At 64.7% G+C, this 112,680-nt stretch carries 104 protein-coding genes, 1 tRNA gene and 2 riboswitches (1 of these 107 only partly in view); of the genes, 54 read left to right on the top strand and 51 right to left on the bottom strand.

The features are described from left to right. A protein-coding gene (locus AC5RVN_RS09460; RefSeq protein ID WP_494137756.1) for a carbohydrate ABC transporter permease crosses the window boundary here: on the bottom strand, positions 1–33 show its start. The gene continues 936 nt to the left of window position 1, outside the view; only the first 33 of its 969 coding nucleotides appear in the window; it begins with the start codon at positions 31–33; its stop codon lies off the left edge, out of view. 20 nt (positions 34–53) lie between these two features. Beyond that, positions 54–1,406, bottom strand: a complete 1,353-nt coding sequence (locus AC5RVN_RS09455) for an ABC transporter substrate-binding protein (protein WP_494137755.1) — start codon at positions 1,404–1,406, stop codon at positions 54–56. A 274-nt stretch (positions 1,407–1,680) separates the two neighbouring features. Between AC5RVN_RS09455 and AC5RVN_RS09450 the strand changes: the two genes are divergently transcribed. Beyond that, positions 1,681–2,610: an AraC family transcriptional regulator gene (locus tag AC5RVN_RS09450; RefSeq protein WP_494104963.1), complete on the top strand. Its 930-nt coding sequence runs from the start codon at positions 1,681–1,683 to the stop codon at positions 2,608–2,610. Positions 2,611–2,667: 57 nt separating this feature from the next. Here the strand turns inward: AC5RVN_RS09450 and AC5RVN_RS09445 are convergent, their stop codons facing one another. After that, positions 2,668–3,546, bottom strand: coding sequence for a LysR family transcriptional regulator (locus AC5RVN_RS09445; RefSeq protein WP_494137754.1), 879 nt, complete (start codon positions 3,544–3,546; stop codon positions 2,668–2,670). Between the two features lie 348 nt (positions 3,547–3,894). Here AC5RVN_RS09445 and AC5RVN_RS09440 point away from each other — a divergent pair, with 348 nt between their 5' ends. Then, the gene (locus AC5RVN_RS09440) at positions 3,895–4,575 is read left to right on the top strand and encodes an EamA family transporter (RefSeq protein WP_494104961.1); all 681 of its coding nucleotides are present in this window, start codon (positions 3,895–3,897) and stop codon (positions 4,573–4,575) included. 103 nt (positions 4,576–4,678) lie between these two features. On the opposite strand, the gene AC5RVN_RS09435 is transcribed toward AC5RVN_RS09440, so the two are convergent. After that, positions 4,679–5,122, bottom strand: coding sequence for an Lrp/AsnC family transcriptional regulator (locus tag AC5RVN_RS09435; protein ID WP_494042205.1), 444 nt, complete (start codon positions 5,120–5,122; stop codon positions 4,679–4,681). 71 nt (positions 5,123–5,193) lie between these two features. Between AC5RVN_RS09435 and AC5RVN_RS09430 the strand changes: the two genes are divergently transcribed. Further along, positions 5,194–5,922 carry an AzlC family ABC transporter permease gene (locus AC5RVN_RS09430; protein WP_494137753.1) on the top strand — a complete coding sequence of 243 codons (729 nt, stop codon included), beginning with the start codon at positions 5,194–5,196 and terminating at the stop codon, positions 5,920–5,922. Next, positions 5,915–6,250, top strand: coding sequence for a branched-chain amino acid transporter permease (locus tag AC5RVN_RS09425; RefSeq protein WP_494137752.1), 336 nt, complete (start codon positions 5,915–5,917; stop codon positions 6,248–6,250). The genes AC5RVN_RS09430 and AC5RVN_RS09425 overlap by 8 nt, the downstream gene beginning before the upstream one ends. 611 nt (positions 6,251–6,861) lie before the next feature. On the opposite strand, the gene AC5RVN_RS09420 is transcribed toward AC5RVN_RS09425, so the two are convergent. The 6 genes from AC5RVN_RS09420 to AC5RVN_RS09395 form a co-directional block, all read right to left on the bottom strand. Next, entirely contained in the window at positions 6,862–7,863 is a 1,002-nt protein-coding gene (locus AC5RVN_RS09420; RefSeq protein ID WP_493974045.1) for a shikimate dehydrogenase family protein, read from the bottom strand. Between the two features lie 328 nt (positions 7,864–8,191). Beyond that, the gene (locus tag AC5RVN_RS09415; protein ID WP_494104957.1) at positions 8,192–9,187 is read right to left on the bottom strand and encodes a Gfo/Idh/MocA family protein; all 996 of its coding nucleotides are present in this window, start codon (positions 9,185–9,187) and stop codon (positions 8,192–8,194) included. Beyond that, the gene (locus AC5RVN_RS09410; RefSeq protein WP_494042493.1) at positions 9,184–10,086 is read right to left on the bottom strand and encodes a sugar phosphate isomerase/epimerase family protein; all 903 of its coding nucleotides are present in this window, start codon (positions 10,084–10,086) and stop codon (positions 9,184–9,186) included. The genes AC5RVN_RS09415 and AC5RVN_RS09410 overlap by 4 nt, the downstream gene beginning before the upstream one ends. Then, positions 10,086–10,670, bottom strand: a complete 585-nt coding sequence (locus tag AC5RVN_RS09405) for a VOC family protein (protein WP_494042492.1) — start codon at positions 10,668–10,670, stop codon at positions 10,086–10,088. Before AC5RVN_RS09405 ends, AC5RVN_RS09410 begins: the two co-directional genes overlap by 1 nt. Next, positions 10,667–11,662, bottom strand: a complete 996-nt coding sequence (locus AC5RVN_RS09400; RefSeq protein ID WP_494042491.1) for a LacI family DNA-binding transcriptional regulator — start codon at positions 11,660–11,662, stop codon at positions 10,667–10,669. Before AC5RVN_RS09400 ends, AC5RVN_RS09405 begins: the two co-directional genes overlap by 4 nt. Next, on the bottom strand, positions 11,655–12,635 hold the full coding sequence (locus AC5RVN_RS09395) for a Gfo/Idh/MocA family protein (RefSeq protein ID WP_494042490.1): 981 nt from the start codon (positions 12,633–12,635) through the stop codon (positions 11,655–11,657). The genes AC5RVN_RS09400 and AC5RVN_RS09395 overlap by 8 nt, the downstream gene beginning before the upstream one ends. 148 nt (positions 12,636–12,783) lie before the next feature. Between AC5RVN_RS09395 and AC5RVN_RS09390 the strand changes: the two genes are divergently transcribed. From AC5RVN_RS09390 to AC5RVN_RS09350, 9 genes are all read left to right on the top strand, one after another. Further along, positions 12,784–13,431 (top strand): bifunctional 4-hydroxy-2-oxoglutarate aldolase/2-dehydro-3-deoxy-phosphogluconate aldolase, encoded by a 648-nt coding sequence (locus AC5RVN_RS09390; RefSeq protein WP_493947874.1) that lies wholly within the window; start codon positions 12,784–12,786, stop codon positions 13,429–13,431. Beyond that, positions 13,428–13,976: a P-loop nucleotide/nucleoside kinase family protein gene (locus AC5RVN_RS09385; protein ID WP_494042488.1), complete on the top strand. Its 549-nt coding sequence runs from the start codon at positions 13,428–13,430 to the stop codon at positions 13,974–13,976. Before AC5RVN_RS09390 ends, AC5RVN_RS09385 begins: the two co-directional genes overlap by 4 nt. A gap of 347 nt (positions 13,977–14,323) precedes the next feature. Next, complete coding sequence (locus AC5RVN_RS09380; RefSeq protein ID WP_494042487.1) at positions 14,324–15,745, top strand: MFS transporter; 1,422 nt, start codon at positions 14,324–14,326, stop codon at positions 15,743–15,745. 673 nt (positions 15,746–16,418) lie between these two features. Beyond that, positions 16,419–16,820, top strand: coding sequence for a MerR family transcriptional regulator (locus AC5RVN_RS09375; protein ID WP_104137551.1), 402 nt, complete (start codon positions 16,419–16,421; stop codon positions 16,818–16,820). A 54-nt stretch (positions 16,821–16,874) separates the two neighbouring features. After that, positions 16,875–18,218: an NtaA/DmoA family FMN-dependent monooxygenase gene (locus tag AC5RVN_RS09370; RefSeq protein WP_494137751.1), complete on the top strand. Its 1,344-nt coding sequence runs from the start codon at positions 16,875–16,877 to the stop codon at positions 18,216–18,218. Continuing rightward, on the top strand, positions 18,215–18,748 hold the full coding sequence (locus tag AC5RVN_RS09365) for a flavin reductase family protein (protein ID WP_494042485.1): 534 nt from the start codon (positions 18,215–18,217) through the stop codon (positions 18,746–18,748). The genes AC5RVN_RS09370 and AC5RVN_RS09365 overlap by 4 nt, the downstream gene beginning before the upstream one ends. A 113-nt stretch (positions 18,749–18,861) precedes the next feature. After that, positions 18,862–19,623: an NADPH-dependent F420 reductase gene (locus AC5RVN_RS09360; RefSeq protein ID WP_494105142.1), complete on the top strand. Its 762-nt coding sequence runs from the start codon at positions 18,862–18,864 to the stop codon at positions 19,621–19,623. An 82-nt stretch (positions 19,624–19,705) separates the two neighbouring features. Then, positions 19,706–20,929, top strand: coding sequence for an MFS transporter (locus AC5RVN_RS09355; protein WP_494104951.1), 1,224 nt, complete (start codon positions 19,706–19,708; stop codon positions 20,927–20,929). Positions 20,930–21,183: 254 nt separating this feature from the next. Beyond that, positions 21,184–22,686: a DHA2 family efflux MFS transporter permease subunit gene (locus AC5RVN_RS09350; RefSeq protein ID WP_494104950.1), complete on the top strand. Its 1,503-nt coding sequence runs from the start codon at positions 21,184–21,186 to the stop codon at positions 22,684–22,686. 983 nt (positions 22,687–23,669) lie between these two features. On the opposite strand, the gene urtE is transcribed toward AC5RVN_RS09350, so the two are convergent. The 11 genes from urtE to AC5RVN_RS09295 all read right to left on the bottom strand — a co-directional run bounded on the left by urtE (position 23,670) and on the right by AC5RVN_RS09295 (position 35,799). Further along, positions 23,670–24,362: an urea ABC transporter ATP-binding subunit UrtE gene (gene urtE, locus AC5RVN_RS09345; protein ID WP_494137750.1), complete on the bottom strand. Its 693-nt coding sequence runs from the start codon at positions 24,360–24,362 to the stop codon at positions 23,670–23,672. After that, a complete protein-coding gene (gene urtD, locus AC5RVN_RS09340) occupies positions 24,355–25,164 on the bottom strand; it encodes an urea ABC transporter ATP-binding protein UrtD (RefSeq protein WP_494137749.1) in 810 nt (269 codons plus the stop codon). The genes urtE and urtD overlap by 8 nt, the downstream gene beginning before the upstream one ends. Then, positions 25,161–26,312: an urea ABC transporter permease subunit UrtC gene (urtC, locus tag AC5RVN_RS09335; RefSeq protein ID WP_494137748.1), complete on the bottom strand. Its 1,152-nt coding sequence runs from the start codon at positions 26,310–26,312 to the stop codon at positions 25,161–25,163. Before urtC ends, urtD begins: the two co-directional genes overlap by 4 nt. Next, complete coding sequence (urtB, locus tag AC5RVN_RS09330; protein WP_494137747.1) at positions 26,309–27,193, bottom strand: urea ABC transporter permease subunit UrtB; 885 nt, start codon at positions 27,191–27,193, stop codon at positions 26,309–26,311. The genes urtC and urtB overlap by 4 nt, the downstream gene beginning before the upstream one ends. A 34-nt stretch (positions 27,194–27,227) precedes the next feature. Further along, positions 27,228–28,493, bottom strand: a complete 1,266-nt coding sequence (gene urtA, locus AC5RVN_RS09325) for an urea ABC transporter substrate-binding protein (protein WP_494137746.1) — start codon at positions 28,491–28,493, stop codon at positions 27,228–27,230. 353 nt (positions 28,494–28,846) lie between these two features. Further along, entirely contained in the window at positions 28,847–29,272 is a 426-nt protein-coding gene (locus AC5RVN_RS09320; protein WP_494042475.1) for a heat shock protein transcriptional repressor HspR, read from the bottom strand. 13 nt (positions 29,273–29,285) lie between these two features. Then, positions 29,286–30,257, bottom strand: a complete 972-nt coding sequence (locus AC5RVN_RS09315) for a DnaJ C-terminal domain-containing protein (protein WP_494137745.1) — start codon at positions 30,255–30,257, stop codon at positions 29,286–29,288. A gap of 83 nt (positions 30,258–30,340) precedes the next feature. Next, entirely contained in the window at positions 30,341–31,060 is a 720-nt protein-coding gene (locus tag AC5RVN_RS09310; RefSeq protein ID WP_494104944.1) for a nucleotide exchange factor GrpE, read from the bottom strand. 2 nt (positions 31,061–31,062) lie between these two features. After that, positions 31,063–32,931 (bottom strand): molecular chaperone DnaK, encoded by a 1,869-nt coding sequence (gene dnaK / locus AC5RVN_RS09305; RefSeq protein WP_494104943.1) that lies wholly within the window; start codon positions 32,929–32,931, stop codon positions 31,063–31,065. Between the two features lie 241 nt (positions 32,932–33,172). Beyond that, positions 33,173–33,469, bottom strand: coding sequence for a hypothetical protein (locus tag AC5RVN_RS09300; protein WP_494042471.1), 297 nt, complete (start codon positions 33,467–33,469; stop codon positions 33,173–33,175). A gap of 122 nt (positions 33,470–33,591) precedes the next feature. Next, positions 33,592–35,799, bottom strand: a complete 2,208-nt coding sequence (locus AC5RVN_RS09295) for an MMPL family transporter (protein WP_494137744.1) — start codon at positions 35,797–35,799, stop codon at positions 33,592–33,594. A 205-nt stretch (positions 35,800–36,004) separates the two neighbouring features. Between AC5RVN_RS09295 and AC5RVN_RS09290 the strand changes: the two genes are divergently transcribed. The 5 genes from AC5RVN_RS09290 to AC5RVN_RS09270 all read left to right on the top strand — a co-directional run bounded on the left by AC5RVN_RS09290 (position 36,005) and on the right by AC5RVN_RS09270 (position 40,897). Then, positions 36,005–36,529, top strand: coding sequence for a MarR family winged helix-turn-helix transcriptional regulator (locus tag AC5RVN_RS09290; protein ID WP_494042469.1), 525 nt, complete (start codon positions 36,005–36,007; stop codon positions 36,527–36,529). A gap of 69 nt (positions 36,530–36,598) precedes the next feature. After that, positions 36,599–37,417 (top strand): methyltransferase domain-containing protein, encoded by an 819-nt coding sequence (locus AC5RVN_RS09285; protein ID WP_494042468.1) that lies wholly within the window; start codon positions 36,599–36,601, stop codon positions 37,415–37,417. A 76-nt stretch (positions 37,418–37,493) separates the two neighbouring features. Continuing rightward, on the top strand, positions 37,494–38,117 hold the full coding sequence (locus AC5RVN_RS09280; RefSeq protein WP_494042467.1) for a LysE family transporter: 624 nt from the start codon (positions 37,494–37,496) through the stop codon (positions 38,115–38,117). A gap of 125 nt (positions 38,118–38,242) precedes the next feature. Next, entirely contained in the window at positions 38,243–38,776 is a 534-nt protein-coding gene (locus tag AC5RVN_RS09275) for a low molecular weight protein-tyrosine-phosphatase (protein WP_494137743.1), read from the top strand. 33 nt (positions 38,777–38,809) lie between these two features. Continuing rightward, a complete protein-coding gene (locus AC5RVN_RS09270) occupies positions 38,810–40,897 on the top strand; it encodes a chorismate-binding protein (RefSeq protein ID WP_494137742.1) in 2,088 nt (695 codons plus the stop codon). A gap of 14 nt (positions 40,898–40,911) precedes the next feature. Here the strand turns inward: AC5RVN_RS09270 and cls are convergent, their stop codons facing one another. Then, on the bottom strand, positions 40,912–42,387 hold the full coding sequence (gene cls / locus AC5RVN_RS09265) for a cardiolipin synthase (protein ID WP_494042464.1): 1,476 nt from the start codon (positions 42,385–42,387) through the stop codon (positions 40,912–40,914). Positions 42,388–42,483: 96 nt separating this feature from the next. On the opposite strand from cls, the gene AC5RVN_RS09260 reads away from it, so the two are divergent. From AC5RVN_RS09260 to AC5RVN_RS09250, 3 genes are all read left to right on the top strand, one after another. Beyond that, positions 42,484–43,413, top strand: a complete 930-nt coding sequence (locus tag AC5RVN_RS09260; RefSeq protein ID WP_494042463.1) for an aminodeoxychorismate lyase — start codon at positions 42,484–42,486, stop codon at positions 43,411–43,413. 50 nt (positions 43,414–43,463) lie between these two features. After that, complete coding sequence (locus AC5RVN_RS09255) at positions 43,464–43,625, top strand: hypothetical protein (RefSeq protein WP_494042462.1); 162 nt, start codon at positions 43,464–43,466, stop codon at positions 43,623–43,625. 243 nt (positions 43,626–43,868) lie between these two features. Beyond that, positions 43,869–44,123 (top strand): hypothetical protein, encoded by a 255-nt coding sequence (locus AC5RVN_RS09250; RefSeq protein WP_494042461.1) that lies wholly within the window; start codon positions 43,869–43,871, stop codon positions 44,121–44,123. Between the two features lie 98 nt (positions 44,124–44,221). On the opposite strand, the gene opgC is transcribed toward AC5RVN_RS09250, so the two are convergent. Continuing rightward, a complete protein-coding gene (gene opgC, locus AC5RVN_RS09245) occupies positions 44,222–46,612 on the bottom strand; it encodes an OpgC domain-containing protein (protein WP_494137741.1) in 2,391 nt (796 codons plus the stop codon). A gap of 345 nt (positions 46,613–46,957) precedes the next feature. Further along, a riboswitch (SAM riboswitch) is annotated at positions 46,958–47,072 on the top strand. 13 nt (positions 47,073–47,085) lie between these two features. On the opposite strand from opgC, the gene AC5RVN_RS09240 reads away from it, so the two are divergent. The 3 genes from AC5RVN_RS09240 to AC5RVN_RS09230 are packed head-to-tail and all read left to right on the top strand — an operon-like array spanning position 47,086 to position 48,980. Next, entirely contained in the window at positions 47,086–47,364 is a 279-nt protein-coding gene (locus tag AC5RVN_RS09240) for a DUF1737 domain-containing protein (protein WP_494137740.1), read from the top strand. Further along, positions 47,361–47,771, top strand: coding sequence for a rhodanese-like domain-containing protein (locus AC5RVN_RS09235; protein WP_494137739.1), 411 nt, complete (start codon positions 47,361–47,363; stop codon positions 47,769–47,771). The genes AC5RVN_RS09240 and AC5RVN_RS09235 overlap by 4 nt, the downstream gene beginning before the upstream one ends. Continuing rightward, positions 47,772–48,980, top strand: a complete 1,209-nt coding sequence (locus AC5RVN_RS09230; RefSeq protein ID WP_494042457.1) for an O-succinylhomoserine sulfhydrylase — start codon at positions 47,772–47,774, stop codon at positions 48,978–48,980. Between the two features lies 1 nt (position 48,981). On the opposite strand, the gene AC5RVN_RS09225 is transcribed toward AC5RVN_RS09230, so the two are convergent. From AC5RVN_RS09225 to AC5RVN_RS09215, 3 genes are all read right to left on the bottom strand, one after another. Further along, the gene (locus AC5RVN_RS09225) at positions 48,982–49,275 is read right to left on the bottom strand and encodes a DUF1905 domain-containing protein (RefSeq protein WP_494042456.1); all 294 of its coding nucleotides are present in this window, start codon (positions 49,273–49,275) and stop codon (positions 48,982–48,984) included. 89 nt (positions 49,276–49,364) lie between these two features. Continuing rightward, positions 49,365–50,594 carry a glutamate--cysteine ligase 2 gene (locus AC5RVN_RS09220; protein WP_494042455.1) on the bottom strand — a complete coding sequence of 410 codons (1,230 nt, stop codon included), beginning with the start codon at positions 50,592–50,594 and terminating at the stop codon, positions 49,365–49,367. 67 nt (positions 50,595–50,661) lie between these two features. Beyond that, complete coding sequence (locus AC5RVN_RS09215) at positions 50,662–52,185, bottom strand: UDP-N-acetylglucosamine 1-carboxyvinyltransferase (RefSeq protein WP_494137738.1); 1,524 nt, start codon at positions 52,183–52,185, stop codon at positions 50,662–50,664. A 178-nt stretch (positions 52,186–52,363) separates the two neighbouring features. Between AC5RVN_RS09215 and AC5RVN_RS09210 the strand changes: the two genes are divergently transcribed. Continuing rightward, positions 52,364–53,191, top strand: coding sequence for a glycoside hydrolase family 25 domain-containing protein (locus tag AC5RVN_RS09210; RefSeq protein WP_494137916.1), 828 nt, complete (start codon positions 52,364–52,366; stop codon positions 53,189–53,191). 71 nt (positions 53,192–53,262) lie between these two features. On the opposite strand, the gene AC5RVN_RS09205 is transcribed toward AC5RVN_RS09210, so the two are convergent. Genes AC5RVN_RS09205 through AC5RVN_RS09195 form a run of 3 tightly spaced genes read right to left on the bottom strand, consistent with a single transcriptional unit; the run spans position 53,263 to position 56,233 of the window. Beyond that, positions 53,263–54,063 (bottom strand): energy-coupling factor transporter transmembrane component T family protein, encoded by an 801-nt coding sequence (locus tag AC5RVN_RS09205; RefSeq protein ID WP_494104934.1) that lies wholly within the window; start codon positions 54,061–54,063, stop codon positions 53,263–53,265. After that, complete coding sequence (locus AC5RVN_RS09200) at positions 54,060–55,610, bottom strand: ABC transporter ATP-binding protein (RefSeq protein ID WP_494137737.1); 1,551 nt, start codon at positions 55,608–55,610, stop codon at positions 54,060–54,062. Before AC5RVN_RS09200 ends, AC5RVN_RS09205 begins: the two co-directional genes overlap by 4 nt. Beyond that, the gene (locus tag AC5RVN_RS09195) at positions 55,610–56,233 is read right to left on the bottom strand and encodes an ECF transporter S component (RefSeq protein WP_494137736.1); all 624 of its coding nucleotides are present in this window, start codon (positions 56,231–56,233) and stop codon (positions 55,610–55,612) included. The genes AC5RVN_RS09200 and AC5RVN_RS09195 overlap by 1 nt, the downstream gene beginning before the upstream one ends. A gap of 54 nt (positions 56,234–56,287) precedes the next feature. Continuing rightward, positions 56,288–56,428, bottom strand: a riboswitch (TPP riboswitch). A 72-nt stretch (positions 56,429–56,500) separates the two neighbouring features. On the opposite strand from AC5RVN_RS09195, the gene AC5RVN_RS09190 reads away from it, so the two are divergent. The 7 genes from AC5RVN_RS09190 to AC5RVN_RS09160 all read left to right on the top strand — a co-directional run bounded on the left by AC5RVN_RS09190 (position 56,501) and on the right by AC5RVN_RS09160 (position 60,702). Beyond that, entirely contained in the window at positions 56,501–57,043 is a 543-nt protein-coding gene (locus AC5RVN_RS09190) for a heme-degrading domain-containing protein (protein WP_494042450.1), read from the top strand. A gap of 91 nt (positions 57,044–57,134) precedes the next feature. Further along, complete coding sequence (locus AC5RVN_RS09185) at positions 57,135–57,344, top strand: hypothetical protein (protein ID WP_494137735.1); 210 nt, start codon at positions 57,135–57,137, stop codon at positions 57,342–57,344. A 122-nt stretch (positions 57,345–57,466) separates the two neighbouring features. Continuing rightward, a complete protein-coding gene (locus tag AC5RVN_RS09180) occupies positions 57,467–57,928 on the top strand; it encodes a DUF4383 domain-containing protein (RefSeq protein WP_494137734.1) in 462 nt (153 codons plus the stop codon). A gap of 76 nt (positions 57,929–58,004) precedes the next feature. After that, complete coding sequence (locus tag AC5RVN_RS09175; RefSeq protein WP_494042447.1) at positions 58,005–59,066, top strand: iron-containing redox enzyme family protein; 1,062 nt, start codon at positions 58,005–58,007, stop codon at positions 59,064–59,066. Continuing rightward, complete coding sequence (locus AC5RVN_RS09170; RefSeq protein WP_494137733.1) at positions 59,063–60,109, top strand: glycosyltransferase family 2 protein; 1,047 nt, start codon at positions 59,063–59,065, stop codon at positions 60,107–60,109. The genes AC5RVN_RS09175 and AC5RVN_RS09170 overlap by 4 nt, the downstream gene beginning before the upstream one ends. Further along, positions 60,106–60,321: a CDGSH iron-sulfur domain-containing protein gene (locus tag AC5RVN_RS09165; protein ID WP_494042445.1), complete on the top strand. Its 216-nt coding sequence runs from the start codon at positions 60,106–60,108 to the stop codon at positions 60,319–60,321. The genes AC5RVN_RS09170 and AC5RVN_RS09165 overlap by 4 nt, the downstream gene beginning before the upstream one ends. Positions 60,322–60,438: 117 nt before the next feature. Next, entirely contained in the window at positions 60,439–60,702 is a 264-nt protein-coding gene (locus AC5RVN_RS09160) for a DUF4235 domain-containing protein (protein WP_494042444.1), read from the top strand. A 21-nt stretch (positions 60,703–60,723) separates the two neighbouring features. On the opposite strand, the gene mnhG is transcribed toward AC5RVN_RS09160, so the two are convergent. Genes mnhG through AC5RVN_RS09130 form a run of 6 tightly spaced genes read right to left on the bottom strand, consistent with a single transcriptional unit; the run spans position 60,724 to position 67,152 of the window. After that, on the bottom strand, positions 60,724–61,134 hold the full coding sequence (gene mnhG, locus AC5RVN_RS09155; protein ID WP_494137732.1) for a monovalent cation/H(+) antiporter subunit G: 411 nt from the start codon (positions 61,132–61,134) through the stop codon (positions 60,724–60,726). Beyond that, on the bottom strand, positions 61,124–61,402 hold the full coding sequence (locus AC5RVN_RS09150; protein ID WP_494104927.1) for an MrpF/PhaF family protein: 279 nt from the start codon (positions 61,400–61,402) through the stop codon (positions 61,124–61,126). Before AC5RVN_RS09150 ends, mnhG begins: the two co-directional genes overlap by 11 nt. Then, positions 61,399–61,944: a Na+/H+ antiporter subunit E gene (locus AC5RVN_RS09145; RefSeq protein ID WP_494137731.1), complete on the bottom strand. Its 546-nt coding sequence runs from the start codon at positions 61,942–61,944 to the stop codon at positions 61,399–61,401. Before AC5RVN_RS09145 ends, AC5RVN_RS09150 begins: the two co-directional genes overlap by 4 nt. Next, entirely contained in the window at positions 61,941–63,545 is a 1,605-nt protein-coding gene (locus AC5RVN_RS09140) for a Na+/H+ antiporter subunit D (RefSeq protein WP_494137730.1), read from the bottom strand. The genes AC5RVN_RS09145 and AC5RVN_RS09140 overlap by 4 nt, the downstream gene beginning before the upstream one ends. Then, positions 63,542–64,063 carry a Na(+)/H(+) antiporter subunit C gene (locus AC5RVN_RS09135; RefSeq protein WP_494104926.1) on the bottom strand — a complete coding sequence of 174 codons (522 nt, stop codon included), beginning with the start codon at positions 64,061–64,063 and terminating at the stop codon, positions 63,542–63,544. Before AC5RVN_RS09135 ends, AC5RVN_RS09140 begins: the two co-directional genes overlap by 4 nt. Further along, entirely contained in the window at positions 64,060–67,152 is a 3,093-nt protein-coding gene (locus tag AC5RVN_RS09130) for a Na+/H+ antiporter subunit A (protein ID WP_494137729.1), read from the bottom strand. Before AC5RVN_RS09130 ends, AC5RVN_RS09135 begins: the two co-directional genes overlap by 4 nt. Positions 67,153–67,347: 195 nt before the next feature. Between AC5RVN_RS09130 and AC5RVN_RS09125 the strand changes: the two genes are divergently transcribed. The 7 genes from AC5RVN_RS09125 to AC5RVN_RS09095 all read left to right on the top strand — a co-directional run bounded on the left by AC5RVN_RS09125 (position 67,348) and on the right by AC5RVN_RS09095 (position 74,382). After that, positions 67,348–68,751: an MFS transporter gene (locus AC5RVN_RS09125; protein WP_494137728.1), complete on the top strand. Its 1,404-nt coding sequence runs from the start codon at positions 67,348–67,350 to the stop codon at positions 68,749–68,751. 102 nt (positions 68,752–68,853) lie between these two features. Beyond that, complete coding sequence (locus AC5RVN_RS09120; RefSeq protein ID WP_494137727.1) at positions 68,854–69,972, top strand: Gfo/Idh/MocA family protein; 1,119 nt, start codon at positions 68,854–68,856, stop codon at positions 69,970–69,972. Beyond that, complete coding sequence (locus tag AC5RVN_RS09115) at positions 69,969–70,919, top strand: DUF6807 domain-containing protein (RefSeq protein WP_494137726.1); 951 nt, start codon at positions 69,969–69,971, stop codon at positions 70,917–70,919. The genes AC5RVN_RS09120 and AC5RVN_RS09115 overlap by 4 nt, the downstream gene beginning before the upstream one ends. Positions 70,920–70,972: 53 nt before the next feature. Then, entirely contained in the window at positions 70,973–71,662 is a 690-nt protein-coding gene (locus tag AC5RVN_RS09110; RefSeq protein WP_494137725.1) for a cupin domain-containing protein, read from the top strand. Continuing rightward, positions 71,659–72,726 carry a LacI family DNA-binding transcriptional regulator gene (locus AC5RVN_RS09105; protein ID WP_494137724.1) on the top strand — a complete coding sequence of 356 codons (1,068 nt, stop codon included), beginning with the start codon at positions 71,659–71,661 and terminating at the stop codon, positions 72,724–72,726. The genes AC5RVN_RS09110 and AC5RVN_RS09105 overlap by 4 nt, the downstream gene beginning before the upstream one ends. Beyond that, complete coding sequence (locus AC5RVN_RS09100; protein WP_494042432.1) at positions 72,713–73,195, top strand: cation:proton antiporter regulatory subunit; 483 nt, start codon at positions 72,713–72,715, stop codon at positions 73,193–73,195. The genes AC5RVN_RS09105 and AC5RVN_RS09100 overlap by 14 nt, the downstream gene beginning before the upstream one ends. Before the next feature lie 5 nt (positions 73,196–73,200). Then, positions 73,201–74,382, top strand: coding sequence for a cation:proton antiporter (locus AC5RVN_RS09095; RefSeq protein WP_494104918.1), 1,182 nt, complete (start codon positions 73,201–73,203; stop codon positions 74,380–74,382). Between the two features lie 19 nt (positions 74,383–74,401). Here AC5RVN_RS09095 and dcd read toward each other — a convergent pair whose 3' ends face one another. Continuing rightward, on the bottom strand, positions 74,402–74,977 hold the full coding sequence (dcd, locus tag AC5RVN_RS09090) for a dCTP deaminase (RefSeq protein ID WP_387547836.1): 576 nt from the start codon (positions 74,975–74,977) through the stop codon (positions 74,402–74,404). Positions 74,978–75,105: 128 nt separating this feature from the next. Between dcd and AC5RVN_RS09085 the strand changes: the two genes are divergently transcribed. Then, a complete protein-coding gene (locus AC5RVN_RS09085; RefSeq protein WP_494137723.1) occupies positions 75,106–76,842 on the top strand; it encodes a CAP domain-containing protein in 1,737 nt (578 codons plus the stop codon). Between the two features lie 4 nt (positions 76,843–76,846). On the opposite strand, the gene AC5RVN_RS09080 is transcribed toward AC5RVN_RS09085, so the two are convergent. After that, positions 76,847–77,308 (bottom strand): SRPBCC family protein, encoded by a 462-nt coding sequence (locus AC5RVN_RS09080; RefSeq protein WP_494042429.1) that lies wholly within the window; start codon positions 77,306–77,308, stop codon positions 76,847–76,849. 233 nt (positions 77,309–77,541) lie between these two features. On the opposite strand from AC5RVN_RS09080, the gene AC5RVN_RS09075 reads away from it, so the two are divergent. Further along, positions 77,542–77,615, top strand: a tRNA-Gly gene (locus AC5RVN_RS09075). A 1-nt stretch (position 77,616) separates the two neighbouring features. Here the strand turns inward: AC5RVN_RS09075 and AC5RVN_RS09070 are convergent. After that, the gene (locus AC5RVN_RS09070; RefSeq protein ID WP_494042428.1) at positions 77,617–79,002 is read right to left on the bottom strand and encodes an MFS transporter; all 1,386 of its coding nucleotides are present in this window, start codon (positions 79,000–79,002) and stop codon (positions 77,617–77,619) included. A 144-nt stretch (positions 79,003–79,146) separates the two neighbouring features. Between AC5RVN_RS09070 and AC5RVN_RS09065 the strand changes: the two genes are divergently transcribed. Continuing rightward, positions 79,147–80,001, top strand: a complete 855-nt coding sequence (locus tag AC5RVN_RS09065) for a LysR family transcriptional regulator (RefSeq protein ID WP_494042427.1) — start codon at positions 79,147–79,149, stop codon at positions 79,999–80,001. A 167-nt stretch (positions 80,002–80,168) separates the two neighbouring features. Continuing rightward, positions 80,169–80,486 (top strand): hypothetical protein, encoded by a 318-nt coding sequence (locus tag AC5RVN_RS09060; protein ID WP_494042426.1) that lies wholly within the window; start codon positions 80,169–80,171, stop codon positions 80,484–80,486. Positions 80,487–80,579: 93 nt separating this feature from the next. On the opposite strand, the gene AC5RVN_RS09055 is transcribed toward AC5RVN_RS09060, so the two are convergent. Then, on the bottom strand, positions 80,580–84,083 hold the full coding sequence (locus AC5RVN_RS09055; RefSeq protein ID WP_494137722.1) for a proline dehydrogenase family protein: 3,504 nt from the start codon (positions 84,081–84,083) through the stop codon (positions 80,580–80,582). Between the two features lie 269 nt (positions 84,084–84,352). After that, on the bottom strand, positions 84,353–85,816 hold the full coding sequence (locus tag AC5RVN_RS09050) for an amino acid permease (RefSeq protein ID WP_494042424.1): 1,464 nt from the start codon (positions 85,814–85,816) through the stop codon (positions 84,353–84,355). Positions 85,817–85,968: 152 nt separating this feature from the next. On the opposite strand from AC5RVN_RS09050, the gene AC5RVN_RS09045 reads away from it, so the two are divergent. The 4 genes from AC5RVN_RS09045 to AC5RVN_RS09030 all read left to right on the top strand — a co-directional run bounded on the left by AC5RVN_RS09045 (position 85,969) and on the right by AC5RVN_RS09030 (position 89,542). Continuing rightward, a complete protein-coding gene (locus tag AC5RVN_RS09045) occupies positions 85,969–86,883 on the top strand; it encodes a LysR family transcriptional regulator (protein ID WP_494042423.1) in 915 nt (304 codons plus the stop codon). A 95-nt stretch (positions 86,884–86,978) separates the two neighbouring features. Beyond that, entirely contained in the window at positions 86,979–87,404 is a 426-nt protein-coding gene (gene panD / locus AC5RVN_RS09040; RefSeq protein WP_494042422.1) for an aspartate 1-decarboxylase, read from the top strand. A gap of 67 nt (positions 87,405–87,471) precedes the next feature. Next, on the top strand, positions 87,472–88,398 hold the full coding sequence (locus tag AC5RVN_RS09035; RefSeq protein WP_494042421.1) for an AEC family transporter: 927 nt from the start codon (positions 87,472–87,474) through the stop codon (positions 88,396–88,398). 10 nt (positions 88,399–88,408) lie between these two features. Beyond that, positions 88,409–89,542, top strand: coding sequence for an FAD-dependent oxidoreductase (locus AC5RVN_RS09030; protein ID WP_494137721.1), 1,134 nt, complete (start codon positions 88,409–88,411; stop codon positions 89,540–89,542). 14 nt (positions 89,543–89,556) lie between these two features. Here the strand turns inward: AC5RVN_RS09030 and AC5RVN_RS09025 are convergent, their stop codons facing one another. Beyond that, complete coding sequence (locus AC5RVN_RS09025) at positions 89,557–91,023, bottom strand: MFS transporter (protein WP_494137720.1); 1,467 nt, start codon at positions 91,021–91,023, stop codon at positions 89,557–89,559. Position 91,024: 1 nt separating this feature from the next. Beyond that, positions 91,025–92,014, bottom strand: a complete 990-nt coding sequence (locus AC5RVN_RS09020; RefSeq protein ID WP_494137719.1) for an LLM class flavin-dependent oxidoreductase — start codon at positions 92,012–92,014, stop codon at positions 91,025–91,027. Between the two features lie 172 nt (positions 92,015–92,186). On the opposite strand from AC5RVN_RS09020, the gene AC5RVN_RS09015 reads away from it, so the two are divergent. The 3 genes from AC5RVN_RS09015 (at position 92,187) to AC5RVN_RS09005 (ending at position 95,355) form a co-directional block, all read left to right on the top strand. Beyond that, positions 92,187–92,885 (top strand): type 1 glutamine amidotransferase domain-containing protein, encoded by a 699-nt coding sequence (locus tag AC5RVN_RS09015; RefSeq protein WP_494137718.1) that lies wholly within the window; start codon positions 92,187–92,189, stop codon positions 92,883–92,885. A 254-nt stretch (positions 92,886–93,139) separates the two neighbouring features. Beyond that, positions 93,140–94,120 (top strand): ABC transporter substrate-binding protein, encoded by a 981-nt coding sequence (locus AC5RVN_RS09010; RefSeq protein ID WP_494137717.1) that lies wholly within the window; start codon positions 93,140–93,142, stop codon positions 94,118–94,120. 143 nt (positions 94,121–94,263) lie between these two features. Further along, positions 94,264–95,355 (top strand): LLM class flavin-dependent oxidoreductase, encoded by a 1,092-nt coding sequence (locus AC5RVN_RS09005; protein ID WP_494042415.1) that lies wholly within the window; start codon positions 94,264–94,266, stop codon positions 95,353–95,355. Positions 95,356–95,559: 204 nt separating this feature from the next. On the opposite strand, the gene AC5RVN_RS09000 is transcribed toward AC5RVN_RS09005, so the two are convergent. The 6 genes from AC5RVN_RS09000 to AC5RVN_RS08975 are packed head-to-tail and all read right to left on the bottom strand — an operon-like array spanning position 95,560 to position 101,772. Further along, a complete protein-coding gene (locus tag AC5RVN_RS09000; RefSeq protein ID WP_494137716.1) occupies positions 95,560–96,933 on the bottom strand; it encodes an NtaA/DmoA family FMN-dependent monooxygenase in 1,374 nt (457 codons plus the stop codon). 10 nt (positions 96,934–96,943) lie between these two features. After that, the gene (locus tag AC5RVN_RS08995; protein ID WP_494042413.1) at positions 96,944–98,035 is read right to left on the bottom strand and encodes an LLM class flavin-dependent oxidoreductase; all 1,092 of its coding nucleotides are present in this window, start codon (positions 98,033–98,035) and stop codon (positions 96,944–96,946) included. Continuing rightward, complete coding sequence (locus AC5RVN_RS08990; protein ID WP_494042412.1) at positions 98,032–98,853, bottom strand: DUF1684 domain-containing protein; 822 nt, start codon at positions 98,851–98,853, stop codon at positions 98,032–98,034. Before AC5RVN_RS08990 ends, AC5RVN_RS08995 begins: the two co-directional genes overlap by 4 nt. Continuing rightward, complete coding sequence (locus AC5RVN_RS08985) at positions 98,850–99,884, bottom strand: transporter substrate-binding domain-containing protein (RefSeq protein WP_494042411.1); 1,035 nt, start codon at positions 99,882–99,884, stop codon at positions 98,850–98,852. The genes AC5RVN_RS08990 and AC5RVN_RS08985 overlap by 4 nt, the downstream gene beginning before the upstream one ends. An 11-nt stretch (positions 99,885–99,895) precedes the next feature. Next, positions 99,896–100,702 carry an amino acid ABC transporter ATP-binding protein gene (locus tag AC5RVN_RS08980; RefSeq protein WP_494042410.1) on the bottom strand — a complete coding sequence of 269 codons (807 nt, stop codon included), beginning with the start codon at positions 100,700–100,702 and terminating at the stop codon, positions 99,896–99,898. Beyond that, the gene (locus AC5RVN_RS08975) at positions 100,702–101,772 is read right to left on the bottom strand and encodes an amino acid ABC transporter permease (protein WP_494137715.1); all 1,071 of its coding nucleotides are present in this window, start codon (positions 101,770–101,772) and stop codon (positions 100,702–100,704) included. Before AC5RVN_RS08975 ends, AC5RVN_RS08980 begins: the two co-directional genes overlap by 1 nt. A gap of 260 nt (positions 101,773–102,032) precedes the next feature. Between AC5RVN_RS08975 and AC5RVN_RS08970 the strand changes: the two genes are divergently transcribed. From AC5RVN_RS08970 to AC5RVN_RS08955, 4 genes are all read left to right on the top strand, one after another. Next, a complete protein-coding gene (locus AC5RVN_RS08970; protein WP_494137714.1) occupies positions 102,033–104,015 on the top strand; it encodes an FAD/NAD(P)-binding protein in 1,983 nt (660 codons plus the stop codon). Between the two features lie 135 nt (positions 104,016–104,150). Continuing rightward, positions 104,151–104,621: a GNAT family N-acetyltransferase gene (locus AC5RVN_RS08965; protein ID WP_494042477.1), complete on the top strand. Its 471-nt coding sequence runs from the start codon at positions 104,151–104,153 to the stop codon at positions 104,619–104,621. Positions 104,622–104,668: 47 nt separating this feature from the next. Then, entirely contained in the window at positions 104,669–106,390 is a 1,722-nt protein-coding gene (locus tag AC5RVN_RS08960) for a helicase HerA-like domain-containing protein (RefSeq protein ID WP_494137713.1), read from the top strand. Between the two features lie 70 nt (positions 106,391–106,460). Continuing rightward, positions 106,461–107,453 carry a hypothetical protein gene (locus AC5RVN_RS08955; RefSeq protein WP_494106589.1) on the top strand — a complete coding sequence of 331 codons (993 nt, stop codon included), beginning with the start codon at positions 106,461–106,463 and terminating at the stop codon, positions 107,451–107,453. A 109-nt stretch (positions 107,454–107,562) separates the two neighbouring features. Here AC5RVN_RS08955 and AC5RVN_RS08950 read toward each other — a convergent pair whose 3' ends face one another. The 3 genes from AC5RVN_RS08950 to AC5RVN_RS08940 all read right to left on the bottom strand — a co-directional run bounded on the left by AC5RVN_RS08950 (position 107,563) and on the right by AC5RVN_RS08940 (position 112,130). Beyond that, positions 107,563–109,572, bottom strand: coding sequence for an NHL domain-containing thioredoxin family protein (locus tag AC5RVN_RS08950; RefSeq protein WP_494106588.1), 2,010 nt, complete (start codon positions 109,570–109,572; stop codon positions 107,563–107,565). Beyond that, positions 109,569–111,725, bottom strand: coding sequence for a bifunctional copper resistance protein CopD/cytochrome c oxidase assembly protein (locus AC5RVN_RS08945; RefSeq protein WP_494137712.1), 2,157 nt, complete (start codon positions 111,723–111,725; stop codon positions 109,569–109,571). The genes AC5RVN_RS08950 and AC5RVN_RS08945 overlap by 4 nt, the downstream gene beginning before the upstream one ends. 117 nt (positions 111,726–111,842) lie before the next feature. After that, on the bottom strand, positions 111,843–112,130 hold the full coding sequence (locus tag AC5RVN_RS08940; protein ID WP_104045996.1) for an HU family DNA-binding protein: 288 nt from the start codon (positions 112,128–112,130) through the stop codon (positions 111,843–111,845). Positions 112,131–112,680 lie beyond the last annotated feature (550 nt).

Raw genomic sequence — 112,680 nt, 5'->3', positions numbered from 1 at the left:
CGGGCGGGAGATGCGCGCCGTTGCGGTTGTCATGATGTTCTCCTGCGGTTCGGTTAGGGCTGCTTGTACTTGTTGCCGACCTTTTGGGCGGCTTCCTGGCCCTTGGCCAGCGCGTCAGCCACGCTGCCTTGGCCGGCGATGGCAGAGCTGACGCCCTGGGAGACGTTGGTGCCCAGGGCGGCGAATTCGGGGATGCCGACAAACTGGATGCCAACGGCGGGACGTTCCTGCGCGCCGGGGTTCTTCGGATCGGCGTTCTCGATGGCGAAGCGTTCCGCCTCGAAAAACGGTGCGGCCTTCTGGAACTCAGCGTTTTCGTAGGTGGAGATGCGCTTGCCGGACGGGACCTTCGCCCAGCCAAGCTCGGAAGCGACGAGTTCCTCATAGTCCTTCGAGCTGGCCCAGGCGATGAACTTCTCGGCAGCGTCCTGCTTCTTGGAAGCGGCCTGCATGGCCCAGGACCAGGTCCACAACCAGCCGGAAGACTTGGTTTCCTTCACGGGCGCCTGGGCATAACCGATCTTGCCCTTCACCGGAGAGTCCTCAGCTTCTAAGGCCCCAGCAGCGGAAGTTGCGTCGTACCACATGGCCACGTTGCCCTGGCTCATGTTGTTCAGGCACTCGGTAAAGCCGGCCTGCGCGGCCCCTGCTTCACCGTGCTCGCGGACCAGCCTCGTGTAAAACTCCACAGCTTCGGTGAACTCGGGGCTGTTGACCTGGGCGTTCCAGTCCTTGTCGAACCAGGTCCCGCCGAAGGTGTTCACCACCGTGGTCAGGGGTGCGAAGACCTGGCCCCAGCCCGGCTGGCCGCGCAGGCAGATGCCTTTCATACCAGGTTCCGCGCCGTCGACTTTCGCCGCTATCTCGGCGACCTCGTCCCAGGTGGGTTTCGCCGGCATGGTCAGGCCCTTGGCCTCCAGGATGTCCTTGCGGTACATCAGGAATGAGGACTCGCCGTAGAACGGTTCGCCGTAAAGCTTGCCGTCCTCGCCCGTCAGGGACGCGGTGTAGGCGGGCAGGATGTCGTCCTGGTCAAACTCCGGATCCTTGGCCACATCATCCAGCGGGGCGAGCCAGCCGTTCGCGGAATAGAACGGGATTTCGTAGTTGGAGAGGGACGCGACGTCGTACTGGCCGGCCTGGCTGGAGAACTCCTGGCTGATCTTGGCCCGGACGTCGTTCTCGGGCAGGATCGTGTAATTGACCCTGATCCCGGTTTCCTTGGTGAAGTTCTCTGCTGTGAGCCGTTGCAGGTCCTCCATCTGGGGGTTGTTCACCATCAGGACACTGATGCTGTTCGGGTCTCCGGCGGAATTGCCGCCGCCGGCACCTGCGCAGGCCGAGGCACTGAGGGCAATGCAGAGGGCTCCGGCGGACACGACGGCAGCGCGCGTTTTCGGGCGCATAAAGGACTCCTTTGTTCTTCAAGGGTGCACAGTCACCGCATAACGACTGCTGTGTCGATGCCGGACCGGGTGAGGCGACTACGACCGGGAAATCCGGGGCGCCGCTCTCTTGTTCCTCAACATTAGGGCTGTGGGGTAAGGCACAACTAGCGTCCTGGTTGCCTATTTCTGATACTATTTTTCCCGCCCTTCACTCCGAGGCAGCCATTACTCTAGGGGAAGGCGGTCAGTGTGCTGTCCACATTTCATAAACAACGCAACATGGAGAACCATCATGAGTGTTGGGGAGCCCAAGGACGGAGCGACTGCCCGGCTGGCTGAACGCCTGCTGGGAATGCGCGCTAACCGCGAAGTCATTCCGCCGGACCCCAACCACTCCGTCAGGTGGCACGAACACGACTACCCGAGCCCTGTTGCGCGGTGGAATTATCACCCTGAGTACGAGATCCACCTCATCCGTAAGGGCACTGGAAAGTACATCGTCGGTGACCACATCGGAACGTTTGAGGCCGGACACGTCTCGCTTGTCGGGTCAGGCCTGCCCCACGACTGGGTCAGTGACCTGGAACCGGGAGAAGTCCTGGAGAACCGGGACGTGGTCATCCAGTTCGACGGAAAGTGGGTGGAGCACACCGCTGCCCTCGTCCCCGAAATGGCCGAAGTCAAACTCCTGCTCGATCAGTCCGCCCGCGGTATTGAATTCCTGGGGCAGGCGGCGCGGAGCGCGGCCCTTTCCATGGAAGCCATGGGCGCTTCCACAGGACTTGCGCGGCTTCAGCACCTCATGGAGCTCTTCTCTACTCTGAGCCGTGCGCCACAGGAAGAACGGCGCTACCTCGCCGACGAATGGTTCAGGCCCCAGCTGGACGGCCAGGCCGCTGCCGTGGTCGACATCGTCCTCGAATACGTCTTCAGCAACCACGCCGGAACCCTCAAAATGTCCGACGCGGCCGCCCTGGTCGGAATGACAGAACCAACATTTTCGAAGTACTTCAAGCGCTCTACGGGCCAAAACTTCAGTGACTTGACCCGTAAACTGCGCCTCGCACACGCCCGTCGGCTCTTGGAGCGAAGCGACAAAGCCATCTCAGACATCTGCTACGAAGTCGGCTTCTCAAACCTCTCAAACTTCAACCGGCATTTCCTCAATGACGCCGGAGAAACACCAAGAAATTACCGCCAGCGCGTCCGGAATGAGCTGTAAAAGGACGGCCGAATCCTCGTGGGGTCATGAGCGGGACTTGCTGCTGCGCTTCGGGACTTAGTGGGATGTCTTTGCCGTTTCGTCGGGACTGAATGTCTCCCGCGCCAGCCGTGTGAAATCTGCTACCAGGGCTGAAGGATCGTCACGGCGGGAGGCGAGGAACACTGAGATAGGTGGGGCATCCCGGACCACCCGGTACACGACGCCGGGCCGGGGATTTTGCGCTGCGGTCGCCTCCGAGGACATGCCTATGGCTTGTCCGGTGGAGATGAGCATCAGCCATTCATCGACGCCCTGCACCTGTCGGAAGGACGCCGGACGTGCCGATCCGGTCCAAAGGTCTTCGGTAGTCGTTCCGGTGCGGTGGTCCACAGCCAGCGTATGACCGGCGAAGTCAGCCATGCGCAGGAAGCGTTTGCGGGCCAGTGGGTCTTCCGTGGCCACTGCCGCGTAGCGGCCTTCCTTGCCAATGAGCGTCGATGTGAAGCGGTCATCACTGATCGGGCGCCTGAAGACCGCGACATCGGCAGAGCCGTCCGCCAACCCTCCGGATGCGGCGTAGGTCTGGACCCACACCAGGTCTACGTCTGGGTGTGCCTGTGTCCATTTGCGTTGCAGGGCCGCGGTCCGGGCGCCCAGCGCCGACCATGCGTAACCTATTTTCAGTTCGCTATTGTGCTCGCGTGCCGCCCGTTCAAGGAGCGCCACCTCTGCCAGGACGCGCCGCGCCTGCGCGATGACCCTTTCCCCCGCGGGAGTAGGTGTGATGCTGCGCGTTGTCCTTTGCAGAATGCGCAACCCTAGGACGCGTTCCAGTGCCGCAACGGACCGTGAAACCGCGGCTTGGGATGTTCCGAGGTCAATGGCGGCGTCGGTAAAGGTCTGGGCGTCCACCACGGCAATCAGCGCCCGAAGGTATCGCACTTCAACATCCATACGCTCATCGTATAGAACGCCCACAGAGCACATTTCTCAACCACAGCTCGACCCCCGAAGCTTTCGATATGGAAGCTCAGCTAGAACAGGGAACGGCCCATTCCCGCGGCGCCCGCGCCCACATCGCTAGTTCGTGGAGTTCTGACGATGACGGGAAGCGGACTCAGTAACCAGATTGGTGCCGGAATCGGGGCTCACGCCTTTCCGATGGTCGGACCGGCCGGTGTCGTGGCCGTTCGGCAGTTTGTAGCTGCCGCGGTTCTCCTTCCTGTTGCGCGGCCACCCTTCCATCGATTCACCTGGCGGCAGTGGTGGCCGGTCCTTCTGCTGGGGGCAGCGACAGCCCTCATGAATATTTGTCTTTACGTGGCCATCGACCGGATCGGGCTGGCGCTTGCCGTCACCCTGGAATTTCTTGGACCATTGGGCGTTGCGCTGCTGTCCTCGAGGAGCCGGTGGGATCTGGTGTGTGGGCTCAGCGCCGGCTTGGGAGTGTATGTTCTCGTCATGCCGGGCCCCAGCAGTGACTTCATTGGTGTTGCCGTCGCCCTGGCTGCAGCCGCCTGCTGGGCGGCGTACATCCTTTTAAACAGGGTTGCCGGTCAACGCCTGCCCGGCCTACAGGCTCCCGCCGCCGGAACACTGGTTTCCCTGGTTTTTTACCTGCCCGTAGCTGCGTATCTCCTCGTTCAGGGAGTGTTTACCGCGCCGGCGCTTCTGTACGCCGTCACCGCCGGGGTCCTTTGCTCGGTGGTCCCTTATGCCGCTGACCTGATCGCGCTTCGCCACGTGCCGGCCGGATTCTTCAGCGTCTTCATGAGCATCAACCCCATCCTGGCCGCGCTCTCCGGAACAGTAGTACTGGGACAGGTCCTCGTCCTCCACGAATGGCTCGGCATGGGGATGATCGTTGCCACGAACACAGTGGCGATCTGGCTGGCAGGGCGCAGGAGGAGGACTGCTGCTAGGCAGCAAAGCAACAGCCCTGCTCCTGCCCCCTCTGCGCATGGGGCTTCAGCGGAAAACTAACAGGAGAGCCTGTGCCGCGAGGAACTTCAGGACCGCGGAACGCCCGGTCCATAAGAGCAACCAGCGATGGCCTGCCTGGCCGGTACTAAGTAATGGGAGTCGGTCAGTTCTTGAGCAGCTTCATGGTCTGGTGCGAGTCGACGCGGAAGACTGCGGGGAGTGCTGTGAGCTTTTGCATCTGGAACTGCTCGTATTCCTCGATGCCGCTCACGAGGATGCGTAAGAAGTAGTCCGGGTTGCCGAATACCTTCCGCGCTTCAACCACCTCGTCGAAAGCCACGACCGCCCGCTCGAACTCTGCGATCGTCTGCGTATCGGTGCTCCTGACCTCGACTGTGGCGGTTACTTCGAGGCGACGGCCCAGCTTTTGGGCGTCGATGACTGCACGGTAGCCGGCGATCACTCCGTCAGCCTCAAGGCGGCGCACCCGGCGCAGACACGGCGCCGGAGTCAGCCCGACACGTTGGGCCAATTCGAGGTTGCTGATACGACCATCCAATTGCAACTGCTCAATAATTGCTAAGTCCAGCGCATCGGGTTCTCTCATGTTGCCCACTATGCCTTCTAGCGGCTCAAAGCAACAACCATAGTTCGCACAATTGTTTCTACGATTGCTTTATGAGCGAAGCAGTGGTGAACAATGAGGAGACGGGCGTCCCAGGCAGCCCCAGGGAAGTCCTATCTGGCATCCGGACCGCGCTCCCCGCCGGGATAGCAATGTTCCCGCTGGGGATGGCACTAGGGGTGCTCATCTCGCAGTCCAGCCTGCCGTGGTGGACAGCACCGCTGTTTACGGGCGTGATTTTCGCTGGTTCCCTTGAGTTCCTGCTCGTTGGCATGGTGATCGCGGCCGCGCCGCTCACGTCAGTAGCGCTGACGGCACTGTTGGTGAACTTCAGGCACGTCTTCTACGCGCTCTCTTTTCCCCTCGGACAGATCCGCTCGCGCAGTCTCCGGGTGCTGAGCACGTACATCCTGTGCGATGAGGCCTGGGCACTGACGGCGCATCCCGAAGCGCGCCAATGGTCCGGTGCGCGCGTCCTTGGGATCCAATCGGTGTTTTACGTGAACTGGGTGGTCAGCGCCACGATCGGTGTACTCGCCGGTTCCCTCGTCCCGCCCGGCATAGTGGGGCTGGACTTCGCGATCACTGCGTTTTTTCTCGTGCTGGGCATCGACGCCTACCGTGTGCGCCGCTCAGTACCGATACCGCTGATAGCGCTTGCCTGTGCCCTGTTCTTCGTAATTTTTGCCGGGGACGCGATGATCCTGCCCGCCATGGGAACATTCGTTGGCTTGCTCCTTTCCTCCTACGGGTTCAAGCGCTGGAGGTCGCGTCATGGATGACACCCAATACCTCCTCGCCGTCACGCTCGTGGCCGCCGCAGTGACCTGGGCGTTACGCGCACTCCCCTTCGCGATCCTCGCACCCTTACGCAGCAGCAAACTCCTGCCCTACATCGCCGAACTCATCCCGATCGGCGTGATGGTGATTCTCACCGTCTACACCCTCCGGCACGTCAGCATCATCGACCCGGCAAGCGCAGTTCCCGCAATGTTCGGGGTGGTGGTGACATCAGCGCTGCACCTATGGAAAGCGAACATGCTGCTGAGCATCGCAGGCGGCACCACCAGTTATGTACTGCTGATTTCTACCATCTTCGGCCCAACCTGACGCGGCGCTCGGTTACTGATACAGGTGCATATTCGATTTCGAACTACTCTCGCCCTGGATGCTGGACCCGGGGCCTGCTCAAGTCTTAGCCATCCCCGGGCCCCTTTGCATACCGGGGCCATCAGGTCTGGATGAAAAGGCTCAAAGCGGTTGATTGACCGGTTGGGCCACACCCAAACCTGACGTCGGAGCGGCCTGACGTGGGAGGACTCGGCCTGTGGGGTGGAGCTCTGGGTTGTTCTCCGACGTCCGACCAGTTACATCAGGTGACATGGCCGCCCACTGCCCGAAATGGACTTCATAAGATGTGCAACTCCATGGGCTTTCCGTGTTTTCGAACTTCCGGCGACTGTCAGGGTGGATTCTGAGAACATCATGGAGCCACTGTCAGGGAAGCGGAATTTCGCTCTATTCTGATACCAGCGCGTGAGAGCGGCGCGTGCCCTCTCCGAGCAATGCAAATCAGGACGACCGCCCGAACCGAGTAAGCCACCACTATCGGGGTGGCCACCCGAGGCCGGCTTCGAGCGGTCTTGCCGCAAAGGATCTTTATCGGTTGAGGGATGCCTTGGGTCGACTCACAACCACCTCATCGTCACGGAGGCCTTTCTTCATAAGGGCAGTTGCGCTGTTGTGCGCAGTTCTTCGGCTGTCGCAGTGCCGAATCCGAAGAACTCGAGGTAAGCGGGGATCATCTCGAACAGCATGTCGCTGCCCACCTGAACTGTGCATCCCTTCTGCTTGGCGGCCTGCAGGAATGGGGTCATTCCGGCCTTCAGCACGACGTCCCCGACATACGAGCCGGGCGTGATCCGGTCGATGTCGACAGGCATGGGGTCACCGTCCCTCATGCCGAGCGGGGTGGCGTTGACGATCAGGTCGTAGCCCTCCGGATCTTTTGACCCCATGGCGATCTGCACGTCAGGGTAGTGCGCGCTGATGCGCTGGGCGAGCGCGTCGGAGGCACCTGTATCGGGGTCGAACAAGCCGATGCCGGCAAGTCCGAGGCCGGCCAGTGAGGCGGCGATCGGCGAGCCCACGCCGCCGTTGCCGACGACCAGGGCCCGCTTGCCGTGAGGGTCGAATCCTTTGCGCAGGGCGCCGCGGACGAAGCCTGCTCCGTCGAACTGCTCGGCCAGCAGTGATCCGTCATCTCGCCTGAGGACGGCATTGGTGGCACCGGCGATCTGGGCAGTTGGGCTGACCTCGTCAACGAGGTTCATGGTGACCACCTTGTGCGGCATGGTGACAAGCGCACCTCGGATGTTGGTTAGCGTGAAGACGGAGCGGAAGAAGTCGGGGTAGTCCTCCGGTTTGATCCCCATGGGGACGACGACTGCATCGATCGCGTGCGTTTCAAACCATGGGTTGCAGATCAGAGACGACTTGAACGTGTGGGTGGGATATCCCAGGTGCGCGATGAGCGTCGTCGTTCCGCTGATCATCGGGTTCGCCCGTTTGCGCGGTGCACCCAGCTCCGTCACTGGAACATCTGTCCAGGAGCAGAGTTGGTCGCCGTGCTCAGCCCAGTACTCGTCCCACTGTGCGAGCTTGACAGGGTCGCGCTCGAGGCCTCGCTTGCGCAGCCTGTCCTGCAAGATATCGGGAGCCACGCGGACCTGGACGACTTCGATGACAAGAAGCCGGCCAGTTCCTGGCCCTCCTTCGGGCCACGGTCGGCACCTATGACGAGGGCCCCTTCGGCTGTGGGTGCGCTGACGACGGCATCGCCGATTCCGCCGCTTGATCCGGTCACCAGAACGACTCGGTCTGCTCGTTTCATCTTTCTAGGTCCTTACTTGAGGTGTTTCCCAAAGGGTGTGCCATGGCTCCGGGCGCGGCTGCTTCAGTGGTGTCGCTCCGTGTCCTGACCTGCTGCTGCACTGGTGAAGCCCGGGTTCTCTGCCATCCCCGGTCCAGAGTGGCGCGTGCCCGTGCTGATTAGCTGTTGCCGCTGGTGGCGTGGCTTGCCCATTGCCGGCCTTCTTGTTCTTCTGTCGGCAGTCCGGAGGCGGCGAGGATCCGGTCAAGCAGCCGCTGGGTGTGAACGGCGTCGCGGCCGGAGGTCACTGGCTGGGCCCTGTCGGCGACCCGGTCCAGGAAGTGGTGGACTGCTGCTGAGAAGCCGAGCGTATCGGTCGCTGTGGCCCAGCCGTAGGCCTCGGCGCTGAGCTCCCGTGAGGTGGTGACTCCCTGGACAGTGGTCGAGACCGTTTCCGGTGCCCTGACTTCCACGGTCTTGCCGGCGCCGTAGGCGTCGAGTTTTTCACTCCAGGCACCTGCTGTCCGGGCTGCCATGAGCACTCCGGTGTTGCCTGTGCTGAAGCGGATCATGGCTGCGACGCCGTCTTCTTCCCAGGGGTCATCACCGGCTGCGTGTGCGGCCACGTCCACGGGCTCGCCGCCGCAGTACCAGCGGAGCAGGTCGACCATATGGATGGCGTTCTCGAACGTTGCGCGGTATTCCGATCCCGGGCGGTTCTTTTGCGCGACGCAGAAGGTAGCGCCTTTGTCGCCAAACAGCTCACGGCCGGCGGTGTAGACGGGGGCATAGCGGCGATTGAAGTCGACCATCAGGATGCGGCCGCGTTCATCGGCCAAGTCCGCGAGGCGTTCTGCCTCCTCAGTGGCCGGGGCCAGGGGCTTTTCGCAGAAGACGTCGACGTCGCGGCTCAGGCACAGTTGGACCGCGTGGGCATGCTCGGAGCGGGGTGTGAGGACGAAGACTGCGTCCAGGTCCTGCGCACCCAGCATGTCCTCGACCGACTTGTAGGCGGAGCCGAAGCCCCAGCGTCGGACCAGGCTGCCCGGATCCTCACGGCGGGACACCAGGGCGGCCAGCTCAACGTCATCGCGCTGTACGAGTGTGGGCAATTGGGCAATGGTAGCGATGTTTCCTGCGCCGATGACGCCGACGCGGAGGCGGTTGGTGTTCATCGAGCATTCCTTACCTGAGCGGGATCAGAGAGCATGGCGCGCAGGACGTCGGCTGATTCCCTAAATCCGTCCTCGGGCTTGGGAAGGTCTTGCCGGTGCCAGCGGTATTCAAGTTCGATGCTGAGCACGTCGTCGTAGCCGTGCTGCACCAGCCCGGCGAGAATTTGGGGCCAGGGAACGACGCCGCTTCCCACGACGCGGGACCGTACGGCCCGCTCGGAAGCGTTAACCCGGGCCGTTTCGGTTGCGCGGAACGCTGCGTTGGGATCGGTGAAGACAAGGTCCTTCACGTGCACGTGGCCGATCAGGTCGCCTTGGACAGCGAGGGCCTGTTCAAACTTTTCGTCGTGGGTGAAAGTCAGGTTCGCCTGATCGTACAGAACGCGGATGGCCGGGTGGGCGACTTCGCGGACCAGGGCTGCAGTTTCGGCCGCGGACTGGGTCATTGTGCCGAAGTGGTTCTCAACGCACAGCCGTACGCCTGCCTGTTCAGCTTCGGGTGCAAGGGTTTGCAGCGCGTCCACGAGCTTTGCCCACCGCCGGGCATGGTCGGAGTCTCCGGCATGCCAGGATCCGGCGTAGACGCGGACCCGGTCGGCCCCGACCACGTGCGCGGTTTCAATGGCGCCGCGGAATTCATCGACCGCGCCGCGCCACTCTGCGTCATCGAGTGCGTTGATGGCTGTGGTGTAGGGCGTAAGGCCTACGATCGGGATGCCTTCGCTGTCGGCAGCCTTTAGTGCCTCCATCGCGGCGTGCCGGTCTCCCAGAGGCAACCCTGACAGGTAGTCGTCCTGGTAGATGACTTCAGCGGCGTCGAGGCCGGCAGCTTTGAAGAGCGCTAGTGCCTGGGGAACCGTGTGGTCCGGGGTTCCGAGTGTGTGACCTGCAAGCCGCATTATTGGTCGTCCTTTCTGGAAGTGTTTGGAGCCGCTGTCCAGTCCGCAGGACCGACCAGCCGGGGTGGGGAGGGGACGCGGGACCGGTCGACGATCTCCATCAGCAGGCCCCAGGGGGTAAGGAAGTAGGTCCAGCGGTTGCCGGCTACGCGCGGGCTGTCGCCTGCGACTTCTTTGCGCTCACCGAGCACCCGCACCCCAGGTGTTTCCTGGAGCACGGCGACCGCTTCGTCGACGTCGTCCACGACGAAGCACAGGTGGTGTCCGCCGGCATCGCAATGCCGTGGCGGGGTTTCGCGCCGCTCAGCGCTGCTCCACTCGAAGAGTTCAATATTGAGGTTCGGGGGCAGGCGCAGCATGGCCAGCGTGAGTTTCGCATCTGCCGGGACTTCGAAGTTTGTGGGCATGAATTCTTCGTCGGGACCCCGCTCTGAGCGGTACAGTTCCTCGGCCCCGAGCACGTCGACGAAGAACCGGATACCCTCCTCGAGGTGGGGGACGGTGAGGCCGACGTGGTCCGTGTGCTGGAGCCCCGGCAGCCGCCGCAGTGTTCCTGCCGGGGCGCCGTTAGTCTCCGCGGTCATTTGCGTGGTCCCGAGGTGGAGGCACGGACCAGAAGTTCAGGTTCGAGGACGATGTGGTCCACGGAGCCGTCGATGTTCTGCTTCTCGGCCAGTTCTATGGCGATGTGTCCCATGTCGGCGATGGGTTGCCGGATGGTCGTGAGGGGAGGGTTGAACCGGGCCCCCAAAGCCAGACCGTCGAAACCGATGACCGACACGTCCTCCGGTACGCGCACGCCGCTTCGGCCGAGGGCCGAGATTACCGCAAATGCCACCATGTCATTTGCCGCGATGATGGCGGTCGGCGGATTCTCCATCTCGAGGAAATGTTCGGCCCCGCGCGTGCCGGCATCCAGATCTGACCCGCTGTCCAGCACCACAGGTGCGCTGCCGCTCTCAGCGGACAGCTCCAGATACGCGTCCATCCGGTCCTGGGCGGTGTGCGTTCCGGCGATGCCGGAAACGTAGCCGATCGACGTGTGCCCCAGAGAATGCAGGTGGTCCAGCGCGAGCATGATTCCGCGGCGGCTGTCGACGGTGACAGTTGGGACCGCATCGTCGCCTTCAACCCGGTCGATCACCACCACCTTGTGGCCAAAAGCGAAGCGTTTCAGCGCCTCGGTATCGACCTTCGTGGAGGGGGCGACGATACCGAAGGGGGCATACATGGCCTGCATGGCGGTGAAGTACCCGTCGGTCTTGGCAGGGTCACCATTGGTGACGCAGAGCAGCAGCTGGTAGCCGCGCTCGTCCGCCGCCTGCGTCATCGTCTTGGCAAGTTCTGCAAAGAACGGGTTGGTGATGTCAGGGACGATCAGCGGGATGAAGGTGCTGGTCTTTCGGCGAAGCGCCTGGGCGAGTGGACTCATTGTGTAGCCCAGCCCCTCAGCGACCCGGAGGATGTGCTCGCGGGTTTCAATTTTCACCGCTTCCGGGCGGGAGAATGCCCGGGAGACCGTGGACCGGTGGACACCGGCGGCCTTCGCAACGACGTCGATACTCAGATCAGGCATGTTCTCTTCCTCCGTGCTGGTCGTCATAGGCCTGCCAAATGGGGCGCATGACGTCTTCGATCTGGGCCAGTGTAGGCAAGCCCTGGAATCCATCTTCCAGCGTCTGGGCGACCCGCCGCACGAACGGATCGTAGAGAGGGTCGCTGTCCACGTCGATCCTGGCGCTCTCCGTGGTCCCATCGGCTGCGGTGAAAGTAGCAGAACCATCAGAGTTAACCGAGGCGTATCCTGCCTCACCAACAGACGTATAACTGCAGTAACGCTTCAACGGCGAACCCGGGAATGCGTAGCCAACCTCCACGATGGCTTCCCGTCCCTCGGGCGTAGTGAGGATGAGACTGGCGTGGTCCTCCACATCTCCCCCGTGCAACGTTGACGAAAGCCGGGCCTGCACACGAACCGAGGTCTCGTCACAGCCCTGCAGGAACAGGTCCACGAAGTGTGGACCCAGGTTCGCCAGGCACCCTCCGCCCGCCTTGGCCGGATCCAGCATCCACGCATTGCCGTTATCGACATAGCGGGAGGGCGGTCCGGCAATAAAAGAGATTCGCTGATACGTTGGCCTGCCAGCCTTGGCGAGCCACCGATCGGCGGGACCGCCCCGCTGGATCAGCGGGACGGTAGCGGGCACACCGGCTGCATCGGCGGCTTTGCGCACCGCAGTAAGTTCGGCAAGGGACGTTCCCAGCGGCTTTTCCACCACAAACGGAATCCCACGCTCGATCAGGGCATGACACTTCTCGGCCATCCCATAATGGGGGCCAAAAACGTAGGCCAGCCCAATATCGGGAAGGTCAACCAGCTTCCGCCAGTCAGCTTCCACCGGAGCTCCCCAGCCATCGGCAAGCCCCCGGACGAGGGACACGTCCTCGTCACTGACACCGACAACCTGATGCACTTCGGCAATCGCTTGGACGTACAGCGGAACGTGCCAATGGGAAGCACCAAGAATGATCGTGCGTGGACCACTCATCTGCCAGCCCCTTTGCTAAGTATGAGATCGATTGCTGAGATCGGTTGCAATAACAGTATGGATGGTGGGAGAGTTTGTCAACGACACTTCAACAGTGGCCCAGGTAACAAGGAGCATCGTCCCGCCTGGGCCCCGAGAAAGGCCAGCCATGTACAAGAAACTTCGCACCCTGCAGACCATCGACGCATCAGGCGCCGTCCTCATCGTCCGCCTCGAGAACGCTGAGGTCGCAGAACGTGTTGCCGAAGCTGCCATCGCCGGAGGCTTCCGTGCCCTTGAAATCACGCTCTCGATCCCTGGAGCCGTCGATGTAATCCGCCGGCTTTCGGTTAGGCATAGCTCGAATGGCGTAGCGATCGGAGCTGGAACGGTGCTGGACGAGCACTCGGCCTACGAGTGCATCCGCGCCGGGGCTGAGTTCCTCGTCAGTCCCCAGCTGAACCCGGCAATGATCCGGACAGCAAACCGGTACCAGATACCCACCATCAGCGGGGCCTACACGCCGACTGAGCTTGTTAACTCCGCCGAGGCGGGCGCTGACATCCTCAAGCTCTTCCCCACCGAGGCTGGCGGCATCCCCTATGCCAAGTCCGTGCTCGCCCCGCTTGCCCATCTGCCTATCATGCCGGCAGGCGGGGTAACCGTAGAGAACGTAGGCGAATGGTTCGCGGCGGGCGTGGCAGGTGTCGGCGTCGGCAGCTACGTGACCAAAGCATGGCAGCCCGATGGCGACTTTACCCGCGTCACCAAAGCCGCCGAGGAGTTCCTGTCAGCAGTGGCAGAGGCCCGCCGATGACAGTCCCCAGCGTCTATATTGTTATTGGCCCGGCCGGCTCAGGGAAAACGACGGTCGCGCAAAAAACAGCAAAAGAACATAACGCGGCATACCTGGACAAGGACCGGGTATGCGGACGCTTCGTCGAGTTCGCGCTGAAGGCGACCGGACACGACCCCACCGACCGGGAGTCCAACGACTACTATCGCGACAACCTCCTGCCCCTCGAGTACGAAACACTCATGGACGTGGCCGGGGCCAACCTGCGCCTGGACCGGTCCGTCGTGCTCGATGCCCCTTTCGGAGCCTACTTCGACGAACCGGACTTCCTGACGCGTGCGGCAGAAAAGTTCAACTGGCCACCGTCTGTGACCACGGTAGTGCGGGTGAGGGTCCCCCAGGACCTTCTGCGGGACCGGATTGCCCGCCGCGGCCTGGAACGGGACCAGTGGAAACTTTCCCACTGGGAGGAATACTGGTCCGTCTACGGGAGCTTGGAATGCGCGTGGTCGGGAGCCCGGTTCGTGGACTACAACAACGAGACACCCCTTCCGGCGGAGGGGTGATGGCTGAACCAGCAGACCGGCCCGGTTCGGCCAGTTCTACGCCAGCCGCTCTTGCAGCCCGCAGCATGAACGGGCCACACCACTCCTAATCCGGCCGAGGCCGCGCGTCTGCCTCCCGAGGACAAAGCGTGTGCCCTCCCTTAGAGACGGCAAAGCCAGAAGCTGCGACGTGGCTCACAAAAAACGTTGACAAGCCTTGTTTGTCGCCCGTAGTGTTTGTTGCAACCGATCTCTGCAACCGATCTCAGCAATCGATCTTATTGGCTCCGGTGAAAAGCCGGAGGACTGATTGCCTCTGGTTCAATCCCTAACCCCTCCTCAGCAAACGTGAAAGTATGGAGAGTTCAATGAAGACCTCAAAAGATGCGCTCGACAGCTCGGGCCCTTCTGAATTTCCGGAAGTGCCGGAGCCGCCCCGGCGCTCCGTCAACATGGTGGCAGGCACGATCGGCCACTTTGTGGAGTGGTACGACTGGTACATCTACGGGTTGCTGGCAGCGGTGTTCGCGGGACAGATATTCCCAAGCGAGAACCCGTTCGCGTCCCTTGTCGCAGCGCTGCTCACCTACGCGGTCGGTTTCGTTGTACGCCCGCTCAGCGGAATTATCATTTCGCCGCTGGCCGACCGCTACGGCCGCCGGCTCATCCTGACGCTGTCCATCTCCGGGATGGCGCTCGGCTCTCTGATCATCGGCCTCACCCCTTCATTCGCGACGATCGGCTACGCAGCACCTGTTCTCTTTCTGGTTGCACGCATCCTCCAGGGAATCTCGGCCGGCACCGAGCAGCAGAGCGCCATCGCGTTCATGGTCGAACACGCTCCCGCGAACCGGAGAGGCCTGTTCGGCTCGTTCTCCAACATGGCAAGCGGCCTCGCGACCCTCGCCGCGACCGGTTCGGCCGCAATCGTGACATCATCCTTTGCTCCCGCCGAACTCGCAGCCTGGGGGTGGCGCATCCCCTTCGTTGTGGGCGGCGTCCTCGGCGTCGCCGGTCTCATCCTGCGGGCCCGCTCGGATGAGACCCCTGAGTTTGAGGCAGCTGCCCTCGTCGATCAAAAGTCCGCCTGGGCGCGCCTGAAGGACCTGCTCCGCGAACACCCGAAGGCCCTGCTCCAGGCAGCGGCACTCTCTGCCCCGGCCGTGGCCTACTACACCTGGGCCACGTTCCTCCCCACCTACGCCAAGCTGACCACGGGCCGGGACCTGTCCTCCACCCTGGCCGGGAGCGTTATCGGGCTGGCCTTGCTCGTGGTCATCGTGCCGGTCTGTGGATACCTTTCGGACCGCCTCGGCCGCCGCAAGATCTTCCCCATCATCGGCGCCATCGGCATGATCGTACTCTTCTACCCACTGCTCCTGCTGCTGAACCAGCCAGGCTTCTGGGTATACGTTCTGGTTTCGGCATCCGGGTGGGTAGTTCTCGGTATTTGGCAGGCCGTTTACCCGACAATCCAGGCAGAGCTCTTTCCGGCCTCAGTCCGGGTAGCAGGCATCGGTTTCGCGCACCAGATCGTCATCGCCGTCTTCGGTGGCACCGCACCACTTATCGCCGCTGCATTCGTCGGCGCCGGACAGCCCATGTTCGTTGCGTACTACATGATCGCCATTGTCACCCTCTCCCTCATCGTCTACTTCACGCTCCCCGAGACCGGCAGCAAGGGCCCGCGTGCCACCGTCGCACCGGCAGACCCCGAAGTGCTGGAAGGAGAGCACCTGCTCTTCGATGCTCCACGCGGCGGGACCCAGACGAAGAATTCCAAGCCGTAGACCTACATCTCCTCCGCAACACTGCACATGAGGAAAGCCCTCGACCCGCTCCGGTCGAGGGCTTTCCCCTTCCCGGCCGTGGCCGACTCCAAGATGAAGCACACCCCAACCTCGCACAAGAGCATAGGCTCGGGCCCCAGAAATAGGAACGTAAAGTGGTCCACTGCGAGGCTTTAAGGTCCGACGCCGCCCACAGTCAGGGACGATTCTGATGGGTTATCCACCGCTACTGCTGCTCTGGGAGCTAATCCAGGGGCTCCCAATATCCAGCTGTGGATAACCCGAATTGCCCCCAACTGTGGACGGAACAGGGTCGCCGAGCGCAGCTTGTCCGAGCCTCGCCGGGTTGACGGAAACGCTTTTGAGGGCGAGGTGAGCCCGAGGAAGCACGCCTCGTGACCGAATTCGCTGGGATAGCAGTCCGCGCCGCCTTCGACGGATAGATGGGCCGAACTTACCGACGCCGGTCACCAGACGACGTTCGGCGAAATCTACCAGCGGGTCCGCGGACAACTCGGTACCACCGCTGGAATCACTCGAATACGCGGTTAGCTGTAAAGGCTCATCGCTGGACGCAGATACTGCTTCCGACTCCGATCCGGGTAGCTCACCCTGTTAGCCTTCCACTAGTGTGAAGGTTGGTGCAGATCCGGTCACGATCGAAGGAGCGGGCATGCGTATAGGTGAATTGGAACAAAGGTCCGGAGTGCCGGCTCGGATGCTCCGTTACTACGAGGAGCAGGGCCTGGTGACACCGCGCCGCCTCGACAACGGTTACCGGGAGTATGACGAATACCTTGTTGACCGCGTGGCGAAAATCCGCGGGCTCATCGACTCGGGTATCCCGACCAGGATCATCGGCAACATCCTGCCGTGCCTGAACCAGCCGCAGACCGTCGTCGTCGACGACGCTGACCCGGAACTCCTGGAAATTCTGCGGCAGGAGCGGGACCGGATGACGCACAAGATCGACGTCCTTTCGCAGAACCGGGATGCCATCACCCGCTACGTCCAGGCCCTGGAGGCCGCCGCCGGCAGCAAGAGCAGCATCGTCACCGAACGCCAGCCGGCGTAGCAGCGGGCGCACGATTTGACCTTCCCACTAGTGAGAAGGTTGCACGATGGGTAGATGACCTCCTCCTCCTCTTCAAAACTAATCCTCGGCCTGCAGCTCGGTAATGGGTACGGCGCCCACGGGTCGGCCTGGCGCGCCGCGGGCGTGGACCCGGCCAATTACGCCGACTTCGACGCGCAGGTGCGCTACGCCCAGGCCGCCGAACGGGGCAAGTTCGCGTTCCTGTTCCTGCCTGACTTCCTGGCCTATAAAGCAGATGGCGTGCAGGAGGCGCCGATGCTCACCCTGGAACCCATGCTGACCCTGGCAGCCATAGCCCGCGCGACCGAGCGCATCGGTCTGGTAGCGACCGGCTCGACGACCTTCAACGAGCCCTACAACCTCGCTCGCCAGTTCAAGGCCCTGGATGTGATGAGTCATGGCCGGGCCGGGTGGAACGCTGTGACGACCAGCGACCCTGCGTCCGCCGCGAACTTCGGGCAGGAGATCGCGCCCCGGCCGCAGCGTTACCAGCGGGCGCACGAGACCATCCAGATCACACAAGCTCTCTGGGGTAGCTGGCAGCAGGATGCCTGGATCAGGGACACGACGAACGCCCGGTTCATCGATCCGGAGAAGATCGAGGCCATCAACCTGCAGGGCAAATATGTCGCGTCTCGCGGTCCGCTGCCCATACCGCCGTCGGAGCAGGGCCAACCTGTGGTCTTCTCAGCCGGCGGAGGCGCGAACGGCCTCGAGATCGCCGGTCGGTACGCCAGCGCCGTCATCGGCGCAGTATTCACCATCGAGGACGCGCGCGCCCAGCGCGAAGCCGTCCGGGATGCAGCGCGCAGGGCCGGACGCAACCCTGACGAGGTGAAATTCATCGCCGGAGTGATGCCAGCCATCGCCGCCACCAAACGCGCGGCACTGGACCGCCGCGTAGCCCTCGGCGACCAAGCCGCCCCCGCCCTCGTCCCCTATCTCGGCTCCATGCTGGGACTGACTCTCGATGCGAGCCAGATCGACGAGCCACTCAGGCCCGCCCAGCTGGCAGCAGCCCGACCCAGCCCTTTCGATCCCCGCTCCCCACGGGCACTGGAGGTCGCCCGCGAAGGATGGACCCTCCGCGATATCCTCGCCCACGGGGTCATCGACTACCACCCCACCCCCGTCGGTCCGGCATCCGTCACCGCGGACCACATGCAGGAATGGTTCGAGGCAGGCGCCTGCGACGGCTTCTGGGTGTCCATCGACGTCTACGAGGACGGTATCGACACCTTCGTCGACCAGGTTGTTCCCCTGCTGCAGGAGCGCGGTCTCTTCCACGACGACTACGAAGGCACCACCCTCCGTGATCACCTCGGCGCCCCCGCCCAGTACGGCCTGGACACTCGACTCGCGGATAACGCCGAATGACGACAACCACCGACAACCCCAGCCACAATCAGAGCCACATCATTGACCAGGGTCTCTTCCGTGGCACCGTGGGACGTTACGCGTCGGGCATCACGATCATCACCGGTCACGATGACCAGGGGCCGATCGGGTTCACCTGCCAGTCGTTCTACAGTGTCTCCGTCGACCCGCCGGTCGTGTCCTTCAGCGTCATGAAAACCTCCACCACCTACCCGAGGATCCGCGACGCCGGAACCTTCACGGTCAACATCCTCTCGCGCGACCAGGAAGCAGTATCCAACCAGTTCGCCCGACGAGGCACGGACAAATGGGCCAACATCCGATGGAGCCCCACAACACAGGGCAACCCGGTCCTGGATGAAAGCCTGGCCTGGCTCGACTGCACAATCTGGGCCGAGCACGACGCCGGCGACCATCTCATCGTGCTCGGACGCGTTATCGAACTAGGAACATCTCCTAAAGAACACCCTGATCCCCTGGTGTACTTCCAAGGCCAATACCGGGCCCTCCGCGAGCTCGACCCTGCCTGATGCGTGTGTAGGTCGTTGTATCGGTGGGTCGCTTACCTTCGTCCTCGTCCGGTATATGACACCTCCGATTTGACCTTCACACTAGTGGCAATGTTGATGATGAGAGGACAGACATTGCACTAGGGAGACACATGAAGATCGGTATCATCGGCGCGGGCTCGATCGGCTCGACCATCGCCCGGCGCCTCAGCCGCCATGGGCACGACGTAATGGTCGCGAATTCCCGCGGGCCCGAGACCATCTCGGCCTCGGCCCTGAGGACTGGCGCGCGAGCCGTCACAGCTTCCGAAGCGGCCACTGACGTCGACGTCCTCATCGTCTCGGTCCCGATGAACCGCAACGAGGACATCGCCGCCCACGTCCGGCGCGCACCCGAGGCCGCCGCCGTCATCGACACGTCCAACTACTACCCGGCCCGCGACGGCATCGTCCCCGCCTTCGTTGAGGGGCAACCCGAAAGCATCTGGTTGTCCGAGCTGTTCGGCCGCCCCGTGACCAAAGCCTGGAATGCCATCACATCCCAGTCGTTCGACGCGAAGGCCGTTGAGGCCGGCACGGCAGGCCGGGTGGCAATCCCGGTGGCAGCCGACCGTGACGACCACCGGAAGCTCGCGATGTCACTGGTCGAACAGACCGGCTTCGATGCTGTCGACGCCGGAGTCCTCGCCGAGTCCTGGCGCCAGCAGCCCGGCGCCCCCGTCTACTGCACGGATCGTAGACGCGAGGAGATGCCAGCCTTCCTGGCAGCCGCCCAGAAGGAGCGCGTCCCCCAGCGCCGGGATCTGGCCATGGACGCCATCGGCGGGTACATCAATGCCGGCGGTAAACCGGACGGCAAGTTCCTCGTCGCCATCAACCGTGCCTGCTACAGCTGACGCTACGTCCCCACAACTCCCCCCCACGTACCAACGCGCACCTACTGATGCGCGCTCACACGCAAGCCAGGATGAATCCCGAATGACTTCTCACGAAGCAACAGCAACACAAGAGACCGGCGGTAACGGATCACGGTCCGACAGTGCAGGCCCGACGCAGAAACCCTCGTGGGCGGGGGTGGCCTCGCTGAGCGTGGGTGTATTCGCCCTCGTGATGGCCGAATTCCTGCCGGCAAGTCTTCTTTCCAGGGTTGCCGCGGATCTGGGAGTGACAGAGGGCGTGGCCGGTCAGTCCGTCGCCATCACAGCCATCGTCGCAGCCATTTCCGGCATCACCATCCCTGTCGTGCTCTCGCGTATGGACCGCCGGCACCTGATGATCATTCTTTCGGCGCTTGCAGTCGTATCCGATGTGCTGGTGGCGATCGCGCCGACCTACCCGATCCTTCTGGCCGCCCGCGTCCTGCTCGGCATCGCGATCGGCGGGTTTTGGGCGCTGGCGATCTCCATCACAGCGCGCCTGGTGCCTGCATCAAAGCTCGGTCTGGGTTTGACGATCGTGAACGTGGGCGTGACCCTGGCTACCGTCGCCGCCGTCCCGCTCGGCACGCTGCTCGGTGAGATCTGGGGTTGGCGTGCAGTGTTCGCTCTGGCCGCGGGCGTCGGCATCATCGCCATGGTCATCCAATTCTTCGCCCTGCCTTCGATGGTGACCGGTCCCTCAAGCGGATTCCGGCCCCTGGTACAGACACTGCGCTCCCGCATGGTCCTGCTCTGCCTGTTCACCATGGCCCTGATGGGCGCCGGTCACTTCGCCGGCTTCACCTACATCCGTCCTGCAGCGACCGAGGTCGGCGGACTCGATCCCGAGCAGCTCGCTGTCCTGCTCCTGGTGTACGGCCTGGGCATTGTGGGCGGCAATCTGATCGCCGGACCTCTCGCCGACCGCACGCTGCGCATCGCGACTCTGATCTTCCCGCTCGTCCTTGGTCTCGCGATGATCGCCTTCGTGTACATGGGCAGCAGCACCGTGCTGCTCTTCGTCGCAGCCGCGCTCTGGGGGGCCGGTTTCGGTGCTCTGCCCACGGTTATCTCGACCTGGCTTGCGCGAGCCGAACCGAGCCGCCTGGAAAGTATCGGCGGACTCCAAACCGGTGTGTTCCAGGTCGCGATTGCCCTCGGCGCGTTCATCGGTGGGCTCCTCGTCGACGGTGCCGGCGTACAGACCGCCCTGGTCCTCGGCGGCCTCGCCTCCGTGCTCGGCGGCCTGATCCTGGTGGCAGTCAAACCCCAAACGCTCGCCTAAAACAGGATGACTGGCCGACCGAACTTCTCTCCGCTGGTTACGCCCCGCCGCACACCAGGCACCGGAGATTTCCCGCCAAGACGACGACCCAACGAAAGGTTGGCGCTGAGCCGATTTGACCTTCACATTAGTGTGAATGTGGAGACTGAAATACCGACAAGCTCTCCGATGGAGCGGTGCTTTGTCCAGTCGGTAATCCTGTGGATTCCGACCCGAACCGATGAATCCTACGAGCACCTTGGAGTCAACAGCTTATGAGTAGTGACACGCATCTCGCCCCTGCAACAGGGCCGGCCGGCATCATCGCCGATCCCCAGGGAGCGGTTACCGGCCCGAACACGACCAACTCGGCACCAACGAAACGATTGTCTCCGGGAGAGGTCCTGACGATCTCCGTCCTGGTCTTCTCGGCGTTCGTGGCGTTCCTGTCCGAGATGGTGGTCGGGGTGGCGCTGCCACAGATCATGGACGACCTGAACATCACGGCTACGACCGGGCAGTGGCTCACCACCGGCTACGCCCTCACCCTCGCGGTGATCATCCCGACCACCGGGTACATCATGCAGCGGTTCCAGCTCCGGACAATCTTCATTGTCAGCGTCGGTCTGTTCACCCTCGGCACCCTAATCGCGGCAGTTGCCCCCGGCTTCGCGCTGCTGCTCACCGGCCGGATTGTGCAGGCCCTCGGTACGGCGGTGTTGGTCCCGCTGCTGATGACGACGTCGATGGGTCTCGTTGCGCCGTCTCGTCGTGGACAGATGATGGCGTTAGTCACGGCGGTGTCTGCCGTCGCACCCGCCCTCGGTCCCGCCTTCTCCGGCCTCGTGATGTCGCAGCTGACCTGGCGGTGGCTGTTCATCATCATCTTGCCTCTGTCGGTCCTCGGCCTCCTCATCGGGGCAATCAAGATGCCGAACCTCACTACGCCGCGGCGAATCGGATTCGACACGTTGTCGCTGGTGCTCTCCGCGATCGGATTCGGCGCGTTGGTGTACGGACTAGCGAGTGCCGGCGAATCCAGCGGCGGTCACTTCTCAACAGCGTTCTGGATCGCGATCCCGCTGGGCGTGGCGGGAATCGCAGCATTCGTGTTGCGTCAGCTCCGATTGCAGCGCCGTGACGCGGCCGTTCTGGACATGCGGATCTTCATGCATGCCGGGTTCGCACGACCCGTTATCGTCTTTTCGTTCCTGGTGATGGGCGCCTTCAGTCTCGCCACCCTGCTCCCCCTCATCCTGCAGGAATCCCTCGGACTCGGTTCATTGGAGACCGGGCTGCTCATGGTGCCCGGCGGCGCGACGATTGGGATCGTGTCCCTCCTCGTCGGCCGCTACTACGACCGCATCGGAGCCCGGGGGCTTGCTATCCCGGGAGCCATCGTTGTCAGTGCCGGCTGGTGGTTCATGACGGCCTTCACCGAGAACACCTCGATGTGGGTGGTCCTGGCAACCTACATGTTCGTCTGCGCCGGCCAAGCGTTCGCCTGGGTCGCTCTCTTCACCATGTCGCTGGGATCGCTTCCTAGTGCTCTCGCTCCGCACGGCAGCGCCGCGCTCAACACTATCCAGCAGCTCGGCGGCGCGGCCGGTTTGGCAGTACTCATCGCGGTTCTCAGCTCGAACGCCGACGGCACCGACGCTACCTCCATCGCAAATGGTGCACGCGCTGCATTCACAGTCGGCACTGTTATCGCAGTCGTCGCCCTCGTGACCGCGGCATTCCTTCCGCGACACACGCGCAACGCGGACGAAGACTGAACGGCCAGCAGGACCTGACCTGTCGGCTATCGGTCGCGTCTGGCAGTGGCGAGATTGACTGGCAATGGATGCATAGAAGGAAACCGGCAACCTGCCACCATCATCAGAACACCCCCATCCGGTCATCCGCAGGACGACAACCGGGTCCGTAAGGCACGCAAGCGCCCAAAGCGAACCCCCTCTGGAGGGCCGCTGAGTTAGCAAAACGGGCTAAGTGGTCGCTACAGCTCAACGACAAATTCATGCTCCCTTTGAAAGCTTGTGACCTACGACCTCATAAAGGACTAGCACATGGGCCAGGAGCTTGTTCAGGTTCGGCCACACCCCAACCTGACGTCAGGTGGCAGCCGACAAGTTGTCAGACTGAAGCGTAATTGCCGCTTTTCTGACACGCACTCAAGAAACTCATATAGTCCAACCTGACACTTCGGATGGGGTGGGCCAGAGTACCTCCCGGACCAACAGGATGTTTAAGAGCATCCCGTCTACAATGCAACCCGTTCGTCTCATGCCGGGCGTCCTGCAGGCAGCGAAAGAGCACGGGCAGGATGTCAGCCGCGCTGGGCGCAAGCCGCCATGCCGCCCCGCCGGCGTCCTGGCCTCTTTTGAATGGAGCACCAGAACCGGTTCCGCACCGTCTGCATCCAAAGGGACGGCGCCGTGCGTGCATGCATCTCCTTCGGCTGCGCCAAATATTCTGGTTTACGGGTTCAAGTTCGGCGGTCGAAGGCCTCTGGCATTTTCGGTATCCCAAGTGCTCCGCTGGAAGCCCTCGGAAACGCGAGCCCCGCATGCCCTCCGGCGGTGAGGCTCCCGGGTCGCGGCCGCCGTTACCCCACCCCAGGGGTGGCGGCGGACAGACCGGCATACTGACGCCGGTCCCAGCGGGCAAGCTTCTTGCCCTTGTCACTCCACCGGTTGTTGTCATCGTTGGCGTGGTGCAGGCGGAAGATGAGGACATCAGCACCGGCATCCTCCGCGGCTCAGATGAGCATGGCCTCCCGAACCGTACCGGCCGAACCGGCACCGCCGGGACCTGAAGAGGAGACCTTTCCCGCCGACAAGACGTAGTAGCTGTCCGCGGCCTGCAGGGCAAAGCCGATGTGTTGCTCCACAAGGAGGATGCTCATGCCTTTCCGCTGGGACAACTCGACGATGGTCGCTTCTATTTCGGTGACGATGTTTGGCTGGATTCCCTCGGTGGGTTCGTCAAGGATCAGTAGGCGGGGGTCTGTGATGAGCGCCCGGGCGATGGCGAGCTGCTGCCGCTGGCCGCCCGAAAGCAGCCCTGCCCGGCGTTCCAGTAATGTCTGGAGCGCCGGGAACATGTGCAAGGCTTCCGCCACCCGTTCGGGGCCGTTCCTCCGCCCGTCCGCTACGAGCTGCAGGTTCTCCATGACGGACAGCTGCCCGAATGACTGCTGGCCCTGCGGCACGTAGGCCATTCCCCGGTCTACCCTGCGGTGCGGGCGTAGAGCCGAGATGTCTTCCCCGTCAAGGGTGATGCGTCCCGCGGTCGGCTTGAGAAGCCCGACGACGGCGCGCAGCAGCGTTGTCTTGCCAGCGCCGTTGTGCCCCAGGACAGAGACAACGGCTCCGTCCGGGACGCTCAGGCTGACGTTGGAGATGACTTGGGTACGTCCATAACCGGTCTCCAGATTTTCAACTTCAAGCATCAGTGGCCTCCACTCGCGAGGATCCAAGGTAGACATCCTGCACTTTTTGATCTGCCTGCACCTGGGCAACACTTCCCTCGCTGAGGACCTTGCCCGCTGCAAGCACGGTGACGGACGTTGCGAACTCCCGCACGAAATCCATGTCGTGTTCGACCACCACCGTGATACGGCGGGCCGCTATTCGACGCAACAACTCCCCGGTTTCGAACCGCTCGTCCTGGCTCATCCCGGCAATCGGCTCGTCCAGCAGGAGGACGTCCGCGTTCTGCACCAGAAGCATGCCGATCTCCAGCCATTGCTTCTGTCCGTGGGCGAGAATGCCCGCCTGTTTTCCGGCCGATCCCTCCAGCCCGATGATTTCAAGCGCCTCTTCCACCGCCGCATCCACGGTCCTGCGCCGACGGAGCATCCGAAGCGCACCGCGGCCGGCGCCGGCCGCGATGTCCAGGTTCTGGAGTACGGAAAGATTTTCAAACACGCTCGCCGTCTGGAATGTACGCCCCACCCCCAGCCGTGCGGTTTGGTGCACTTTCCGTCCGAGGATCTCTACCCCGGTGTGGTTCACTGATCCCGTGGCAGGTACCAGGCCGGTGATCGCGTCGATCACCGTTGTCTTCCCCGCGCCGTTGGGGCCGATCAGGAACCGCAGGTCGCCCTGGATGACATCGAGGCTGACGTTGTCCACGGCCAGGAATCCGTCAAAGGAGACGGACAGGTCGCGGACTTCCAGGTATTTGGGCCGGCCATGGCGGAGCCCTCCGGCCCGGGGCTCACCGTCCGGGAGCAGGGTGGGCGTGGTCATCTGCGGGCCTCCTCAGGGATGGCTGTTTCTTCAGCTTCCGGCGATAGTGCCGCAAACGCTGGCGTTGTTGGTGCCGCGGGCACCGATACAGCCGGACGAATTCTGCGCCGCCTGCCCACGAGCGCCGGCACTGAAGCCAGCCCGCCGGGCATGAACCCGACCACCAGGACAAACAACAGGCCTTGGAAATACACCCAAAAGGAGGGAAAAGTGGAGGACAGGCCGGACTGGGCGGCGGCGACACCGACAGCACCGAGGACCGGCCCCAGCAACGTGGCACGGCCGCCGATGGCAACACCAATGAGGAAGGCGATGGAAGGGATCACTCCTACGTCTGCCGGAGAGATGATTCCGACGAGCGGGACGAACAGTGCGCCTGCAATGCCTGCCAGGACAGCGGCAAGCACGTAGATGACGGTTTTAATGGTTGCCGGATCGTAACCAAGGAAGCGGACCCGTTCCTCCTGGTCCCGGACCGCAACCAGCAGCTCGCCGAGCCTGCTGTACATCAGCTGCCGGGCGAGCGCTATGGACAGCAGGAGCACTGCCGCCGCAATCATGTACAACATCACCTTGTTGCTCGGGTCCTGCAGGTCATAACCGAGGAATGACCTGAAGCCGCTCAGCCCGTTCGAGCCGCCAGTGGTGGCCTGTTGACCAATAAGGAACACAGCGAATGCAGCGGCCAGCGCTTGGCTGAGGATTGCGAAGTAGGCACCCTTCACCCGGCGCTTGAAGACCGCCAGACCCAGGACAAGTGCCACCAGCGCCGGGATCAGCACCACCGCAAGCAGAGTTACAGCCGGGCTTCGGAACGGCTCCCACCAGCCGGGCACCTCGCCGTTGCCATACAGGGACATGAAGTCCGGCACGCCGGAGCCGCCAAAGAGTGACGCGTCGGCAAGCTTCATGTGCATCGCCATGATGTAGGCGCCCAGCCCGAAGAACACCCCCTGGCCAAGGGTCAGCATGCCGCCGCGCCCCCACGCCAGGCCAATGCCCACCGCCACGATAGCGAAGCAAAGGAACTTTCCCAGCAGTCCCAGGCTGAACGCTGGAAGAATCACCGGTGCGACACCCAGGAGCAGGACCGCACCGGCGGCGAACGCCGCCGCAGTACCCAACCGTCCGCGCAGAAGGCTTCTCATGCCAGGCTCCTCGTCTTGAGGCTGAAGATGCCCTGCGGCCGGAGCTGAAGGAACACCACGATCACTATCAGGATCAGGACCTTGCCGATGCTCGCCGTCGTTGAGTACTCGAAGACGGACTGCAGCACGCCAAGGGAAAAAGCGGCGATGACTGCCCCCTTGATTTGGCCAATGCCGCCGGCCACGACCACCAGGAAGGCATCCACGATGTAGTTGGTGCCGAGGTAGGGGCTGGTTGAACCAATGAGGGTGACAGCGACACCGGCTACACCGGCCAGGCCGGACCCGATGAAGAACGTTAGTTGGTCGCTGCGCCGGGTTGAGACACCGCTGGTTTCTGCCAGGTCCCGGTTCAGCACAACAGCCCGGATGCGGCGCCCTAGTGGCGTAGCCCTAAGCAGGAGGACCAAACCTGCGAGGCACAACAGCGAGAGAGCCAGGATAAAGAGCCGGGTCAGCGGGATCGGCGCACCCAGCAACTCGATGTTTCCCCGGAGCCACGTTGGCGCGCGGACATCCACGCTGGGTGCGCCGAAGAGGTCCCGTGCGGCTTGCTGCAGGATGAGCGCTACCCCGAAAGTAACCAGAAGCGTGTCCAGGGGCCGGTGGTACATGCGGCGTAGCAGCACCGCCTCGAGCACCAGCCCCAGGACGCCGCCCACGACGAAACCCACCGGAAAGGAAACCAGCAGTGAAACCCCGGCATCCGAGATGGCCTGCTGAACCACAAAGGCTGTATAGGCTCCGGCCATCATAAATTCACCGTGGGCCATGTTGATAACCCCCATTTGACCGAAAGTCAACGACAACCCGAGTGCCGCCAGGAGCAGCACGGAACCGAGGCTGAGCCCGGCGAACATCTGCCCTATCAGGAGTTCCATTCCAGCAGGCCTTTCTTCGAAGTGTGGGCAGCTGTTACTTGGCCAAATCCTTGGCCCAGTCATACGTGGCCAGGAACGGATCCGGTTCAACGGCTTCCGGTGAGGACCAGACGGTGTCAATGAGGCCCTCCGCGTTGATCTTGCCAATCCGGGGAGTCTTGGTGATGTGGTTGTTCTCCCCGTCCACTGTCACCAGGCCTTCGGGCGCCTCGAAGGCGACCCCGTCCGCTGCGGCCTGAACCTTGTCCACGTCAAACGACCCGGCCTTTTCCACCATGGCCTTCCAGAGATACAGGGAGGTGTAGGCAGCCTCCATGGGGTCGCTCGTCACCCTCTCGGCACCGAACTTCGCCTTGAACGCTGCGACGAACTTCTTGTTGGCTGGGGTACCAAGGGTCTGGTAGTAGTCCCAAGCCGTCAACTGTCCTTCAACGTTGTCCAGGCCGACGCCGGGAACTTCCTCTTCGGCAATGGAAACCGAGACAACGGGCATGCTGTCAGCCGCCAGGCCGACGCTCTTGTACTGACGGAAGAAGGCCACATTGCTGTCGCCGTTTAAAGTGTTGAAGACCGCGTCGGCTTTGGAGTCCCGCACTTTATTTACGATGGTGGAAAACTCGGTCGAGCCGAGCGGCGTGTACTCTTCGCCTAGAATTTCCATGCCCTTGGCAGCGGCGTAGGCCCGAATGATCTTGTTGGCCGTCCGCGGGAAGACATAGTCGCTGCCCACCAGGAAAAGCGACTTTGTTCCCTGCTCAGCCAGGTAATCCAGAGCGGGAATGATTTGCTGGTTCGTAGTGGCGCCGGTATAGAAAATGTTTTTCGACGACTCCAGGCCTTCGTACTGCACCGGATAAAACAGAAGGGCATCGTTGGCTTCGAACACCGGGAGCATGGCTTTGCGGCTTGACGAGGTCCAGCCGCCGAAGACTGCAGCTGTGCAGTCCTGTTGAATGAGTTTTCCGGCACGCTCGGCAAACTTGGTCGGTTCGCTGGCGCCGTCCTCACTGACCACCTGTAGCTGCTTGCCCAAAACACCGCCGGAAGCATTGATTTCCTCCGCGGCCAGGGTCAGGGAGTCGAAGACGGTGCTCTCGCTGATGGCCATGGTGCCGGACAGGGAGTTTATGAAACCCACTTTGATGCTGTTGCCTGACGTGTCCACACAGGAACTGCCGCTGCTGGCGGTGGAGCCTCCGGACGCCGGGTCCGCAATCTGGCTGCCACAACCTGCCAGCACCGTGGCCACAGCGGCCGCAGTAAGGGGAAGGAAAGCGCGTTTGTTAACCGAAACCCTCATGTGTACCTGCTTCTCATTCAGCCGCTGCCAAGGCAGCGGCTCGCCTCCAAGGCCTTGGGAAGTGACCTCTTGCGATGAATGTAGGAGCCGATTGTTTCGGTGCCTGGAGGATTGGTTTCGGGACAGTTTCCAAACTGTTGCCTGGGCTGGCCCAAAGCCACGGCGCAGGAAGTAACGCGCGGAAGAACCGCGGGAAAGCGGGACGCTGAGATTTAACCTGCGGGAAACGTGCTGATTCGTAACTTAGGCCTGCGGGCCGGACACAATCCACGAAGGCAATGGCACCGCTCACCTGCGGTTATAGGAAAATAGGCGGCCAGCGGCCGGCTCGCGCCAGGCGGAAGTAGCGGCGCCTACCGCCCGATGGCGCGCGGCCGCCAGAGCACCACGGCCTGCGACCGCGGCCGGGGCCGTTGGCCCCGGGCCAGGCTCACCACGTCGCCGGCAGCACCGGCTGCGAAAATGCGCGAATCGAATGGCTGCGGCCGGCGGCTCAGTTCGTCCGCCAGCTCGGAAACCCGGCGCTGCAAAGCGGCCACCTGGTTTTCGAGCTCGAGGATCCGTTTGATGCCTTCGAGCGAGACGCCTTCCTGGGAGAGCCGCTGCACCTCGCGCAACATGTTGATGTCGCGCTGCGAGTAGCGGCGGGACTTTCCGGGCGCGCGGCTGGGCGAGACGATGCCCATCCGGTCGTACTGCCGAAGGGTCTGGGGGTGCATGTCCGCCAGTTCAGCCGCCACCGAAATTACAAAGATCGGCTGGTCTGAGTTGATGTCCACGGCTCACCCGCTGCTAAAGCCGGGCCTTGGCGGCCAGGCCCTCTCGGACGTCAGCGCCGGCTGTGGCATCGGCAAACGCCTTCACCGCAGCTTCAGCTTCCTTGTTCAGGTTCTTGGGCACGGCGACGTCGATGGTCACCAGCAGGTCCCCGGTCCCCTTGGACGTTTTCACGCCTTTGCCCTTGACCCGCAGCGTACGGCCCGACGGCGTACCGGCCGGCACGCGGACCCGCACCTTTTCGCCGTCAATGGTGGGCACTTCGATATCGGCACCCAGCGCAGCTTCGGGAAAGGTGACCGGGACGTGCACGCGGAGGTTGTCGCCGTCGCGGGTGTAAAACTCGTGCGGCTTGACCGCCACGGAGACCACGAGGTCGCCGTTGCCGGCCGGACCCGGCTGGCCCTTGCCTCGCACCCGGACCTTCTGGCCGTCCTTGATGCCGGCAGGCACGCGGACGTCGATGACTTCACCGCTGGGTTCCCGCAGCCCGATGGTGGTGCCGCGGATGGAACCCGAGAAGGAGATGCTGGTGGAGGCAGACCGGTCGGCGCCTTTCTGCGGAGCGCGCTGGAAACCCGTCTGGCCGAAACCGCCGCCAAACAGGTCCGCGAACTCGGGCGGGATGCCGCCCGAAGAAGGATTGAAGCCCCCGGCGTGGCGTCCGGTGTTGCCCGTGAAAAGGCCGCCGAACATGTCCTCAAACCCGCCGTTGCCTCCTCCGGCACCGCCGGGAGCAAAGCGGGCCCCGCCTCCCATGGCGCGGATGGCGTCATACTGCTGGCGCTCTTCGGGATCGGAGAGAACAGAGTAAGCCTCGGAGATGTCCTTGAACTTCTTCTCGGAAGCAGAGTTCCCCGAGTTGGTATCAGGGTGGTGCTCGCGTGCCAGCTTCCGGTAAGCCTTCTTGATATCGGCGTCGGAAGCGTCCTTGGCGACACCAAGGATCTTGTAAAAGTCCTTGTCCACCCAATCCTGGCTAGCCAATGGCGTTTCCTTTCGAAAGTTATGAATCGGTGGTTGAGCTTATCGAAACCCAAGTTTCGACAAGCTCAACCACCGGAGTATAGCTACGCAGGTACTGCGACGATGACCTGGGCGGCCCGGAGGACGCGTTCGCCTGACTTGTAGCCGGAGCGGAGCACCTGGCTGACGGTGTCAACTTCGATGTCCCCGCCGGGCTGCTGGATGAGGGCCTCGTGGATCGTGGGATCGAACTCCACGCCGGTCTCGTCGATCCGAACCAAACCGTAGGTCTTCAGCGCGTTCTCCAGCTTTGCGGCGATCGCGGCGAAGGGGCCGTCGGCGAGGTCACCATGCTGCCGGGCGGCGTCGACGTCGTCCAATACCGGAAGCAGGGAGTTCAGGACGCCGATGACGGCCATCTCCCCTGCCACGGCACGGTCGCGTTCAACGCGCTTGCGGTAGTTGACGTACTCGGCCTGCAGGCGGAGGAGGTCGTTCTTCAGCTCTGCCGCCTCAGCTGAGGAGCCACCTGCCGAAACGCCCTGCGCCACGGATTCCTCTGCCGGCACCTGGATGCCGTTGAGGATCTCTTCGGCCTGGGCAAGCGCGTCGCCGTCGGAATCCACTGCTTCAGAAGGGTCGCCGGGAACAGTGTTGCCGCCTTCAGCGTGCCCGCCCTCGGGGTGGCGGGCAGCCCCGGTCACCGGGTCAACCTTGCGGTTGTCCCGGATGACCGGTTCCTGGCGGCCGTTGCCCTGCTGCTCCTGGAGGTGCTCTTCACGGGGTGACGTGTTGTGCTCTTCCTCGTTACCGTGGTGCGGCATGGTTACTTCTTCGCTTCGTCTTCGTCGATGATCTCGGCGTCGACGATGTCTTCGTCGCCCTTGTCACCGGCCGGAGCGCCGCCTTCAGCACCTGCGGCACCGGTTGCGCCGTTGGGGGAACCGGCCTGGGAGTAGATGGCCTCGCCCAGCTTGCCCTGGGAAGCCTGGAGCTTCTCAAAGGCGGCCTTCACTGCGGCGTCGTCCGTGCCTTCAAGGGCCTTCTTGAGGTCGTCAACGTCGGTCTGGACCTCGGTCTTGACCTCTTCAGGCAGCTTGTCGGCGTTGTCGGCGATGAGCTTGTCCACGGAGTAGGCAAGCTGCTCGGCGGTGTTGCGGGTGTCGGTGGCCTCACGGCGGGCCTTGTCCTCGGCTGCGTGCTCCTCGGCATCCTTGACCATGCGGTCGATGTCTTCCTTGGAGAGGCTGGAACCGCCCGTGATGGTCATGGACTGTTCCTTGCCGGTGCCCTTGTCCTTGGCGGAGACGTGGACAATGCCGTTGGCGTCGATGTCGAAGGTGACCTCAACCTGCGGGACGCCGCGCGGAGCCGGCGCGATGCCGGTCAGCTCGAACGTTCCCAGCGGCTTGTTGTCGCGGGTGAACTCGCGCTCGCCCTGGAAGACCTGGATAGCCACAGACGGCTGGTTGTCATCAGCCGTGGTGAAGGTCTCGGACCGCTTAGTGGGGATGGCGGTGTTGCGCTCGATCAGGTGCGTCATCACGCCACCCTTGGTTTCGATGCCGAGGGACAGCGGGGTGACGTCGATCAGGAGTACGTCCTTGCGCTCACCCTTCAGCACACCGGCCTGGAGGGCTGCGCCAACAGCGACGACCTCATCCGGGTTCACGCCCTTGTTGGGCTCCTTGCCGCCGGCCAGTTCCTTGACCAGGTCGTAAACCGCAGGCATACGGGTGGAGCCGCCGACGAGGACGATGTGGTTGATGTCGGAGAGCTTAATGCCGGCTTCCTTGATCACATCGTGGAAGGGCTTCTTGGTGCGCTCCAGCAGGTCCTTGGTGAGGTCCTGGAACTTGGCGCGGGTCAGCTGCTCGTCCAGGTGGACCGGGCCGTCGGGGGTGACGGACAGGTACTGGAGGGAGACGTTGGTGCTGGTGGAGGAGGAAAGTTCCTTCTTGGCCTGCTCTGCTGCTTCGCGGAGGCGCTGGAGGGCGATCTTGTCCTTGGACAGGTCGATGCCCTTAACCTTGAGCTGGTTGAGCAGGTAGTCAACCACGCGCTGGTCCCAGTCGTCGCCGCCGAGGCGGTTGTCACCGGCGGTGGCGCGGACCTGAATGGTGGAGAAGTTGTCTTCGTCCTTGCCGACCTCCAGCAGGGAGACGTCGAAGGTGCCGCCGCCGAGGTCGAAGACCAAGATGAGTTCGTCTTCCTTGCCCTTGTCCAGGCCGTAGGCCAGTGCCGCGGCGGTGGGCTCGTTGACGATGCGCAGGACGTTCAGGCCTGCGATCTCGCCGGCTTCCTTGGTGGCCTGGCGCTCGGCGTCGTTGAAGTAGGCCGGGACGGTGATGACGGCGTCGGTGACCTTTTCACCCAGGTAGGACTCGGCGTCGTTCTTCAGCTTCATGAGGATACGCGCGGAGATTTCCTGCGGGGTGTACTTCTTCTCATCGATGCCGACGGTCCAGCCGGTGCCCATGTGGCGCTTGACGGAAGCGATGGTGCGGTCGATGTTGTTGACGGCCTGGCGCTTGGCGATCTCGCCGACCAGGACCTCGCCGGACTTGGAGAATGCAACGACGGACGGCGTGGTGCGGCCACCCTCGGCGTTGGCAATAACGGTGGGCTCGCCACCTTCGAGAACGGAGACGACGGAGTTGGTGGTTCCGAGGTCGATACCTACTGCACGTGACATGTGTTGCTTCCTTCTTTCCTTGGAAACTGCGGGCGCCCAGACAATTGAGCGTTCTGCACTCAACTCTACTCAGGGCGTCAGCGATGTCAATCCAAAGTTGAGTGACCTACGCTCAAGTCTGGGTTTAGGCAGTGCGGGGCGGGCTTGGATTTCCGCGAAAAGCCGGTGTTAAAAGCGAACGACGACGGCTCTCCGTTTCGCTGCTGGAGAACGCCGCCGCCGTACTGCCTGCCTGGTTGTGCTACCTGTCTCCGTCCCGGTGACCGTGAAGGGGCCCCCGCTCCTCCGCGGTGGTGTTGACCTGCCCGTCCGTGAGCCTTTCGCGGATACTGTCCGTTTCGTGGGCCGTTCCGGCGGTGCCGGCAGAGCCGTAGTCGCCGTCCTCGTATTCACCGTCTTCAAGGTTTCGGGCAGCGTCACCGGCGGTGCCGGCATCGCCGTAGTCGCCGCTCACGTATTGCCCGCCTTCGCCCTCAAGGCCGGGGGCAGTGCTTCCTTCGCGGGGCTCCTCGCCGAAAGTTTCCTGGTTCTCAGTCATGGTGCATCTCTCCTTTGAGTTCCGCGTCCATGCGGGCGCATTTGCAGTCTATCCAGCAGGACTTTCCGTCAACAGGGCCGGAAGGGGCGCCTGCCAGGCAGGGCACCCCCATCAGGTCCTGCTTACCGGCGGCCGGCTCCTTCCAGGTCGGTTTCGTGGCTCCGGCCGGCCTCGCCCCATACGGCGGCGTCCTGTTCGGGGCGGCCCGGCTTGCCCGGCCACCAGATCCGGGGGCCGATGTCATAGGCCAGGGCGGGCACCAGCAGCGAGCGCACCAGGACGGTGTCAAGCAGCACTCCGAACGCGACGATGAACGCCAGCTGCACCAGGAACATGATGGGAATGACGCCCAGCGCGGCGAAGGTCGCTGCCAGCACCACGCCTGCGGATGTGATGACGCCGCCGGTGACGCTGAGTCCCCGGAGAATGCCGGGGCGGGTGCCGTGCTTGAGGGATTCCTCGCGGACCCGGCTCATCAGGAAGATGTTGTAGTCCACGCCGAGGGCGACAAGGAATACAAAACCGAACAACGGTACGGTGGCGTCCGCGCCCGGGAAGCCCAGGATGTTGTTGAACACCAGCGCCGAGACGCCCATGGCGGCCGCGTAGGAGAGCACCACGGAGAGCACCAGCAGGACCGGCGCCAGGACTGAGCGCAGCAGCAGCATAAGGATGAAGAGGATGACCACCAGGACAACCGGGATGATGATCACCAGGTCCCGCTGCGCGGTGGTGTTGGTGTCCAGGGCTGTCGCCGTCACGCCTCCCACCAGCGCGCCCGGGTCCACCGCCTTGATGTCGTCGCGAAGGGCCTTCACAGCCTCCTCGGCCTCGATGGAATCAGCTGCGGAGTTCAGCGTGGCATTGATCAGCACCTTTCCTTCGCGGACGTCCGGCGAGCTGGGAGCGCCGGGGGCTCCGGTAATGGGCACCGAGCCCTGGGCCAGCAGGTAGGCCTCGCCCACGCCGTCGGCCGCCTTCACAGTGTCCAGCACCTCCTGTGCCTTCCCTTGATCCGCGACCACGACGGCGGGGCTGCCGCTGCCGGCGTCGAAATGGCGTGCCAAGGCGTCCTGGCCGTCCACCGCATTGGAAGCACTGAGGATGACGTCCGTCTGCGGGACGCCGTTGGCCTTGAGCTGCAGGAGACCGGCGGAACCGGCAAGCAGAACGAGTACCGAGGCAACCCAGATGATGCGGGGGCGCCGGGAAACCAGCGAGCCGGTGGCCCGCCACAGTCCCTTCTGGCCTTCCAGCCCGGTCACGATCTCCGGCCCACGCGCGCCTGCCGGCGCAAGCTTCGGGCGGAAGGGCCAGAACGCTGCGCGGCCCAAAAGGGCCATCAGTGCGGGTAGCAGGGTCAGGGCTGCGAACAGCGAGCAGAGGATGCCTGCTGCAGCCACCGGCCCCAAGGCTTTGTTGGAGTTGAGGTCCGAGAAGAGCAGGCACAGCAGCGCGATGATCACGGTGGCGCCTGAAGCCAGGATGGGCTCGAAGGAGGCTTTCCAGGCAGTCAACACGGCGGCCGTGCGGTTGCTCGTATGGGTGAGGGCTTCACGGAACCTTGCCACATACAGCAGCGCGTAGTCCGTGGCGGCGCCGATCACCAGGATGGACAGGATGCCCTGGCTCTGGCCGTTGAGCTGGATCCAGCCCGCCTTGGCCATGCCAAAGACCAGCAGGATCGCCGCGCACAGTGCGAAGACCGAGGTCAGGAGCACCACGATGGGAAGCAGCAGTGAGCGGTAGACAACCAGCAGGATCACGAACACGGCGGCCAGCGCCACGAGCAGGAGGATTCCATCGATGCCGGCAAAGGCTGCGGTGAGATCGGCAGCAAGCCCGGCAGGACCGGTAACGAACGTGCGCAGGCCTTCCGGTGCCGCCCCGGCCACGGTGTCCCGCAGTTCCTGGACGGCCTCCTTGATCTCGGCGGAAGAATCAATCGGGGCAATGAACTGGACCGCTTTGCCGTCCTCCGAGGGGATGGGCCCAATGACGGCGCTGCCGAGCTCGAGGCCCTCAAGGTCTGTCCGGAGGCTAGCAATGTCGCCCAGCTGTTCCGGACTCAAAGCTTCCTCGCCCTCCAGGACGATGACCCCGGGAACTTCATCGGAGTCCCGGAACTTTGCTTGCCAGTCACGCGCGGCGGTTGCCTCGGCGCTGGCGGGCAGGAAAGACGCCTGATCGTTGGAGGAGACCTCCTCGAGGCGACCGAAGGTGGGACCGCCCACCCCCGCAAGGGCCAGCCACGTCAAGACCAGGATCACAGGGAGCAGCCAGCGCAGCCAGAACGGGACGCGTTCCTTGGCATGGGAGTGGGAGTTCATGGGGCCTTCCTAGTGCTGGGCAGGAGTAGAATTGGTTCCATATTAGAGTATCTCTGCGATGGAGATAAGTGTTTACCTAGCTTTTTCTCTCCGGCACCGATGAGGGCGGGCGGGCGCTCCTGAAGTAATATCCGTCAATACGGCCCGGCAGCACGGCTGCCGTCCACAGCGGAGAGTTCCCGCTTAAGGCACACATTGGAGGGGCATGACCGGCGAGGAAACTGCCGCCATCACCGGCCCTCCCACGGGTGAGGGCCCGCATCCGCTGGTTCGGCTCCTTCAGGAGTTCACGCTGGAGGCCAACCGCTACGTGGACTCAGCGGGCGGGCGCAAGGACATGCACAGGACGGACCTGAATGCACTGGCAGTGATCATGCGCCACACTGCCGCCGGCGGCACGGTCACGCCGGGGCTCCTCCGCAAGGAACTGAACCTCAGCTCGCCTGCCACCACCGCGCTGATCGACAGGCTGGACAACTCCGGGCATGTGGTGCGCGAGCGCGACAGTTCGGACCGCCGGCAGGTCCACCTGCGGATGACACCCAAGGCATTCCAGGACGGCGGAGCCATTTTCGCTCCCCTCTCGCGGCGGATGGGGAGCGCCATGGCGGATTTCAGCCCGGAGGAGCTGGAGACGGTGACCCGGTTCATGACGGCCATGGTGGAAGCCACGGTGGCCGCACGGGAAGAATCGGCCAACACGCCCGGTTCTCCCACGGCGCGCAAGTAGGTCGCGCCAGCGTCGTCTTACGGCCCGAAACGACAGTGGGAGTTACCCGGTTGGGGGTAGCGTTTGATTATGAGTGCGCAGCAGCCTGAAGACGACGTTTACACGCACGGCCACCACGAGTCGGTGGTCCGGGCCCATGCCGCCAGGACGGCCGAGAATTCCGCGGCGTTTGTCCTGCCGCACCTGAGGCCGGGGGTTGAAGTGCTCGACGTCGGCTGCGGGCCGGGCAGCATCACCTGTGATTTCGCCGCCCTGGTCACCCCCGGAAAGGTCACCGGGCTGGACCGCTCCCCGGACATTATCGCCCAGGCAAAGGCCCTCGCCGCCGAGCGGGAGGTCGCCAACGTCGAGTTCGTGGCCGGCAACATCTACGACCTCGACTTCGAGGACGAAACGTTCGACGTCGTCCACGCCCACCAGGTCCTGCAGCACCTGACCGACCCGGTGGAGGCGCTGCGGGAGATGCGCCGGGTCGCAAAGCCCGGCGGGATTGTTGCAGTACGCGACGCCGACTTCCATGGCATGAGCTGGTACCCCGCCATCCCCGAGCTGGACGAGTGGATGGAGTTGTACCAGCGCATCGCGCGGCGCAACGGAGCAGAGCCCGACGCCGGGCGGCGGCTTGTCAGCTGGGCCCAGTCCGCGGGCTTCACCGACGTCGCGCCCAGCAGCAGCAACTGGCTTTATGCCACAGGACAGCAGCGGCGCTGGCAGGCCCGGGTCTGGGGTGAGCGCGTCCTGCACTCAGCGTTTGCTGAGCAGGCGCTGGAATACGGGTTCGCCAACCCTGCGGACCTTGCCCGGATTTCCGCCGGCTGGCACCGCTGGGGCTCCACCGACGACGGCTGGTTCCTGATCCCCAACGGCGAGGTCATAGCGCGGGCATAGATCCGCGGCGGTGTGCAGGCAACGTCAAACCGCCGCTGGTACTGATCGTGTCCATAGCTGCCACTAAGCTTTACTGGTGCAATTCTCACTTTGGCTTGCCCTGGCCGGCGCCGGCGCCCTGATCAGTTTCACCCCCGGCGCCGGAGCCATCAACACCATGAGCAACTCCCTGAACGCCGGCTTCCGCCGCTCCATTTGGGGCATCCTCGGGCAGCAGGCAGCGCTGGTCATCCATGTGGTGATCGTGGCTCTTGGCGTGGGGGTGCTGGTGGCCAGTTCCCCTGTGGCCTTCAACGTCATCCGCTATGCTGGCGCCGCGTACCTGGTTTACCTGGGCATCCGGCAGTTCCTCAGCAAGCCGGACCTTGGGCAGGAAAAGATTGCGGGCCTTCGGAACGAGCCTGCCTGGTCCATTTTTCGGCGCGGGCTCTGGGTGAATCTGCTGAACCCGAAGGCAATTGTTTTCTTCCTGGCTTTTATGCCCCAGTTCATCCGTCCCGAGCAGCCGCTCCTGGCCCAGTACGCAGTTCTTACGGCGACGGTTGTGGCCATCGACATCCTGGTGATGTGGTTCTTCTTTGCCGCCGCAGCACGGTCCTTCGAACGGTTCACGCACAGCGCCCGGGGGCAGCTGATCCTCAACCGCGCGTTCGGCATCCTCTTTGTCGCCGTGGGCATCCTGCTGGCTTTCCTCCACTGACCTTCATCGCACTGCACCGGGCGTATCAAGGAGTATGACGGGGCTGCAAAATTTCTTTACAAAAAAGTCAACCTTTGTGAAACTGCCGCTAGCCAACATGGGCCATTAGCACGCATGCTTACTACATGAACTCAGTGTCGAGCCCATACCGCGTCATCGCCGTCTGCACCGGAAATATCTGCCGCTCCCCCATGGCAGAGTTCATGCTCGCTGCGGCGCTGCAACGCGAGGGGCTGGACACCGTGGTCACCGTCGACTCCGCAGGCACCACCGGCTACGAAGCAGGCCGGCCCATCGACCCGCGGGCCGCACGCCGGTTGTCGGCAACGAAGCTTCCCTCCGATAAACACCGCGCCCGGGAATGGCATCCGGCGTGGTTCCGCGAACGGGACCTCATCCTGGCCCTGGACATTGACCATTACGCCTGGCTCACCGAAGCGGCTCCGGACCAGGAGTCCAGGGATAAGGTCCGCATGCTGCGCAGTTTTGATCCCCTGCTGGCGGAAAAGGACCTGCTGGACCAGGGCATCGAGGATCCCTGGTACGGCGGCCAGTCCGATTTCGACGCCGTCTGGCGCCAGATCCACGACGCGCTGCCCGGGCTCGTGAACCACATCAGGGGTGCCGTCATCAAAGATGCCCAGCTACTGCACAGATGAAAGCCCGGCGGGGAAAAAGGTACGCTCTAACCCATGAGCCCAGCCCCCGTCATCATCGCCATTGACGGGCGCTCCGGCGCAGGGAAGACAACGCTCGCGGTCGAACTGGCGGCACGGCTGCGCGCCCATCACAAGGTCGCGCTGTTCCACCTCGAGGACATCTACCCCGGCTGGAATGGGCTGATGGCCGGCATCGACCGCTACGTCGCCACCGTCCTCGAACCCTTGAGCCGGGGTGATGCGGCTACCTGGACCAGCTGGGACTGGGAAAAACATTACGACGGCGACGTCCGCGTCACGCTGCCCGCCGAGATTGTGATTGTAGAGGGGGTAGGGTCCGCTGCCGGCGCCGCGCGCCCCCTTCTCAGCGCCGTCATTTGGGCGGACTCTCCGGAGGACGTGCGCCGCACCCGCGCCCTGGACCGGGACGGCGGGACCTACGAACCCTACTGGGACCAATGGGCGGCCCAGGAAGAGGAGTGGCTGAACGGCGACGACGTCCCGCGCCACGCCGACGTGCGCGTCCTTAACCGGGCCGACGGCAGCGCCCCCTCCGATGTCCTGCAGCTCCTGCCGTACCTCCCCGGCCTGGCCACTGCCCTTTCCCCCGAACTGTCCGCCCGCCGCGGCCTAAGCCTTCACGCCGAGCGCCTGGACCTGCGCCCGGATGCGGCTACGCTGTTCCATTCGCTCTACGGCGGCTCACCCAATGCCGTTTGGCTGGACTCTTCCAACGCGGACGGCCCGGCCGGAACCAGAACTTTCCCGCCCGCGTCCGCCGCTGCCGAGCGCAGCCGCTTCAGCATCATGGCGGACGACGCCGGCCAGTCCGGCCAGTCGGTGACGCACCGCTCCGGCGAGAGCGTGATCCGCGCAGGCTGCGCCACAGCCACTGTGGAAGGCTCCTTCTTCCGCTGGCTCGATACGGTGTGGGGCGGAGACGGGGTCAGCATCCCGGACGGTTATCCCGGAGATTTTACGCTCGGCTGGCTGGGATGCCTGGGGTACGAACTCAAGCGGGAAACCGGGGGCGCCGATCTCTCTTCACCCACCCCCGATGCCGCCCTGATCTTCGCCGGCAGGGGCGTAGTACTGGACCACGCCGCCGGCAGTGCCTGGCTCCTGGCCCTGGCTGTTCCTGACGCAGACCAGTGGCTTGGCCAGGCGCGGGCAGCCGTGGAAGCTGCTTCCCGCTCCGCCGCACCGGCCGCCCTGACCGCCCAAGCGGGCGGCAGCAGCGGCGTCGTACTTCCGGCGGTGCCCGTGTTCCGGAGCCGCGATACCAGCGGCGCCTACAAGGCGAAAATCGCCGCGGCGCAGCACGAAATCGCTGAAGGTAACACCTACGAGGTGTGCCTGACCACTACGCTTATTGCCAATGTTCCGGCCGCTGAGCTGGACCCGTGGCAAACCTACCTGGACCTCCGCCGCAAAAACCCGGCCCCCTTCGCCAGCTACTTGAGATTCGGCGGCCTCACGGTGGCCAGCACCTCCCCCGAGCGCTTCCTGAAGTTGGGGTCCGACGGCGGCATGCGCGCCGAACCCATCAAGGGAACCCGCCGCCGGGCCGCTGATCCGGCGGAAGATGAGCAGCTGCGGTGGGACCTCGAAACGTCCTTGAAGGACCGCGCCGAGAACATCATGATCGTTGACCTTCTGCGCAACGACCTCAGCCATTTCGCGGTCCCCGGTTCCGTAACGGTGAGCAGGCTCTGTGCCATCGAAAGCTACGCCACCGTTCACCAAATGGTGAGTACCATCGACGCGCAGCTGCGGCGCGGATCATCCCGTGCCGAAGCTGTGGCAGCCTGCTTCCCTGCCGGTTCCATGACCGGTGCACCCAAGATCAGCACCATGGCCATCTTGGACCGGCTGGAAGGCGAAGGGCGCGGACTGTACTCCGGCGCCGTCGGATACTTCTCCCTGAACGGCGCAACGGACCTCGCCGTCGCCATCCGGACTTTGGTGATCCGCGGGGAAGGTGACGGGACGGTGGAACTGACGCTCGGCGTCGGCGGCGCCATTACCGCCGACTCGGACCCTGATGACGAATATGAGGAGATCCGGACCAAGGCCTTCGGCGTCCTCTCGACCCTTGGCGCGGAGTTTCCTGACGTTTAGACGAGGCCCGCCTGTTACTGGACGGTGGCTGTCAGCCTCGCCACATTGTCCACATAGCGTGCTGCGAGTGGCCGGTTAAGCCAGTCCGCCAGCTTAAGCTCATGCGAAATATCCCGGTAAGTGTCTTCCACGGCACGCATCTTGGTGACAATGTCGGCGCCAAGCAGCATTACCGACACCTCCAGGTTCAGTGAGAAGGAGCGCATGTCCATGTTGCTGGATCCGAGGACGGCCACTTCGTCGTCGATGGTGAAGTGCTTGGCGTGGAGCACAAACGGGGCTTTGTACAGGTAAATCCGGACGCCGGCTTCCAGAAGGGCCTCATAGTAGGAGCGCTGGGCATGGTGGACCAGGAACTGGTCGCCCTTCTCGGAGACGAACAGCTCCACGTCAACCCCGCGCTGGGCAGCGGTGGTGATGGCGTAGAGCAGCGAATCGTCCGGGACGAAGTACGGGCTGCAGATGGAGATCCGGCGCTGGGCGGAGTAGATGAGGGTATTGAAGAGCCTCAGGTTGTTTTCCGTGATGAATCCCGGGCCGCTGGGCACCACCTGCGCCGTGACGTTGCCGGGACGCGCATCCGCCGGGAGCTGCAGTTGGTGTTCCAGGGATTCGTCGGTCTCACTGAGCCAGTCGGTGGCAAAAACGACGTTGAGGGTGGTGACGATCGGCCCATGCAGGCGGGCCATCAGCTCCACCCACTCCCGGCCCGCCTTGCGGTGCCTCGGGTTGTTGTAGGACGGCTCAATCAGGTTCTGCGAGCCGGTGAAGGCGGTCTCGCCGTCGATCACCATGATTTTGCGGTGGTTCCGCAGGTCGGGGCGGCGCCACTGGCCGTGGATGGGCAGGAGCGGAAGCATGCGCTTCCACTGGATCTTGCTGGCCTTGAGCCGTTTCAGGAGCCGGTTGTAGCCCTTGACCCGGAGGGTGCCGATATGGTCGAACAGCACCCGGACTTCCACGCCCCGTTCGGCCGCTTCCTCAAGCGCCGTCAGGAGCTCGTCGGTGATGTGGTCCGTGCTCATGATGTAGAACTCGGCATTTACGAACTTTTTCGCCTTCCGCACCGCCTGCGTCATGTGCAGGATCGAGTCCGGGTAGCCGGGGATAAGCTCCACGGAATTGCCGTCCACCATGGGCAGTGAGCCCAGCCGCCGGTTCAACTCCGCCGCGGACCTCACCCATTCGGGGCCCGGGTAGTCGCTCTCCACGTCCGCCAGCGAGGAGATCCCGGCGCGCACCCGCTCGTTGACCTGCTGCTGCTGCTCCCGCCGTCGTTTGGACAGCTGGAAGTTGCCGAACAGCAGGAAGAGGATGATGCCCAGAAACGGGACAAAAAAGATGCCCAGCAGCCACGCCATCGCTGTGGTGGGCCGCCGGTTGCCGGGGATGATGCCCAGGGCCAGCACCCGGATCACCAGGTCGGCGACGGCCAGCAGCACCACGATCCATGTCGGCGCGGAACCGGCAAGCGAAAATGGCCACAACACGTGTATTCCCCCCGGAGGATGGGCTCCCGGCGGACGGATTCCGGCCAGGGCACTCTGCCCAGCTTATCCGCAGGGACGCCGCACTAAGCTGGAGCCATGACCTCTCCAGCTTCTGTGGTTCTTGTATTCCTCGACCCCGCGTTCCCGGACGGCCGGCTGGCCGATGCGTCCAAACCCCAGTTGTTGGTCACGGACCAGGGTGCGACCCGCGGCGACGGCATCTTCGAGACCATGCTTGCCGTGGACGGCAGCGTCCGGAAAATCCAGGCGCACCTGGACCGTCTGGCGGGATCCGCAGCAGCACTGGACCTGACCATTCCCCGCGAGGAGGAATGGCGCCGCGCCATCGCCACAGCCCTGTCCGAACACCGGACCCAGCACCCGCCCGTGGCCGGGTCCGACGACGAACTGGTGGTCAAGCTGGTAGTGACCCGGGGAGTTGAGGGTGCCCCGGCCCCCACGTCGTGGGTGCAGGTTTCTCCTGTCGGGTCGGCCGGACGCCGCCAGCGCGAGGCAGGCATCGACGTCATCCTCCTTGACCGGGGCTACGACAGTGAGGTTGCCGAACGTGCACCCTGGCTGCTGCTTGGCGCGAAGACGCTCTCCTACGCCGTCAACATGGCTGCCTTGCGGCACGCCCACAAACAGGGCGCCGATGACGTCATCTTCATCTCCTCGGACGGCCGCGTGCTGGAGGGACCAACGTCAACTGTTCTGATGGCGCACCTGGAAGCGTCCGACGACGGCGCTCCCGTCAAGCGGCTCATCACTCCACAGCTGGACAGCGGCATCCTGGCGGGTACCTCCCAGGGTGCTTTGTTTGCGGCCGCGAAAACGGCCGGGTGGGAACTGGGGTACGGTCCGCTGGAGCCCCAGGACCTGCTGGACGCGGACGCCGTCTGGCTGATTTCCAGCGTGCGCATGCTGGCCCCGGTGAACCGCATTGACGGCAAAGAGGTGGGCACCCCGTCGGTGCAAAAAGAGCTCACCGCGGAGCTGAACGAGCTGTTCGCGGCAATCGAATAGGTTTTGCCTTTGGGGCCATGTTCCTGGCGCCCCATCAGCCGTAGGGTGTGGTGCGGGGCGACACCGCACTGCTGGAGGACCAGCAGGACAGGGATGCGGTGGACCGCCTGGGCCTGGAACCATGGCAACCCGGCGAGAAAGCCCACTACATCAGGTTCTCAGCCACAGTGATGACCGCCGCCGCTTCAAAGTCAATGCACCGGATATTTTGAACACCCGTCTCACTGACCGCCGGCGGGCTTCCTTCGAGTAGCCGGAGACTGAGGGTAATTCCAAACGCTTGCTGAATGTGTAGCCTACTAGTAAGGTCTACATTGTAGATAAGGCACTAGCACCGCCCCAGCTATCCGCTCCAAAGGAGCTGATCATTACTCCATGGCCCCGTGCAGGGCATTGAGTCTCTCGCTGCTGTAGCCGAACGGCGGTACACACGCACTTAGCGAAGGGACGCCGTCATGGCACATTCGCAGTTCGATATTTTTCTCCAAGAAGCCACTTACCTGGACCAGTCCTCTGGCCACAACCTCAATGACGACCGCCTCTACGGGCTTTACACCAGTTGGTGCTACATCAACCAGCAGGTCCCCGGGAGGGAAGCCTCTTTTTGGGCAGCCATGAAACACCGGATCACCCCCGGCTGCAACGGCCTCCGCATGAAGGGCCCGGCCGCCACTGACTACATCCTGGCGAGTTCCCCGGGGCTCGTATAGGCATCGAAGAACCAGAAAGGCGTGAAGCGCTGCCCAGCCGGCAGCGCTTCACGCCTTTTGTTTTAGTTATTTGCCTCCGGCGGCCTTCAAAGGTTTCCTTAGGTGGGGATGAACCGGAAGAGGAATCGGGTGCGGACCATTACCCACAGCAGTCCCAGCACCAGTGCGTAGGCTGCGGTGTTCAGCAACACGTCACCCTGCCGAAGAGCCGGAATGTTGGCGATTACGGCGATGAGCGCTACGTGGAGGATGAAGACGTACAAGGTTGCCCGGCCCAGGGGAATCAGGAACCAGCCCAGGGCCCGTTCCACCGGCTTCCAGTAAGCCGTCAGGAAGGCGTAGGCGGCCACCACCAGGACCATGACGTTGAGGAGCCGGCCCGGAGCCAGATACGTGCGGCCAAAAAAGAGGTCGTACATGGTCCTGTACGCCGCATCCGGCACAAGGCCGAGCCGCACATCGAAGCCGTTGGCCAGATACGGGTTGCCCCAGGACAGGAAGGCGAAGACGAGCGCTGCCGCCGTGCACGCCAGCACGATCCCCGTGTGTCCGGCGAGCCAGGCAACCACCCTGTGCCGGTGGAACCCAGCCACCAGGCCGATGACAAACAGCACCTGCCACACCAGCAGCGGGAACGAATCCTCGAACTGGGAAGGCAGGATGCGGAACCGCGTCACCGCTCCCATTGCATACACGGCCAGGGTGGCCGCCAGTACCCACAGGGTTTTGCCGCGGTTAAGGGCCGCCAGGATCAGTGGGCTGGCAAGGAGCAGCACTACGTACAGGCCCATGATGTTGAACTGCCACGGGCCGACCTGCAGCAGCAGGATGGCCGGCAGGACCTGGGGCGGCACAGGAAACTGGAACAGTGACTCCATGCCGGCGTACAGGTCGTAGGTGCGGCCGGCGGCGTCGGACCCGGCCCCGCCGGTGCCTTGGTCCACGAACGTGGTTAGGGTGTCGGTTTGGAAGAAGGGCAACAGCGAGGCCAGGAACACCCCCAGAAGGACCACCAGCGCCGTGAGGTACAGCTTTCCCGCCCGCCGCGAGGTCAGGTCCACCACCGTCCCGAAGTCTTCCTTGACCCTTGGTCCGTACACCATGCCCACCACCAGGCCGGAGAAGAGGACAAAGAGCTCCGCCCCGGACACGAAGCCCACGGCCTCCTGGGTGAGCAACTGAAACAGCGACGTCATCCCCAGGTGGTTGACCACCACAAAGACGATGGCCAGTCCCCGCAGCAGGTCCACCCGGGAATCCCTGGAGGAGGAGTCGGCGTAAGCCCACGCTGTTGCCGCGTTCACGCGCCGGGGAACCTGCCATAGCGCCACGAGCAGAATGACCAGCGCCGCGGCAACAGTCCAGGAAGCAGGGCCTGAAAGGGTGTTGGCCCGCACGTGCCCGCTGCCTGCCACAACCTCCGTGACCGGCCCGGTGACCAGCGGGGAAGCCTGCAGCCTCTGCCGGGCTGCGTCTGCGATGGCAGGGTTCCCGGTGAGCAGCCAGTTGATGCCAGCCACACCCGTGTCTCTGGTGTTTGTGCGTTCATCCCACACCACCGCGGCGGTCCTGGTGAATTCGGTTGATCCTGCGGCGCCGAGGACCTGGTCCCACCAGGAGGCTTTGATCTCCATTTCGGTGGCGCCGCCGGACGCCGGGCTGTAGAAGGCGGACGTCTGCAGCAGGAACGGCTTATCTTTACCCTCCGAATACGTTGCGTAAAAGTTTTCGCTACCCGATGCAGTAAGCATTTCCTGAAGTTCGCCCTGCCGGGGAACGGTATTGACGGGCGCCCCGCCGGCCGTGTCGTCGTGGAATGCTGTCAGCCCCACCCAGTCCACCGCCTCGTCCCCCGGATAGTAAGGGCTATAGGCCGCGTCCGAGCCGTCCCACGCGCCGTCGCGGTTGGTATCGAGCAGGGCGAAACCTTCGCTTCCCGGCACCGGCACATTCCGGTGCCGGTTGAAGGGGTAGTCCTTGCCCAGGTAGGGCTCCCACACCATGGCGGTACGGCCGCCGTCGAGATTGTTGAAGGCTGCGGCGACGGCCTGGAAGGCGGACCGGTAGGCGCTGGGCTGCTGGCCCCATTCCACCCAGCTGGCATTCATGTCGGGGGCAAAACGGATCAGCACGTGGCCTTTGAAGTTGCCTGTCAGATCGGCCACTTCGCCGGCGAATGCTGAAGCGGTGTCTGCAGTGATCTGGTCCAGCGGAACCGTGGGCTGCACCGTGAGCATTGCATGTGCGCCTTGTTCACCTGACTGTTCCAGGAAGCCCCGGATGTCATTTTTCTCCGAGGCGCGGAACGGGATGGCTATGTCGTGCCCGAGCAGGGCCGGTGAGGCACCCAGGCGGCCGGCGAAACCGGCAGCGGTGTCCTCGCCCCATTCCAGCACAGCGCCCAGCAGCGGCTTGCCGTCGCCCGGAAAGGTCTCTGCCGCACGGGCTGGTCCCGCCGGCAGCACTATCAGCAGGACTGCCATCAGCATCAAAACAAGGAAGGCGGCCGTGGCGCGGGTCAGGACCAGCAAGCCGTTGCGGGAAGTCCGGGCAGGCAGCGGGCTGTTGTGCCCGCGCTTGGGCGCGGCGGCTGATGACGTGCTGATGGGACCCCCCGAAGCTGATACTCCAATGACGGGGCGGCCTGCCCCAAAAGAACTTTATCCGGCGTCAATATGTGCGGCACGCCAGGTGCCTTGACGCCGGAGCGAGTCCCGCCGTCGTGGGTTACCGAAAGTGACGTGCCGGCCGCTCAGCGGGCAGGGCCGGTTCAGTTACGGAACATGACGACGACGGCGGTGCGGGCATGCCCGCCAAGTGTTACGTTTTTTGGGAGTAATGAGTACCGGTGCCAAGCCCTGACTAACCGGTCGGCAACCCTCCTTCCGCGGCGGGGTGCCTCAGGTGAATACTCGGCATATCGACCGAATCGTGTTGCAAGCGTGAGAGAAGGAGATCCGTCGTGTCTGACGCACCTGCCCCTGAAGAGAGACTTTCGTACCGGCTCGTCACCGGCCCGGACGACCGGACATTCTGCGAACGGATTTCGGCCGCCCTGGCCGAGGGCTACGTGCTTCACGGCAGCCCGGCCGCCACCACCAACGGCGGCCAGGTGATAGTGGCGCAGGCCCTGGTCCTTCCGGCAGCCATCGCCTCCGCTGATGCCGCCGTTGCCACCGCGGTGGATAACCTAGAGGCCGCCGGCGAGGACCTCGAGTTCGACGGCGAGGGCCACGCATGAGCTACGCGGGAGACCTGACGCCCCAGGAGGCGTGGGACAAACTGGAGCACGGAGCCATCCTCGTGGATGTGCGGACCGAGGGCGAATGGGCCCACATCGGCATTCCTGACACCAAGGCCACCGACAATGATCCGCTGTTCATCCAGTGGACGTTTCCGGGCGGCATTCCCAACCCCGACTTCATCAGTTCCCTCACCCAGCAGGCGCCGGAAGACTCATCGACGGAGCTGATCTTCCTGTGCCGCTCGGGGCAGCGGTCCATCGCGGCTGCGATTGCTGCCACCCAGGCCGGTTTTACGTCCTACAACGTGCTGGAGGGCTTCGAGGGCGAGCCGGACCGCTACGGCGAACGCACCGTCAACGGCTGGAAGAACCGCGGCCTGCCCACCAACCTCGGAAAGAACTAAGTGACCTTCAACGAAGACGCCGCCGGCTGGAGCAGCAACACCCAGGCCGTGCGCGGCGGGCTGGACCGCACCAATTTCCAGGAAACCAGCGAGGCCGTGTTCCTGAATTCCGGGTTCGTGTACGAATCCGCAGCCGCTGCTGAACGGGCCTTCACCGGTGAGGACGAGCGCTTTGTGTACTCCCGCTACGGCAACCCGTCCGTTGCCACCTTCCAGGAGCGGCTCCGCCTCCTCGAGGGAACCGAGGCATGCTTTGCGACGGCGTCGGGCATGTCCGCGGTCTTTACCGCTTTGGGTGCCCTGCTGGCTGCAGGTGACCGCGTCGTGGCCGCCCGGTCCCTGTTCGGTTCCTGCTTCGTCATCCTGAACGAGATCCTGCCGCGCTGGGGTGTCGAAACGGTTTTTGTGGACGGGCCTGACCTGGAGCAGTGGCGCTCTGCGTTGTCCGAGCCCACCACCGCTGTGTTTTTTGAATCCCCCTCCAACCCCATGCAGGAAATCGTGGACATCGCCGCGGTCAGTGAGCTGGCACATGCCGCAGGTGCCACTGTGGTGGTGGACAACGTTTTCGCCACTCCCCTGCTGCAGCGCTGCGGCCAGCTCGGCGCCGACGTGATTGTCTACTCCGGCACCAAGCACATCGACGGCCAGGGCCGGGTGCTGGGCGGCGCCATCCTGGGCACCAAGGAATTCATTGACGGCCCGGTCAAGCAGCTGATGCGCCACACCGGTCCATCGCTGTCCGCCTTCAACGCCTGGGTGCTTACCAAGGGCCTGGAAACAATGGCCCTCCGCGTCAACCACTCCTCGGCGTCAGCCCTGCAGCTGGCCGAATGGCTGGAACAGCAGCCTGCCGTGAGCTGGGTGAAGTACCCGCTCCTGAAGTCGCACCCGCAGTACGAGCTGGCGGCCCGGCAGATGAGTGCCGGCGGGACGGTCCTGACCCTGGAACTGGCGACGACGGGTGCCCGCTCGGGCAAGGAGGCTGCCTTTGCGCTGCTGGACGGCCTCCGCATCATCGATATCTCCAATAACCTGGGCGACTCAAAGTCCCTCATTACCCACCCCGCCACCACTACTCACCGCGCAATGGGTCCGGAGGGCCGCGCAGCCATCGGCCTGAGCGACGGCGTGGTGCGGCTATCCGTGGGGCTGGAGGACGTGGACGACCTGATCGGCGACCTCGAACAGGCGCTGAAGCAGATTTAGCCTAGACGGAGAGCTGGACGGCAATGCCGTCACCTGCACCGACCTGCGCTTTGTCCCTGATCTCCTTCTTCACCGGCAAAAGGTAGGAATCGCTCTTGGTGTCCCGGAACAGCGAGGTCTGCCAGGAGTGCTCTCCGACCTTCGCGGTGACCTTGATCGAGCCGAATGCCGTCCCGGCACCTGCAGCGCGGACCCGGATGTCATCAGCGATGTCCGGAGGCAGGGTCACAAAATGCCATCCTGCCTCACCGGGGTACAGCCAAAGTTCTGCTTCAAAGGAATACGAGGCCGTCACCCGCCGAGTATGGCACGAACCCGTTACTTGTGACCCGCGCTTCACAGCTGAGCTGGTCCTCGAGGACGCCCTGCTGCCCTTCCCGCCTACTAGGGCTGACGAACCCGCAGCAGATCGGGCGTTTCTTCGACCTTCGACAGATCCAGGGTGCCACGCATCGTCACCTCTACCGCATGCCTCACCACTGCGCCGAAGCCCAAATCCTCAGGTGCTGCAGCGGCCAAAGCTCTGTCGCGGATGCGGCGCTGTTCAGCTGCCCCAGTTCCACGGGCAATGACGTCCTCCACCCCTTGCCGGGCAAGGGAAAGCTCGCCCTGCTCCTGCAATACCGGCGCGAGATAGTCCACCAGTGAACGCACTACGTCTGCGGCGCGCGCCGGCCGGAAGGAGCCGAAGTCCAACAGCTCTCCGCTGAGTCCTCCGCTGCTGGCCTGCCAGGAGGCCATCCGCAAGAGTACGGTGGGCACCGGCGCCGGATCGATGCCCTGGCGCCACTCACGGCCCGCCGTCTCCACGAGCGCACGGACGAGAACGGCAAGAAGGGCTGCATCCTCGGCCCGGAGGCAAACGTCTGCCACACGGACCTCCACAGTGGGGTGGTTCCGTGACAGTCGGGCATCGAAGTAGAGCATCCCTTCGTCCAGCATGACTCCGCTGTCCAGCAGCCGGGTGACCACGCGTCGATAGGCAGAATAGGTCCCATAGATCCCGGCTGGACCGGCAGTGGGCCAGCGGTTCCACGCCTGGGTACGGTAGCTCTCGAAACCGGTCTGAAGTCCGTTCCAAAAAGGCGAGTTGGCACTGACAGCGGTCAGGACCGCAAGCTTGTCCCGGATCCGGTCCAGCACGGCCACGCCCTCGTCAGGGGACTCAACGTAGGTGTGGACGTGGAAGCCGCAGGTCAGCTGCTCCTGTGCGGTCAAGCCAAATCGTTCCAGCATCCTGGCATAGCGGGGATCGGGAGTGGTATGGCTCGATAACCCGAGGGGCGAGGTGGCCAATGCCGCCACCCGGGCATTGTTCTGCCTGGCAGCGTTGTCAGCGAGCGTCCGCCCTGCCCGGATTTGTTCCAGCAGCACACCGTACTCCAGGCAGGGCCGCGTCTGCGTCTCAATCTGCTCCAGCTTAAGTTCGGCACTCAAGCCCATCCCGTCGTCGTCGTAAACGGTTTTGTCTTCCGTTTCGAGGTCCCGAAAGTCATCCGGGGCGTCGTCGGCAGCCACCCTGCGGCCGGAAAGCAGGGCATCAGCGAGGGCGAGCGGCTCCCCGCTCTCCGGGTCAACGATCAGGAGCTCTTCCTCAACGCCGAATGTACGCATACACACATTCTGCGGCAGGTAAAGGTTTTTGGACGGTCCTCAGGACTTCATGACGAAGCGTGAATGCTTAGTCCTGGAAGTACTCCACCTTTGCCCCGATGGCATTCAGCCGCTCGGCCAGGTCCTCATAGCCGCGCTCGATGACGTAGATGTTCCGCAGCTCGGACACGCCCCTGGCCGCGAGCATGGCCAGCAGCAGGCAGGCTGCGGGGCGCAGTGCCGGCGGACAGCCAACCTCCGCCGCGCGCCACTTGGTGGGCCCGTTGACGTAGATCCGGTGGGGGTCCAGCAGCTGAACCTGGGCACCCAGCCGGTTCAGCTCGGTCAAGTAGATGGCCCGGTTTTCGTAGACCCAGTCGTGGATCATGGTCTGGCCGCTGGCGTTGGCGGCTATGACTGCGAAGAAGGGCAGGTTGTCGATGTTAAGCCCGGGGAAAGGCATCGGATGGATCTTGTCCTCCGGCGCGTGCAGCTCGGACGGCTTGGTGGTCACGTCCACTAGACGGGTCCGTCCGTTGCGCGCCATGTACTCGCCGGAAATCTCCAGCTGCTGGCCCATCTGCTCCAGCGTAGCCAGCTCAATTTCCATGAACTCGATGGGGACCCTGCGGATGGTCACTTCAGAGTTGGTCACGATGCCGGCGGTGATGAGGCTCATGGCTTCAATTGGGTCTTCCGACGGGAAATACTCAATCTCCGCATCGATCATGGGACGTCCCGTGATCTTCAAAGTTGTGGTGCCGACGCCGTGGATGGTCACGCCCAGCATCTGGAGGTAGAAGCAGAGGTCCTGCACCATATAGTTGGGGCTGGCGTTGCGGATCACGGTTGTTCCCTCGCGGTGCGCCGCTGCCATGATGGCGTTCTCGGTGACAGTATCGCCGCGCTCCGTCAGCACAAAGGAACGGTCCCGGCTGTCGGCTTCGGGGGCCTGCACGGAATAGAACCCTGCGGTAGCTTCCACTGTCAGCCCGAACTGGCGCAGTGCCTGCATGTGCGGTTCAACTGTGCGCGTGCCAAGGTCGCAGCCGCCCGCATAGGGGAGCCGGTACTGCGAGGATTCATCCAGCAGCGGCCCCAGGAGCATGATGACGCTGCGGGTGCGGCGGGCGGCCTCAACGTCCATGGCCTCCAGGTCAAGGACGGCAGGCCTGCGGAGCTGGAGATCGGAGTCGTTGAGCCAGGTGCACTCGACTCCGATGCTGCTGAGCACCTCAACGATGCGGTTCACTTCCTCAATGCGCGCGAGGCGGCGAAGAACAGTGGTCCCCCTGTTAATGAGGCTTGCGCACAGCAGGGCGACGCCGGCATTCTTGCTGCTGTTGACGTCCACGGCGCCGGACAGCGTCTGGCCGCCTTCGACCCGAAGGTGCGTCATCTGCGGTTTTCCCACGTTGACGATGCTCCGGCCGAAGATTGCCTCCAGCCGCTGGATCATTTTCAGGCTCAGGTTTTGCTTGCCCTGTTCCATCCGTGCGATGGCACTTTGGCTTGTTCCAAGCTCGGCTGCCAGCTGGCCCTGCGTCCAGCCTTTCTCGCCCCGGGCATCCCGGAGCATGGCGGCAACGTGTTCAGTAGTTTCCTGCGTCATGCCGAAAAATATATCATGAATGAGTTACCGAGGGCCTATTTAGTAGCCAGCCGCGGCCTCTGGGAGAGCGTTTACCCACTACATGCGATAGAAGTCCGCTCCAACGGTTGTTGACCTTGCCCGCCTAACCGGAGGAAACTGGAGAAGTCCTCTTCCTTCGAAGGCGGCGAAGGTGACAATGAACCGGACCCAGGGAACTGAAGCGGCACTAGGGCTGGCGGCTCTGCTGTTCGCTGTCCTGCTGTTGCTTCCGGCCTGGCCCGCCTCCGCGGCTCCCTCCCCCGGGGAAAGCACGCAGTCGACGCTGGGCAACGATATCTCCTGGCCACAATGCGGCAAGCCTTTCCCGGTTGGCCAGGCTTTTGCCATCGTTGGCGTGAACAACGGTCTGGCGAACAACACAAACCCATGCCTTGAAGAGCAACTGGAGTGGGCGGCAGCCTCATCCGGCATCACGCCCCAGCCAAAGGTGTCCCTTTACGTCAACACCGCCAACCCTGGAAGCAGCGGCTCGTGGTGGCCAACCAGCAACGAGTACCCCATCGGATCCGCCGTCCATAACCCCTATGGCTCCTGCGAAGACAAGGACTACGGGAAGGCGTGCGCGTACATGTACGGCTACGCGAAGGCGTTCGACGACGCCTACATCCGCGGCATTACCAACCCCTCCGACTACTTCTGGTGGCTTGACGTGGAAACCGAAAACAGCTGGTCCGCCACGGACAAGGATGCGAACCGCGCTGTGCTGGAGGGCATGGCGGATTTCTTCCACAGCATCAACGTCAAGGGAGTCGGAATCTATTCCACCGGCCTCCAATGGGGCCGGATTGCGGGGACCGTCAGCAGCTCGAGCAGCCTTTACTACCTGCCCGGCTGGCTGGCCGGTGCGCGGACGCTGACCGGCGCCAAAGCCAATTGCTCAGATCCGCCGTTGACCGCCGGCGGCCACGTGGTCATAACCCAGTTCGTGTCGCGTAAATTCGACTACAACCACTCCTGCGTCTGACCTTGCGCCCTGCAGTCAGCCTCCTGCGGGCGGCCCGAACGTTTGATGTGTAGGACAGCAGGGCAGACCACTCAGCTCCCCAGCCACACCATGTTCCACGTGCCCGCCCAGACGGCCGCAGCAAAGGCCGCGCCGGCCATCAGCACGCCTCCACCGAGCACGCACAGGTCCAGCCCGCTGTAGGTGGATTCCCGCGCCCACGTCCGCCGCCCGCCGCCGAAACCACGCGCCTCCATGGTCACGGCCAGCCTTGAGGCACGGCGGATGGCCTGAACCAGGAGACCGAAGCTCTGCCCCATCGTGGCCTTTACCCGCTGCAGGGCACTGCCGCGGGAACCTACGCCCCGGGCCCGCCGGGCCATGCCGATGGTCTGCCATTCCTCCGCCATCAGCCCCACCAGGCGCATGGCGGCCAAAGTCCCCAGCACGAACCGGTGCGGGAGGCGTGCTTTTTGCGCCAGCGCATCGGCCAGGTCCGTGGGGTCAGTGCAGCTCATCAACAGCACCGCCGGGAGCGCGATTGCCAGGCCACGCAGCATAAACCCGACCCCCAGCTCCAGCGACCCCTCGCTCATGGTCCAGATGCCGACGTCGATCAGCGTTTTTCCGCTGTCCACCGCCAGGATGGAGGTACTCCAGCCGCCTACGGCTGCGGCAAGGATCAGCGGCCACCCCCGCTGCCACAGCAGCGTCAGGGTGAGGCCCGCCAATGGGAACAGCAGGAACTCGAACGCCAGCGCCACGGAAGCGGAAACCCAGTCAATGGACAGTGCAAGGACGGCGGTGATCAGGAAGACGGCCGCGAACTTGCTCAGCGGGTTGGCCCGGGTCAGCAGCGCACTGTTGCCGCGCAGGTTCAGCTCCTGTCTCATCGCACTACCGGCTCTGCTGCCAGGCGCAGTTCCGTTCCACCCAGCGCCGCCGTGAACTCAGCATCGTGGGTCACGGATACCACGGCTGTGCCGGCGTCCAGGAGTTCAGAGAGGAACGATGCCAGCTCAGCCCACGTGTTGGCGTCCTGCCCGAAGGTGGGTTCGTCCAGGATCAGGACCTGCGGATGCGCGGCCAGGACCGTTGCTACGGAAAGCCGACGCTTCTCGCCGCCCGAAAGTGTGTAGGGGTTCGCATCAACCAGTTCGGTGAGCCGAAGCCGCTCCAGCAGCTCATCCACCCGCTCTTCCCCGTGCCCGAGGTGGCGCGGACCAAAGCGCAGTTCGTCCAGCACGTTCCCGGTCACGAACTGGTGCTCAGGTTCCTGGAAAACGGTGCCCATGCGTTCAATCAGCTGCTCCGCCTTCCACTTGTACGGGTCGATTCCCGCCCCACGGCTAAGCGCCAGGGTGGCCGAAACTTTCCCGGCAACGGGCTCCAGCAGCCCGGCGAGGGTCAGCGCAAGGGTGGACTTTCCTGCGCCGTTGGGTCCGGTGATGGCCAGCGCCCGCCCTGCCCGGACCTGCGCCGAGATGCCTTGCCGGACCGGTACTGGCGGCAGTTTGCGCAAGCCCTTGCGGCGGGCACGTTCACGGGATACGGCCAGGTTTTCGGCGGCAAGCAGCAGGTCCCCGGAGCCGGGAGCCGGATCCGCCGTGCGTGGGCGGGTGGCCGGAACATACCCGGGCACCCAGACCCCGGCCGCAATGAGCATGCTCCGGGCTTCGCCGAGAACCTGGTCCGGAGGCCCGTCCAGGAGCACCCCCGGGTCGGTCGAAGAACCGGGCTGCAGCACCACAATGCGGTCCACCAGGTCCTTCCAGACGGAGACGCGGTGCTCCACCACCACCAGGGTTGCTCCGGTTTTGTCGAGACAGCGCCCGACGGCGTCGCGCACCTCCACCACCCCGGCGGGATCCAGGTTGGCTGTCGGCTCGTCGAGGAGAAGCAGCCCCGGCCGCATCGCAAGGATGCCGGCCAGGGCCAGCCGCTGTTTCTGGCCGCCTGACAGTGCAGACGTTGGATGGTCCAGCGGCAGGTGGGACAGCCCGACGTCGTCCAAAGCCTCGTGCACCCGGGTCCAGATACGGTCCCGGGGCACAGCAAGGTTCTCGGCACCGAAGGCCACGTCGTCCCCCACCCGTGACAGGACCACCTGTGTCTCCGGGTCCTGCTGCATCAACCCGGCACGGCCGCGCTGATCGCGGGGGGAGGCGCCGTCGACCAGCAGCGAACCCGACTCGTCGGAGTCGCCGGCCTCGCCGTCGTCGTTCGCATCCCCCAGCACCCCCGCCAACGCATGGAGGAGCGTGGACTTGCCGGCTCCGGACGGGCCAAGCAGGAGCACGCGCTCCCCTGGCCGGATGTCCAGGTCAAGGGCACGGACAGCAGGCCTGGAACGCCCGGCATGCCGCCAGCCCCAGCCGCGCGCGGTGACGGCAGCCGGGCGCGCCGCCACGGACGCGCCGTGGACGGAAGGCGCTGCCATCAGGAGAAAACCGGCTCCGTGGCTGCCTTCCGCGAGGCAAAGGAGCTCAGGACACCGGTCCTGGCCAGGCCGCGGGTGGCGATCCATGACAGCGCCCCGGCGATGACGGCACCGGAGATCGCGGTGAAGATAATGTACGCAAGCTTGTCGCCGCCCGAGTAGGCAATGTTCCAGCCCCAGGGAGCAAAGGAGTCATTGAGGCCGCAGAACAGCCCGGCAGCAGCACCGGCGAGGAGGGACGCCGGCAGGTTGAACTTCCGGTACACGAAAATCGCGAAAATGATTTCCGCACCCAGGCCCTGGACGAAGCCGGAGAACAGCACCGAGGCACCGTACTGCGAACCCATCAGCAGTTCACCGGTGGCTGCCACGGTTTCGCAGAACAGGGCGGCGCCCGGTTTGCGGATGATCAGCATGCCCAGCACCGCCGGGATCATCCAGCCGCCGGCGATCAGTCCGGTAAGCGGCGGGTAAAGGGCGTTCATCGGCGCAGACACTGCTGCGGCACCCTGGGACCACGCCCAGAAAATGACGCCGCCTGCGATGGCGATCAACGCCGCCACCACGATGTCCACAACGCGCCAGGACCTGCTGGTGGTCTTCTTGATTGCTGTAGTTGCCATGCGATCCTCCTGAGGAACAGGAGGGGAAAGAACCGCAGCGGCAAACCACTGCGGAGCTTCGAGAACTCGACTCCCTTGCGCCGGTACTAACCGGATCAGGTTCGAGGGTCTGCGGCTGTCCGCACTCTCAGCGCCCACCTGCGGCTCCTGGCTTGGCCAGTGATGCCCGACGGCGGCGCTCCCCTGTCGTTGAATGATTCTGTGAGTAAATAATTGCCCTTGTGGGCGGGGTCCAGTTTACACCGGAGGAAGGGTAGATTGTGGGCCATGACCGCCAATTCACCGCATGTGACTGAGTTCGATCCGGATTCGGATGCCGTCCAGCCGGAGGGATCGCTGCAGGCCCTTATCGCCCGAATAGAGGGCGAAATCCGGGAGCTCCAGTTTCCAGGCTTCTCCATGGACGACGCACTGAACCTGGGGCTGCTGCTTGTGGAGTTGGGGAAGGAGGGCCAGTTCCCCATCGCGATAGACATCACCAAGGGTGAGCAGGTCCTGTTCCATGTCGCCCTGGCGGGGGCCACCCCGGACAACGAGCACTGGATCCGCGCCAAACAGAGAACGGCGGCCCGGTACGAGGTGCCCTCCCTGCTGGTGGGGCTGCGCGCCCGGACCCGCGGCGGACGGATCGAAGACCAGGGCTGGTTTGATCAGCGCCGGTATGCGGCACATGGCGGCTCCTTCCCGGTATATGTCGCCGGAGTGGGAGCGGTGGCTACGGTCACTGTTTCAGGGCTTCCCCAGGTGCAGGACCATGACCTGGTGGTACAGGCGCTGCGCGAGATCCTCAGCTCCATGCGAACGGACTGACGCGGGTTCCCAACCAGGGCGATGGACTCCCCTTGGATGCCGGGAGTACATTCGAGACGGGTGGCGGAAGTTCCAAACAGGAGGGGGCGCCATGCTCGGTAATACAGCCGAAAACCAGGTGCGGGCAGCGGTGGACAAGGCCGAGGAAGAAATGATTTACATCGGCCCCGACCACCCCTACTATCCTTTGCTGGCTGAACTGGTATCCGCCGTCGGAAACGCCTGGCAGCAGGGGTATGAGCACGGCCGCCGCGGCGGGCACCAGCCAAACCCCTACGTGTGGATCGTCCCGGAAGGGTGAGCCCGCCGGCTGCGCGGACGCTGCCGGCAGTGGCCGGCGGGCAGCAGCACCGGCAGGCGCACTTAGCTTTTATTAGTAACCATGCTTACTATGTTGTCTCCAGGCTTTTGAGGAGACAGGTCATGACAGTCAGCACCCGGGCCACCGGCGCGAGGACGGGCCTGCAGAAGGCTGCCTTCGTAACCGGCGCCCTCTTCCTGCTGGTGGGTGTCCTGGGGTTTGTCCCCGGGATCACCAGCAACTACGACTCCCTGGGCATGGCCGGACAGGGCTCCGGAGCCCTGCTGTTGAACCTCTTCCAGGTGTCGGTCCTTCACAATATCGTGCACCTTGCCTTCGGGGCGGCCGGACTGCTGCTGGCCCGGACCCACCAGAAGGCACGAAGCTTCCTGATCTACGGGGGCGTCGTGTACCTGGTTCTCTGGCTTTACGGCTTCCTGGTGGGGGACGAAACTCCCGCCAACTTTGTCCCACTCAACGGCGCCGACAACTGGCTCCACCTGGCCCTGAGTTCGACCATGATCATTCTCGCCATCCTGCTGGCCCCCCGAACCACCCCGCGGCGCAGCCGCGGCGCAACCTGAACGACCGCCCTGACCGAAACCGCCACCGTCGACGGCCAAGCACCCGGCAGCACCGCTGCCGCCCTAAGGAGCAATCATGAAGATCCCTGAACCCCGAGGTCCCATCAGCACCGCCCTGTTCCGGGTCCTGGCAGCAACAGCCGGGGCCGGTGACAGCTCCCCCGCCGTTGAGGAACTGCGCCGGCTGGTGGTGACACAGCTGGGCACGGCCACCGACATCATCGGCGACGACGACGTCCAGCTGGCACTTTTCTCCCTCTACGAGCTGCACTACTCCGGCCTTGAAGGTGTCAGTGATGAGTGGGAGTGGGAGCCGGGCCTCATCCAGGTCCGCCGCCTGCTCGAAAGGCCTTTCGAAGAGGCGCTCCGGGCAGCCGCCCAGTCGGCAGCCGGGGAGCTGGACCTCCCCCCTGCCGCGGAAATGACCAGCGACGCCGTGGCCGACGTCCTCTTCGGCCTGGCCGCCACGGACACCGGTCCCAGCGTGTCCCGGTATGTGGCCAAGAAGGCAACCCTGGACCAGCTCAAGGAGTTCCTGGTCCACAAGTCGGTCTACCAGCTCAAGGAAGCGGACCCGCACACCTGGGCCATTCCCCGGCTTACCGGCAGGGCGAAGGCTGCACTGGTGGAGATCCAGGCGGACGAGTACGGCGGAGGGCGCCCGGACCGCATGCACAGCGCGCTTTTTGCCCGCACCATGCGGGGCCTGGGGATGGACGATCACTACGGCGCCTACGTGAACGCCGTCCCCGCCGTCTCCCTCGCGGCGGTCAACATGATGTCCCTGTTCGGGCTCAACCGGCGGCTGCGCGGCGCAATCACCGGGCATCTGGCCATCTATGAGATGACCTCTTCCCAGCCCAACCGGCTGTATGGCAGCGGTTTCCGCCGTCACGGCTTCGACGCCGAGGTGACCCACTACTTCGACGAACATGTGGAAGCCGACGCGGTCCACGAGCAGATCGCCGGCCGCGACCTCGCAGGAGGACTCGTGGAGGCCGAACCCGAGCTGCTCGGGGACGTCCTGTTCGGGGCGACAGCCGTGATGGCCGTTGACGGCAGGCTCTCGTCACACCTTTTGGCGTGCTGGGAGAACGGGCAGACCTCGCTGAGGGCGGCAGTGCCGGCAGCAGCGTGAGTACCACAGCCCTGGGGCAGCCTGCGGAGTACATCCTGCCGCTGCGCTGGACCGATGATTCGGGCCTGCCGGAGCTGGTTGCCTATCTCGAGCGACTCGGCGGGTGGATCCCGGTGACCATCGTGGACGGGTCCGGTCCGGAGCTGTTCGAGCGGCACCGGGACGCTTTCCCGCCTGTTGTCCGCCATATCCGCCCGGAGGGTGCCGGTAACGGAAACGGCAAGGTGGCCGGCGTGGTGACGGGCGTCCGGGCCGCCCGGGCGGAACTGCTGGTGATAGCCGACGACGACGTGCGCTACACGCGCGAATCACTCACCGCCGCCGTTAGTCACCTCGCGTCTGCGGACGTTGTGAGGCCGCAGAACTACTTCGATCCCCTGCCCTGGCACGGGTGGTGGGACACGTCCAGGTCCCTGATCAACCGGGCATGGTCGGCAGACTTCCCGGGTACGCTGGCCGTGCGCCGGAGCGCGCTGCTGGCAACCGGCGGCTACGATCCGGTGCTTTTCGAAAACCTGGAGCTGATCAGGACCGTCAAGGCAGCGGGGGGCAGGGAGAAAATCGTTCCGGACCTGTTCGTTGCCCGCACGCCGCCCGAGCCGCGGCACTTCCTCAAGCAGCGCACCCGGCAGGCCTACGACAACTTCGCCCAGCCCCGCCGTCTCGCCGCCGAGCTGTCCCTGCTTCCGGCCATTGCCGCCGCAGCCTGCCTTCCTGGAAAACACCGCGGGCGCGTACTGATGGGATTGGCTGCGGCGCCTGTCATCATTGCCGAAATCGGGCGGCGGCGGCACAGGGGGACTACCGTTTTTCCCTTCCGTGCAGTCTGGTGCGCCCCGCTCTGGGTTGCTGAGAGGGCTGTCTGCATCTGGATCGCACTCGCCTTCCGCCTCAGCGGGGGTGTGCCTTACGCGGGGTCGCGGCTCAAGACCGCGGCGCACTCGGAGGCCGAGCTTCGCCGCCGGCACTCGGGAAGACTTGCCGGCTTCCGCCACCAGGAAAACCAAACGTCCGCCCCCACCCCCGACCAGGAGCAGCCATGAACCAGGAATCCGCCGACAGCTCGATCGTGGTATGCCCCGACGGGCCGTTGATTGTCCGCGGTGACTTCGAAATAGTGACGCCCTCAGGGGACCCGGTTCCCCGCCAACGCCAGACAGTCGCCCTGTGCCGCTGCGGCGCGTCGGCCATCAAACCCTACTGCGACGGTACGCACAAAATGATCAAGTTCCGGACGGAACCGCCCGGCAGCTGAGGCGCACTCTGCGTCCACCAACGCCTAGAGCGAACCGCGCCCTTGCCGCTCCGGCTCCCGGCCGCGATGCCGCTAGGCTGAAGTCAACCCGTTTTCCGCCCGCAAGGAGTACTAAGAATGAACCTTTTCATCAAGCTGCTCGGCACCGGTGTGAGCCTGGGCGCCGGCTTCGCCGGAACCAAGCTGGTCAACACCATCTGGGAAAAGACCACAGGACGTAAACCGCCCACCGGCAAGGACGAGGACATCCCCACGAGCCTGCAGTCCGCGCTGACGTTCGCGCTGATCTCGGCGCTGGTCAGTACCGTCATCCAGGTCCTGGCAAACCGCGGTACCCAGCGGGCCATCACCCGGTTCGCCAAGTCCAAGGACATCGTCTGAGCTGACGGGGCTGCCCGGCAGTTATTTCCTGGAGCCGTCGCCGGAATCGTCCTCACGGGCGGTTTTGGCGGCGGCTTTTTGCACTACTGCCTCCAGCTCGTCGGACGTCAGCAGTTCCCGGTGCAGGTGCTTGGTGCGGTAACCCGACCGGCCCACCATGTGGGCGGATACCGGTACCGTCAGAAGCTGGAAAATCCAGGCCACGGCCAGCACGGGCCACACCCACCAGGTGCGCATCTGCAGGCCAATGGCTCCCAGCAGCAGGAACAGCCCCAGAACCTGGGGCTTGGTGGCGGCATGCATGCGGCTTAGGAGGTCCGGGAAGCGCAGCAGGCCGACTGCGGCCCCCAGCGACAGAACAGCCCCCGCCACCATAAAAACGGCGGACACCAGGTCAGTCCAGAAATCCATGGAGGTGGCATCAGGATTCACCCGGCACCTCCCTTCGGTCGGCCACGAAACGGGCGACAGTCACAGACCCCAGGAAACCGATGATGGAGATGGCCACCACCAGCATCAGGTTGTTCAGGTGACGGTTCACGGCCATGTCCACGCACAGGGCGCCGCCGAGGATTGCCAGCAGGACGTCCGCTGCCAGCACACGGTCCAGCAATGAGGGTCCGCGTGCGATCCTGATGATGGCACCGCCCGCGGCGAGCGAGAAGATCACGGCGGTAAGGACCAGCACAGTCTGCATCATGCGGCTGCCTCCATCCGGACTGCATCGAGTTCTTCCTTCGTGCCCATGATCCTGATCAGCCCGGCTTCGATGGAACGCACCTCATTCCTCAGGTTTTCAACGTCCGCGGCGGAGCTGATGTTCAGGCCGTGCAGATAAAGGGTGGACGTGGACCTGTCCACTTCTACCACCAGTGATCCCGGGATCAGGGAAATTACGTGCCCGGTGGCGGTGACCATCAGGTCTTGGTGGCTCCGCAGCGTCACGGCCACCACTGCGTTCTTAACCCTGGGACCGCGGGCCACTGACAAGTACAGGACCTGCGCACTGGCAACCACCACCTTGGCCAGGAACACAAGCGCGAAGGGAACGGCGTAGAGGACGTTGAAACGGCCGCTGAGTTCCACTGGCGGCAGGTAGAACAACCTGGCCACGGCAATGGCCAGCAGCGCACCGAACAGGAGGTTCCCGGGGCTGAAGTCCTGCCACAGCGCACCCCAGACGATGACAAGCCACACCAGGAGGGGAAGTTCCTGGCGCAGGGAAATCCGCCGGCGGCTCATTTGCCTCCTCCGGACGTCAGGACCATTGGAACAACGGTGTCCTCTCCCAGGACCGCCTGGATGTAGGAGGACCTGTCCAGCATGTCCTCCGCCGCGTGGTCAGAGACCGTAAACAGCGGACCCGCGAAAACTGTCAGCGCGACACCAAGGACCACCAGTCCCAGGGTGGATCCCACCATGGTGCGCGGCAGGAGGGTTACGGTGTTCCGCTTGGCTCCCGGGCCGGCAACCCGCGCCAGCGAAGGCGCCAGCAGTACGGGGTCCGGATGCTCGGCATCGGCCGGGCTGCGCCAGAAGGCACGGTTCCAGACCCGGGCGATTGCAAGCAGCGTGAGGAGGCTGGTGAGGACGCCGCCGATGACCAGGGCATATGCCAGCGGCGTGCCCAGCTCAATGCCGGCCTGCATCAGTCCCACCTTCCCCAGGAACCCGGAGAACGGCGGTATGCCGGCCAGGTTCATGGCGGGCACGAAGAACAGCAGCGCCAGCAGCGGCGACAGTTTGGCGAGGCCGCCCAGGCGGTCAACCGATGAACTTCCGCCGCGGCGCTCGATCAGGCCGGTCACCAGGAAGAGGCTGGTCTGGATGGTGATGTGGTGCGCCACGTAGAAGACGGCCGCGCCAAGTCCTGCCGTGGAGGACATGGCCAGGCCGAACACCATGTAGCCGATGTGGCTGACCAGTGTGAATGAAAGCAGGCGTTTGATGTCATTTTGGGCCAGCGCACCGAGTATTCCCACCACCATGGTCAGCAAGGCGGCCACCATCAGCGGCGTATTGAGGGTATCGCCCGGAAAGAGCAGGGTTTCAGTGCGCACCATGGCGTAGACACCCACCTTGGTGAGCAGGCCTGCGAACACGGCGGTGACCGGCGCGGGGGCGGTGGGGTACGAGTCCGGCAGCCAGAAGGACAGCGGGAAGACTGCCGCCTTGATGCCGAAGGCCACCAGCAGCATGACGTGCAGGAGCGTTCTGGTGCCCTGGTCCAGTTCCCCGAGCTTGATGGCGAGGTCCGCCATGTTGACGGTTCCCGTGGCGCCGTAGACCATGGCGATGGCTATCAGGAACAGCACGGACGACACTACTGACACCACCACGTAGGTCACCCCTGCCCGGATCCTCGGCCCGGTGCCGCCGAGGGTCATCAGGACGTAGCTTGCGGTCAACAGGATCTCGAAGCCCACGTATAGGTTGAAGAGGTCGCCTGAGAGGAACGCATTGGAAACGCCCGCCACCAGGATCAGATAGGTGGGGTGGAAGATCGAGACCGGCGCGTCCTGGTCGCCGTCGGCCATGCCCTGCCCGGTGGCATAGACCAGGACGGCCAGGCTCACTGCAGAGGAGACCACCAGCATCAGCGAGGAGAACTGGTCCACCACCATCACGATGCCCCACGGGGGCAGCCAGCCGCCGATGGTGACGGAGGCAGTCCCGCCGTCCCAGACCGAGGCCAGCAGGAAGCATTCCAGGAGGAGGGTGAGGGACAGCAGCGCAATGCTGACCGCCTGCTGCGCCCGTGCGTGCCGGATCAGCAGGAATGTCAGGGCAGCGCCCAGGATGGGAAGGACGACGGCGAGCGGGGCAAGGCTTGCAAGATTCATTGTCCGGCTCCTTCCGGGCCGGGGGCCACGTTTGTGGAGCCTGGTCTTTCTTCTGCGGCCGCGCGTTCGGCCGGCAATTCACGCCCGCCCACCAGCACTGTCGCCACTGGGAACTCGGAAGTTTCGGCGGGGATCTCCGCGTCATCCTCGGCATCGAAGCTGGGAGTAACCGCCACACGGAGGTCTTCCACGTCGTCCTGGATTTCGTCCTGGCGGGCCAGCACCCACGTGCGGTAGATGATGCCGAGCATAAAGGCTGTGACGGCGAAGGAGATCACGATGGATGTCAGGATCAGCGCCTGGGGAAGGGGATCGCTGTAGTCCTGGGCGGCGGTGTCCTTCCCGTACAGCGGGGCCAGCCCGGCATATCCCCCAGTTGCCAAAATCAGCAGGTTGGTGGCGTTTGCCAGGAGCATCAGCCCCAGCAGCACGCGTGTGAGGCTGCGTTCCAGGAGCAGATATATACCGCAGGCGTACAGGGCGCCCATGACAATCAGCAGGGTCAGGTTTACGCTCATGCTTGGCCCTTTGTGGTGGTCTCGGCGGGGAAGCCTTCGGGCTCCCGGCTGGGTACGGTCGCGGCACTGTGGGTGGTATCGGCGTCCGGGCTTTCTGCCTCGGAATCCGGACCGTCCTCGGTGACAGCGCCGGCCGGGGCGGCGGACCGTTCTTCAAGGTGCTCGTCGATTTCGGCGCCCAGGCTCCGCAGGACATCCAGCACCAGACCCACCACGACGATGTACACGCCGATATCGAAAATGGTGGAGGTGACGAACTTGATGTCGCCGAATACCGGCAGCCAGAGTTCGATGATGGCCGTTTGGAACACCTGGCCGCCCAGCAGCAGCGGCGCCACCCCGGAGGCAGCGGCAACCGCCAGGCCGACCCCCAACAGGGCACCGGCGCTCACCGGTGTGGCCTCTCTCAGCTCGAAGCGCCCGCCGGCAAGGTAGCGGATGGCCAGGGCAAGGCCTGCGGTGAGGCCGCCGGCGAAGCCTCCGCCCGGGAGGTTGTGCCCGGCCAGCAGGAGGTACAGCGAGAAGATGATCATGGAGTGGAAGATCAGCCGGGTAACCACTTCGAAGATGATGGAGCGCCGTTCCGGTGCCAGCGTCCGGCCCGCCACGATCCACGCGTCCCGTGCTGCCGCGGCAAATTTCCGGCTGACCGCGAGCGCTGCGGCGTCCCTGGTGCTCGGGTTGACGGGTCGGTAGCGGCCCACGGTGCCGGCGGCAACGGTGGCGGAGTTCCTGATCCGGTCGCCGCGGCCCCGGATAAAGATCAGGCTTGCGACGCCTGTGGCCGCCAGGGCAAGGACGGTGATTTCACCGAAGGTATCCCAGGCCCGGATATCCACCAGGGTGACGTTGACAATGTTTAACCCCCCGCCGCCCTCGTAGGCAAGGCGCGGAAATTCAAGCGAGACGGGGACGGCTGTCCTGGCACCCATGGCGTAGATGGCGGCGAAGACCATGGTGACGCCGAAGCATAAACCGATGATGACCCGCACTACGCGGTACTTGCCGCCGGTCCGGTCCCGGAGCTCCGGCGGCAGGCTGCGCAGCGCCAGGACGAAGGCCACCAGGACGATGGTTTCCACCAGCATCTGCGTCAGGGCAAGGTCAGGAGCGCTCTGGAGCGCAAACATCAGGGCGATGCCATACCCGGTCACGGAGACCATCAGGACCGCGAGGAACCGTTTGTTCGCTTTGACCGCCGCCAGGGCGCCGATCACGATTCCCGCGCCGACCACAAGCTGCAGCGGGGAGCCGGGGTCCACAAGGTAGATGTCCGGCGGAAGGGGCTTGCCCGCCAGCAGGATGGCCGCGAGAGGCAGCACAAAGGCGACGCTGAGGATGACGGCGAGGTAGTAATACAGCGAACCGCGCTGGGTTCGGCCTGTGACCCAGACCGCCACGTCGTCCAGTGCGCCGATGGTGTACTGGTAGGCCTTGTCCCCGTCCACCCACCCGGGGACCAGGGACTGGGCCCGCGAGACAGCGTTCCGGCCGAAGTACATCGCCAGGCCAAGTGCGAAGGTCAGGGCGGTCAGGCCAAGCGCGGGCGTGAAGCCGTGCCACAGCGCGAGGTGCCCCGCCTGCTCACCGGGGGTGCCGGCGTCGGGAGCGGAAGAAGCAAACAGGGCCGCATACGGCTGAATCCACGAGTCCACCGGGACGGGCCAGAAACCGTAGACGATGGTCAGGAGACTGAGGATGGCCGGCGCGGCCAGGAAGGAGGGCTTGACGGCCTTGAAGGGCGTGCGCTCCACTCCCGGCTTGACCGCGAATGCGCCCCACATAAAACGGGCGCTGTACGCAAAGGTAAGGACGGATCCCAGGACCAGCCCGGCCAGGACCACCATCCCCCACGCGCCGGCGGCGGGGGCAACGGCGTGATGGACGAACGCTTCCAGCACCGATTCCTTCGCCACGAAACCTCCCAGGAAGGGCACGCCTGCCATCGACGCGGCGCCTATGCCCGCCACAATGCCCAGGGCCCGGGAGGACCGGAAAACGCCAGAAAGCCTGCGGACGTCGCGGGTGCCTGACTGGTGGTCGATGATGCCCACCACCAGGAACAGCGTGGCCTTGAACAGGCCATGGGCCAACAGCATCGCAAGGCCGGCCAGGGCTGCGTCCGGTGTACCCAGGCCCACCACCATGGTGAGGAAGCCGAGCTGGCTCACCGTGCCATAGGCGAGGATGAGTTTGATATCGGTCTGCCGCAGCGCCCGGTACCCGCCCACCAGCATGGTCGCCAGCCCGAGGCCAAGAACCACCGGCTGCCAGTAGGGCGTCCCGGCGAAGCCCGGGGCCAGCCGCGCAACAAGGTAGATGCCCGCTTTGACCATCGCCGCGGCGTGCAGGTAGGCACTGACCGGTGTAGGAGCGGCCATGGCCCCCGGGAGCCAAAAATGGAACGGCACAAGGGCCGACTTGGTGATGGCGCCTGCCAGGATGAGTACGACGGCGGCGCTCACCATGGTGCCCGAAGGTCCGGCCACCAGCGCAGGCGCCTCCTGCAGGATGTCCGAGACGCGGTAGGTACCGGCTGCGTAGCCGAGCATGATCAGGCCCACCAGCATGGCCAGGCCACCGGCGGTGGTGACCATCAGCGCCTGCAGCGCCGAGCGGCGGGCCGCCAGACGGGTGCGGGCGAATCCGATCAGGAGGTAGGACAGGATGGTGGTGAGTTCCCAGAAAATGAACAGCAGCAGGAGGTCGTCGGCCGCCACCAGTCCGAACATCGCCCCGGCGAAGGCAAGAAGCTGGGCTCCGAAAGCACCGAGATCCTGGTCCGTCCGTTTGAAGTACCGCGCGCAGTAGACAAGGACCAGCGAGCCGACACCCAGCACCAGCAGGGACATGACCCACGCCAGGGCATCCATCCGGAAGGCGAACTCAAGCTGAAGGCCTGGAATCCAGGGAACCACCTCGGCAATGGCTCCCCGGCCCGAATAGACAGGTCCGTGCTGTAGCAGCAGCCAGATGAAGGAGACCCCGGGAACCGCCGCCAGTGCGTAAAAAGCGTTGCGGCCCCAAATTTTGAAAAGGAACGGCGCCACCACAGCCACCGTAAAGTGCACGGCAAGGACTGTGATCACTGATATCTCCGCAACGTCAGGGTGTCGATTATCAAAAGTTGGAGCTGGCGGTCATTCGTAAGGTTCGGGAGGGCCCAGTTTATCAAGGCTCTGCCGCCGCTTCCTCAGCCTGTGATGTATCCTGTGCCCGCATTCCCCGGCCTCACAAGCCTGAAGTCCCCTGCCTGTTCGCCACGGGCGGATACGATGCATCGTATGAACAGCGCCAGCGCGCCAGGGGCCACGCACCCGTCCTCGGAACTCGAATCCGCGAATCAGGCAACCAGCAAAGGCCGGGTCCTGGCTTGGGCATCCTGGGACTGGGGGTCGGCGGCCTTCAACGCTGTGATGACCACGTTCGTGTTCACCGTGTACCTCACCTCCAATGCCTTCGGCGGGGAGGACCAGGCCTCAGCGGTCCTGGGCGGGGCACTGGCCGTTGCCGGCTTGGCGATTGCGCTGCTGGCTCCGGTTACCGGGCAGCGCTCGGACGCCGGCGGGCGGCGCAAGCTGTGGCTGGGAGTGAACACCGCCGCCGTCGCCATCCTTACCGCGCTGTGTTTTTTTGTATTCCCGCGGCCCGAATTCCTCCTGCTGGGAGTGTCACTCATCGCCCTGGGCAACGTGTTCTTCGAATTTGCAGGCGTTAACTACAACGCCATGTTGGCCCAGGTCTCCACACCGAAGAACATCGGGAAGGTCAGCGGATTTGGCTGGGGCGCGGGCTATCTGGGTGGCATCGTTGCGCTGCTGATCGTCCTGCAGCTGTTCGTCCAACCCAGCTTTGACTGGTTCGGGGCCTCCACCGAGGAAAGCCTGAACATTAGGCTCGTTGCCGTCTTCTCGGCCCTGTGGTTCTTCGTCTTCGCCCTGCCGGTGTTGTTTGCCGTGCCTGAGCTGCCGAAGGCGCCGCAGGCACGACGGCTGGGAATCGTGGCCAGCTACGGGCTGCTGATCCGGAGGATCAAGGCGATTTATGCCACGAGTCCGCACACCATCTACTTCCTGCTGGCGAGCGCAGTCTTTCGTGACGGGCTTGCAGCGGTCTTCACCTTCGGCGGCATCATCGCCGCGGGCACTTTCGGTTTTGAACTGTCGCAGGTCATCTTCTTCGCGATATTCGGGAATGTGGTCGCCGCTGTGGGCGCCATCACCGGAGGATTCCTCGATGACAGGATCGGCCCCAAGGCCGTGATCGTAGGCGCCCTGGCAGGGCTGCTGACCGCCGGCACCGCCATCCTGGTCCTGGGAAACGACAGCTACAACTTCTTCGACATGGAGTGGCCCGGCACTACCACCTTCTGGGTGTTCGGGCTTTTCCTCTGCCTGTTTGTGGGGCCCGCCCAGTCCTCCTCGCGGGCGTACCTGGCGCGCCTTGCACCGCACGGCGAATCCGGTGAACTCTTCGGGCTCTACGCCACGACAGGCCGCGCCGTCAGCTTCCTGGCGCCGGCGCTCTTCACCCTCTGCATCACCCTGGCCACCCCGCTGGTGGCGCCAGGCGAAGCACAGCGCTGGGGCATTTTGGGAATCATGGTGGTACTCCTTGCCGGGCTCCTGGTGCTGCTGCCGGTTAAGTCGCCGGGCAAGGCGCCCATTGCGGTAGTCCCGGCGGCCTAATCCTCCGGCACTCCTTCCCGCGCGCCCTGGTTCAGTAATAGGTATTGACCCCGACTGTTATCGATCACATACTGGTGGTGAATGACCATCTGAATCCTTTCAATGACCAGGAGCACCACCATGGAGCAGGCGCCGCAACGCCCCCGCGCGGGAATCATCGGAACGGGCGGCATAGCCCACGCCCATGCAGAAGCATTGGAACTCGCGGGCGCGGAGCTTGCTGTCGCTGTCGATATCGACGCAGACCGGGCAACAGCATTTGCGGCGAAGTTGGGGTTCGCACAGACGGCTCCCAGCCTCACTGCTGCCGCAGAAGCGGGACTGGACGTCGTGGCCGTGTGCACACCCCCGTCGTCACACGCCTCCCTGGCCCTGGAGGCCCTGTCCCTTGGCCTGAACGTGGTGCTCGAGAAGCCCCCGGCGCTCTCACTGCGGCAGATGCGCGAATTGCAGGAGGCCGAACGCGCATCAGGCAAGCACGTCAGCTGCATTTTCCAGCACCGCTTTGGCAGCAGCGCGCGGAAACTTGCCCTGCTGCAGGATTCCGGAGTCCTCGGCAATGCGCTCACCGGCTTCTGCAACACCTTGTGGTTCCGAGACCAGGAGTATTTCGATGTTCCGTGGCGTGGCCTTTGGGATGTCGAAGGCGGCGGTCCAACCATGGGTCACGGCATCCACCAGTTCGATCTGCTGCTCCACCTCTGGGGTCCGTGGCAGGAAGTTACCGCCTTCGCCGGCAGGCTCGCACGCCGCACGGAAACCGAGGACGTTTCCACCGCCATCGTTCGTTTCGAATCCGGCGCCCTGAGCACCGTGATCAACTCTGTCATATCACCGCGGGAAACCTCCCAGCTACGGTTCGACTACGAAAATGCCACCGTGGAACTCGAGCACCTCTACGGCTATGACAACGCCCACTGGCGCTTCACCCCGGCCCCGGGGCAGGAACACCTCTCCGATCTCTGGACGGACGGGCAGGCCGTCATACCCAGCGGTCATCCCGCGCAGTACGCGCACATCGTCGACGCCATCGGCTCGGGCCGCGTGCCGCCCGTCACGCTTGCCGAGGCCTACCCCACGATGGAACTCGCAGCCGCAATCTACGCTTCCGCCATCACCGGCAAAACCGTGCGCCGCGGGGAAATCACTGAAGGAAACCCCTTCTTCGACCGTGCTGACGGCCGGTTCGAACCCTGGAAACTTGAAAAGAGCAATGCATGAGCGCCGGGCCCTCCGCAAGCCACCTCAGCTGGTCTGATGACGGTGCCGCCGTCGCAGTCTCACTCGACGGCGTGCCCGTCCTGACGTACACCTATGCCGCCGACGATCCCCAGGTGGAGTCGCCGCGGCCGTATTTCCATCCGGTCCGTACCGTGGCGGGCGACCTCGTGAGCGCCTACCGCCCGCATGACCACGTGTGGCACAAGGGCATTGCATGGTCGCTGCCGCACCTGGGGGCGGACAACTTCTGGGGCGGGCCGAGCTACCGCCGGGGCCAGGATTACCAGTGGTTGCCCAACAACGGTGCCATGCGGCACGGTGAGATCCGCCAGGCAGTGGACGACGGCGGAAGGTTCACTTTTGCCCATACACTGCAGTGGATCACGCAGGCGGGGGTGTCCGTCGTTGAGGAGGAAAGGTCTTTCCAGGTAGTGCCCGGCGGAGACGCCAGCTACACCCTGGTCTTCGACTCGGTCATGACCAACGTCTCCGGCAAGGACATCCATGTCGGGTCGCCCACCACAGAGGGGCGGGACAACGCCGGGTACGGCGGGTTGTTCTGGCGCGGTCCCCGGTCCTTTGCCGGCGGAACCATCATTGGGCCGGGCGGGGCGGCGGGTGAAGAGTTGCGCGGCCAGCGCGCACCCTGGCTTTCCTTCGTTGGCCAACACGATGAAACCTGCCGCTTCTCCACCGTGGTCATGGTTGACGACCCCCACAGCGCCCACCCGCAGCCTGAATGGTTTGCCCGGTCCGAGCCCTTTGCCTGTATGGGGCCGGCGCCATTCTTCAGCCGGGAGGTTTTGTTTGAGGCCGGTTCCACTGTGCGCTACCGGTACGGCGTAGTCATCGCCGACGGCGGGGCGGACGCAGCCCGGGCGGAAGCGCTGGCCACTGCAGCACGCGACGTCCTTGCCGGTGCCTCTGCACCCCGGGCGGGCCGGTGAACGGAGCACAGGACACACCTCTCGCAGTTCCGGGCTTTCCCGGAGGTACCGCCGTGACCGGCCTGCGGGTCTATGACTGGGAGGCCTCTGACGGTTTGTGCGGCGGCTCCCCGCACCTGCACACCGTTTCCTCGGAGGCCTATCTGGTAACGAGCGGAGCCGGCCAGGTCCACACCATCACCATGGATGGTGTGGCCGAGCACAGCCTGGCCGCCGGGTCGCTGTTATGGTTCAGTCCCGGCACTGTGCACCGCCTGGTCAACACGGATGCGCTCACGCTCAACGTGATCATGTCCAACGCCGGCCTGCCTGAAGCCGGAGATGCCGTGCTGACCTTCCCGCGGCCCGTCCTGCTGGACCCGGACCTTTATGCCGAGTACGCCGTACTTCCCGCCGCCGCTGACCAGCAGATGGTTGCTGCGGCTGCACGCCGGCGGCGGGACCTGGCCCTGGAAGGATACGAGGAACTTCGAAGGTCTGTCCGGCAGGACGGACCGGAGGCCCTGGCCGGGTTCCATCGCCTCGCCGCCGCACTGGTCCGCCCGAAAGTTGAACACTGGAAGGAGCTCTGGGCGGCAAACGTCCGCAGCCAGGTGGACGCCACCGGGCAGGCCCTGCAGGAACTCCAGGACGGCTCGGCGGCCTCCATGGCAGGGGCGGCAGTGGCCCGGGCCCGGCAGCGGACCGGTGAAGGCCACGGCATGTGCGGGCACCTGACCACGTGGGATGATTCCAGGCTGTGACGAACCCCCCAGCCGGGCCGCAGCAGCCCGTCCGCGCCGCCACTATCTACGAAGTGGCCCGGCTCGCGGGGGTCTCGCATCAAACGGTTTCCCGTTACATGGCGGACCCTTCCAAGCTGAAAGCGGCCACCGCGCAGAAGGTGGAGCAGGCTATGGCGGAATTGAAATACTCGCCTAACCTCACCGCCCGTTCCCTACGGACCAAGGCCACGTACCGGCTCCTGGCCCTCGTGCCCGGCGGCTCCCCCTACTTCCCGTCCCGGATGCTCAACGGCGCGGCCGCCACTGCCCGCGCGGCCGGCTACCAACTCGACGTCGTGGCCCTTGAAAGTACCGGGCCCGAGCGCACGGCGCGGCTCCGCGGAATCCTCGACGGCGGTCCCTACGCCGGGATCCTGTCATTCGTGCCGATTCCGGGCAGCGACCTCCTGCAGGCCCAGGGACGCATCCCCGTGGTAATCGCCGGGGAGTACGACGACAAGATGCGGGGACAGGGCAGGATAGCCGACGGCTCCGCGGCGCGGGCGGTCGTGGCGCACCTTGCCGGTTTGGGGCACCGCCGCATTGCCCACATCGCCGGACCCCAGGAGTGGCCGGCTGCGCGCAACCGCCTGGCCGTGTACCGGCAAGCCGTCAGTGACGAAGGCATCGAGGACGGGGGCGTTGCCCACGCTGACTGGAGCTCCGCCTCCGGTTATACGGCAGCCAGGACGCTCATGGCCGATACCTCCATCACCGCCATTTTCGCCGCGAACGACCAACTGGCCATCGGCGCCATGCGGGCGCTCCACGACCTTGGCCTCCGCGTGCCCGCAGATGTGAGCGTGGTGGGGTGGGACGACCAGCCGGAGTCCGCTTTCCTGGTGCCCTCGCTGACCACGGTGCAGATGGAGCTGGAAGCCCAGGGAAGCAGCACAATAAACCAGCTGCTCGCCGCACTTACCCCTGATGCGCAGGCTCCCCCGGAACCCGGCCCGACAGGCATGCAGCTGGTCCTGCGGGAATCCTCAGGTCCGCCACAAGAAGGTCACGGCAGACTAGGCTTAACCCATGAACGTGGATGAGACGGACCTTCCGGGCCTCGGCCGTCGGAAGGACTTCATGACAGCATCCGGCCGCCGGATTGGCGTTGTGGAGCTGCGGGAAGGCCAGACGGAACTTATCGTTTCCACCTGGGACGACCCCGATACCTGCCAGGCATCGATTCCCCTGACCGGGGACGAAGCTGCGACCCTCGGAAACCTCCTGGGCGGGCAGCACCTTGCCATGAAGCTCACCGAAGAACATAAGGACGTGCCCGGCATTGTCACCCGGCAGTTCTCCATCGCACCCGACTCCCCGTTCCAGAACCAGCCCATGGGGAAGGCCTGCATCCGCACCCGTTGCGGGGTTTCCATCGTGGCCATCATGCGCGAAGGCGAGGTGCTCCCTTCGCCGGGACCCGACGTCGTCCTGCACACCGGTGATCTGCTGGTAGCAGTCGGCACCCAGGAAGGCCTCGATACGGCGGCCGATATCCTGCGTCACGGATAAACGTGATGGACCCGCTGGCCCTGACCCTCATCGAACTGGGGGCCGTTGTGTTCTGCCTGGGCCTGTTGGCCAGGCTGGCCGGACGGATCGGAATGTCACCCATCCCGCTGTATCTCCTGGGCGGGCTCGCTTTCGGCGCCGGCGGGATCGTCAAGCTCGAAGGTATGCACGAGTTCGCACACCTCTCCGGGGAAATCGGCGTCATCTTGCTCCTGCTTATGCTCGGACTGGAATATACCGCCGCCGAGCTTTTCACCGGACTCCGCCGCTCCTGGCAGGCCGGCGTGCTGGACCTGGTCCTTAACTTCGCGCCGGGCGCTGCGCTCGCCCTGCTGCTGGGCTGGGGCGGGGTGGGCGCAATGGTGATGGGCGGGGTCACCTACATCTCCTCATCGGGCATCGCCGCGAAGGTCATCACGGACCTGGGCCGGCTGGGTAACCGCGAAACTCCGGTGGTGTTGTCCATCCTTGTCTTTGAGGACCTGGCCATGGCGGTCTATCTTCCCGTCCTCACCACCATCCTTGCCGGAGTCAGCTTTCTCGGCGGCCTCACCACGGTGGGCATCGCGCTGGCCGTCGTGAGCCTGGTGCTGATGGTGGCCCTCCGCCACGGGCACCACGTGTCCAAGGCTGTGCACAGCGAAAACTCCGAGGTGTTCCTGCTCAACGTCCTGGGCGCTGCACTGCTGGTGGCCGGTCTCGCTTCGGCCATGCAGGTGTCCGCGGCTGTGGGGGCTTTTATGCTCGGCATCGCCATCTCCGGCGCCACCGCCCACAACGCCACCCGAATCCTTGAACCGTTGCGGGATCTGTTTGCCGCCATCTTCTTTGTGGCGTTCGGTCTCAACACGGACCCTTCGTCCATTCCCCCGGTGCTCGGCTGGGCACTCGTGCTCGCCCTGGTCACGGCAGCAACAAAAATGGCAACGGGAATCTGGGCGGCCAAGCGCATGGGCATCGCACGCCCCGGCCGCTTCCGCGCCGGGGCCACCCTGATAGCCCGCGGCGAGTTCTCGATCGTCATCGCCGGCCTGGCCCTCGCGTCAGGTGCGATCCCGGAAGAACTTGCCGCACTGGCCACCGCCTATGTGCTGATTATGGCCGTGGTGGGGCCGCTGGCGGCACGGTTCGTGGAACCCCTGGTGAAGTCCGTGCTGCCGTCCGCGGGCGTTGCCGCGAAGGCGTGACAGCAGTTGGCGTGGCCGCCTAGATGGACGTGCGGTGGAAGTTCAGGTGGCTGCGGCTGGCTGTAGGCCCGCGCTGGCCCTGGTAGCGGTTGCCGTAGTCGCCCTGCCCGTAGGGGTAGGCGGCCGCGGACGTGAGCCGGAAGAAGCACAACTGGCCGATCTTCATGCCCGGCCACAGCTTGATGGGCAGCGTTGCCATGTTCGAAAGTTCCAGGGTGACATGGCCTGAGAAGCCGGGGTCGATAAAGCCTGCGGTGGAGTGCGTCAGCAGCCCCAACCGGCCCAGGGAGGACTTGCCTTCCAGCCGGGCAGCGATGTCGTCAGGGAGCGTAACGGTTTCATAGGTGGAGCCTAGGACGAACTCGCCCGGGTGCAGGATGAAGGGTTCGTCCTGCTCCACTTCCACGAGGCGCGTGAGCTCGGGCTGCTCCTCTGCCGGGTCAATGTGCGCGTACTTGTGGTTGTCGAACAGACGGAAGAATTTGTCGATCCGGACATCCACCGACGACGGCTGCACCATCGCAGGATCGTAGGGTTCCAGCACGATCCGCTGGGAGTCTATTTCGGCACGAATATCGCGGTCAGAGATCAGCACCGTCCCAAATTACCGTACTGGTTATCCCCACCTGCATTCTTTCGTTGTTCAAGTAGTCCTATGGGGCTAGTGTTGCCTCAGTGATTCAGGCGCCGGATGGTCTCCCGGATGGCCCAACAGAGCTGGGGATGTTTGTGAATAGATTTGTCGCGCCCTCCTTCATTGGCGTGCTTTGCGCGTTCGCGCTGGTTTCCTCGTCTGCGGGTACAACCCCCTTGCCGCTTGCGGCAAGCCAGGCGGCAACCGCCGGTCCCCGCAGTGTCATCCTGGGTCCCGCCGGCCTGCACGACGGCGGTGGAACTTCCCCGAATGACAGCACGGCCGCGTCCACACTCACCCCCGCCGTGGAACCGGACGTTCGTTCGACATCACCGGCCGCAGTGGCGGGCACGGTGCCGGAGCCGGCTGCTGAGGTTCCCCCCGTAGTAGCCATGCCGGCACCTGCACCGGCCGCCACCCCTGCTCCGGTGGCACCGGCCCCCGAAGTCCCGTCCATCCCGCCGCTTTGGGCTCCGGACGAGGAATTGGCTGCGCCGTCCCAGCGCCAGGCAGCCCCTGAATCTGCTGCCGCCTCCGCCCTGCCCTCTACGGAGGCCCTGGTCCCGGACAGCAACGCGGCAGCTGTTTTGACCGTGTTCAACAGAATCAATGAATACCGTGCATCCAAGGGCTTGAACCCGGTGAAGTACCACCCCACGGTGGCAGGGTTGGCGCAGGACTGGTCCGACAACATTGCCTCGCGTGAAGTTATCGAGCACCGGGCTAATTTTTGGACCGACCCCCGGGCGATGAATCCCAACAACGGCGCCGGTGAAGTCATTGCCATCCGCACCGACCGTGACGCCGTCCAGCTGGTGGAGTGGTGGAAGGGTTCCCCCGGCCACAACGCCATGCTGATTGATCCGCGCTTCAACGTCATGGGTGCCGGGATCAGCTACACGGACCGCACGTATCAGATTTGGGGCGTGGTGAACTTTTTTGGTTACACCACACTGCCGGCTGGCACCGTCAACTCGCCCGGCGGGACGGGGTCGGGCGGCACAGGGCCCGGAGGGGCTTTCCCGCCACCGGCGCCAACCGTGTGCGACGCTCCGGTCAGGCACATGCCGCCAACCCTTGACCTCTCTGCCGCAGCCATCAAGGGGCCCGGCGATTTGGTGACTGTGGACTCAGCAGGTCAGCTGCTCGCCCGTACTGTCACCGGTGTACGCACCTATTCCGCGCCGAAGGTGGTTGGGTCGGGCTTCGCCGGTGCCAAGGAAGTTTTCACCACCGACTGGGACCGCGACGGCGCTTACGACCTCCTGACGCAATGGAACAGCGGCACTCTTACCCTTCATCGCGGTATACAGGGCGGTGGCTTCCAGCCGTCCGTGACCCTTGGAAGTGGCGGCTGGGAAACCCTCACCCTGGCAGTGGGTGGCTGGTGCGCCAACAACCGGATGCCCCAACTCCTTGCCCTGGACTCCGGCGGCGGCCTCTACCTGTATCCGAATAAGGGGCTGGGGGACCTTTCGCAACGTGCGCCGATCGGCAACATCGGCGCAGCGAGGAAGCTGTCCATGGTGGATTACGACGCCGACGGGTTCCAGGATGTCCTGGCGCTGCGGACTGATGGATCAGTGCAGCTCCACCGCGGCTGGGGCACCACCGCCCTGCGTGCCGAGGCGAGGGCCACCGTGGCCACGGGCTGGGGCGATGTCACGGGCATCCGGGCGCTGCGGGAGGTCACCGGCCTGAACTCCACCGGCCTGTCCCTGCGCAGGGCCTCGGACGTAGTGCAGTTCTGGGACCTGAGCTCAGGAAGTCTCCTGTCGCCGTCGAACATCGCTGGCCCCTGGGCGGGGCAGCGGCTGGCGCAGTAGGAGCCTAAAGGGCCGGCTGGAGCTCCATGACGTCCTCGAGGCGCTCCAGCTGGGCCACCTCCGAGCTGAGATTCCGCTGGGCCATGCGGCTCAGGAACCCAAGCCTGTGCAGGAAACCGAACCGGCCCTCGGGCCAGAATTCGAGGGCGAAACGGACGCGGGTCCCCGATGCCTCGGTGCTGAGGTAGTAACCGCCCACGCGCTGTCCCAGGCCTGAGGTTACCCGGAACTGGATTTCGGCCCCTGGCCTGGCTTCGGTAATTTCCAGGTCCGCCGGAATGCTCAGCCCGGACCGTCCTGCCACCATCTTCCGGTACACAGCGCCTTTGGTTCCGGCGGAACCCTTGTGCAGCTTGACGCTGCGGACCGACTCGCGCCATGCGGGAAGGTTTGTCGCGTCGAGCAGGTACTGGTACACAGCCATGGCGTCGCGCTGGATGAGGACCTCATGCTCTGCGAATGCCATCGGGATCTTTCATGGTTGACGTCTGCCTGCGGCAGCTGCACCCCCCGGCACCGCAGCTACCCGGAACAGGTTAGCCCGCGCTCCCCCGCCCCCGCCTAGCCAGGACACGGTACGTTACTGAAGAGTTACTGGATGACGGCCAGTGACCGGACACGGCCGGCCCCTCCCCGCGGCTTGGGCGGCTGCCCGCTACTTCTGCGCTAAGCTATGTTCTGCCCCTGAAACGGGGCGATGCGGCTGTAGCTCAATGGTAGAGCGCTAGCTTCCCAAGCTTGATACGCGGGTTCGATTCCCGTCAGCCGCTCCAATCAGTCTCCGGCTGCAGCCCGCCGGGTGATATGCACAGGCCGGCGCCGGTCCTTCAAATCAACCCTCAGCATCAGCGAGCCCTTTCGGGCCAGGACGACGGCTACTGTCAGGGCGGCGAGGGCCGGAACTCCTCCGGCCACGAGCAGGGCCAGGTGCGGGCTGGCGTGCTCCGAGAGCCAGCCGAGCATCGGGCCGCCGATCGCCTGTCCGCCGATCAGCACCATGATGTACAGGCTCATGACCCGGCCCCTGATGCCCATGTTTGAGCTTACCTGGACGAGCTGGTTGGACCCGGTGAGGAACATCAGGCACCAGAATCCGGAGAGCACCATCACTGCTCCGAACACGGGCATCGACGGCGCGAAGGCCGCTAGGCAAAGCATGACGCCGTACATGCCGGCGCAGAACACTACCGAACGCAGCCTCAGCTGCCGGCGCCGGGTGGACGCCACTGCTCCTGTCAGCGCCCCGAGCGCCACGAGGGCGTTCAGCAGCCCATAGCCTCCCGCGCCGACGTCGAACACGTGATCGGCAAAAGCCGCCAGCACTACCGGCAGGCTCATGGCAAAAACCGCAATGAACCCGGCCATCAGCCACGGCCAGTAGATAGTCGGTTTACTGAGTGCATAGCGGAGCCCCTCACGGAGCATGCCTTTGCTCTTAGGGGCAGGGGCACTGACGAACAGGCGGTCCTTCCGCAGGATCAGGAGCATCACAACTGTTGTACAGCAAGCTACGGCGTTGCCGGCGAATGCCCACCCTGCCCCAACTGCCGTCAGCAGCCATCCGGCGAGGGCAGGACCAATAAGGCCGCCCAGCTGGAAGGTGGTGGAGTTGACGCTGATCGCATTGCGCAGGTACTTCGGACCAACCAGTTCGTTGACGAACACCTGCCGGGCCGGCTGGTCCAGCACGGTGACCAGGCCGAGGACCAGGGCGATGACGTATACGTGCCAGACCTCGACAGCACCGGTCAGCGCGAGAACCGCGAGCGCCCCTGCGAGCAGCGCGGCCATGCTCTGGCACAGGATCAGGATCTTCCGTTTCGAAAACCGGTCCGCCACCATGCCGCCCCAGGGTCCCAGCAGCAGGGAGGGCAGGAACTGCAGCGCCACGGTGATTCCCACGGCCGTCACGGAGCCGGAAAGCTGCAGGACCATCCAGTCCTGGGCGATGCGCTGCATCCAGATGGCGATGACCGCGATGAAGTGCCCGATGGCAAAGATACGGAAGTTGGGAACACGCAGGGAGATGAAGGTGTGCTTCCACGGAAGGCGTTCAGGGACGACGGCGAGGGGCTGGGTCTGGTGGCCCGGCGGGGCGGAGCCGGCGGAGTCGATAACGGGCTGGGTGACGGTTGCCGATGACGGCGGTGGGGGTGCCACAGGAGTGTCCTCAAATTGCGGTGGGTCCGGGATGCGCTTAACGCTAGGCTTGGGGCACCCGATTATGGGGACGTATCGTCCCTATAACTCGTATTGCAAAACGCAATGACAGAGTTGTCCGCTTCTCGCCGCCGGGAGTTTAAAGTGTTCGAACCAGCCCAGTTGCGCTCCTTCCTGGCGGTGGCCGAAACCCTCAGCTTCACCAAGGCGGCGGAACGGCTGGGGCTGGCCCAGCCCACCATCAGCCAGCACGTGCGCAAGCTTGAAACCGCCGCAAAGCGGGTGCTGATCACCAGGGACACCCGGGACGTGCGGCTGACAGACAACGGTGATGCGATGGCCGGGTTCGCACGGAACATCCTCTCCGCCCATGACGCCGCAGCACGTTACTTCTCCGGCTCGGCCATGCGTGGACGGCTGCGGTTCGGCACCGCTGACGACCTGGCCATCACCGGGCTGCCGCGCATCCTCCGTGAATTCCGCCAGATCTATCCGCAGATCAACCTGGAGCTTACGGTCGGTCAGAGTGACCAGCTCTACCGGAAGCTCAACGCAGGGCAGTTGGACCTGGTGTTCGTAAAGTGGGTGGCCGGCGCCAAGGATGGCACAGTTGTCCAGCATGACTCCTTCTCCTGGGTGGGCCAGGAACAGACAGTGCTGGAACCCGGCGCGCCCGTCCCGCTGATCGCCTACCCCTCACCGAGCCTGAGCCGGAAGCTCGCCATCGATGCGCTGGAATCCCACGGCAGGACGTGGCGGATTACGTGCACTACGCGCCAGATCAGCGGCGTCCTGGCTGCCGTCCGGGCCGGCATCGGGGTCGCGGTTATGCCGTCCTCCCTCGTCCCCGAGGACCTGAAGATCATCACCCGGCGCTTTGACCTGCCCGCAGTGGGCGATGTGGACTTCACCCTGATCCGCAACCCCTTGGCCAACTCCGAAGTGATCGACGCGCTGACGCAGTCCATAGTGGGGCGGACCATCAATCGGCCGGCCTGAGAACCACGGACAACACCCGCGCGCCGGAGGGGGGAAGACAGCCCGTTCTCCATTGATGCCGGAACGTTGCATAACCTATGCTGGTTTTCCCATGGTCAAGCAGCTGGCCAGTTCTTCAACACGAGTGCGTCCCGCACACCAGGGTCCGCACCCGGGACAGGCAGCCAATGACGACAGCCAAGAACACCCATTACAGCTCAGCACATGTCCGCCCGCATAACACTGCGCGGCCGCCAGCTACCCGCCGTTCCAACCTCGGTTCCGGTCTGGCCACCACTGACTCCGGATACGTGGGCAAGCCCACTTGCGACAACTGCCGCACCGACGAATTCGTTTACCTCGAGTCTTACATTCCGCCGACATACCGGCGCGACGGTTCCGTCGCCACCCTGGGTGAAGCCGCCTACACCTGCACCCGGTGTGAGGAGTTCTCCGCCCACAGCGTCCCGGTGAGCTGGTCGCCGCCAGGTTGGTACCTGGGCTGACGGACCGCCAACCAAGTAAGCAACAACAGAAGGCCGGGTGGCCACCGTGAAGGTGGCCACCCGGCCTTCTGTTTTCCCCTGCAACGAGCGGTGCTAGATCAGGGTGTCCGACAGGTGGTTCGGCGTGCCAAAGCGGTGCGCAGTGATGCTGACAGCCTGCTCGTGCAGGAACGGCAGCAGTTCAACGCGGCCCGCCTCGGTGACCGGGTGTGCGTAGACAGCGAGGTCAGGACGTCCACCCGTAGCCTTTGCCATGGCCGCAGAGTCTCCGCCAATCAGGCGGATGCGTGCCCCCGAGAGCTTCCCGGCAGAAGCGAGCCGGCCAGCTGTAGCCAGCCATTCGCCGTCGGACTCAACCTTGACGTCAACGTCCAGCGCAGTGAGGACCGGACGCAGCTGGGCGGGAAGCTCGACGGCGGTGGACACCGTCAGCTCCGAACCGGCCAGCACGCCTGCTGCTACGGTCCGGACAAGGTGCGCGAGCGGCGCTCCTTCGGACAGCCGGACCGTCACGGGCAGGCTGCGGTACCGGAAGATGTTGCGCTCGGCGCTGAGGCCGGAAACGTCCTTCGCCGTACCGAACTCCTCCGCCCAGGCCTGCGCGTCCGAGGCCAGGGCCCGCTGGACGGATTCAAGCTCGGCAGGTTGCAGGTCGGAACCGGCGGCGTTGACGATCCGCCGGACACCGGGGTGGCTGGTCGTGGCATCCGCGGTGCTGCGGGCGGACGTCCAGTCGCCCAGGCCGGCCAGGTAATTGGGCCCGCCTGCTTTGGTTCCTGCACCAACGGCGGACTTCTTCCAGCCGCCGAACGGCTGGCGTTGCACGATGGCGCCGGTGATGCCACGGTTGACGTAGAGGTTACCGGCCTGGATGTTCTCCAGCCAGATGCCCAGCTCCTCGGAGTTCAGGGAGTGCAGGCCGGCGGTGAGGCCGTACTCGATCTGGTTTTGGATCGCGATGGCCTCTTCCAGCGTCTCGGCGGTCATCACGCCCAGTACCGGGCCGAAGAACTCGGTCAGGTGGAAGTAGGAACCGCGCTTGACGCCGTACCGCACGCCGGGGCTCCAGAGCCGGCCGGTGTCATCCAGCTTCCGGGGTTCCACTGCCCAGTTTTCGCCTTCGCCGAGGGTGGTGAGGGCATTGAGGAGCTTTCCGTTGGCGGGCTCGATGATGGGGCCCATCTGGCTGGTGGGATCCTCGGGGTAGCCCACCTTCAGGGAGGTGACGGCGTCGATCAGCTGGTTGTGGAACCTCTTCGACTTGGCAACCGAACCAACGAGGATCACCAGTGAGGCGGCGGAGCACTTCTGGCCGGCGTGGCCGAACGCAGAGTAGGCAACGTCCTTGGCGGCAAGGTCCAAGTCCGCACTCGGGGTGACGATGATGGCGTTTTTGCCGCTGGTTTCGGCCAGGAGGGGCAGGTCCTGGCGGAAGGAGCGGAACAGCTCCGCGGTCTCGTAGCCGCCGGTGAGGATCACGCGGTCAACCGCCGGGTGTGAGATCAGCTGCTTGCCGAGTTCCCGCTCACCCAGCTGCACCATGGTGAGGACGTCCTTCGGCACGCCTGCTTCCCACAGTGCCTCGACCATCACGGCGCCGCTGCGTGCGGCCTGCTTCGCGGGCTTGATGACGACGGCGGAGCCGGCGGCAAGTGCCGCGAGGGTGGACCCGGCCGGAATGGCGACCGGGAAATTCCACGGCGGCGTGACCACGGTGAGCTTCGCCGGGATGAACGTGGCGCCGTCGACCTTGTCCAGCTTGCGGGCGGACTCGGCGTAGTAGTGGGCAAAATCCACAGCTTCGCTGACCTCGGGGTCACCCTGGTCGATGGTCTTGCCGGTCTCGCTGGCCATAACCTCGAGCAGGTCGGCGCGGCGGGCCTCCAGGACGTCGCCGGCGCGGTGCAGAATCTCGGCCCGCTCGTCCCCGGAGAGTGCACCCCAGGCTTTGCCCTTCTCCACGGCAGTTGTAATTACCGAGTTCAGGGTTGCCTCGTCCTTGACTGAAGCGGCCGCGACGGAAGCGTTGCCCAGGGTGGAGGACGGAACGCGTTCCAGGATGGCACGGCCCCAGCTGCGGTTGGCGGGGAGCGAGGGATCAGTGTCCGGGGTGTTCTCGAAACCCTGGTGGGGCATCGGGACCGGCGGCAGGCTGCGGTTCTGCTGCCGGTTCGCCGGGGGAACCGTGTTGTCCAGTGCCGAGAGTGAGGCGAGGAAGCGCTGTTTCTCCCGCTCGAACAGGACCTCGTTTTCGCTCAGCTCAAAGACGGCCGACATGAAGTTGTCCTGGCTCGCGCCCTCTTCGAGGCGGCGGATCAGGTAGGCGATGGCGACGTCGAACTCGGCCGGGTGCACCACGGGTGTGTAGAGCAGCAGCGAACCGACATCCTTTTTGACGGCTTCAGCCTGGCCTTGGGCCATGCCCAGCAGCATCTCGAACTCGATGCCGGATTCAACGCCGCGCTGCTTGGCCAGGAGCCAGGCGAAGGCGATGTCGAAGAGGTTATGGCCCGCCACGCCGATCCGGATGTTCTGGATGCGGTCCGGGTGCAGGGAGTAGTTGATGACGCTCTTGTAGCTGGTGTCGGAGTCCTGCTTGCTGCCCCACGTGGCCAGCGGCCAGTCGTGCAGGGAGGCCTCCACCTGCTCCATGGGCAGGTTGGCGCCCTTGACCACGCGGACCTTGATGGCGGCGCCACCGGCGGCACGGCGCTCGGCGGCCCAGTCCTGGAGCCGGATCATGGCCGAGAGGGCGTCGGGAAGGTAGGCCTGAAGCACGATTCCGGCTTCGAGGTCCTTGAACTCGGGCTTGTCTAGAATCCTGGTGAAGACCGCGATGGTCATATCCAGGTCCTTGTACTCCTCCATGTCCAGGTTGATGAACTTGGCTTTCTTTCCGTTTCCGGCGAAGGAGGCGGCGCGCTGGAACAGCGGCGTAAGCTTCTCGACGACGTGCTCCACGGCCTCGTCGAAGGCCCAGGCAGAGTGCGGGGCGACGGTGGAGGACACCTTGATGGAGACGTAGTCGACGTCGGGGCGTGCCAGCAGGGTGTGCGTGCCTTCGAGCCGGCGGGACGCTTCGTGCTCGCCGAGGACGGCCTCACCGAGGAGGTTGACGTTGAGCTTGATGCCGTCCTTGCGGATCTTGGTGATGGCCGGGCCCAGCTTGGCGTCCGTGGCGTCCACAATGAGGTGGCCCACCATTTCGCGGAGGACCTTGCGGGCAATGGGAATAACAACCTGCGGCATAACCGGGGCCATGGTTCCGCCCAACTGGACCGCGCGGCGCATGTACCAGGGCAGGAAGGCCGGAACCTTCGGGGCCAGGGCTGCAAGGTTGCGTGCGGCCACGTTCAGGTCTTCCGGGCGCACCACGCCGTCCACGAACCCCACGGTGAACTCAAGCCCGTTGGGATCCTTCAGCACGCCTGCGAGCTGCTGTGCGGAAGCGTCGACGGGAACTTTGGATGCCTCGGTCAGCCAGTGGCGGACCAGCGCTACGGTTTCATTTGCAAGCGCCTTCGCCTGCGGCACATCGACGTCGACGGCCGGCACTGTTCCGGCGGCGACTGCGGACTCCATTGCTACGTGGGTCATGGCTTTTTCCTCATTCTTTCCTGTGGTTCGAGGAGGTCTTACCCACCAGTATGAGCCTCGGTTCACATAAGATAAAGCGATCTTTCCTGAGCAATACAGGTTAGAAAAGATGATGGTTATGAACGGCGCGAGGACCTTCATCAGATGCCCTCTTACCACTGACTTAAAACACCGAACCCTCCCGCACCTACAGTGCGGGAGGGTCCGCGCGGGACGCGTCAAAAGTGAGAGAGCGTCCCTGGAAAACGGGTGATACGTGAGAGAGGGTGTCAGCGCAGGGGGCGGTGCATCTCCACGATCTCCTCGTGCCGCGGGCTGTTGGGGTTCATCAGCGAGTTCCGGCGGCCGTAGAAGAAGTAGATGGCCAGGCCTACGATGAGCCAGACGCCGAAGCGCGCCCAGGTTTCCCAGTGCAGTTGGAACATCAGGAATGCCGACGCCAACACACCGAACGCGGGGATAACCGGCATGAGTGGCAGGCGGAAGGTCCGGGGTGCGTCCGGCTTCTTGTAGCGGAATATGATCACCGAGAAGCAGACGACGACGAACGCGGCGAGGATGCCGATGTTGGTGAGGTCCGCGACGGCCTTGATGGGGAATACGCCGGCCAGCAGGGCAGAGGCGACGCCGGCTATCCAGGTGACGCGCTGCGGGGTGCCGTGGCGGTCCGTCTTGGCGAACCAGCCGGGCAGCAGGCCATCACGGCTCATTGAGAACCAGACGCGGGTAACGCCCAGGAGGAACGTCAGCATCACGGTAAGGATGGACAGGACCGCGAACACCGAGATGATGGTGGCAATGACCGGCAGGCCAACGCCGGTGAAGGCTGAAGCGAAGCCGGCCGTGGGGTCGATGTCCTTGTAGTTCTGCATTCCGGTGAGCACCAGAGTGGCGGCCACGTACAGCAGCATGGCAATGATCAGCGAGAGGATGATGGCCTTGGGCATGTGCTTTTTGCCGTCGGTGGCTTCCTCCGCCGCGGTGCTCATGGCGTCGTAGCCGAACACGGCGAAGAAAACGGTGGCCGCGCCGGCAAGGACGGGACCGAAGCCGCTGGGCATAAACGGGTTGTAGTTGTTGGTGTCGATGTAGAAGACACCCAGTCCGATGATGAAAAGGATCAGGAGGACCTTGATGGCAACGGCCACGAGTTCGAACCGGCCGAACGCCTTGGTGCCGCGGGAAAGGATCCAGGTCACCAGCAGGCAGACCACGATGGCGGGGATGTTCACAACGCCGCCCCTGCCCTCATCAGCCGTGGACGTCATCCAAAGGGGCATGTTGATGCCGATTCCGGAGAGGAAGGCGTCGAAGTAGCCGGAGATACCGATGGCCACCACGGCCACGATGGCGATGTATTCCAGCAGCAGGTCCCAGCCGATGAACCAGCCGACGATCTCCCCCAGCGCAACATAGCCGTAGGTGTAGGCAGAGCCGGCCCGGGGGATCATGCCGGCGAACTCTGCGTAGGACAGCGCGGCGGCCGCCGAAGCGAGGCCGGCCACCAGGAAGGAAATCAACACGGCGGGCCCCACCCCGGGTGAGCTTTCGCTTCCTGCTGCCACCAGTCCCGCAAGGGAGAAGATGCCGACGCCGATGATGCCGCCTACGCCGATCGCCGTAAGCTGCCACAGCCCGAGTGACTTGAAGAGGCCACTGTGTTTGTTTTCTTCCTCAATGTCGTCAATGGGCTTGCGCCTCATGATCGACTGGCTCATATCTCTAGTGCTCATCAGGAACTCCTGCTTGGGGTGCGACCCCGCCGCGGCACGCCTTTAGGCGCTGTGACGGGGGTAACTCGGTTCCAACAGTATGCAAGCCTGCTTGCATTAGATAAAGTGGCTACTTCTAACCTATATTCGTTAGTTTCAGTTAGGAATTCCCCATGCTCGACGTTCGCCGGCTCCGGCTGCTCCGCGAGCTAAGCATCCGGGGGACGCTCGCGGAGGTGGCGGAGGCACTGCAGTACAGCCCGTCGTCGGTATCGCAGCAGCTTGCCTTGCTGGAGAAGGAGGTGGGCGTGGAGCTGCTCCGGAAGACCGGCCGGCGGGTGCAGCTCACGCCGCAGGCGGAAGTGCTGGTGGCGCACACGGCGAGCCTGCTGGAGACCATGGAACAGGCCGAGGCGGACCTGGCCGCCTCCCTGACCACCGTCACCGGAACGGTGCGGATCGCGGTTTTCCAGTCGGCGGCCCTAGCCCTGATGCCCGACACGCTGACCCGGATGGCCAAAGAGTACCCGGAGGTCCGCATCGAGATGATCCAGCGCGAGCCGGAAACCGCGCTGCACGAAACGTGGGCGCGGGACTTCGACCTTGTGATCGCAGAGCAGTATCCGGGGCACGCGGCACCGCGCTATCCGGAGCTGGACCGAATCAAGCTGACCACGGACGCCATCAGGCTGGCAGTTCCGGCGGACTCCGACGGCGGACCGGCCATCCGTTCACTGGCCGACACCGCGGATCTTGCCTGGGTTATGGAGCCGCGCGGCGCGGCGTCACGGCACTGGGCGGAGCAGGCATGCCGCAGCGCCGGGTTCGAGCCCGACGTCCGTTACGAAACAGCGGACCTGCAGGCGCAGATCCGCCTGATTGAATCCGGCAACGCCGTAGCCCTGATGCCGGACCTGGTGTGGACCGGCCGCGGCACCACCGCCGAGCTCCTGGAACTTCCGGGAAAGCCGCACCGCACCATCTTCACCTCCGTCCGCCGCTCCAGCGCCCAGCGTCCGGCGATCCTGGCCGCACGGGAGACCCTTGCTGCCGCTGCGGCTGCAGTGGCAAGGCACGACGCCGGGTAACCAGCCGCCGTCGTACTCTTCTGTTGCGGAGTGAAGGACCGGTGTTCCCTGCGTCACTGCGCGGGAATGCCGCCCGGCGCTAGACTGAAGCCGTTATGAATCGAACCATGTTCAAGTCCAAAATCCACCGGGCCACTGTCACGCATGCCGACCTGCACTACGTGGGTTCGGTCACCGTTGACCTGGACCTGCTCGAGGCTGCCGACATCCTGCCCGGGGAACTTGTCTCGATTGTGGACATCACCAACGGCGCGCGGCTGGAGACATACACCATCGCCGGCGAGCGCGGTTCGGGCGTCATCGGCATCAATGGTGCCGCCGCGCACCTGATGCACGAAAACGATCTTGTCATCCTGATTACCTACGCCCAGATGACCACCGAGGAAGCGAAGTCCTACGAGCCCAAAGTGGTCCACGTGGACGCCAACAACAAAGTGGTCCAGCTCGGCAACGATCCCGCCGAGGGCCTGACGCCCGGACTGCTGCGCCCCCCGTTTGCCCTTAACAACGCTGCGCTCTAACCCGGAGCGTGCGTCCCGGTACCTGCCTCCGCTGCGCCCCGTGGGTTGATTCGCTGCGGGTCCTCCCTTGCTAGGTGTCCTGGCCGGCTTCTTTGTGGTCTGGTGCATCATCCTGGTGGGCTGGTTCGTGGGCCGGCAGAAAATCCTGGGCGACAATGCACGGCAGGTCCTGAGCTCCCTCACCTTTTTTGTGGCCAGCCCGGCGCTCCTCTTCGAAACCCTGAGCAAGGCCCGCCTCGCCGAAGTCTTCGCAGCTCCGCTGCTGGTGGCGGCGGTGTCCGCCATCGCCACCGCCGCCATTTTCTTCGCCATTGCCAGGTTCTGGCTTAAACGCCCGCTCTCCGAGTCCCTGATGTCCTCGATGGCGGCCTCGCTGGTCAACTCCGCCAACCTGGGCATCCCCATCTCGGTCTACGTCCTGGGTGACGCGAGCTACGTGGCACCGCTGCTGATCTTCCAGCTCGCCTTCTTCACGCCGCTGTTCCTGATGATCCTGGATTCCAGCACCAGTTCCCACCGCACCACGCCACTGAGCTTCCTGGTGATGATCCTCAAGAACCCGATGATCGTCGGCTCCGCGCTGGGCCTGCTGGTGGCCGGCACCGGCTGGCAGGTTCCGCCGCTGGTCATGGAGCCCATCCACCTGATCGGCGGCGCCGCAATTCCGGCTATGCTCATCGCTTTTGGGATGAGCCTCAACGGGACCCGCCCGCTGCAGGCCTCCGCTGCCCGCCGGGTGGACACCCTGCTGGCCTCCGCCTTCAAACTGGCGGTCCAGCCTGCCCTCGCGTATCTCTTCGCCAGGTTCGCGCTGGGGCTGGAAGGCCATATCCTGTTCGCCGTGGTGGTCACGTCCGCGCTGCCCACCGCGCAGAATGTTTTTGTGGCTGCCAGCCGTTACAAAACCGGCCTCACCGTAGCCAAGGACACCGTGCTGATTACAACTGTGGTGGCCGTCCCGGCGATGATCGCCGTCGCGCTGCTGCTGACGTGATGGGAGACTGATGGGAACAATGCTGGACACCGTAGTGGTCGGTGGCGGAGCCATGGGTTCGGCTGCCGCCTGGGCATTGTCCCGCCGCGGCCGCCAGGTAACCCTGGTGGAGCAGTTCGGGCAAGGGCACCGCATAGGGGCCTCGCACGGCAGCACCCGCAACCTCAACCCCGGCTACCACCGCCCGGAATATGTGGCCATGCTGGCCGAGAGCCTGAGCCTGTGGGACGAGCTGGAGCAGGAGAGCGGACAACAGCTGCTGGCCAGGACGGGAATAGTCAACCACGGCCCGGACCCGCGGCTGCCGGAAGTTGCCGAAGCATTGAATCAGGCGGGCATCCGGGCCGAGTTCCTGTCCCCGGAGGAAGCAGGCGAGCGCTGGCGCGGCATCCGCTTCGACGGGCAGGCACTCCATATGCCCGACGGCGGCCAGCTCAACCCGGAGGCTGCTCTGCCGGCCTTCCAGCGGCTCGCCGCAGCCCGGGGCGCCCAAATCCGCCACCACACCAAAGTGGTGGAACTGAAGATCATGGACGACGCCGTCCGTCTGGTCTTCGAGTCTCCGTCCGGAACCGAGGCGGCCACCGCCGCCCAGGTTGTTCTTACTGCCGGCGGCTGGACCGACAAGCTCCTGGCCGGCGCCCGTGGAAGCGCGGGGCTGCGGATTCCGAAGCTGCGGGTCACACAGGAGCAGCCGGCCCACTTCCGGGTGCTGGACGAAGGGGCCGTCTGGCCCGGTTTCAACCACACACCCGGCACTGGTGCGCAATACAGGAACTGGTACTCGCCGGTGTACGGAATGCAGACGCCGGGCGAGGGCATCAAGGCCGGCTGGCACGGCGTTGGGCCGGTGGTGAACCCTGACCGGCGCTCTTTCCAGCCGGAGCCCGCCCAGCTCGCCGCCCTGCAGGACTATGCCCGGACGTGGCTGCCCGGAGTGGACGCGGACTCATTCGAGGCGATCAGCTGCACCTACACCACCACTCCGGACGAGGACTTCATCCTGGACCGGATCGGCCCCCTGGTGATCGGCGCCGGGTTCTCCGGGCACGGGTTCAAGTTCACTCCCGTCGTCGGCCGCATGCTTGCAGACCTCGCCACCGGCACCCGGCCCGCCCCGGACATTTTCCGCGCCTCCCGGTAGCCTCACGCCGGCCCTCAGCGCCGGGGGCTGCCCTCCGCCTCGCTGGCGACGGATCCGGTGTCGGCCCGGCCGGCTTCGCCTGCCTTAACCGCGGGCATTGCCAGCACTCCCGCCACGGTCAGGATCCCCGCTGCCAGCGCGGCCAGGAAGACGGCTCCCGAAGCGGCGACGACGGCAGGCACGTCACCCGAACCGCCTGCCGTACTGGCGTAGACCGAATTCGCGATGGCACCAAACACGGCCACGCCGAGGGCGCTGCCGATGGACCGGGCGAACATGTTGGTGCTGGTTACCACGCCCCGTTCATTCCATTCCACACTGGATTGGGCGGAAATGAGGGTGGGAGTGGCGACCAGTCCGAGGCCGAGTCCGACGATGAAGCAGCTGACGGCGACCAGCACCACGTTGGGGGTGGAAGCCGTGAGTGCCAGGACCAGGAGTCCCAGCACGGTGATGGCGATTCCGATCAAGGCAGTGGGCTTGAAGCCAAGCCGGAGGTAGAAACGCCCGGCTTGCGAGGCGCTGATGGGCCAGCCGAGGGTGAGCGCTGCGAGCGCCAGGCCGGCGATCAGGGGCGAGGAGGACAGTGCCCCTTCGAGGAACGTGGGCACGTACGAGGTCAGTCCGATCATGACCGCCCCGACGCCGAAGGACACCAGCGCCGTCGTGCCCAGCAGGCGCCGCGACACCACCCAGGACGGCAGGACCGGCTCGGCTGCACGCCGCTCCACCAGGACAAAGAGGACCAGCAGCACTCCGCCTACCGCAAAGATGCCGATGCTGATGGGGGAAGTCCAATCCCACCCCTGCCCGCCCTCAAGTGCCCCAAGGATCAACAGGCCAAGCGACACGGCCAGCAGGCCGGCGCCGGCGTAATCCACTTTGTGCCTGGCACGTTCGACGTTCTCGTGCAGGGTCCGGAGCAGCATCCACCCTGCCAGCAGGCACAACGGAACGTTGACCAGGAAGATTCCTCGCCAGATCCCCAGCGAAGAGAAGACGCCGCCGAGGCTGGGCCCTACCACTGAGGAAACTGCCCACACACTGGCCAGGTAACCCTGGACCTTGGCCCGTTCCTCCACCGAGTAGATGTCCCCGGCGATGGTGATGGACACCGGCAGCACGGCTCCGGCACCGAGTCCCTGGAGCGCCCGGAAGGCGATCAGGGCGGGCATGCTCCAGGCGATTCCACAGAGAATGGAGCCGAGCAGGAAGAGCCCGATTCCGGCCAGGATGATGGGCTTGCGCCCCACTATGTCCGAGAGCTTGCCGTAAATGGGGACGGAGACTGCCTGGGCCAGCAGGTATGCCGAGAAAAGCCACGGGAACGATTCGAATCCGCCGATGTCACGGACGATTGAGGGTACCGCGGTGGCCACGATCGTGGAGTCGATGGCCACCAGTCCGGTGGACAGCATCAGGGCGATGAGAATGGGCCCGCGTTTGGAGCGGAACCCTACGCCGTCGGCGGCGGGTGCCATGTCAGACCCTCGCCAGGCCGGCGGCTTCGGCCAGGAGCTCGACCGAGCGCAGCCGGGTCTCCGTGCCCATGCTTTGGTGCGCCACGATGAGCTCGTCGGCGTCGGCGTGCCTGCCAAAGCCTTCCAGGTAATCCATCACGACGTCGGGCGTGCCCACAGCTGAGTAGGTCATCATCTGCGAGAGGTGCTGGCCCTGCGGGGAGTCGAGGATCATGTCAGCTTCGTCGTCGGTGAACTCGCGGCCGCCGCCGAAGAACAAAGAAACCCGCGCGCGCATGGTGGCGCGCAACATGGCCTGCGCCTCTGAGGCGGAATCGGCGGCAATTACGTTGACGCCAGCGATGACGTGCGGTGCATCCAGCTGGGCTGAAGGCTTGAATTCGCTGCGGTAGATGGCCACGGCATCCTGCAGCGCGTTCGGGGCGAAATGGGAGGCAAACGCGTACGGCAGGCCAAGCTGGGCGGCCAGGCGCGCGCCGAACAGCGAGGAGCCCAGGATGTACAGCGGAACGTTTGTGCCCTTGCCCGGGGTGGCTTCAACGCCCTGGATGCGGGTGGGCCCGGTGAGGTAGCCCTGGAGTTCCAGCACGTCCTGAGGGAAGCTGTCCGCCGACATAGGGTCCCGGCGCAGGGCGCGCATGGTGTTCTGGTCGCTGCCGGGCGCGCGGCCGAGGCCAAGGTCGATCCTGCCCGGGTGCAGGGTTTCCAGGGTGCCGAACTGCTCGGCGATGGTCAGTGGCGAGTGGTTGGGCAGCATCACGCCGCCGGCGCCAAGCCGGATGCTTTCCGTGTGCGCCGCGACGTGGGCGATCAGCACGCTAGTAGCGGAGGAGGCGATGGTGGACATGTTGTGGTGCTCGGCGTACCAGACGCGCCGGTATCCCAGCTTTTCGGCGCTTTGCGCCATGGCCACGCTCCCCGCGAAACTCTCCGCCGCCGTCTGGCCTTTGCCGATGGTTGCCAGGTCAAGGATGGAGAGGGGAAGAGTCACGGTGAGTGCCGGCCTTTCAGAGCGTTGCGTGAAGTTTGCCGGCCAGGTCAGGGCGGGCACTTCGTGCATAACCACTGCGGTGGCCGTCTTATTTCGGCTGTGACGGAATACTCAGCACACTTACGAGGTTGCCGACCTTAGTGACCAGCCCGCACAAAAGAGGAGCAACACCGTGGCCAACATTCTGATGGTTGTTTCAGCAGCAGACTCGCTCACCATGAAGGACGGCAGCGAGCACCCCACCGGCTACTGGGCCGAGGAGCTGGTGGTTGCGCACCAAACGTTGATTGATGCAGGACATACCGTCCACCTGGCAACCCCCGGTGGTGCCCGGCCCACCGTTGACCAGGTGAGCCTGGCTGCCGAATCTGCGGGCGGCGAGGACAGGGCGAAAGGCTTCCGGGACTACCTCGCGTCCATCGATGCCGAGCTCGGGCACCCGCTGGTGCTGGCCGACGTCGACCTTTCCCCTTACGACGCCGTCGTGATGCCCGGCGGCCACGGTCCCATGGCGGACCTGTACAAGGACGCGGACCTCGGCAGGCTCCTGGCCGCGGCCGATAAGGACGGCAAGATTATCGCGCCCTTCTGCCACGGCCCCGCCGGACTGCTGAGCGCCATGGACGACGACGGCGCGTTCGTTTTCGCAGGGCGTCGCCTCACGGTGTTCAGCAACGAGGAGGAACTGGGCGGCGGCACGGGCGAAAACACCCCGTGGATGGTGGAGGATGCACTGAAGGAGAAGGGCGCGGTTATCGAGAACGCTGCAGCCTGGACGTCCAACGTAGTCCGCGACGGAAACCTCATCACCGGCCAGAACCCGCAGTCCAGCGAGGACGTGGCCAAGGAAGTCATCAACGCGCTGGGCTGATCCCAGGGTGCTGAAACAGCAAAGTGGCCCGGTCTGATGACCGGGCCACTTCTTTGCTGCGCACATCATTTGGCACCACTTGGTTTTGGTGCAGACGCAGCCCCGAATATGACCGCCGCAGTCCTCCGGTGAACGGCCGTTACTTCCTGTATCTCCGGGTTGCGAAGCCCTTTGATTCCCCTGCGCGGGCTGACGGATAGTGGCTGCAACGAGCACAGTCCGTTGCATCCACCACGTACCTCCAAGGAGGAAAAATGGCCATCAAAAAGGCGAAACCCGCTACCGTTGCAGCCGTCACCATCACCGCGTTGCTGGGGCTCGCTGCCTGCGCAGACCCCGGCGCGACGGCGGCGACAGCACCGTCGTCGTCCTCCGCCACGGCGGCGGGCAAAACTTTCAACCTGTCCCCCGAGCAGGACCGTTTCAAGGTGGAGGTTGATCCCGCTGCCGCCGCGCTGGTCCCCGAGGCCATCAAGGCCGACGGCAAGCTCACTGTGGTGAGCACCGGCGGCACGGCACCGTTGAGCCTTTTTGCCACTGACAACAAAACGCTCATCGGCAGTGAAGTGGACATCGCCTACGCAGTGGGCGAGACACTGGGGCTGGAGGTCGAGGCCCTTCCGGTGGCGTGGGCCGACTGGCCGCTGGGCGTCGAATCCGGCAAGTACGAGGCCGTGCTCTCCAACGTGACCGTTACCGAAGCCCGTAAGGAGAAGTTCGACTTCGCCACCTACCGCAACGATCTTCTGGGCTTCTACGCCAAGAGCGATTCGGACATCGGCGAGATCAAGGAAGCCAAGGACGTGGCCGGCAAGCGCATCATCGTGGGCTCCGGCACCAACCAGGAAGCCATCCTGGTGCGCTGGGACGAGGAGAACAAAAAGAACGGCCTGAAGCCGGTGGAGTTCCAGTATTACGACGACGACTCCGCCTCCACGCTGGCCCTTCAGTCCGGCCGCGCAGACCTCACGTTCGGCCCCAACGCCGGTGCTGCCTACAAGGCCGCCCAGGACGGCAAGAGCAAGCAGGTGGGCACGCTCAACGGCGGCTGGCCGTTGACGGCCGAGATTGCCTTCACCACCAAAAAGGACAACGGCCTGGCTGTCGCTGCCCAGACTGCCCTGAACGAGTTGATTGAGAACGGCACCTACGCCAGGATCCTGGAGCGCTGGGGATTGTCTTCGGAAGCCATCCAGAAGTCCGAACTGAACCCGGCAGGGCTGCCCAAGACGTAACACCCTGCCGATGAGTGAGTCCCCGCCTTGCTTCAGCGAGGCGGGGACTCTTCACTTTTGCTTTCCCGCCATTCGTCAGGAGGACCGGCAGGTCCGGGCGCCTATTCTGGGAAGCAGCCACACCCCAACGCTGAAGGAGTCCCATGCCCCAGCCCACACGTCCCCTGCGCAAGCTTGGATTCCTCACGATTGGCCTGTTCGATCCGGCTGATCCCGCACCCGGCCACCAGTCCACGCTGGAGATTATCGAACTGGGTGAGCGGCTTGGATTCGACAGCGCCTGGCTGCGCCACCGCCACCTGCAGTTCGGAATTTCCTCCCCGATTGCGGTGATGGCAGCCGCCAGCCAGCGCACTTCCCGCATTGAGCTTGGAACCGCTGTTACGCCGCTGGGCTGGGAAAACCCATTGCGGCTTGCCGAGGATCTGGCCACCGTGGATCTGCTTTCCGGGGGACGAATCAATCCGGGGCTGAGTGTAGGTGAACCGATGCACTACGCCACCGTGAAGCACGAGTTGTACCCGCATTCCTCGGAGCTGGAGGACTTCAGCTACTCGCGCGTGGAGCGGCTTGCACGCTTGGTGGCAGGGCAGCCCGTGCGGGATTTTTCCGGCCGGCAGGGCGTGGTGGAGGAATTTTCCAACCGCGTCGAGCCCCACTCTCCCGGACTCCGGGACCGGCTTTGGTATGGGGCGGGCAGCAGGAAGTCGGCCGTCTGGGCGGGGGCAAACGGCTTTAACCTGCTCTCCAGCAGCGTGATCTTCCCCGAACCGGACCAGGAACCGGACTTTGCCAACATTCAGCAATTGCAGATCCGTGCCTACCGGGAGGCCGCAGCGTCTGCGCAAGCCCATGGACCGGCCCGTGTGTCGCAGGGCCTGGTGGTGATCCCCACCGATTCGGCATCAGCCGGCCAGCGGGCAAAGTACCAGAGGTACGTCGATGAACGCACTCCCCGCACCCGGACACCGCAGGGGCCAAAAGGCATGCTGTTTGCACCGGACCTCATCGGCACCAGCGAAGAAATTGCCGAGCAACTGTACGCGCACGCCGGGTTCCAGGAAGTCGACGAGGTGGCATTCGCACTGCCCTTTAGCTTTGACCAGGAAGATTACGTCCAGATCCTCACCGACATCGCCGGCAAATTGGGTCCCGCCCTGGGATGGACTCCTGCCGACGGCGGGCAAGACCAGTTGGAGGCCGGGGCCGGCGGGACCACGGTATTTCCGATGTGAGCCTGAAGGCTGTGCCGCGCGGAGCAGGGGTCGCCTTCGCCCCGCCAGGAGGCTCCGCCTGAACTCATGCGGCGGAGGCCTAAGTATCCTAGAGCCGCTGTTCCCAAACCGTCAGCTGCAACCTGATACTCCCCGGCGAAGGGTCGACGACGGCGCTCTCCCCAGCGTCTTCGCCGGCCCTTCCCATAAAACCAGCCGGGTGCATCAGACGCCCACCGCGGCAGCATTTTGAGTGGCCGAACGGACCGGGGCCTCGAGCCCCAGGTTCTCCCGCAGGGTGCTGCCTTTGTACTCCGTGGGGTAGACGCCGCGTGCCTGCAGTTCCGGCACCAGGTGGTTCACGACGTCGTCGAGGCCGGTGGGAATCAGCCACGGCGAAATGTTGAAGCCGTCCACCGCGCCCACCCGCGCGTACTCGGCCAACTGGTCCGCCACCGCGGAGTACGAACCCGTGAAGGTGGCGTCGACCCGCGCCGTCCTGGACGTGACGAACTGCCGGATGGAGAGGCCCTTGTCCTTAGCCTCTGCCCGCCACTGGTCCGCCAGCTGGCGGGCCTTGGCACCGTGGAAACCGCTGCCGCGGGTTTCGGAGGTTTCCTCCACCACCGGATCGATCTCCGGAAGCGGCCCGTCAGGATCATATTCGGACAGCTCGCGGCCCCAGAACTGTTCCAGGTAGGCCACTGCCTGCTGAGGGCCGATCTGCAGGCTGCGCACCCATTCCTTCTTCTCCAAAGCCTCTTCAGCCGTGGGTGCCAGGATGAATTCACTGGCCGGCATAATCTGCACGGCGTTGGCACCGCGGCCCGCCTTCAGTGAACGCGCCACGAGGTCCTTGCGGAACTCGACCGCGGCTTCGAACTTCGGATGGGCCGAAAAGATGACGTCCGCCTGGCGGGCAGCGAAATCGCGGCCTTCCGGCGAATCACCGGCCTGGAACAGCACGGGCCGGTACTGTGCGCTTCGCGGCAGCCGGGGTGTCACATCCACGGTGTAGTGCGGGCCTTCGTGAAGGACCCGGCGGGCGGGCCCCTGTGCGGTTTCCCACGAATCCCAGATCCGTTTGGCCGTCTCCACGAATGCTTCCGCGTGTTTGTACCGGTCGGAATGGTTTAGGTAGCCCCCGCGCCGGAAGTTGGCACCGGTCCAGGCGTTGTCCGTGGTCACGATGTTCCAGGCGGCCCGGCCACCGGAGATCAGGTCCAGGGATGAGAGCCGGTGCGCCAGGTCCGCTGGATCGTTGTACGTGGTGTTCTGGGTGGCCACCAGGCCGATGTTCCTGGTGACCGATGCCAGGGCGGCAAGCATGGTCTGGGCATCCGGCCGGCCCACAACATCCAGGGCGTGCGGCCGGCCCAGGTGTTCGCGCAGGCGGAGCCCCTCCCCCAGGAAGAACGCAGCAAACAGTCCGCGCTCGGCTGTTTGCGCAATCCGGCGGAACGATTCGAAGTCGGTCTGCGAGCCGGATTCCGGCGCCTTCCAGACGGTGCCGGAATTGACGCCCTGGAAGAAGACGCCGAACTGGATCCTGCCGGACGGCGTAAATGTTCCGGATTTAGCACTGCTGTGCTGTGTCATGGTCTTCCCCTTAGTTCCCGGCGGCAGCGGCCGCGGACGATTTTGCAAAACGGCTGTCCGGGCGCGCTAATCCCAGCAGGTCGCGGAAGGTGCCGTCCTGAACCGGGGGCCGCAGCGCCCCGCGGCGCCTTAGTTCCGGCAGAACCAGCCGTGAAAGCTCGTCCAGTTCGATGGCGAGCGACGCCGGGTGGAGGCGGACGCCGTCGGCCTCCTTAAGAAGCTGCTCAAGAAGGTCCGTCAGGCCGGCGGCAGTGCCGGCGAAGCGTGCGCGGCCGCTGTTACTGACCGGCGCGCGCCCGGCAGCTGCCTGCCCCCGGGACTCGAGGACGACGTCGAGCCCGGCAATCACTGCCACCGATGCTCCCAGCCGGCTTCGGAGGTCCCGGATTTCTGCGGTGAGCAGTTCGGGTGTCGGCGCTGTGACCAGCACGGCGTCAACGGAGTCCGCCGAGACCTGCCCCCCGCCTACGAGCGACGCCGCAGCGAGCACCGGCAGCTGGCCCTGGAGCGGCCTGGGAATGATGGACGGGCCCTTGACCGAGTAGGCACGGCCGGCAAACTCCGCCGGCGTTTCATAATCTGCGTAGTGGAGTTTGTCCACGTCGATGTAGCGGCCGGTCTCAACATCGCGGATGACGGCGTCGTCTTCCCAGGAGTCCCACAAACGGCGGGACACCTCAATTGACGCGGCGGCTTCCTGGGCAAGGGCGGCACCGCTGACGTTGCTGCGTCCAACGGCGGCGGCCGCTTCCGGTGATTCGGCAGCGGTGGCGATCCACCCGGCACGTCCGCCGGAGACGTAGTCAAGGGTGGCGAGCTGGGTGGAGACGTGGAACGGCTCGGTGTAGACGGTGTCCACCTCGGGAACCAGGGCGATGGTCCGGGTGACGGGCCCGGCGTAGGCGGCGCGTTGCAGGGCGTTGGTGCGGCCCGGCGCCGGTTCGTCGGCGAACGTGGCCACGTGGAAGCCTGCCGATTCTGCGGCCAGCACCGCCTCGGCGAGGCTCGCGATATCCCCGCCGTTCCAGCCGGCGCTGTCCAGCTCGATCGCCAGGAACCCGGCGCGTCCCACGTGGGTGGCGTTTCCTTCTGTTGTGCTCACTGCTGGTCCTGACGTTCGTAGGGGGTCTTTTCGCCGGCTTCGATGGCCACCGGCAGCCGGTTTTCGGCAGGCGGGAGTGGGCAGGTAGCGAGGTCGGTGTAGGCGCAGGGCAGGTTGACAGCCCGGTTGAAGTCCAGCTCTACTGACCCATCTGCCGCAGGGACCACCGACAGTGAACGGTTGGCGGCATAGGTGGTCCTGCCGGAGGTCTGGTCAGTGAACAGCACCAGGAGCGAACCGGGCGTGTGTCCGTTGAAGGCCGTCAGTGTCAGCTCCTGGCCTGCCAGCTTGAAGCGGATCTCGCCGGGCGCCTCGTAAACGTGCTGGATGCCTTCGACGGCGGCACCCACCGTGGTGGGGCGGGGAGCCTCGAAGGGAACGAACGTCCCGGGGACCGCGAAGTCCGGGTTGGGCGTGTACACGGGTGTGCCCTGGTACCCGCGCAGCAAAGCGTTCTCCGGGTTCCTGGGGCGCACAATGTACTCACCGCCGCGCTTGGCCAGCTCGATGACAGAGTCCCCGGACGTGAGGTTCAGGCCGCCGCGCTCGGCGATGGGGCCAATGACCGTTTCCCCTGCCGGCAGGGGTTGCCGTTCCAGTTCCAGGAGCTGGCCGGGCTCCAAGACCACCGTAACAACGTCGTTGGCGGCGCTCCAGGTTCCGGGTACACCGTCCAGGTCGGCAGGCTCGGAGCCCAGCCAGTGCAGGTGGGTGACGGCGAGGAAGCCATGGGGGTGGGCGCGGTGGCGTTCATGGGCGGCGTGCCACTCCGCCCAGTCAGTGGTGAAGGACTCAAGGGTGCCGGCGGAAGTGGTCATTTGCCTTGTCCTGTCTGGCTGGCCGAAAAGTTTTCTTCGTTGATGGTTTTGGACTCGGGGAGCGCTTCTTCGGAAAGGCCCCAGCGCTCGAGCACTTTGCCATAGGACCCATCCTCGATCGCGGAGTTCAGGGCCTCGGTGACCACCGGCGCCAGGCCGTTGCCCCTGAGCGTGGTGGCAGCCACGAGGGTTTCGGACGGCCAGCCGGCGTTGACTTTGCCCACCACCTTCAGGTCATCCCGGGTGTTTTCCCGGTACACGGTGGACGGGTAGGGCGCGATGTTCAGATCGGTGCGTCCGGAGGACAGCGCCAGGATGGTGTCGGCGTCCGAGGAGTAGTACTGCAAGGTGGCCGGAGGCTTGCCATTGCCTTCAAGCTCCTTGTTCCAGGCAAGCAGGATCTTCTCCTGGTTCGTTCCGGACCCCACCGATACCTTCAGTCCGGAGATGTCGTCCGCCCCCTTGATGTCATAGGTGGCTGACTTTTTCGCTTCAAAGCCCATGAAGGCGGCACGGTAGGAGGCGAAATCGAACAGCTTCACCCGGTCCTTGTTGACGCCCACATTGGAGAACACGGCCTCGAAGTCGCCGGACTGCGTCTTCAGCGGCCAGTTTTCCCAGGACGTGACCTGGACATCGAGTTCCAGGCCCAGCTTGTCCGCCACGAGCTGCGCGATGTCCAGCTCGGAACCGATCGGAGTCTTGTCATCCGTTGCATGGAAGGACAGCGGGATGGACCCGGCAGTGGTGGCGATGGTCAGCTTGCCGTCCTTGCCGATCAGTTCGGGAACTTTGGCGGCGAGCGCCGCGTCCTTCTCTGCGCGGATGCGCTGTTGGTCAGGAGCGGTGTTGTAGACCACGCCGTTGCGGGCCGTCGTCGTTTCGGCCTCGCCGCCGGCGGAACCTGCGGCTGATGCGCCGGGATCAGCGCACCCGGCGAGCGCAGCAGTTCCAAGAAGTACGACGGCGGGCAGTGCGGCCAGGGTGCCGGCACGGCCGAAGCGGCGGGAAGGGTGTGTGGCAAGTGACATGGGGAAGTCCTTCAGATGTTGAAAGCCGGTTCGAGCACTTTGGAGAAGAAGCTGCGGGTGCGCGGTTCCTGCGGGTTGGTGAAAATTTGTTCCGGGCTGCCCTGTTCCACGATCTGCCCCTCGTCCATGAACACCACGGTGTCCGCTACGTCGCGGGCAAAGCCCATTTCGTGCGTGACGATGATCAGGGTGGTGCCGGATTTCGCGAGTTCACGGATGACATCCAGCACTTCGTTGACCAGCTCCGGGTCCAGAGCGGAGGTGGGTTCGTCAAACAGCAGGATTTTGGGGTCCAGGGCAAGGGCCCGGGCGATGGCCACCCGCTGCTGCTGGCCGCCGGAGAGCTGGCGGGGGTAGGCGCCGGCGCGGTCCTTGAGCCCCACCCGGTCCAGCAGTTCCAGACCGCGCCGCTGCGCCTCTTCCTTTGTACGTCCTTGCGCCACGACGGGTGCTTCGGCCACGTTTTCGAGTGCGGTGAGGTGCGGGAACAGGTTGAAGTTTTGGAACACCATGCCAATTTCGGTGCGCTGTTTCAGGATCTCCTTCTCGCGCAGCTCAAGCAGCCGCTGCCCTCGGATTTCGTAGCCCACCAGCCTGCCGTCGATGGAGATGAAGCCGCCGTCCACCTTTTCCAGGTGGTTGATGGTGCGCAACAGTGTGGACTTGCCCGATCCGGAAGGACCCACGATCACGGCGACACCGCCGGGCTCAACGGTGAGGCTGACGCCCTTGAGGACCTCGGTGGCACCAAAGGATTTACGGACTTGGGTGATTTCCACCAGGCCTCGGGTGGCGTCGGCGGTTGCAGCGGTGGTCATCAACGGCTCCTTGCCCGGTTGTTGGCCACGGCGTGGGTGGCGAAGAATTTGCGGGCCTTCTGCAGGGGCGTCAGCGGCAGGTTGCGCACAGCGCCCTTGGAGTAGTGCCGTTCGATGTAGTACTGGAAAACGCTGAGCACGGACGTGATCACCACGTACCAGAGGGTTGCCACCAACAGCAGCGGGAGGACCTGCTGGGTGCGGTTGTAAATAACCTGCACGGTGTAGAACAGCTCGGAGTAGGCCAGGACGTACACGATGGAGGTGCCCTTGACCAGGCCGATGATCTCGTTGAATGCGGTAGGCAGGATAGCCCGCATGGCCTGGGGCAGGACAATGCGCGTGGACCTTCGCCAGGCCGGGATGCCCAGGGCGGCAGCGGCTTCCAGCTGGCCCTGGTCCACGGAGAGGATGCCGCCGCGGATGATTTCGGCGGAGTACGCTGCCTGGTTCAGGGTCAAACCCAGCACTGCTGCCGCGAACTGGCTGATCAGCGTGGTGGTCTGCACCTCAAAGAACCGGACGTCGGTGAAGGGGATGCCCAGGCTGATCTTTTCGTACAGGTAGCCCAGGTTGTACCAGAGCAGCATCTGGACCAGAAGCGGGGTGGACCGGAAGATCCATGAGAACGTCCAGGACACGGAGACCAGCAGCGGCGAGGCGGACAGCCGCATCAGCGCCAGGATGAAGCCCAGCACGAAGCCGAGGACGCCGGAGATCGCGGTCAGCTTCAGTGTCTCGATCAGCCCGCTGATGACGGACTGGGCGGTGAACCACTGCGCTACTACACCCCACTCCCAGCGGGGGTTGGTGGCAAGGGACCAGGCCACCGCGAGGACACCCAGGGCCACCACGGCGGTGCCCACCCAGCGCCACGGATGCTTGGCGGCCACCACCCGGTACGCCGAATAGTCGGTGGCCACCCGGGGCGCCCCGGCTTCCGGCGGGACCCCGCCCGCCCCGGAAGCAGCCGGCGCTGCAGCAATGGCATCCGGCGCCGGCCCGGCAGCCTGCTGTGCTGACTCTGCCGGCTGTGCTGACTGCGCCACCTTCGTTGCTGCTGAACTCATGCGCCACCCCGCTTCCATGGTTGGGCCGGAGCTGGTTGCCCCGGTTGCTGGCTGCAAATCTAGGTCTGGCCCGAAGCAGGCAGCAAGGCGGCAGGTTGCATAACTTCACCGGAGTTCGCACAGCGTCATGCGTCGGTTTTTTGCCTCTTTTGACGGGATGTGACGCGCAGTTAACGGGCGTGACCGGCTGCTCGACCGCCGTCGGAAACGCTGCCTAGCATGGCACTCCAGCCACCCCTACTGCCGCCACAGGAGCACCCATGCCAGCGCACATCCCGGCCGTCGTCTTCGTGGGCGGCGGACCCCGCACGGCCGGCGTCCTTGAACGGTTGGCCGCAAACCGTCCGGAGCTCTTCAGTGACGCGATGGAGATACACGTCGTGGAGTCGCATGTGCCCGGTTCCGGCCGTATCTGGCGCTACGACCAGCATCCGGGCCTCCTGCTGAATTCCACCGCGGCGGATATCACCATGTTCACGGACGCGTCCGTAGCCTGCGAAGGGCCGGCCGGCCCGGGACCAAGCCTGGCCGAATGGGCGGCGGGCGTGGTGGACGGGTCCATCACCGATGTTCCGGACTTTCCGCAGACCCTGCGGGAGCAGCTCCGGTCCCTCACCGGCGCCTCGTTCCCCACCCGCCAGCTGCAAAGCCAGTACCTGGAGTGGTTCTTCCGCCGCGCAGCCAGGTCCCTCGGCCGGGACGTCACAGTCCACCGGACCACGGCTGTAGCGGTCAGGCGAATAGGCTACAAAGCTTCCCCCGCCGATCCCGCCCCCGGCACCGTGGCCACGGGCAAGCACCTCGTCGAACTGGCGAATGGCCGGACGCTGCAGGCCGACATAGTGGTCACCGCGCTGGGCCACACCGATTCCCGTCCCGATGCCGCCTCCGAGGCCTGGGCCGACTTCGCCCGGCGGCACGGCGGCTTTCATGCGGCACCCAGTTACACCACCGACGTCGACTATTCCCCCATCGCTCCGGGGCAGGACGTCATCGTTTCCGGCATGGGCCTTGCCTTCGTCGACCTCCTGGTCCTTCTGATGGAGGGCCGCGGTGGACGGTTCGTTGAAACTCCCGACGGCGGTCTGCAGTACCGTGCGTCGGGCAGGGAACCGAAGCTGTGGGCAGGTTCGCGGCGGGGAGTGCCGTACCACTCCAAAATTTCCGCAACGCTCCGGGGGGACCCGCCCGGGCCGCTGCTCTTCCTGACCGCTGCGGCGGTGGCTGCCCTGCTGGAACGGCGAGGGGAGCTCGATTTCCGCCGGGACCTGTGGCCCCTGATCGCCAAGGAGGCCGGCTACGGCTACTACCGGGAACTGCTGACCGGCAACCCCGGCCTGGCCACCATGGCCTGGGAAGAGTTCGCGGCCCGCTACTCGGACCTGGACTGGTACAGCCCCGCCCGTGAAGAACTTGTGGCTGCAGCCATACCTGACTCCGCCCTCCACCTCGACCTCGAGCGGCTGGACCGGCCCTTCACCGGCCGCCGCTTCGCCGGGCACCAGGACGTGCAGGACGCGGTGGTGGAGTACATCGAGCATGATCTCGCCCTCCGGGACAGCCCCGACCACCCGGAAACCCTCGCCCTTTTCCTGGCATTGCTGCACGTGTACATGGAAGTGGGGCGGGTGGTTCCGCCGGAACGGCTCAACGCCCGCTCCCAGCAGGTGGTCCACGGCTGGTGGCACGGGTTCTTCAGCTTCGTGGATTCCGGACCGCCGCCCCACCGCCTCCGCCAGATGCTGGCACTGCACCGCGCCGGGCTCCTGCGGTTCCTCGGCCCGGACCTCCAAGTGGAAGCGGAGGAATCCACTGGCCTGTTCCATGCCGGCTCTCCACGGTCCGGGACCTTCGTGGCGGCGAAGGCATTAATCGAAGCCCGCCTCCCCTCCCCCACCGTGGCCCGCTCACTCAACCCGGTACTCGGTTCCTTGCACCGGACAGGCCTCGGCGCGGAACAGCAGCTGCTGACCGCCGACGGGATCCACTCCACAGGCAAGCTGCTCATCTCCAGCCGGCACGAACTGGTGAGCGCTGAGGGGACGCCGCAGCCTACGCTTTTCGGTGTGGGCCCCGGCACCTCCGGGTGGGGCGCGGGTGCCTTTGCCCGTCCCGGCACCAACGCCGCGCCGTTCCGCGAAAATGATGCTTTGGCCCGGAACATTCTCACTGCCGTCCGTGGCACCGCCGCACGGACCTCCGCCGTGATCTCCACAGAACCAGCCGCCGTCGGAAAGAACTGAACCGTGACCGCAGAAACCGGCCTCGTCCGCCAGCCCCTTGGTGTTGCCTCCCAGCCAGCCGATGCTGACCGCCAGCCCCTTGGTGCTGTCCGCCGGCCACTGGACGCGGCCGTGCTGACAGTCCTCAATCTCCCCATGCACGATCCGCGCGTCCGGCCACTGCTGGACGAACTCGCCGTCGAATACGACACCCGCTATGGGGACCTTTTCGGCAGGAGCGCGGCGGCGGAGGAACTGAACCGCTACCCGGCTGATGAATTCGAGGGACCGGGCGGTGCGCTCCTGGTGGTCCAGGAAAACGGCGAATCCATCGCGGGCGGCGCCTTCCGCCGCTACGACGCCAACACCGCCGAGCTCAAACGGATCTGGACCCACTCGGGCCACCGCCGCCGCGGACTGGCAAAACTGGTGATGGCCGAGCTGGAAACCCTGGCCGTCCGCCGCGGGTACACCAGGCTCTACCTCACTACCGGTCCCCGCCAGCCGGAGGCAAAGCACCTGTACCTCACCACCGGCTACCAGCCCCAGTTCGACCTGGACGCCGACCCGGAGACGCTGAAGTTCCTGGCGTTCACCAAAGAGCTGTCAAAGCTTCCGCCGAACTGACGTTTCGCACCCCACGTGCCGGGCGTGGCCGCCGCTAAGCTAGCGGCATGGCCAACAAAACCACAGCAGAGAAGCTTGCCACCATTCAGAAGGGGTACACGCTGGACGGGCCCGCCATCGAACTGGGGGCAGCGATCGTGGACGGTGAAGTCCACAAGGAGGCGCAGGTACGCCTGCCGCTGGCAATGATGAACCGGCACGGCCTGGTGGCAGGAGCCACCGGCACCGGCAAAACCGTCACGCTGCACATGATGGCCGAACAGCTCTCCGCCGCCGGTGTTCCGGTCTTCCTGGCTGATATCAAGGGCGATCTCTCCGGCCTGGCCACTGCAGCCGCCGGAAGCGAAAAACTCCTTGCCCGGACCGAAGGCATCGGCCAGGCGTGGCAGGGCAGGACGTTCCCCGTCGAGTTCCTGGCATTGGGCGGGGAAGGCAACGGCGTCCCGGTCAGGGCCACTGTCACGTCGTTTGGCCCCATCCTGCTCTCGCGGATCATGGAGCTGAACGACACGCAGGAATCCAGCCTGCAGCTCGTGTTCTATTTTGCCGATAAAAACGGCCTGGAGCTCATTGACCTGAAGGATCTCCGCGCGGTCATCCAATTCCTGACTTCCGCCGAGGGCAAGGACCAGCTCGCGGAGCTGGGCGGGTTGTCCAAGGCGACCGCGGGCGTGATCCTCCGCGAGCTGGTGAGCCTCGAGGCCCAGGGGCTGGAGAGGTTCTTCGGTGAACCGGAGTTCGATACCGCTGAGCTGCTGCGGACTGCCCGGGACGGTCGTGGAGTGGTGACATGCCTGGAACTGCCCGCCCTGCAGACCAAGCCCATGCTGTTTTCCACCTTCCTGATGTGGCTGCTGGCCGACCTGTTCGAGGACCTGCCCGAGGCCGGCGACCTGGACAAACCCAAACTGGTGTTCTTCCTTGACGAGGCGCATCTGCTCTTCAACGACGCTTCCAAGGCATTTCTTGAGGCCATCACCACCACTGTGCGGCTCATCCGTTCCAAGGGCGTCGGGATTTTCTTCGTCACCCAGACCCCCAAAGACGTGCCGGCCGATGTCCTCGGCCAGCTCGCCAACCGGGTGCAGCATGCCCTCCGCGCGTTCACTCCGGAGGATGCGAAGGCGCTTAAAGCGACTGTATCCACGTTCCCCATGAGCGACTACAACCTCGAAGAGACGCTCACGTCGGCCGGAATCGGTGAGGCGGTGGTCACCGTGATGAACGAGAACGGCGCACCCACGCCCGTGGCCCTTACCCGGCTGCGCGCCCCGGAATCCGTGATGGGGCCAAGCGAGGAGGCCCTGGTCCGCAGCACCGTGGCCGGATCAGCGCTGCTGGGCAAGTATGGAACAGCGGTGGACAACCCCTCCGCCTACGAGAAGCTGTCGGGCAAAGCTGCCGCTGCCACCGGCCCCGCCGCCGAGGGCCAACCGCCTGTTCCCGGCGGTGGCGGTGAGCGTAATGGCGGCCCGGGCAGCGAAACCCCCGGCGGTTACGACGTCGACGCCGAGGCACGGCGGATTGAAGAGGAAATTCTGGGCCGGCCAAGCAGCAGGCCCGCTCGCACCGGGCAAAGGCGCACCCGCATTGAAGCACCGCGGACCACCCGCCAGGAGCCGGAGGATGGAGGGATGGGTGACCTCGGGGGCATCCTTGGCGGGGCCCTGGGCGGCGGGCTGAAGAGCATGGCCCGGTCCATGGGAACCCAGCTGGGCCGCGAACTGCTCCGCGGCGTGTTCGGCACGTCGTCCCGGCGCCGCCGCTGACCAGGCGCCGCAGTGCGCTGACTCAACTGCCGCCGTCGGGCGCAGGGCAGGTAACGTATGGAACGTGCAGATGAGTCAAGCGTTGGTGAGGATAGCAGCCGGATGGCTGCTGGGCCTCATGCTTGCTGTGGCCGCCGCTATCGTTGCCGTCAACCTCGTGAACAACACCGTGGCCAGCCCCCAGCAGCCGGTCCGGGAGTATCTGGACGCGCTGCAGAGCGGCGACGGCGGCAAGGCGCTGGGACTCCTCCGGGCAACAGTGCCGCCCAGCAACGCTGCCATGCTCGACGGCACTGCCCTGCAGACCGCCACGTCCCGCTTTACGAACGTCAACATCGGAGACGCCGAGGAGCGCCCGGGCGGCCAGGTGATGGTGCCGATGGAATACACCATCGACGGCAGCCGGCTGCGCACGGAGTTCGCGCTGCAGAAGGCTGGAACCGACTGGATCTTTTTCAACAACTGGGCCTTTGTTCCGTCCCGGCTGCCCACCGTTGATGTCACGGTGGTCAATTCAAGCGAGGCCACCGTGAACGGCGTGGACGTCAACATGCCCAACGGCCGGAACTCCTTCGCCGTTTTCTACCCCGGCGAATACGAGGCCACGGTGAACGGCGAATACTTCTCTGCGCCCCCAACCCGTGCCACCGTAACCGCCCGCGACGTCCCGGTGGCGCCACTGAACCTGCTGACGCAGGCCACTGACGGCCTGAAGACGGACGTGGCGGCCAAGGTTCGGGAATTCCTGGACGGCTGCGCGGCCCAGGCCGTCCAGGAGCAAAAGCTCCAGCCCGACTGCCCCTTCTACTACGCCAGCAACAACCGGGTCCAGGACGGCAGCATCAAATGGACCGTGACCGAATATCCCAACGTGGCCATCGAGCCCTTTGACGGGCGCTGGGTTGTGGCGCCCCTTGACGGCAAGGCCAAGGTGGAGGCGCTCCAGCAGAACCTGTTCACCGGCGCCTGGTACCCGCTGGATGAGGAAGTGGACTTCAGCTTCACTACCCGCCTGGACGTCGCCGGGGACACTATCAAGGTCACGCCGCTGCTCAGCTTCTAGGCCAGGCTCTGAAGCGGCCAGCCGCTACGTGCCGGACGTCATAAGGCTGCCGCCTGTGACGGGTGTGTCACTGGCGGCAGCCTATCTTTTTCTCTACGACGGCGGCGCGTCAGTCCATGCCGCGCAGGTCCAGCACCAGCTCGGTGTCCCCGTCGCTTTGCAGCAGTACAGGGATGCCCCAGTCCTGCTGGTAAAGGTGGCAGGCTGCATGGTCAGGGATCTCGCCGTCCTCCGTTTCCGGACCGTCACAGGCCGCGGCACGGGCGGTGATGTGCAGGACGCCTTCGGGCACGTCTGCGGACAGCTCAAGGGTCCGGAGCAGCCCCACGGACGTTCCTCCGCCGGACACCAGAAGCTCGGGCGGAGTGGAAGAAATTTTCAGTTGCGTGGGATCGCCCCAGCGGTCATCCAGCTTCTGCCCGGTGGGGGCGGTGAAACGGACCGTCAGCTCCAGCGAACCGGGTGCAACAGGGCTCTTGGGCCGATGGGTCTGGGACGCGCCCTCATCCACCTGCTGGGCTTCCTTAGGGATGGGGACGTACACCAGCTGGTGCTGGTTTGCCTCCACCACCACCAGCAGCGGCTCGGAACCTGCCGACTGCGTGTGGTCCACAATGACGTCCGAGGGCTCGAGCAGTCCGCGCGCCAGCGTGGTGACCGTTCCCGCAGCGGGGTCGTAGCGGCGGACGGCGCCGTTATAGGTATCGGCGATGGCCACTGAACCGTCCGGCAGCACCGTGACGCCGAGCGGATGCTGGAGCCGGGCTTCAACGGCAGCACCGTCCCGGAAGCCGAAGTCGAACAGGCCCTTGCCGACAGCGGACTCCACGGTGATGGCGCCGTCGTCGTCGATAACGAGCTTGCGGAGGGCGGACGTCTCGGAGTCGGCAACCCAGATGTTGCCGGCCGCGTCCTCGGCCAGGCCGGAGGGCTGGGCGAACCAGGCCTCGTGGGCCGGGCCGTCCAGCAGGCCTTCCAGGCCATTGCCGGCGGCGATGGCCACGGCACCGGTCAGCGGGTCGAAGCTGAAGATCTGGTGCGTTCCGGCCATGGCGATCACCACGGCGTTAAGCTTGCTGGACCAGACCAGGTCCCATGGCGAGCTCAGGGAGACCTCCAGCGGGTGTTCGCTGAGCCGGCCGGTGAATCCGGCGGCATCCTCGTCCACGCGGGCAGGGCCGGTTTCGAGCAGGCGCTGGATGCCGTTGCCGGCGAGGGTGGTCACCTTCCCGTCCTCGAGCGAAAGGCCGCGGAGCCTGTGGTTCACGGAGTCTGCAATTACGACGTCGTAACCTGCCTTGGCGGCCACGTCTTCAGGCAACAGGACCAGGCCCTGGGGCTCGTTGAACTGGGCCGTGGCAGTGTCGCCGGCGGCGGGTCCGTCAGCAAAGCCTTTGGTGCCGGAGCCGTAGGTGCCCAGAACGGTGTGGAAGTCGGTGCCCAGTTCAACCAGGCGGTGATGGCCTGTGTCGGTGACCAGCCAGGAACCCTGCACTGCGGCGCCTGCCGCGGCACCGCCGTCGGACGTTTCCCGCGACTCAGCCGAACCGCGCCCGGCGGGCAGGAAGAGCGCCTTGCCGGGGAAGCGGAGCGTGCCGGAGGTGGGCTCAGGGGCCACGTAGGGGCCGGAGCCGCGGTGCAGCGTCCCCTTGGCCTCGTGTTCGGCAATGAGCTCGGGGATCAGGACCGCGAGTCCGTCGGCGTGGCCTTCACCGGAGAGGTGCGCAACGATGTAGCCCTCGGGGTCGATGACCACCAGGGTGGGCCAGGCCCGCGCCGTGTAGGCCTTCCAGGTATCCAGCTCGGGATCGTCCAGGACGGGGTGGTGGATCTCGTAACGTTCGACGGCCGCGGCCAGCGCCACGGGGTCCGCCTCGTGCTCGAATTTGGGCGAGTGGACACCCACCGTGACCAGGACGTCGGAGTACTGTTCCTCCAGCGGCCGCAGCTCGTCCAGGACGTGAAGGCAGTTGATGCAGCAGAAGGTCCAGAAGTCCAGCAGTACGATTTTGCCGCGAAGGGCTTCGAGGTCCAGCGACTTGCCGCCGGTGTTCAACCAGTTACGGCCCACCAGTTCGGAGGCCCGGACCCGGAGGTGGGTGCGTACGGTTTCGCTCATGAGCGTCCTTCCAGCTTGTTTCGTTCAGCCAGCTTGGCGTCGCGTTCAGCCAATTTGGCAAACATATCGTTGTAAGCGGTGAGATCGGCGTCGTTATTCCTGTCCGCCGCCCGGTCCACGCGTTTGGTCTCCCGCTGGTCGGACCGGGACCACATGATGGCCACGCCGATGGCCACCAGAAGGGTGGGCACTTCGCCGATGCCCCAAGCCACGGCGCCGCCGGTCTGCTGGTCCAGCAGCGCCGACTGCCCCCAGGCACGGCCGAGGTTGCCGAAATAGTCGGCGGCCAGCAGGTTGGTTCCGCCCATAATGGCCACGCCGAAGAAGGCGTGGAAGCCCATGGTGGCCAGGAGCAGCAGCAACCGCATGGGGTACGGCGCCCGGCGCGGCAGCGGGTCGGAGCCAATCATGCTCAGGACGAAGATGTACCCGGTGAGCAGGAAGTGCACGATCATCAGTTCGTGGCCCACGTGCTCACGCATTGCGAACCCGAACAGGTCGGAGTAGTAGAACAGCACGATTGAACCGGCGAAGTTGGCGGCCGCGAAAAGCGGGTGCGTGACCACCTGCGAGAACTTGGAGTGCACGAACACCAGCAGCCATTCCCTGGGGCCGCGCGAACCGTCTCCGCGGGGAGGCAGGGCGCGCAGGGCGAGGGTCACGGGGGCGCCGAGGACCAGGAAGATGGGGGCCACCATGGTGAGTGCCATATGGTCCACCATGTGCGCGGAAAACAGGACACGGCCGTAGACCGACGGCGGGCCCGAGGTGATATAGGTGAGCACCAGCAGGCCGATCACCCAGTTCACGGACCGGAACCACTGCCACCTGTCGCCCCGGCCGTTGATCCTGGCTACGCCCATGAAGTAGGAAACCAGCCCGAACAACGCCACTGCTATCCACAGCCAGTCCAGCCGCCACTCTGTGAGCCAGCGGACAGGCGTCAGCTCCGGCGGAAGTTCGTAGCCGGTGAGGATGAAAGCGGGTGAGGCGTCGGGTGCATACGTGGTGGACTGCGGAGGGGCAGATCGGCCCAGGGCCACGGCCACACCGGAAGTGGCCCCCATGACCAGGAATTCAGCCAGGACCAGCTGCCAGAGGACCCTCCGCGAGGACATGGTGGAGCCCTTGCGGCTCAGCTGCGGAATCACCCATTGGCGGTGCATAAGGCCCACTCCACCCAGTACCAGCGTCGCGGCGGACTTGGCCAGGATCAGCTGGCCGTAAGAGGAGCCGAAGAGGTCACCCCAATTGGTAATCCGAATGCTTGCATTGATGACACCGGAGGCGAAGACCAGCACGAAGGCGAAGCCCGCCAGCGAGGAGAACCTTCTAAGTGTCGCCTCGGTAATGTCGCCCGCAGCGCCCGCTTTGGGACCGGTCAGGATTCCGGAAAGGAGCGCCAGCATGATGATGCCACCCACCCAGGTACTGACACCCACCAGGTGAAGGCCAAGGGAGTTGATGGCTCCTTCGTGGTCGGAGGAACTCGAGGAGTGCCCGATCAGGGCCGTGGGCACCAGACCGATGAGTGCCAGGATCAGGGTCAGGGCCAGCCCGCCCAGGGACCGGACGCCGAACAGGGCAGTGGTCACCACGGCGGCAATGATGGTGACGGCTAGCCAGGCCCGCCCCGTCTCAATGTCGGTCATGAAGTAGACCAGCGCCTGGGTGAATTCGGCGTCGCCTGAAATGCCCTGGCCGGCTACATCGGAATAGGTAAGCACCAGGACGGCAATGGCGGACAAGGTCCAGACGGCGCCGGCAACGGCTGCAACTGCAAGGGCGCGGGTGAAGGCGGGATGCTCTGCGTCTCCTGCGTCTGCCTCACGCCCCCGGCTGCGGAGACCCAGGCTCCTGGGCAGGATGCCTACGGCGAAGATGAGGCCGCCGATGGCCGTAGCCACCGCCGCGTTGTGGACGGCCTTGCTGACGGGTAGGCCCCAGCGGACCAGGGCGCCCGGATCTGAGACCTCACGGGCAGCGGCCGCGCCGGAAAAGACGAGTGCCGCGACCAGTCCGAGGAAGAGTGCCGCCAGTCCTGCCAGCTGCCACGCCTTCGGGACGCCGAGGGCGCCGCCGGCTTGCCCAGGGGCTCCCCTATCGGGAGCTGTCTGGGTTGCTGTGGATTGGGGTTTTGCGGCAGAAGGCACTTATCCATTGTCCGCTACCCTTGCCCGGGCCGCGAATCGGCTTAAAAGCCAAAAAGGGGCGGCAACCACCGGTTGCCGCCCCTGGTCCACCCCAGTGTGATCCCGGGGGAAGAAGCTTTACTTCTTGTTGGAGACCGCAGCCTTCAGCTTGGAGCCGGCGGTCAGCTTGACGCTGTGGCCGGCGGCGATCTGGATGGTCTCACCGGTCTGCGGGTTGCGGCCCGTGCGTGCTGCGCGGTCAGTGCGCTCGACGGCGAGCCAGCCCGGAATGGTGATCTTCTCACCGGCGGCAACGGAAGTCTCGAAAACCTCGAACAGTGCGTCGAGGACGGAGTTGACGGCTGCCTGGCTGGTGCCGGCCTTGCCTGCTACCTCTGAAACAAGTTCACTACGGTTCTTAGCCATTGATGTCCTCCTGGACGGTCATGATTTTCTGGAGCCTGCACGCGGCGTGCGTACAAGCCACTGTTCGAAAACTTACCAGCTTGGGCCGTCCTGGTCCGCAAATTCCCCGTGTTTCCGCGACTTTTTGAGGTTAATCACCAGATTCTTGAGGGTTTTGAAGCTTCCCGGCATCAAGCGCAGACCCTGCGGGGCTTCCCGAGGTCCCACCTCGTGTCCGCCTCTAGGTGCCGCCGGGCCGCCTGGAGCGCGGCGTGTTTTCTGCAGCCTTCCCGGCGACGCTCTCTCACTTCCTGCAGCCTTCCGGGCGACGCTCTCGCAGTTCCTGCAGCCTTCCGGGCAACGCTCTCGCAGTTCCTTGCAGCGTCCCGGACATCGCTTCCTTAGTTGCGGCGGGGCGGACCTTGTCGCCGGGGGCTGGCATGAGGTGTGGTGCCGGGTGCCGGTGCTCGCCGGGGTGGTTAAAGCAGTGGGGCCCTGACGTCGTTTGTCAGGGCCCTACTGGTAATTTATGTCCGGCGGTGACCTACTCTCCCACACCCTCCCGGGTGCA

The sequence above is a fragment of the Arthrobacter sp. sptzw32 genome, assembly GCF_059089735.1.
This window is presented reverse-complemented; position numbering and strand designations above follow the sequence as displayed.

What these genes read in the sequence shown, in the direction of transcription:
- AC5RVN_RS09285 (WP_494042468.1), top strand. Translation starts at nt 36,599, where the DNA reads ATGAGTGCGCAGCAGCCTGAAGACGACGTTTACACGCACGGCCACCAC.
- AC5RVN_RS09025 (WP_494137720.1), bottom strand. Translation starts at nt 91,023, where the DNA reads ATGGCACCCGCCGCCGACGGCGTAGGGTTCCGCTCCAAACGCGGGCCC.
- AC5RVN_RS09125 (WP_494137728.1), top strand. Translation starts at nt 67,348, where the DNA reads ATGAACAGCGCCAGCGCGCCAGGGGCCACGCACCCGTCCTCGGAACTC.
- AC5RVN_RS09120 (WP_494137727.1), top strand. Translation starts at nt 68,854, where the DNA reads ATGACCAGGAGCACCACCATGGAGCAGGCGCCGCAACGCCCCCGCGCG.
- AC5RVN_RS09450 (WP_494104963.1), top strand. Translation starts at nt 1,681, where the DNA reads ATGAGTGTTGGGGAGCCCAAGGACGGAGCGACTGCCCGGCTGGCTGAA.
- AC5RVN_RS08975 (WP_494137715.1), bottom strand. Translation starts at nt 101,772, where the DNA reads ATGAGTTCAGCAGCAACGAAGGTGGCGCAGTCAGCACAGCCGGCAGAG.
- AC5RVN_RS09300 (WP_494042471.1), bottom strand. Translation starts at nt 33,469, where the DNA reads ATGACTGAGAACCAGGAAACTTTCGGCGAGGAGCCCCGCGAAGGAAGC.
- AC5RVN_RS09055 (WP_494137722.1), bottom strand. Translation starts at nt 84,083, where the DNA reads ATGACCCACGTAGCAATGGAGTCCGCAGTCGCCGCCGGAACAGTGCCG.
- urtD (WP_494137749.1), bottom strand. Translation starts at nt 25,164, where the DNA reads ATGACCACGCCCACCCTGCTCCCGGACGGTGAGCCCCGGGCCGGAGGG.
- urtC (WP_494137748.1), bottom strand. Translation starts at nt 26,312, where the DNA reads ATGAGAAGCCTTCTGCGCGGACGGTTGGGTACTGCGGCGGCGTTCGCC.
- AC5RVN_RS09415 (WP_494104957.1), bottom strand. Translation starts at nt 9,187, where the DNA reads ATGAACACCAACCGCCTCCGCGTCGGCGTCATCGGCGCAGGAAACATC.
- AC5RVN_RS09115 (WP_494137726.1), top strand. Translation starts at nt 69,969, where the DNA reads ATGAGCGCCGGGCCCTCCGCAAGCCACCTCAGCTGGTCTGATGACGGT.
- AC5RVN_RS09175 (WP_494042447.1), top strand. Translation starts at nt 58,005, where the DNA reads ATGAAGATCCCTGAACCCCGAGGTCCCATCAGCACCGCCCTGTTCCGG.
- AC5RVN_RS09045 (WP_494042423.1), top strand. Translation starts at nt 85,969, where the DNA reads ATGCTCGACGTTCGCCGGCTCCGGCTGCTCCGCGAGCTAAGCATCCGG.
- AC5RVN_RS09185 (WP_494137735.1), top strand. Translation starts at nt 57,135, where the DNA reads ATGCTCGGTAATACAGCCGAAAACCAGGTGCGGGCAGCGGTGGACAAG.
- dnaK (WP_494104943.1), bottom strand. Translation starts at nt 32,931, where the DNA reads ATGTCACGTGCAGTAGGTATCGACCTCGGAACCACCAACTCCGTCGTC.
- AC5RVN_RS09135 (WP_494104926.1), bottom strand. Translation starts at nt 64,063, where the DNA reads ATGAGCGTAAACCTGACCCTGCTGATTGTCATGGGCGCCCTGTACGCC.
- AC5RVN_RS09000 (WP_494137716.1), bottom strand. Translation starts at nt 96,933, where the DNA reads ATGACACAGCACAGCAGTGCTAAATCCGGAACATTTACGCCGTCCGGC.
- AC5RVN_RS09250 (WP_494042461.1), top strand. Translation starts at nt 43,869, where the DNA reads ATGGCACATTCGCAGTTCGATATTTTTCTCCAAGAAGCCACTTACCTG.
- AC5RVN_RS09310 (WP_494104944.1), bottom strand. Translation starts at nt 31,060, where the DNA reads ATGCCGCACCACGGTAACGAGGAAGAGCACAACACGTCACCCCGTGAA.
- AC5RVN_RS09405 (WP_494042492.1), bottom strand. Translation starts at nt 10,670, where the DNA reads ATGACCGCGGAGACTAACGGCGCCCCGGCAGGAACACTGCGGCGGCTG.
- AC5RVN_RS08960 (WP_494137713.1), top strand. Translation starts at nt 104,669, where the DNA reads ATGGCCAACAAAACCACAGCAGAGAAGCTTGCCACCATTCAGAAGGGG.
- AC5RVN_RS09400 (WP_494042491.1), bottom strand. Translation starts at nt 11,662, where the DNA reads ATGCCTGATCTGAGTATCGACGTCGTTGCGAAGGCCGCCGGTGTCCAC.
- AC5RVN_RS09370 (WP_494137751.1), top strand. Translation starts at nt 16,875, where the DNA reads ATGACCTCCTCCTCCTCTTCAAAACTAATCCTCGGCCTGCAGCTCGGT.
- AC5RVN_RS08950 (WP_494106588.1), bottom strand. Translation starts at nt 109,572, where the DNA reads ATGAGCGAAACCGTACGCACCCACCTCCGGGTCCGGGCCTCCGAACTG.
- AC5RVN_RS09140 (WP_494137730.1), bottom strand. Translation starts at nt 63,545, where the DNA reads ATGAATCTTGCAAGCCTTGCCCCGCTCGCCGTCGTCCTTCCCATCCTG.
- AC5RVN_RS09355 (WP_494104951.1), top strand. Translation starts at nt 19,706, where the DNA reads ATGACTTCTCACGAAGCAACAGCAACACAAGAGACCGGCGGTAACGGA.
- AC5RVN_RS09215 (WP_494137738.1), bottom strand. Translation starts at nt 52,185, where the DNA reads ATGACGCAGGAAACTACTGAACACGTTGCCGCCATGCTCCGGGATGCC.
- AC5RVN_RS09295 (WP_494137744.1), bottom strand. Translation starts at nt 35,799, where the DNA reads ATGAACTCCCACTCCCATGCCAAGGAACGCGTCCCGTTCTGGCTGCGC.
- AC5RVN_RS09085 (WP_494137723.1), top strand. Translation starts at nt 75,106, where the DNA reads ATGTTTGTGAATAGATTTGTCGCGCCCTCCTTCATTGGCGTGCTTTGC.
- urtE (WP_494137750.1), bottom strand. Translation starts at nt 24,362, where the DNA reads ATGCTTGAAGTTGAAAATCTGGAGACCGGTTATGGACGTACCCAAGTC.
- AC5RVN_RS08985 (WP_494042411.1), bottom strand. Translation starts at nt 99,884, where the DNA reads ATGTCACTTGCCACACACCCTTCCCGCCGCTTCGGCCGTGCCGGCACC.
- AC5RVN_RS09275 (WP_494137743.1), top strand. Translation starts at nt 38,243, where the DNA reads ATGAACTCAGTGTCGAGCCCATACCGCGTCATCGCCGTCTGCACCGGA.
- AC5RVN_RS09080 (WP_494042429.1), bottom strand. Translation starts at nt 77,308, where the DNA reads ATGGCATTCGCAGAGCATGAGGTCCTCATCCAGCGCGACGCCATGGCT.
- AC5RVN_RS09260 (WP_494042463.1), top strand. Translation starts at nt 42,484, where the DNA reads ATGACCTCTCCAGCTTCTGTGGTTCTTGTATTCCTCGACCCCGCGTTC.
- AC5RVN_RS09435 (WP_494042205.1), bottom strand. Translation starts at nt 5,122, where the DNA reads ATGAGAGAACCCGATGCGCTGGACTTAGCAATTATTGAGCAGTTGCAA.
- AC5RVN_RS08970 (WP_494137714.1), top strand. Translation starts at nt 102,033, where the DNA reads ATGCCAGCGCACATCCCGGCCGTCGTCTTCGTGGGCGGCGGACCCCGC.
- AC5RVN_RS09210 (WP_494137916.1), top strand. Translation starts at nt 52,364, where the DNA reads ATGAACCGGACCCAGGGAACTGAAGCGGCACTAGGGCTGGCGGCTCTG.
- AC5RVN_RS08940 (WP_104045996.1), bottom strand. Translation starts at nt 112,130, where the DNA reads ATGGCTAAGAACCGTAGTGAACTTGTTTCAGAGGTAGCAGGCAAGGCC.
- AC5RVN_RS09455 (WP_494137755.1), bottom strand. Translation starts at nt 1,406, where the DNA reads ATGCGCCCGAAAACGCGCGCTGCCGTCGTGTCCGCCGGAGCCCTCTGC.
- AC5RVN_RS09390 (WP_493947874.1), top strand. Translation starts at nt 12,784, where the DNA reads ATGTACAAGAAACTTCGCACCCTGCAGACCATCGACGCATCAGGCGCC.
- AC5RVN_RS09100 (WP_494042432.1), top strand. Translation starts at nt 72,713, where the DNA reads ATGAACGTGGATGAGACGGACCTTCCGGGCCTCGGCCGTCGGAAGGAC.
- AC5RVN_RS09375 (WP_104137551.1), top strand. Translation starts at nt 16,419, where the DNA reads ATGCGTATAGGTGAATTGGAACAAAGGTCCGGAGTGCCGGCTCGGATG.
- AC5RVN_RS09165 (WP_494042445.1), top strand. Translation starts at nt 60,106, where the DNA reads ATGAACCAGGAATCCGCCGACAGCTCGATCGTGGTATGCCCCGACGGG.
- AC5RVN_RS09205 (WP_494104934.1), bottom strand. Translation starts at nt 54,063, where the DNA reads ATGAGACAGGAGCTGAACCTGCGCGGCAACAGTGCGCTGCTGACCCGG.
- AC5RVN_RS09145 (WP_494137731.1), bottom strand. Translation starts at nt 61,944, where the DNA reads ATGAGCCGCCGGCGGATTTCCCTGCGCCAGGAACTTCCCCTCCTGGTG.
- AC5RVN_RS09095 (WP_494104918.1), top strand. Translation starts at nt 73,201, where the DNA reads ATGGACCCGCTGGCCCTGACCCTCATCGAACTGGGGGCCGTTGTGTTC.
- AC5RVN_RS09290 (WP_494042469.1), top strand. Translation starts at nt 36,005, where the DNA reads ATGACCGGCGAGGAAACTGCCGCCATCACCGGCCCTCCCACGGGTGAG.
- AC5RVN_RS09030 (WP_494137721.1), top strand. Translation starts at nt 88,409, where the DNA reads ATGGGAACAATGCTGGACACCGTAGTGGTCGGTGGCGGAGCCATGGGT.
- AC5RVN_RS09220 (WP_494042455.1), bottom strand. Translation starts at nt 50,594, where the DNA reads ATGCGTACATTCGGCGTTGAGGAAGAGCTCCTGATCGTTGACCCGGAG.
- AC5RVN_RS09385 (WP_494042488.1), top strand. Translation starts at nt 13,428, where the DNA reads ATGACAGTCCCCAGCGTCTATATTGTTATTGGCCCGGCCGGCTCAGGG.
- AC5RVN_RS09200 (WP_494137737.1), bottom strand. Translation starts at nt 55,610, where the DNA reads ATGGCAGCGCCTTCCGTCCACGGCGCGTCCGTGGCGGCGCGCCCGGCT.
- AC5RVN_RS09010 (WP_494137717.1), top strand. Translation starts at nt 93,140, where the DNA reads ATGGCCATCAAAAAGGCGAAACCCGCTACCGTTGCAGCCGTCACCATC.
- AC5RVN_RS08965 (WP_494042477.1), top strand. Translation starts at nt 104,151, where the DNA reads ATGCACGATCCGCGCGTCCGGCCACTGCTGGACGAACTCGCCGTCGAA.
- AC5RVN_RS09380 (WP_494042487.1), top strand. Translation starts at nt 14,324, where the DNA reads ATGAAGACCTCAAAAGATGCGCTCGACAGCTCGGGCCCTTCTGAATTT.
- AC5RVN_RS09060 (WP_494042426.1), top strand. Translation starts at nt 80,169, where the DNA reads ATGACGACAGCCAAGAACACCCATTACAGCTCAGCACATGTCCGCCCG.
- urtA (WP_494137746.1), bottom strand. Translation starts at nt 28,493, where the DNA reads ATGAGGGTTTCGGTTAACAAACGCGCTTTCCTTCCCCTTACTGCGGCC.
- AC5RVN_RS09395 (WP_494042490.1), bottom strand. Translation starts at nt 12,635, where the DNA reads ATGAGTGGTCCACGCACGATCATTCTTGGTGCTTCCCATTGGCACGTT.
- AC5RVN_RS08955 (WP_494106589.1), top strand. Translation starts at nt 106,461, where the DNA reads ATGAGTCAAGCGTTGGTGAGGATAGCAGCCGGATGGCTGCTGGGCCTC.
- AC5RVN_RS09365 (WP_494042485.1), top strand. Translation starts at nt 18,215, where the DNA reads ATGACGACAACCACCGACAACCCCAGCCACAATCAGAGCCACATCATT.
- AC5RVN_RS09150 (WP_494104927.1), bottom strand. Translation starts at nt 61,402, where the DNA reads ATGATGCAGACTGTGCTGGTCCTTACCGCCGTGATCTTCTCGCTCGCC.
- AC5RVN_RS09445 (WP_494137754.1), bottom strand. Translation starts at nt 3,546, where the DNA reads ATGGATGTTGAAGTGCGATACCTTCGGGCGCTGATTGCCGTGGTGGAC.
- AC5RVN_RS08990 (WP_494042412.1), bottom strand. Translation starts at nt 98,853, where the DNA reads ATGACCACTTCCGCCGGCACCCTTGAGTCCTTCACCACTGACTGGGCG.
- AC5RVN_RS09005 (WP_494042415.1), top strand. Translation starts at nt 94,264, where the DNA reads ATGCCCCAGCCCACACGTCCCCTGCGCAAGCTTGGATTCCTCACGATT.
- AC5RVN_RS09410 (WP_494042493.1), bottom strand. Translation starts at nt 10,086, where the DNA reads ATGCGGCTTGCAGGTCACACACTCGGAACCCCGGACCACACGGTTCCC.
- AC5RVN_RS09190 (WP_494042450.1), top strand. Translation starts at nt 56,501, where the DNA reads ATGACCGCCAATTCACCGCATGTGACTGAGTTCGATCCGGATTCGGAT.
- AC5RVN_RS09235 (WP_494137739.1), top strand. Translation starts at nt 47,361, where the DNA reads ATGAGCTACGCGGGAGACCTGACGCCCCAGGAGGCGTGGGACAAACTG.
- AC5RVN_RS09425 (WP_494137752.1), top strand. Translation starts at nt 5,915, where the DNA reads ATGGATGACACCCAATACCTCCTCGCCGTCACGCTCGTGGCCGCCGCA.
- AC5RVN_RS09350 (WP_494104950.1), top strand. Translation starts at nt 21,184, where the DNA reads ATGAGTAGTGACACGCATCTCGCCCCTGCAACAGGGCCGGCCGGCATC.
- AC5RVN_RS09270 (WP_494137742.1), top strand. Translation starts at nt 38,810, where the DNA reads ATGAGCCCAGCCCCCGTCATCATCGCCATTGACGGGCGCTCCGGCGCA.
- opgC (WP_494137741.1), bottom strand. Translation starts at nt 46,612, where the DNA reads ATGCTGATGGCAGTCCTGCTGATAGTGCTGCCGGCGGGACCAGCCCGT.
- AC5RVN_RS09430 (WP_494137753.1), top strand. Translation starts at nt 5,194, where the DNA reads ATGAGCGAAGCAGTGGTGAACAATGAGGAGACGGGCGTCCCAGGCAGC.
- AC5RVN_RS09440 (WP_494104961.1), top strand. Translation starts at nt 3,895, where the DNA reads ATGAATATTTGTCTTTACGTGGCCATCGACCGGATCGGGCTGGCGCTT.
- AC5RVN_RS09050 (WP_494042424.1), bottom strand. Translation starts at nt 85,816, where the DNA reads ATGAGCACTAGAGATATGAGCCAGTCGATCATGAGGCGCAAGCCCATT.
- AC5RVN_RS09195 (WP_494137736.1), bottom strand. Translation starts at nt 56,233, where the DNA reads ATGGCAACTACAGCAATCAAGAAGACCACCAGCAGGTCCTGGCGCGTT.
- AC5RVN_RS08980 (WP_494042410.1), bottom strand. Translation starts at nt 100,702, where the DNA reads ATGACCACCGCTGCAACCGCCGACGCCACCCGAGGCCTGGTGGAAATC.
- panD (WP_494042422.1), top strand. Translation starts at nt 86,979, where the DNA reads ATGAATCGAACCATGTTCAAGTCCAAAATCCACCGGGCCACTGTCACG.
- urtB (WP_494137747.1), bottom strand. Translation starts at nt 27,193, where the DNA reads ATGGAACTCCTGATAGGGCAGATGTTCGCCGGGCTCAGCCTCGGTTCC.
- AC5RVN_RS09160 (WP_494042444.1), top strand. Translation starts at nt 60,439, where the DNA reads ATGAACCTTTTCATCAAGCTGCTCGGCACCGGTGTGAGCCTGGGCGCC.
- AC5RVN_RS09180 (WP_494137734.1), top strand. Translation starts at nt 57,467, where the DNA reads ATGACAGTCAGCACCCGGGCCACCGGCGCGAGGACGGGCCTGCAGAAG.